A 111,225-nucleotide genomic window follows, 5' to 3' on the forward strand; every position below is an offset into this window, starting at 1 on the left:
ACGGCGGGGAGGGACCGGCTCGTGCTCGCGTCTGGCGATCCCACGCTGAGCCGGGTGGACCTGGCCTATGCGCTCAACATGCACATGGCGCAGGGGATCACCACCGACAAGGCGATCACGGTCATGGATAGCCATGAGCGCAACCTGTCGAACCAGCGCCTCTTCAACGTCGGCGTCACGCGCGTGCGCGACGACCTCACCATGGTGGTCGACGACAAGGCGAAGCTCGAGCGGCAACTAGACCACAACCCCGGAAACAAGACCTCCGCGCTCGAGACCCTGGGCCGGCTCGAAATCGACGGTCCGGGAAGGGCGCAGGCATCCGGCCCATTCGATCCGGGACGCGTCGAGGGCGGACCTGGTCCCAAAGCGGCCGAAGGACTCGATGGCTTGCCGCCGGTGCCCCCGGCGGAAGGGCAGGCGGCAGCCAGGACGAAGTCTGATGATCTGAGCGCGCCGCGCCTCAAACCCGAACAAGCCGATCTGCTGCCCCCGCTGCCCGAACGCAGCCTGGGCCTCGATTTGTAAGCCGAGCGGCCCTCTGCCGCTCATGACCAAGGAGACGAGGATAATGTCTGGATGGGATTATGACGATGCCGGCAAGTTCGGCAGCGAAAAGGCGGCCGAGGATTTCGCGAAGGCCAATAACATCGACCCCAGCGACATCCGTACCCGGCGCAAGGGCGAGAGCGTCGAGCTCGAAATCCGGCGTTCCGCGCTCGATGGGCGCACGCTGCGCGATGGCGGCGAAGGCCGCCGCGACGGCTGGAACTGAGGGAGGCGCGCTATGACGATAGGGGGCTTCCTAAATTATCTGTTCTCCATCTGCGTGCCACTGATTTCTCTCGGGACACTTGGTGCGCTGGCGTGGTTACTCCTTCCCGATGCGCCTTTTGGTGGGGGCGCTCCGGCCCCCGTAGCCAAGCCGCTTATGACACGGCGTGAGCAAGCGATGCTTGTCGTCCTCGAGCAAATGTTACCGGCCTACCGGTTCCATGCTCAAGTCTCGATGGGCGCAATTATGGCCGCACCAAAACCCGTGGGCCGCCGTCGGTATGCGTCGGATCGGAACGCTTTTTCTCAGAAGATCGTAGATTTCGTCGTCGAAGATCGCACAACCGGGAAAATCGTAGCCCTGATCGAGGTAGACGACAGCACCCATAACGCTTCTCGTGATCTCAAGCGCGACGCCATGACGGCGAGCGCTGGCTACCGCACCATCCGCATTCCCCGTTCTGCTGCGCCTACAGTCGCTGGTGTGATGGATCAAATCCAGCCGCTGAGGAACGTGATGCTGAAGGTATCTCAGTCAGTGACGGAAAGGGACGTCTGAATGGATATTGGGGAAATCCTGCTGTCTCCAAAAGGGCGAGTGGGCCGCGCCCCGTTCCTGGCGGTGGTGGCCACAGGTTGGGCGATCGCGTTCGATTTCGTGCCTTTCAACCCGCTGCTCGCGCTACGCTATGCCGCCGCCATCAACGTCGCGCTCGTCGTCATTAGCGCGCTGGCGCTCTGGGTGGGGATCGCCATTACGGTCAAGCGTTTCCACGACGTTGGATTATCGGGGTTTAATACGGTCGGATTGGTCTGGACGACGCTGCGCGGCGACCCGCTGGCGACCGACGCGCCTTTGACCATGGCCATCGCGACTCTTGGGATCATCACCCAGCTATGGCTTTGCATCGAGCCGGGCTCGCGGAGCGCCAATCGCTTCGGCAATCCCGTGTCGGCTTAACGGGCACATCCCTTACCCTCGACCCGCAAGTCGACATAGGCCCGGCCGTTCCATCGCACGACCGGCATGCAAAGGCCGGGGCCGCCGATGCCGATATCGGGCCAACCGTCCGCGCCCTTGGTGGGACGAATATCGGCGATACCGACCGAATTATACATGCGCTTCCAGCGGCCGTCGGCCTGCTGGCTCATTACCCAGAAGGCGGCGCCCGTATTGCCGTAACAATAGGTGCCGCCTTCGGTGATGATGGCCTCGGGTCTGCCGTCGCCGTTCAAGTCGCGCCGCTCCTCGATCGTGCCGGGCCCATAGGACCCTGGCCCATTGTCCTCGTCGCCATCGTTGCAGCCGCTTTCCCAGCGACCCTTCTTGAGGTGGAAGCCGGCGGCAAGGAAGATCGCGGCGTCTCCAGCGGGCGCGGCGGCGGCTGGACCCGAGGTGGCATTTCGAGCCGTCGATGGGGCGGCCCGCGCCGCCTGTGAAGCCATACGTGCGTCCGCGTAGACATTGCCATCATAAGCGAGCCGCGTCGTCACGCCGCCGCGCGTCGCGTTGAGCATGAACCAGCCGTTGACTGCTGTACCCGACGCCGCGACGGAGCCTTCCCCTTCCAGAATGCGGCGCCAGCGGCCATCCGCGCCCTGGGTGGCGACGGCATACCAGCGCTTCTCCTGCTGGTAGCAATCTCCGCTGTCGATAAAGAGGGCTTCCTTGCGTCCATCGCCGTTCATATCGACGAAGGTAATGCGCGGCCTTGCCGGTTTGCCGCAGCGGTTCGTCGGCCCGACGGCGTCGGTGACGACAGGAAAGCCGCCCGCGCCATAGAGGGCTTTCGCCTGTTCGCGGGTCATGCCTGCCGATTGGGCCATGAGCGGCGGCGCCCATACAACTGCCGCGAGTGCGCCGATGCCTGTCCATCTGCCCATATGTCGCTCCCCGCACCGCTACAAAGGATCCTGCATCGTGACGGTTCGGTCGCAAGGATCAAGCGATTCCATCAGAAACAGGCAGCGTGCCGTCCTACTCCAATCCTGATGTCGCGTGTGACACTTTACCTAGAGATCGGGGTAAAGTGTCACGGATGGTATCGGATGTGAGGCGGAGCAGGCGAGGCGGAATGCCCTGGAAGCCTCGACGCACAGGAGTTGTGCGCGGAAGTTGGCTATTATGCTTTGTGGCTTTCTCTGAAATGCTCTGGCTGCGGCGAATTGCCGCACTTTACCGCCTAAAGCTGCTACTCAGTCGGGATGGTACAAACGAACATCTCCAAGGTCCCTAGTACGTCCGGCCGAAATTGGAGCGAGGACGAGCGCGTTGCCGCGCTGGACCGCTATGACATTCTTGATACGCCGACCGAGCCGATCTTTGATGACATCGCACGTCTGGCCTCCGAGGCGCTTGGCGCGCCGATCGCCGTGGTCAACCTCATCGCGGCCGCGCGGCAGTGGTTCAAGGCCGAAATCGGCATCGGCGCGCGCGAACTCCCTCTGGAAGTCTCGATCTGCGCGCATGCGCTGCTCGAGGAGGACATGATGGTGATCCCCGACACACGGCTCGATCCGCGGGTCGATTGCAATCCCCTGGTTACGGCCGAAGGTGGTCTTCGCTTCTATGCCGGGGCGCTTCTCAAGACACCCGACGGTCTGCCCATCGGCACGCTCTGCGTTCTTGACCGCCAGCCTCGCCCGGAGGGCATCACGCCCTTCCAGCGGCTCACCCTCGAAGTGCTGGCGCGCCAGGTCATGACGCAGCTGGAATTGCGCAGGTCGCTCAGCCAGCAGCAGGAAACGCTCGCGCAGCTCGCTGCCAGCGAGGAGCGGACCCGTCTTGCCCTCGACGCAGGCGAACTCGGCGCCTGGGAATCGACGCCGGCGCTGCGTTCGCTCAAATGGGACGCGCGCACCCGGGAGTTGCTTGGCCACGAACCTGACGAAGCGCTCGACTATGAAACCTCGTTTCTCGCGCGGGTTCATGCCGAGGATCGCGAGCGGGTCGCTGCCCTTATCGCCGAGGCGCTCGCTCCTGGAGGCGCAGGCACGGTCAGCGTCGAATATCGCACGGTCAATCCTCGTGATGGCCGTGAGCGCTGGATCCACGCCAAGGGCGCGCTTGCCGTAGGTCTGGGCGGCGAACAGAAGTTCGTCGGCACGGTGCGGGACATCACTGCGGAAAAGGATGCCGAGATGCATCGGCGGCTCCTGACCGGCGAGCTCCAGCACCGGGTCAAGAATACGCTCGCTGTGGTAAATGCCATCGTCCACCAGTCGCTTCGCAGCGCGCCCTCGATGGAGGAGGCGAGTACCGCGATCGGGCAGCGCCTCCAGACCTTGGGCGCCGCTTACGAGTTGCTCACCCGCACCGACTGGACGGTGGCGCCGATCGGCGCTGTCGCCGAAGGGACAACGGCGCTTCATGGCGCTCGCACAGGCGCGATCCGGATTGCGGGGCCTGACCTTCTTCTATCGGCACGGGCCTCGCTGGCTCTGTCCATGTCGCTCCACGAGCTTTCCACCAATGCGGTGAAATATGGCGCCCTGTCGGTGCCGGGCGGGCAGGTCGACCTCAGCTGGGCCATCGAGGAGGAAGAGGGAAAGTCTTTCCTCACGATCTGCTGGGCGGAGCGAGGCGGGCCAATCGTGTGCGCGCCCGAGCGCGGCGGGTTCGGCACCCGGTTGATGGCCAGCCTTGCCAGCGACCTCGGCGGCAAGGGAGTCATCGACTATCAGCCGACCGGTGTCGTCTGGCGGCTTCGGGCTGATCTGGCACGGATCACCGAACCCGCTTGAGTGGAACCCATGGCGGTTCCGGCTCGGTAAAATGTCACGGGTGGAAAAACTTGGATGTGCTGTCCGCTGGGGATTCACATTGCGCGCGCGCGTGATAGATTCATCTTATGTTCCAGCAACCCGACCTCTTCGCCTCCGTCGATCCGGTCAGGCAGCCGCCGTCCGACGACCTGAATTTGCCTGCCCTCATCGAGCGCATCGCCGATGTTTCGCGGCGGCCGCGCTATGCCTTCATGGTGCTCAACCTGATCGCCAAGGCGGCGGGGCGGAACAGCGGCAGTGCAGGTCCTTACGTCCAGGTGGATGGCGAGCGCATTCCTTTGCGCGATTGGCTCTGCGACTCTCTCGTGCCCATTGCGCAGCGCGATGCGCGCCGCCTCGCCATCGTCGACCAGGTGCGGTCGGGCCTTGAGGCGCAGAAGGCACTGCCTGACGATCCGCAGGAGGCGGCCCGTGTGGTCCAGGAGGAGGTGAAAGTGCGCATCCGGCGCTCGGGCCGTTGCAATGTCAGCCGCGCTGTTTCGGACCTCGTAAGAGCCGGCCTTGTGCGCAGGCATTATCAGGGCTTTCGCGTCGATCATCATAATCGCGGTGCGCAGCGCGAAGCGGTTTACACGATTACAGACGCGGCTGCGCGCGCGTTGCGCGCCTGAGCAGGACGGCAGGGAAATCGTTCAGTTGGGCGTGACATATCATTTTAATTGCTCATTTGCACATGATATGTCATGCACTTTCCATGCCTCGCGCCTCTCGAGCCTCCAGCGGTCTGCCGCCCCAAAGTCAGCGTGCCATTCGCCAGTTGGGCGAAGACTTGCGCACCGCACGCAAGCGGCGACGCATCCCGCAGAAACTGATGGCCGAGCGTATGCTGGTGTCGGTGCAGACGCTGCAGCGTCTCGAAGCTGGCGATCCGACCGTAGGTCTCGCAGCGCTGGCGAGCGCTCTCTTCGTGCTAGGTATGACGGCTCGCCTGGAATCGCTCGTCGCCCCTGAAACCGACAGGGTCGGGACCAGCGAGGAAATCGGCCGCCTGCCGCACAGCATCCACACGCCGCGGCGCGACGATCCGCTGGATTTCTAAGCCATGGCCGACATCGAAACCTTCGTCTTCGTCTATTTGGACGGCGTTGCCGTCCCCGCGGGCCTTTTGCGCCTCCACAGCGAGCCGCGTGCCAGCTACGCGACCTTCGCATACGGCAATCGCTATCTCGAGCGGCCCGACCGTGTCGCGATCGATCCTGTGACCCTGCCGCTGCCGCCGGCCGGCACGCGCCAGGAATTCCGGACCGAGGAAGGCTTTGCCGTCTTCAATGGGATTCGCGACGCCGCGCCCGACGGGTGGGGTCAGTATCTCATGTACAAGGCGATGGGCGAGCGAACGCCAAGCGAGGCGGATCTTCTGCTCGCATCCGGCGACCACCGCGTCGGCGCGCTGGCGTTCGGTCCCACGCTAGAGGCGCCAAGGCGCTTGGCGCCGTGGGGCGAAGCCGACGCGCCCGGCGAACAGTTCACCCTGGCAGAACTGGCTGCCGCTGCCGAAGAAGCGCAGGAGGTCGACCAGCTCAGCGAAAATCTGCGCCCCCTCCTGACCGCCGGCTCGTCGCTGGGCGGCGCGCGTCCAAAGGCGGCGACGACGATCGAGGGCCAGTCCTGGATCGCCAAGTTTCCAGCACGCAACGACACCTTTCCCGAGTGCCGGGTCGAGCTAGCCACCATGCGGCTCGCCGCTGAATGCGGGCTCGACGTTCCGTCGCTTCGCTTCGAGCAACTGCTCGGCCGCGACATCTATCTGATCGAACGTTTCGATCGCAGGCTGGACGGCAACCGGATGCTGCGCGCCTCCTTCGCATCGGGGCTTACGATGCTGGGCGCGCATGAAAGCGAGGTCAGCCGCTATGCCTATGCCGATCTCGGTGCGACGCTGCGCCAGCACGGCACCGCGGTCCGGCGGGATCTCGAGGAACTGTTCAGGCGCATGGTCTTCAACATCCTCGTCACCAATGACGACGATCACCTGCGCAATCATGGTTTCCTGTGGGACGGGAAGGGGTGGCGGCTGTCGCCGCTCTATGACGTCGTACCCAAGCCGCAGGTGGGCCTGGATCGCCGGCTCGTGCTAGGCGTGGGTACCGAGGGTCGCCAGGCCACCCTTGCCAACGCGCTCTCGCAGGTCGCGCAGTTCGACCTGGCGGACGAGGATGCGCGCGCGATCGCTATCGCCATGGCCGACAGGGTTCATGCGCGGTGGCGTGGCTGTTTCGAAGAGGCAGGGGTCAACGTCGCCGACCAGGGCCGTTTTGCGACCTGCTTTCGCCTGGCGGACCCCGAACATCGCGCAATCGGCTGACAGGCGAGCAATTTTACGCCGAAGGCGTCACATGACCCCTGCGCTCCCGAGGGATTTCAGGCTGCGCGCGCTTCGGCCGACGCGGTGGAAGAAGCTGCGGCGGGAGAGGGGGCTGCCTTGATCATGCCAGCCGCCGCGGCGATCAGCCTCTCCCGCATCGCCTTGCCTGGCTTGAAATGCACGGATCGCTTGGCCGGGACCGGCACGGCCGCGCCGCTGCGCGGATTTCGCCCGGTGCGAGCCTCGTGCAGCCGCGTCGAAAAGGCACCGAACCCGCGCAGCTCGACACGCCCGCCAGCGGCTAGCTGGTCGACAACCGCTTCGAAGAAGAGATCGACGATCTTTTCAATCTCCTGTGCGGAGAGTTCCGGGTTTTCCTTGGCCAGGAGGGCCACAAGTTCAGATCGCACCATGGCTGAAGCCTGCTTCACTGGTTTGTCACTGCATCCAAGGTAAGTCATCCGCGCGCCTATCTCCACATTTTATGTTGGCGCCGTAATGATTTAGTTGGAGGGGGGTTGGTCGGGCTGGCAACTCACCGCGGCACGATCTGAAGGTCCGGACTGAGCTGCGCCCGCATGGCCCGAATCCTATCGGTCGCATCGTCCGCAGACATGCCGAGCGTCATGAGGGCCTGGGCGCTGAGCCCAAGCCCCGCAGCATAATTTTCGGGAAAGACATGTGCCGCGCCCGCTTGCGCCAACTCACCCAGATGCGCATCGTCGCGAAGGCTGGCGATCACCTGGATCGCGGGGTTCAGGCGCTTGGCTTCGCGAATGATGCGCACCGACCGATGCCAGTTGTTGACAAGCACGATGATGGCCGCAGCGCGATCGACGCCGGCTGCCTTGAGTATTCCCGCTCGGCTGGCGTCGCCGAAAACCGCATTATGACCTTCCTGTTGGGCGCGGCGAAGGCGCTCCACGTTTCGCTCGATCGCCAGGTATGGAATTTCGCTCGCCTCGAGTGTGAGCGCGACCAGACGGCCCACGGGGCCGCAGCCGGCAAGCACAACATGACCCTTGAGCTCTTGAGATGTTGTGCGAACGGCTGTTTCGATCTCCGCGCCGCGCGGATCCCGGCTTCGCCGGATGAGATCTCCGGCCCGGTCGCTCCACTGCCCCAGGATCGGTCCGACGAGCATGCTCGCGGCGATCGCGCCCAGGACGGGCTGGCCGATCGCGGGCGACAGAAGGGCGCTATCGAGCGACCTGCCCACGATGAGTAGCCCAAGCTCACCCGAATGCGCCAGAAGCAAGCCGGTCTTGACCGCGCTGCTTGCCGGGAGGCCCGAGAGACGGGTGACCCCAAAGACGACCAGGAACTTGACGACGAGGATCGCGGCCAGAACGAGAAAGGTGACAGCCGGCTGGGCCAGGATCTGCGACCAGTCGACCGACATGCCAATCGTCACGAAGAAGATGCCCAGCAGCAGATCGCGAAATGGCCGGATTTCCTCTTCGAGCTGGTGCCTGAAGTCACTTTCGCCGACCATCATCCCGACTACGAAGGCGCCGATAGGAAGTGACAGTCCGATCATTTCGGCTGCGAGCGACGCGCCCACCACAAGCGTCAGCACGGCCAGCAGGAAAGTTTCGTCCTGGCCGGATCTCGCGACCCAACCGAGCAGTCGGCCCAGAGTCCGCCGTGCGAGAAGAGCCACGCCCGCCAATGCCACGAAGCTGACACCCATACGCAGCAGCACCTTTTCCATCTCGACCTCGTTGGCCGCGTCTGGAAGGGCAGCAATGAGCGACAGCAGGATCAAAGCGACCAGGTCCTCAAACAGGACTATGCCGGTCGCAGCCACGCCGTGGCGGCTCGATACCGCGTCGGTGTCGACGAGATGCTTTTGGATGATGGCGGTCGATGACATGGCGATGGCGCCGCCCAGGAGGGCCGCTGGCAGAAGCGGCAATCCTACGAGGAAATGGCTCGCAGCTCCCGCCAGCAGTGTTGCGCCTGCCACGGTTCCGAACCCGAGCCCGATCATGGCGCCCCCGCTGGACAGCAGCCGAGGCACGGAAAATTCAAGGCCAATCACGAACATGAGGAGAGCGATGCCGAGCTCGCCGAAAAAATGGGTGCCTTCGCTGTCGGTTACTGCGCCTATGCCATGGGGGCCCAGGAGCAGGCCCGCGGCGAGATAGCCCAAGACCGGCGACAGGCGCAGCCTCGCCAGGATGGCAACGGCCACAAATGCAGCCGCGATCAGAAGGAATGTCTGAGCAAGCTGTTCTTCCATGAATTCAAGAGCCTTATCCAGTCGCTAGTTGGATTTGGGCGTGATGTAGGATGAAAGAGGGAGATGTCACCGGTTGATGCCGGCCACCCGACCTAAAGACGGCACCCGTCAATCAGTGTGATGGTTTATACATCAAAACTAGATTTTGAGGATGGGAATGCGCGTTTCGCGTGATCGCGGGCACTGATTTCATCTGATCGCGGGCAGCGATTTCACGGGAAGCCGGGCACCTATTTCACACGATCGCGGGCACTGATTTCGCGCGATCGCGGGCAGGCATGACCAACGAACTGCAGTTACTCCGCCTCCTGAAACACAGGAGGATTGGAATGCCGACAGGACGTTTGACCATGCGCCGTATTCGCGACGTTTTGCGATTGAAGTTTGCCCAAGGGCTGAGTGAGCGGGCGATTGCGTCCTCGCTTGGGCTTGGGAAAGGGAGTGTGGGCACGTACCTGCGGCGCGCCCGGGATGCTGGACTGGGCTGGCCCCTGCCGGAGGGGCTGGATGATGACAGCCTTGAGCTGCTGCTATTCCCGAACGCTTCAGACGTGGCCGATCCAGACCGGCCAGTTCCGGATTGGGCCGTAATTGATCAGGAACTGCGCAAGCGCGGGGTCACGCGCATGTTGCTGTGGCAGGAATACCGGGCACAGCACCCCCACGGATTTGGCTACACATGGTTTTGCACCCACTTTGACGCGTGGAAAGGCCGTGTACGGCCGAGCATGCGGCAAACGCATGTGGGCGGCGAAAAGGTGTTTGTCGACTTCTCCGGCGACACGATCGAGATCGTTGACCCGGCAACCGGTGAGGTGAAAGCGGCCAAGCTGTTCGTCGCAGCGATGGGGGCCTCAAGCTATACCTACGCCTTGGCTGTTGCCAGCGAAGGGCTGGAGGATTGGATTGCGGCCCATGTGGGGATGTTTGCCTATCTGGGCGGTGTGCCGAAGGTGGTCGTACCCGACAACCTGAAATCGGCTGTGATTAAGCCGGACCGCTATGATCCCGGCTTGAACCGGACCTATGCTGAAATGGCCGGGTACTACGGCACAGCAATCCTGCCGGCGCGCGTGCGAAAGCCAAAAGACAAGGCCAAAGTCGAGGTAGCCGTGCAAGTCGCCCAGCGCTGGATCCTGGCAAGGTTGCGCAATCGCAGGTTCTTCTCACTAGCCGAGCTGAACACTGCCATCCGGCCATTGCTCGACGAATTGAACATGCGCGTCATGCGTGACTATGGCGCCAGTCGCGCTGATTTGTTCGCCACATTGGATCGTCCGAACTTGCAGCCGCTGCCCGCCGATCCCTATGTCTTTGCGCGCTGGAAACGGGCCCGTGTCGCCCCCGATTATCACATCGAGGTAGATCGCTGCTGGTATTCTGTGCCGTTCAACTTGATCCGGCAGGACGTGGACGCGCGGGTTACTCATGCCACGGTAGAAATCTTCCATCGTGGCAAACGCGTCGCTAGCCATCTGCGCGATCCCGGACGGCGTAGTCATGTCACGGCGGCCGAGCATATGCCGTCGGCGCACCGCCGCTATGCCGAATGGTCCGCGACGCGCATTCTGAACAGCGCCGCAAAGCTGGGGCCCTCCGTGGCTGCGTTTTGCGATATCGTAATGCAGGACAGGCCGCACCCCGAACAAGGCTTCCGAACCTGCCTGGGCGTGCTGTCGTTGGCCAAAAGCTTCGAGCCCCGGCGGATCGATGCCGCATGCCGCCGGGCCGTCGCCATCAAGGCCCGATCGGTCGCATCCATCCGCTCGATCCTGAAGACCGGTCTTGATCAGGCTTTCCTGGAACCAGACCCCGAAGAGCTGCCGCTGCAACACCGCAACATCCGCGGCCAGAACTATTACCACTGACAGAGGAGATTACTGTTGCTGTCCCATCCCACTTGCGACCGTCTGGAGGCTATCGGGCTTTCCGGTATGGCAAAGGCACTTCATGAACAGCGGCGCGTTGGCGCGACGTTTGAAAGCCTCAGCTTTGAAGAAAGGCTGGGATTGCTCGTCGATCGCGAAGCTGCAGAGCGTGACGCCAAGAAGCTGGCTACGCGGTTACGTTTTGCCGCCCTGCGCCACGCGGCCTGTGTTGAAGATATCGACATGCGCAGCCCTCGCGGCATTGATGTCGCGGTGATGGCGCATCTGATCGATGGCAGCTGGATCAACCGGCACGAAAATTTGCTGATCACAGGGCCAACAGGGTTGGGCAAAAGCTGGATCGCCTGCGCACTGGGCAACAAAGCTTGCCGTGATGGTCGCCGGGTTGTCTATCATCGCGTGCCCCGCCTGTTCCAGATGTTGGCCATAGCCAAAGGCGACGGACGACATGCCCGCGTTCTCAAAGCCATCGAACGTACGGAACTGCTCATCCTTGATGATTGGGGGCTCTCAGTCCTGACGGCAACAGAGCGACGCGATCTGCTGGAAATCCTCGACGATCGACAAGGTCGGGGCTCCACCATCGTCACCAGTCAGCTTCCGGTGGATCAATGGTTCGAGGTTATCGGCGATCCCACCCTGGCAGATGCGATCCTCGACCGCCTGGTCCACAACGCTCACCGCCTAACCCTGAGCGGCGACAGCATGCGAAAAAAGATGAGCACCATGAAATTGCTTGACCAAAGCCTTCAGCCCTGACTCAATAACACCCGTTGGCCAGCCTGCCCGAGGGCGCGAAATGGCTGCCCGCGATGCCGTGAAACGCGTGCCCGAGATCGCGCGAAATCACTGCCCAACTTCCGCGAAATGCGCATGGGAAATGATGTTATATATAGGCAAAAGGATGCAAATTCGGAGTAGCATCGGGTCGCGCTGAGGGACGGCAGCTTCGCAAAAGGGGCTGCCGTTTCGGCTCGCGGTCCTTTCTCGACCGATAGCTTGGGAGCTAAGGGGACGGTTCGCCCTCGCTTCCGACATCGCCCTCCCATGACGCCTCGCGACGCTCCCGCGTCGTTGCGCGACGGACCTGCGGATCAACCGGCGGCCAGTTGAGCTTGTTCCCCCGCAAGAAGGCTTGGTGCATGGGCGGGGCGCCCGAAGAGGTAGCCCTGGACCTGGTCGCACCCCTCAGCCACCAGCAGGTCGACGTGCCCGCTGGTCTCCACCCCTTCGGCGAGCACAGGGACGCCAAGGCTGTGGCCCAGCGCGAGCACAGCCCTGATGATTGCTCTGGCCTGCGGCCGCTCTTCGGACCCGATGACGAATGATTTGTCGATCTTGATCTTGTCGAAGGGGAACGAGTTAAGCGTGTCGAGCGAGGAATAACCGGTGCCGAAATCGTCGATAGCAATGGCGATACCCATCGCCTTGAGTTTACGCAAAATATGCAAGGCGCGCGGCTTGTCGGCAATGATCGCGGTTTCAGTGATCTCCAGTTCGAGACGCCTTGGTGCGAGTCCGGTCTCCAGAAGGGTCTGGGCCACGCTCTCGGGCAGGCTCGCTTGGCTCAACTGCACGGCGGAAAGGTTGATGGCCACGGTCAGTCCGTCACCCCAGCGGGCCGCCTCCTCACAGGCTTGCCGCAGCACCCACTCGCCCAGGGCCAGGATCTCGCCGGTTTCTTCAGCAACGGGAATGAAGATGTCAGGGGGAACCAGGCCGCGCTTGGGGTGGGTCCAGCGCAGCAGAGCTTCATAGCCGTTTACCCTGTCGTCCTTGAGCGAACGCTGCGGCTGGTAGAGGATCGTCATCTCGCCGCGCGCGGCGGCGCCCCGAAGGTCGGCGGCGAGTTGCCGGCGTTCGCGCGCCTGCTCGTCCATGCCTTTTTCGTAATAGCAGATCCGCTCGCCTACCGTCCCTTTTGCGCGGTACATGGCGAGATCAGCATGATTGCACAGCTGTTCGCGATCCTGGCTGTCAGCCGGATAGGTTGCGATCCCAAGGCTCGCATGGACGCTCAGATCGTGCGCATTGCCGGCATTGATCGCCGCCAGCCCGGTGCTCAGGCGCGTTACAAAGTCGGCAAGCTCATAGTCTTCGCGGTACAGAATTGCGGCGGCGAATTCGTCGCCACCCAGCCGCGCGACATGTTCATTCTCGCGAACCGCGTCCTTGAGCGCTGCGGCGACCATCTTCAATGCCTCGTCACCGGCTGAATGGCCGCGGCTGTCGTTGATATCCTTGAAATTGTCGAGGTCGACAACGACCAGTCCCAGGCGCGAACCGGCCCGCGCCGCAACGTCGAGATCGCGGTCGACGACATCGTTGAACCTGCGCCGGTTGGGCAGGCCGGTCAGGCCGTCATGCAGCGCCAGGTGCCGGATTCGTTCCTCCGAACGGCGCTGCTGGGTAATATCGTCAAAGGTGCTCACCCATCCGCCGTCGGGAAGCGCGCGCGAACGTACGCTCACCACGACGCCGGGATATTCCGAGATTGCGGGCGCGTCTCCTGAAGCGCTCAGTGCCTGGGCGAGGTTACGCTCGATTTCTGCTGCGCGCTGCTCGACCTCGGCAACGGGAAGATGGTTGGCAATGCCGGTGCGGATCACTTGACCCACCGTCATGCCGCATTGGAGCGCATCGCGCCCAAGCCCGTACAGATCCAGGAAACGCTGGTTCCAGAGCAGAAGCCGACCGTCGCCGTCATATAGGCACAGGCCCTGGTGCATATTCTCAAGGGCCAGGTCGAGTTGGGCCTTCATGCCCTGGACGCGAAGCTGATTCTCGCGTTCCTGTCGCCGCAATTTGATGCCCGTCCGCCGGCTCGTGATCGCCGCCGCCGCGGTCAGAGCGATCGTGCAGGAGACCGCGAGAAATATCCAGAGCGACATGGCGCGGGGAGACATCATGCTGAGGGGTGAAAAATCGCCTCGCGACGGGATCAGCGTGATCGCGGTCATGCCGGTAAAGTGTAGCAGGACGACGGCGGCGGTGATCAGACCTGCGGCCGCCGCGCCTTTGGCGAGCGATCTGCCGCGTAGCGCAAGCGGCAGCGCCCAGACCAGCGGGACGATTGCGAACACGGCCGAGGCCGCGACATAATCGGCCTTCCAACGAATGAGCGCAGGCATTTCGAGCGCCGCCATGCCAAGATAGTGCATGGCCGTGACGCCGCCGCCCATAACCGAAGCGGCAAGAAGCGCGCCGAGCCGGTGCGGCGCGCGTGTCGCAATGAAGAGGCCCGCTGTCGCGCCTGCCAGTACGACCAGGAGCGAGACTACGGTCTGTTGGACATGATAGCCCATGACGATGCCGGGATCGTAGCCCAGCATCGCGATGAAGTGCGTGGCCCAGATCCCAAGACCGGCAGTCAGCCCCGCCATCGTCAGCCACACGCTGCGCGAACCTGTGTCTATCCAGGCCGCCTGCCGACACAGGCGAACGGTTGCCGCCGCCGTCAGGAGACAGACTATAGCCGCGAGGATGACCAAGGGCGCGTCATGTTGATCGCGCAGGCAAAAGAGAAAGGGGAACATCGCCAATCGAAACCGGAGGAAATTGAACCTTTCCCATTTCACAAAGTGATTAATGGAGTTCGGCCTTTTGCGACAAAATGCGTAAAATCTGAAGGACACACGCGCGAAAGGCTTTCCGCCGGCAGTGCGGTCGCTCATCCTCTTTGCTCTCGCGGACGAGTCCGCGCTCGGAGGCCGACATGCGCATCGCGATCTTTGGCACGCGGAAGTACGACCGGCAGTTCCTGACCCAGGCGAACATGGCCTATGGGTTCGATCTTGATTTCCTTGACGTTGCCCTGTCGCCCACGTCGGCGCGGCTCGCGCGCGGTTTTGACGTCGCCTGTATCTTCGTGAACGATATCGCCAACCGGCAGGTGCTCGAGGTGTTGGCCGAAGGCGGGGTGGGTCTCGTCGCGTTGCGCTGCGCAGGCTATAACAATGTCGATCTCGTGGCGGCCGAGACGCTCGGTCTCGCCGTCGTGCGGGTGCCGGCCTACTCGCCGCACGCGGTTTCCGAATTCACGATCGGTCTCCTGCTGGCGCTCGATCGCAAGATCCACCGCGCATGGTCCCGGGTTCGTGAGAACAATTTCGCGCTCGATGGCCTTGTCGGCCGTAACCTGCACGGACGGGTCGCGGGCGTCGTGGGAACGGGACAGATTGGCGGGCTTGTCGCTCGGGCCTTGCGGGCTGGCTTTGGGTGTGAGGTCCTGGCCAGCGATCCTGTCGTTGACGAAGCGCTCGTCGCGATCGGCGTGCGCTATGTCGGGCGCGACGACCTGCTTCGCGAAGCGGATATCATCACCTTGCACTGCCCGCTCACGCCCGAGACCCGCCATCTGATCGATGGCCGCGTCCTGGCGGCAGCGCGGCCCGATCTGGTTCTGGTCAATACCAGTCGCGGCGCGCTTATCGACAGTGCCGCGCTGATCGAGGCGCTCAAGGCGCGCCGGCTGGGCGGTGTTGCGCTCGATGTCTATGAGCAGGAGGCGGGCATCTTCTTCGACGATCTTTCCAGCGAGATCATCGACGACGACATCCTCCAGCGCCTGCTGACTTTTCCCAATGTCCTGATGACGGGCCACCAGGCTTTCCTCACCGAAGAAGCGCTGACAGCCATCGCCGAGACCACCTTGGAAAGCGTCCGCGCCTATTCCGCCGGCGAGCCGCTGTGCCACCAGCTGCGCTATCAAGCCACACGGCCGGGGGCTGGGTAAGCGTGCGACGGTTCATCAGGTCTGGGGATCCACTCCATCCACTTATGTCCGATAAATGGGATTCTCGGACATAGGATTTACGCCGAGAGGGGGCTCTGTTAGGCTGATCGCGATGGCACGCGACCTGCTTCCATTATCGACCAATCTTCCCGCCGATCTTCTCGCGGAAATCGGGGGTGCGCGCGAAACGCTGGCTGCTGCCAAGGCCAGCTCGACCCAAAAAGCGTACGCCAGCGACTGGGAACGCTTCTGCGCCTTCTGCGATGCGCGCAACGTCGAGGCCATGCCAGCCCACCCCGACATTGTCGCGCTTTTTGCCCATGTCGAGGCCGAGGCTGGTATCGCGCCGGTCACGATTGGACGCCGCGTCGCGGCAATCAATCATCACCATAAAGAGGCCGGCTTCGCTCCGCCTACGGCGCGCGACACGGCCGGCATCATTGCCCAGATGATGGCGGGCGTTCGCCGACGCTATGCGCGCAAGAAGCTCCAGAAGGCGCCGGCGGAGGCTGATGTTCTCAAAGCCATGCTCGCCACGATAAAGGGCAATGGTTTGCGAGCCGTTCGGGACCGCGCGATCCTGGCGATCGGCATGGCCGGAGCCTTCCGGCGTTCTGAGCTCGCCGCGATGCAGTTGGGCGATCTCGTCTTCACCGCTGAGGGCGTTCGCATTACTATCCCGAAATCGAAGCGCGATCAGGAAGCACTCGGACAAGTTGTCGCCATCCCCGAGGGCCGGGCGATACAGCCGATCCGGCTCTTGAAGGCCTGGATGTCCGCCGCCGCCCTTGACGGCGCTGATACGAAGACCGGCGAGGCGCGGCAGGCGCCTCTTTTTCGGCGGCTGACCCGCTCGGACGGGCTTACCGATCAACCGATGACCGACAAGACGGTCGCGCGGCTCGTCAAGGCCTGCGCGACTGCGGCAAGCCTCGATCCTGCCCTCTACTCAGGCCATTCGCTTCGCGCGGGGTTTCTCACAGAGGCAGCATCCCAGCGCGCCAATCTCTTCAAAATGAAGGACCACAGCCGGCACAAGTCGCTCGATACGGTCGCGGATTATGTGCGCGACGCTACGATGTTCGACGACCACGCGGGCTACAAGTTTCTGTAAATGCTGCTGTTCACCGATCTTCTCGAAAAGGCCGGGCTTGACCCGGCCGATGTTCGCCTCCTGCGACACCAGACCAAGGCGTCGACGGGACGCACGCCTTATGGCCTGTGGCGCGACGACCGACCGGCCTTCGAGGACTATCAAAGCGTTCAGACCTCCGGAAATCGGGCCAGCCTGGCCGCGCCGATCTGGGCGAGCTTTGTCGCGCCGCCGACAGGAGGCTCGTTGTTTGCCGGGATCTACACGGCGGAGCATATTGGCGCCGCGCCTCCAGGCTGGCTGGACCCGCTCCACCAGGTCGCGGGCATCACCTTGACCGCCGATACGCTCGACCAATACCGCACGGCGCTCACCTCGCATCTGGAGCCCTATATCGGCCGGCTCTGGATTGAATGGGGCGCGGGCGCGCGCAAATGGGTGCAGCGTCCCGACCGTCAGAACAAGCCAATCATCGAGCTCACGCGCGCATTTCGTGAAGACGCCTTTCCCGGGTACACGCACTTCGTGACGAACGTATCGCAGGTGCAGAGCCTGCCGGCGACATGGGTGTCAGCGCTGCGCGCCGCACGCGGAATTTACCTTCTCACCTCGGCCAAAACGAAAGAGCAATATGTGGGCTCGGCGACAGGTGAAGGCGGGTTTTTCGGCCGCTGGATGAATTACGCTCAGGACGGTCATGGTGGCAATCTTGGCCTGAAGAGCAGCGAGCCAGGCGACTATCAGGTCAGCATCTTGGAAGTCAGTGGATCGGCGGCGACTCTCGACGAGATTCGGAGCATCGAGCAACTCTGGAAACGCAAGCTTCAAAGCCGCGAAATGGGCCTCAATCGAAATTGACGTCGCTGCCCCGGCCAGGGTGCTGCAAGATATGGCCGTTCTGGATCACCCCGTTCGTCTGCACGCTAATCGGTGGCATGATCGACAAAGGGCGCAAGGCGAAGATCGCGCTCACGACCAGTTCGGTGCGATCATGGGCGCCGAAGAGCTCGCGTGCCTCGGTCATGTAGCCATCGACGGTGCGCGGGGTGAGCGAGAGGGTTCGCGCGATTTCCTTGTTGGACAGGCCCCGCCCGGCAAGGATCACGCAGTCGCGCGGCCGGGGGTGCAGGCGCGGCACCGGCCGTGGCTGGCGCTGGCCCGTGACCAGGCGGCGTGCTGCCTGGAAAGCGAATATGCCGATCATCTGGACGGGGCCGAGCAGGCGAACTGCGCGCTTCGGCGATTTGATCCCGGCGAAGGTGCACGAGCCCATGCAGTCCCCGAGCAGCACGGACGGCACGGTGATGCCCTCGTTCAGCCCTTCGGCCTGGCCTGCCTCGAGGCAGCGACGGTCATGACGATCAAGATGGATGATCCGGTCGAGCTCGGACCAGAGAAAGGCGCCGTCGGCGAAGGCACAGGCCCGGATGACCGGATCGCGGCGATACCGGCCCTCGTCGATGATCCGGGCAGCAACTGCCTCGGGATAGTGGCGGACATCAACCCGGCCCGGGGGCGAGCCGCGCAGGTCGGCGTGATGGATGAGTGCGTAGTAACGAAAGCCCAGGTCGGCGGTGACCGCCTCCATCAACAGGGCAAGGTCGCCTGGCGACGCTGCCGCCCGGGCGGAGCGAATGAAGGCATCCGCCAGGGCTACGCTTGGCGCCAGCCGCGACCGCCATCGGTCGGCAGGCATGCTCGGCTTTTCCCTCCCGCCGGGTCAGCCCGGCCCCCAGACTCTTTCCCAAGGGCGCAACTGCGCGTGATCCGCAATGCCGCCGGCGTTCGGCGCCAATATATTGCCTGTTCGCGATCCACGGACCGGCCAAGGACCGAGCACCCCGTGCAGTCGGGGCATACGGTCGGAGTGAAAGAATGAACCCGCCCGGATCAGGATGCTGGCTTCCCGCGTGAAGCTGCCGGTGCAGCGGCGGCGCTCTGGGTGGTCAGGCGCGGACGGGTCATGCCGAGGAACAGGCCCCCGACAATGGCCAGCGCGGCGATGATCTTCCAAGGCTGGAGCGGCTCGGAAAGATACCAGGCAGATGCTCCGAGGCCGAAGGCGGGCACGAGGAGCGCCAGTGGTGCAATCCGCGATGCCGGATGCCGGGCCAGCAGCCAGTTCCACACGCTGTAGCCAAACAGGGCATTGGCAAGGGCCTGCCATAAGACGACCATCCAGCCGCCCCAGCTGGCATGGACAATGCTACGAAGTACCCGGTCGGGGCCGTCGACCAGGAGGGTCGCGGCAACCAGCGGCGGGATCGCGAAAAGGTTGCTCCAGGCGACGAGCGAGATGGCTCGCGCTGGCCGGGCACGGCGCACGATGATGTTCGCACAGGCCCAGGCGAGCGCAGCCCCAAGGACGCAGGCGATACCGAGGATGCTGGCGTCGCCGTTCGCAACGTGCCCGCTGATCACAGCAATGCCGAACCCTGAAATGATAAGGCCCAGGACATCGCGTCGGTCGAGGCGCTCGTTTCCCGCCAGGGCAGCGATGACCGCGGTGAAAAGAGCCTGCATCTGGAGCAAGGTCGAGGCGAGGCCGGGCGAGACATGCCCGTTCATCGCATAGAGCATCAGCCCAAACTGAAGGGCGCCGCTGAGCAGGCCGTATGAGATGACCGTGAGCGGCCGCACGTCAGGCCAAGGCAGGAAGGGCAGCAGGGGCACCGAGGCAAAGAAGATGCGCAGCGCCCCAAGGGTTAGCGGGGAAAATTCCGCGAGCCCCTCGTGGATCACCACGAAGTTGGTTCCCCAGACGGCTACGACCAGCAGGGCCATGGCCAAGTGTCCGGGGGGCACGCCTGGGCTGGCGGCATGGTGCGAACTCACAGGGTCACCGTGCCGCTGAAGACCGGGACGCAGCGTCCGGCGACTGCGGACCGGATTTCGCCGCCGATTCGCCAGGCCCGCAGGAACAGCATGCTGGGCCGCCCCATCTCGACGCCTTGGACTGCCTGGAGCTCCAGCTTGTCCCCGCCCCCTAGCGAGAGAAGGAGAGCAGCGAGTGCCGCATTGGCGCTGCCGGTTGCCGGGTCCTCCCAGGTGCCTGCCAATGGCGCGAACATTCGCGCGCGGACCATATCCACGCAGCGTTCGTAGGCGAGGATCGAGAGGCGCGTGCTGTCCTCGACCGAGGCAGCTTGCCTGAAGGCAGTGATGTCCGGGGCAAGGTGGACAAGACTGCCCTCCGCCAATTCGACGAGCAGGAAGTCGATGCCAACGCTTGCGACCAGCGGCGGGTGGCGCGAGGTGATGATCCGGGCCGGGTCGATCGACAGGCACGGCGCCACCAGGGCGGCTGGCAGGTCGGGGGCCGTCGAAAGCGGCTGGGGCGCCTCGATCTCCACTTTCCCATCGGGGCACAGGCTGACCTCGACGATCCCAGCCGGAACCTCGAAGCGCAGCCTGGGTCCGCTCGCGAGGCCGAGCGAGGACATGATCCAGGCCGTGCCGACATTGGGATGGCCGGCGAAGGGCATTTCCGCGGTGCGGTTGAAGATCCGTACGCGTGCGGTGTTCGACGGATCGTCCGGCGGCAGTACGAACGTGGTCTCGCTGTAGTTCATTTCGGCTGCGAGCGCCTGCATTGTCGTTGCATCTAACCCCTGGGCATCGGGAAAGACCGCCAGCGGATTTCCGCCGAAGCGCCGGTTGGTGAAGACATCGACAGTGAAATAGGAATAAGTCGGCACGGACAGTGTCCTCAGCAATCAGGGTCGGAAGGGGAGCCAGGCGCAAGTCGTTCGGCGGCGTGGCCGTAGAGCGCCTCGCCCGCGGCCTTGCCAGCAGGCCCGAACTGGAAGATCTCGCAGGCCCGCATGACCGAGGCATCGAGCTCAGCTTCGTAGTGGATGACCATTGCCTGTGCGGTCTCGTCGCAGACCATGCTGATCAGCCGGAAGTGGAGATGGCGGATCCGGTCCAGTGCAGCCTGCCAGTAGGCCCGCATCTCCATCTTTCCCTCGAGCTGGTCCGTCCCGGCGATCCTCGCGGCCATGGGACTGCGAAAGACCGCATCCTCCGCAAAGCCAGCAAGGACCGCCTCGGCATCACGCCGGTTCCAGGCTTCAATCCACTCCTCGCCGTGGCGGACCATCTGCTCGCGCGACAGCATGGCGCGCACCTTCGCAGAGGGGCCTTCGCCCGGCGCATCGTGGCAGCAGACGCAGAGCTTGTTGCCCTCCGGGTCGCGGAAATAGGCCCCATAGTAGTGGGCGTGGTAGTGGGGGCGCAGGCCAGGAGCGCCCTCGCTGGTGCCGCCCACTTGGAGCGCCAAGGCAAAGGCCGCATCCACGGTCGGCCGATCCGGGGACAGCAGGGCAACCATGCCGCCATTGGCGGGCGAGGCCGGTCGGCCGTCATAGGGCCTGCCGATGATCAGGAGCGGCCTGTCCGTATCAGCGGGCTGCCACGCCGCCCAGCCGACAACCGGATCGGAAAAGCGGGGGCGCCATCCCAGCCGCTCCAGGCTAGGTCCGTAGAATGCTTCGGCCCGGGCAAGGTCGTTGGCTCCGATATAGATGTGCGAGAGCATCAGTAGGGCGTCCCGTCCTTGTGGAGGAACCGCCATCCGCCCTCGGTCCAGGTGGCTTCGAGGTCATCCTCCGGATAGGAGCCGCCATCCTCGGGATTGCGGTCACCGATCTCGAGGTAGAGGACGTCCTCGCCAGACCGATTGACAAGCTGGTGCGCACATCCGCCGGGCGCGAACCCGGCGCACATGCCGGGCTGGAGCACGAATTCCCCATCGTCGGTTCGCAGCGTTGGCGTCCCGCTCAGGACGTAGATGAATTCCTGCTGGTGGCTGTGCCTGTGCAGCAGGGCCGATTCCCCTCCGGGCCGCAGGGTGGTGAGATTGACGCCGAACCGGGTAAGGCCGAAGGCATCCCCCAACTGCCGCTTCACGCGGCCCTTCATCCGGGTGGCAAAGGGCTCCGGATAGTTGCTGGGCTTGGCGCGTGGAGGGACGTCGAGGGCAACCATCGGCTGCCAGTCGGTGCTGTCGTCATGACCAGGGGGCATGGGTGTTTCCCTTCGTGAGGGAATGCCCCGTCACAGGGCGGATGATGCCAATGTCCCAGCATCGGCCACCGCTCTCGAGCCAGCGCGCGCTGGAGAGCCAGAAGGTGTCGCGATGGCGGCTGTGGAACAGGTCGAAATGGCCGACGTGCTCGCACCCGATGTCAGCAGGCTCAATCACGGCCAGCGACCGGCGTGCTCCAGCGTAGTAGGACAATCCGCGCTCGATCGCCGCTGGCGTCCCAAAGGGATCGTCGCTTGTGGTGACGGCGAGTAGCGGCCCCTGGAAGGCCGCAAGCCGGCGGATAATCTCAGCCCGCTCCGCCCGGGGCAGGCTTCTTTCCATTCGCGCCCGGCGGAAGGCCCATTCGAATGCCACCCCGGCCGGCAGGTCCTCCAGCCAGCCGATCCGGCGCCCAGGAAAGTAACCGAGCAGCGCAGTGATGGCCGGCATGGCGACATGCCACTTGAGGCAATGGCTGAGCCGCGCCCAGCGGGCATAGTCGCGCCAGTAGGCAAATTGCGCGCCGACCGTAAGCATGGCTGCGCAGCGATCCATGCGCGGGGCAAGCCCCGGAATGAAGCCGCCGATGCTGTGGCCGACGACCATGATCGGACGGCCTTGCGCGAGCCGTTCCGCTTCATCGAGGATTGCGGCGAAATCGAGCGTCCCCCAGTCGCTCCCGCGATAGCCACATCCCCGCAAGGCTGCCGGCCGGGAGCCGCCAATCCCGCGATAGTCATAGGTGATGACGTCGTGGCCGCGACTGGCAAGGAATGCCGCATAGCGATGGTAGTAGCGGGCAAGGACGCCGGTTGCGGGGTTGATGACCACGACGCTGCGCACAGGGCCACCGCGCCAAAGCTGCGCTGCCAGCACAACGCCATCGTCACAGAGAACCTGAAGCGCTTGCGCCGTGCTCGCGACGACATCGGCCGGCTCGCCCCTCATACCGTCGATCGCAAAGGCAGGTTGCACGTCGCCTCCAAATTGAATCATGGACTCGGCGATTATTGTATCTATTGAACTCTCAATTGCCAGCGTTTGTTCACGAGGTGGCCGATGGGCCGAAGGCAGAGAGAAAATGGCCCCCCTCAAGCTGGGCCCACGACGCAAGACCATCGGGCCGCGTTGATCGTGGGCCTAGGCGTGGCGGCGGTTGCGATCGGATGCGCGCGCCTCGCCAATGTGCATTGGGCGGCTTGGCAATGGGCGCTGGTGCTATTCGTCGCGTTCGACTTGGGCGGCGGCATAGTTTCGACCTGCCTGCCAGCGACATTGCGCGCCGTCAGGCCGCAGGGCGATCCTTTGCGACCTTTGTACAATGCGGCTCTTCACATCCACCCGCTCCTTCTGACGTTGGTCATTCCAGGCCAGGACTGGGCTGCGATGTTCCTGCTCCACGGCGCCGGGGCAGCGGGCGTCGCGGCGGCTGGGCTTATGTCTATTCGCCATCGTGCAGGCCTCGCCTTGGCGTGGTGTGCCGGAGCGATTGCGCTTATCAATTCCGTTGGGATCGCACCTGGCCTTGCCTGGCTGGCACCGACCTATTGCTGAAGCTGGTCGGCTCGTTTGCGGTCTTGGCGCCGTGGGAGCAGCAGCCGTGACCTGCAAAGGCCCGCGCCATCGGCAGTGGCTGCATTCCGATACCCTTTCCTTGCTGACCGGGAGCATTGCGCATGCTGACCAATTCGTTGGATGACGAATTCATGCGAAGGGCCATAAGCCTGTCGCAACAAGCCATGGCGACCGGGTCAGGCCCGCCATTTGGCGCAGTTATCGTTCGCGGCGGTGGGATCGTCGCTGAGGGGCTTAACTGCGTCCATGCCAATCATGATCCGACCGCCCATGCCGAGATCGTGGCGATCAGGAAAGCCTGCGAGCGCCTCTCCAGCCCGTTCCTCGAGGATTGCGTAATCTATTCGAGTTCCGAGCCCTGTCCCATGTGCCTGTCGGCAATTCATTGGTCGAGGATCTCGGCGATCTACTTTGCGACGGATCGCGAGGCCGCCGCCCTGGCCGGCTTCGACGACGCCTTGCTCTATGCCGAGTTGCAGAGGCCGGTAGCCTTGCGCCAGATTCCCATGGTTCAGGTGCTGCCCGGTGAAGGCCAGCGCACGTTCGACCTTTGGGCCGAGAATGGACATGTGGCGATGCAAACACGGCTGGAGAAGAATGGGCGAAGCGAGAAGCCTGCCCCACAGCGCTGCTAGACGATCATTTCTTCTGGTTCGTCGCGAAGCGCCGCGACCACGCGAAGCGCGCGTTCGAGGTCGTCCCGGCTGGTCGTCGCCATGATCGAGAGCCTGACCCCACCCGCGCATTCGCCGCCAACGAACGACGAGTCGGGCGGCGTAAGGCGAACCCCCTGCTCGCTTGCGCGTCGCGCCAGCCTTTCGGCGCGAATGGCTGGCATAGGCAGCCAGAGATGGGGAGCACCCTCCGGCATTGGAACGGCATCAAGGCCCAGTATGCGCTGGGCCAGCGCGATCCGCGCCTTGGCTTCCTTGCGCAGGATGGAGGCTACGATCGGATCCGCTCCCAATTCGATCAACCCGCAACCCATTTCGACACCGTAGGGCGGTGCCCCCCAGACCTGCGCTCGCAGGGCGCGCATGATCGCGGAACGCCTGGCTTGCGGCGGCGCAATCAAGCCGACCCGCAAGAGAGGCGTCAGGCACTTTGACAGGCCGTTGAGATAATAGGTTCGCTCAGGTGCCAGGTCCTTGAATGTCGGTGCGTTTCGGGTCGAGTAGACAGAATAGATGTCGTCCTCGACGATCCATGCGTCGTGCTTCTCGATGACGGCAAGGAGATCGCGGCGGCGCTCCTCGCCGGTCTCGAAGCCGATCGGATTGTGACTGACAGGCGTCAGGTAGACGGTCTTGGCCTGGGTGGCGACGAGGACCCGGTCAAGATCGCCGGGCTCCATACCTTCGCCGTCATGTCGGACTGGGACCATCTGCATGCCTAGGGAACGCGCGGCGGCGATCGCGCCGGGATAGGTTGCACCTTCGGTGGCTATCACCGGCGATGCCCCAAGCCGGTCCTGGAAGGCCAGATGGACGCCATGCTGGACACCGATGGTGAGGATCACGTCGTCTTCGGCGAGTCGCAGCCGGGTGCGCGCGAGCCAGTCGACCAGGACGCGTCGCTGGGCCGGCGTTCCGCGTTGATCGGCATAGCCGCCATGCGGCAAGGCGAGGCAGGCGCGCATGGCCCGGTCGGCGGCGGCCTTGAACATGTCCTCGGGAATAACCTGCGGAGGGCCGTTGATGGAAAGATCGACGGTGCCGCCATCGACCGGCGCGATGCGAACATCGTTGACGAATGTGCCGCGGCCGACTTCCCCGCGCAGGATGCCACGCGATCCGAGAAGGTCGAGTGCCTTGGTGACCGTGCCAATGGCAACCCCGGCCTGTCGTGCGAGGACGCGGTGCGTGGGCAGCCTGTCGCCCGGCCGGTAGCGGCGCTCGCCAATGAGCTGCTCGACCGCAACGGCCAGTCGCTCATGCAGCGGACCGTCCGTCTCGGGCAATTCGATCTTTTCGTCTGGGACGGTATCCAAGGCTACTCGCAATACAATTTTGTGAATTGTACTATATCGCAGGGATTAGCAGCATAGCCCAGCAGAAAATGGCCCCCGGGTCGGCGGAATGCCTTCCTGGCGAAGGGACCTGTCGAGGGCGCGTCAGCGCTCGCTCCCCTGGCGCTTGATCTCGTCGATGAGCGCCAGGGCATGGCCGCTGAGGTCGGCGAAGCGTCTGGCGCAGAGCAACAGGCGGCGGTGGGCCCAGCGATCAGAGAGTGGCACGACGCAGAGAGCATCCGAGCCGAGGCGCTCGGCGGCGCGCAAGGGAAGGATGCCCATGCCGATCCCGGCTTCCACGAGGCGGGCCACCGTCTCGAAGCTGCGCAGGCGCACGCGGTAGTTGATCCGGCGTCCGAGCCTTGACGAGCCACGAGTTCGTCGAGCCCGATTTCGCCAGCGACGGCAAGCCGATATCGTGTGCATGGCGAAGAGTTGAACCCCACCAGCTGCGCTGCCGCATCCGGATGGGAACCTGCGGCGCTGGTTTTGCGTCATTAGGATATTCAAAACGCTTTGAAGTGATTTTATACTGGTTAAGCCGAGGCAGAGCCTGGCCGCGTCGCGACAGCTGCGGGCCCTGGACACAGGACCCACGCAGACTGGCCGGCGGCAAGGTTCGCCCGCCAAACAGGTAATTGCGTGAAGAGCCATGACAGACATTGCACTCAAGAACGCCGTTATTCCGGCGCCGGCCGGTGAGGATGGACTGAACCGGTATCTGGCGGAGATCAGGAAATTCCCGATCCTCTCGCCCGAAGACGAATATATGCTTGCGAAGCGCTTCAAGGAGCATGGCGATCCGGAAGCAGCCGCCAAGCTCGTGACCAGCCACCTTCGCCTGGTTGCGAAGGCGGCGATGCGCTACCGAGGCTACGGCCTGCCTGTTGCCGACCTCATTTCGGAAGGCAATGTCGGCCTGATCCAGGGGGTCCGGCGATTCGACCCTGATCGCGGTTTTCGTCTTGCGACCTATGCGCTGTGGTGGATCAAGGCCTCGATCCAGGAATTCATTCTGCGCAGCTGGAGCATGGTCAAGCTCGGCACGACGGCCGCGCAAAAGCGCCTGTTCTTCAATCTCCGCCGGATCAAAAACTCCCTCCAGGCCTATGACGACACCGACCTGAAACCTGATCAGGTCCGCCAGATCGCCAACACGCTCGGAGTCTCGGAAACCGAAGTCACCAGCATGAACCGGCGGATGATGCAGGGCGGCGACGCCTCGCTCAACGTGCCGCTCGGGGAAACGGGTGAGGATCAGTGGCAGGACCTGCTGACCGACGATAGTCCCCTCCAGGACGAGGCGCTTGCCGGCGCGCAGGAGCGCCAGCGCCGCCAGAACATGCTGTTCGAGGCGCTCGGCACGCTTTCCGACCGCGAGCGGGATATTCTGGTCCAGCGTCGTCTGATCGATGAACCCAAAACGCTCGAGGATCTGAGCCTCGTCTATAAGGTGAGCCGTGAGCGCGTTCGCCAGATCGAGGTTCGCGCCTTCGAAAAGCTCAGCCGCGCCATGCACCGGATCGATGATGAGCAGCGCATCGCGAAACTGGGCGGACGTCGGGAGAACCAGGCACGCGAAGGCCATTGACCGGGGGCGCGGGCACAGAGGGTCGCCACCCGCTTCGCCCTCCCCTCGCGGGCGCTCTGCCTCGCCTCGGCCGCTAGTAGCGGGCCGATATCTCGATGCCGAAGGTGCGGGGCTCGGCGGGAATGAAGGTAGGATAGCCGAACGAGCCGCCGACATTTCCGGCGTCGAGCAGGTAGCGCCTGTCGGTAAGGTTGCGCACGAACCCGGCGATTTCGAGGCGGTCGCTCCACAGGCGCGCTCCCGCCCGAGCATTGATCAGGGTCACTGCGGACTGGCTGATGGCCTCGCTATTGGGCAGTTCGAAATAGAGCTTGGAGCGGTAGGTGACGTTCGGCGCGGCAAAGAGGCTGACGGCATCTGATACGGAGTGTTCGATCATCATCCCTGCCGCCGCCTGCCAGCGGGGCTGGAGCCGAAAGCGATCGCCGGCATAGATCCCGTTGGCCGGCCGATCGTCGATCCGCGCGCCCGTGTAAGCCATGTTGCCAAAGAAGCGAACGCCCCGGACCGGACGCACGTCTAGTTCCGCCTCCACGCCCGCATTGCCTGCCGACCCGGCATTGTCGATGCGGACCGCGCCGCTCGAGACGTCGAGGACAGTGACCTGGAAGTTGCGATATCGGTCGTAATAGACCGAAACCGCGCCACTGACGGCGCCGCGCGCGATCTTCAGACCCGCTTCGTAGTTCCAGACCGTCTCGGCCGGAACGATCGACAGGTCAGGTACAGGCCCCGACGCAGCCGAAAGCTGCACAGCAGGTGAGCGACGGCCTTGCGAGATGGTCGCGAACAGCGTGCTCGCGGGCGACAGATGATAGAGCAGGCTGAAGCGCGGAAGGAGAGCGGTAAAGCTGCGCTTGGCGGTATAGGTGGCCCCGGCCGTGTCGACCAGTGGCAGCAGCGGGCGGCCGTAGAGCGGCGCATTGGGCTGCTGCGCGGCATAGCCCGAGCGCCGGTCCTCGATCAGCAGCCGAGCGCCGGCTAGAAGTTCCAGGCGCGGCGCTGCCATCCAGCTCACATCGCCGAACAGCGACCAGGTCGTATTGCGGCCCGAGTTGCGGTACCAACTGGAATAAGGAATGACGGTCGCCAGCCCTCGCGACAGGAGCGCGGTTGCCCGCGATGCAGTGACCTGGTTGTTCGCATCGACACAGCCGAGCCCCGGGATCACATTGGCGGTGCACTGCAGATAGGTGCCGACCTCGGTGGAGAAGGGGACTGTCTGCGATCCGTTTTCGATGAACGCGTTCCAGCCGAAGATCGCCCGCCATTGAGCGTCACGATATGTGAAACGGCCTTCATGGCTTGCCTGCCAGCCTTTGGCCTGCTCGGCGAATTCCAGATACCATGCCGCCGACCCGTCGGCGTCGAACACCTCGCGCGAATTGAACCGGCGATAGCCATTGGTCGTCGTGAAGGACCAGCCATCGGCGATGTCCGCGGTCACCGTGAGGTTCACATCATAGACGTGGCGGTCGATCCCGAGCTTATCGCCGCCGAGCACTGCCCCGGAGGCTAGCGAGCCACCGAGATAGGCTGCTCCGAAGATACCTTGCGCCGCCGTCGGGCCAAGCCGCCGCGACAGGAAGGGCGTTCCGGAATTGCGCTGTCGGTCGTAGGTAAGAACGAGATCCGCGGAAAGACTCTCCGTCGGCTGAAAATGGAGAGCGCCGCGCAGCCCGAGCTGGTCCTGCGCGTAGAGATCATCCTGGCCCGGCGCGAGATTTGGGACGTAGCCATCGCGCTTTTTCCACTGCCCCGCGACGCGAGCGGAGATCCGCTCGGAACCGATGTTGATGAAGCCTTCCTCGCGCAGGGCGCCGAGATTGCCGATAGCGCTCGTGAGGCCGGCCGAGAAACCCGGCCGCGCAAGATTGGGGACCAGGCTTACCGCGCCGATCGTGGCGGCCGTGCCGAACAACGTCGCCTGCGGTCCCTTGGCAACCTCGATCCGTGCAAGGTCGAAGAGGCCTTGATAGGCGCCGCGCGCGCGGGAGATGTCGACCCCGTTATAGTAGACACTAACGCGCGGCGGCTGCTGCGCGGAGCCATTGTCCGACGTGATGCCGCGGATCACGAAACCGGGGCTATGCGGGCTTTGGATCTGGATATTGAGGCCCGGCACATAGGCCGAGAGTTCGCCGATGTCAGTCACCCCGAGCTCCTGGAGGCGCGGCCCGGTCGCGACCGAAAGGGTGATCGGCACATCCAGGTCGCGCTGCTCGATCTTCTGCGCGGTGACGATGATAGGGGCAGCCACGGCGGTCTGCTCGGCGGCCCGAGCAAGGGCCGGATAGCTCGACGGGACGAGGGCGACTGTAAGGGCGAGAAGGCGGCGCATGCTGTCTTTCAAAAATCGAAGTGGTTCCAGGGCCGGGGTGCTGGCCTTCAGGCATTCACGGCCTTGAACGGCACCACCGTCGAGGCCGTGCTGTCCGCCGCTATCCCGTGGTCGGTCTCGATACGATCACGTCCCAAGGTCTTGGCTCGGTAGCATGCCTGATCGGCGCGGCGCATGAGGTCGGCTAGGCTGTCGCCCGCCTGGTATTGCGAAATGCCCGCGCTGAAGCTGAAGGTGGGCAGGTCGGCATGGCCATGCTCTCGCGTATGGGCGCGGATAGCCTCGACGATAAGACCCGCCGCGGGTGCAGTGACCCGATTGAGCAGGATCACGAATTCCTCGCCGCCGGTGCGCGCAAGATGGGCGGACTTGGGCGCCGTGCTGCGCAGGATATCGGCGAAGGCCTGGATGACCCGGTCGCCCATATCATGCCCAAAGCAGTCGTTGATCCGTTTGAAATGGTCGAGGTCGATCATCACGGCACAGAGCTGACGCTTGCCGATTGGAGCCGATGCCAGCAGCGCCAGCGCCTGACGGTCGAAACCGCGGCGATTGAGGAGGCCCGAGAGATGGTCGGTCTCCGCCGTGCGCACATATTCCTGAATGGTCGTCTGGATGACGATCAGCAGAACGGTGAGCCCGGCAGCCGTCAGTAGGATGGCCGTGCTGGCTTGGGAATAAAGCGCATAGGCGCTCCCTGCATAGTCTCTTGCGGTTTGGCCCGATCCCAGGGCGGCAGCAACGAAGGGTTTGATGAAAAAGTTGAGACCGCTCAGCAGAAACAGCCCGGCCAGGGTGTGGTTGAGCTGGCCCTTGCCGGTGCGAAAGGCCGTATGGCTGCACAGGAGAATGCCGAGGGCCAAGGGCAGCTGGAAGGCCAGCTCATAAATGAGATCGTCTCGCGTCCCGCCCCAGATCGCAATGCGCGTGATCAGGCCCAGCACGGCAAGAGTAGCGATCGCTGTCCAGGGTGGGCGCTTGCGATGAAAGATGCTGAGCGCTGCCGCCATGGCGAGGAAACCGCCCAACAGCGCCATGTAGCTCGCCAGCATGAAGGGCGCGGGATAATCGGTCAGCCGGATCGCGATCTCGCTGATCGGCGTCACCATGCCCAAAAGGTAGCTGACCCCGAACGCGATGACCGGACGTTGTCCCCGACTGATGCGGGCGATCAGGAAATAGCTGAGCGCGAAGAGGCCTGCCACCACCGCATTGACGATCAGCAGAACCACTGCCCCATTCATACGCACACGAACCCTTTGCCTTGCGGCAAGGGTAAGCGAGTCTGGTTAACATTATCCTGATCCCGCAGTGTTCGGCCTACGTGCGCAGCTCCCGTTTTCGCGGGATCGCGATGGGTGATCGCCAGAGTCTAAATCCGCAGGGTCAGTGAGCCCAAATTTCTTCAGGCCTCTGTTTCCTTTCCTTTTTTTATATCTTGAATCTGCGTTTGCCGAAATTACGTCTGGGGTGCCGGACGCCGTTCGGGTCCGGTTGGACATAGAGAGCGTCGGCTCTACTGTACCGGCGCTTCTCATGCCCAAATTGCTCAACCGGAGGATTTGGAAATGAGAACCAATTTTGACTTTGCGCCCTATCGGCGCTCCACCGTCGGCTTCGACCGACTCTTCGATCTGCTCGAGACGGGCATGCGGGGCGATGGCTCCGATGGCTATCCACCGTTCGACATTCTGCGGAACGGCGAGGACAGCTATCAGATCACGCTAGCCCTGGCGGGTTTCCGTCCCGAGGACGTCGAGGTCGTGGCCCAGCAGAACCAGCTCACCGTCACGGGCAAGCGCGCCGATGACGACGGCAAGAGCGAGTATCTGCACCGCGGCATTGCCGCGCGGGCCTTCGAACGCCGCTTCCAGCTCGCCGATCATATCGAAGTCGGCGAGGCTTCCTTCGACAATGGTCTTCTGACCATTGCCCTCAAGCGCGTCGTGCCCGAGGCGATGAAGCCCCGGCGTATCGCGATCGGCGGGTCGTCCCCCGAGCCCGCGCAGATCGAGACGCAGCACCAGGAAGCCAAGGCGGCCTGATCTCGCGCTCCAAGTGGTTCTGCCGGCGTCGTTCCTTCGGGAACGGCGGCCGGCAGGCCATACCCCACAATCCAGCCTCAAAAGGAGATGATCATCATGTCTCTTCGTGATCTCATTCCCTGGAGCCGGCAGGAAAACCGGCTACCCGCGGTCGTAGGCGCCGAGCCGGAGCGGGATCGGACCACCCATCCGCTCATGTCGCTTCACCGCGATGTGAATCGCCTGTTCGACGATCTGTGGCGGGGCCTGCCTTCGTCGCTCACGGCCTTTGGCCATGTCATCGACTATCCGCGTATCGAACTCAGCGAAACCGACAAGGACATCCGCGTCACGGCCGAACTGCCCGGCCTGGACGAGTCGCAGGTCGATCTCTCGATCGCGGACGGCGTCCTCGCCTTGAAGGGCGAGAAGAAGTCCGAGCTCGAGGACAAGGATCGCGGCTATTCGGAACGGAGCTATGGCCGGTTCGAAAGGCGGATTCACCTGCCCAAGGGCGTGGAATCCGACAAGGCGCAGGCCAGCTTCAGCAACGGCGTGTTGACCGTCACCATCCCGCGCAAGGAGGGAGACGTCGACAGCGTCCGGCGCATTCCGATCAACAAGAACTGACCAGGAAGAGAGGGCGGCCCGATCGGGCCGTCCTCATCTTGGAGGATAGGATGGCAACGCAACCAAGTCTGACCAGTCCGCCACCCGCCGCCCCCGGGGTGCGGCCGACTCCCAAAGGGGCCAACGACAATGAAGATGCGACCGCCATTGAGCCCACATGGCAGCGCTATACGAGCGCGCTGCCGCTTGATGCGCAGGCGATCATCGAGCCCGATCCCTATGCCGACCACCCCGGACGCGCGCGGCGGGGTCGCTGGCGCTTACGTTTTAGAGAGCGGTTCGCGCCCTCGCCCGATCCGCTGACGGGATGGACCGGGGCAGGAGATCCACTGTCTTCCCTGATGCTCGAATTTGCCACGCGCGAGGCTGCGGAGGCCTATTGCCGTGGGCGCGGGCTGAGCTTCGTCACCCATGACAAGCCCCGCCGGCGCCCCGTCCAGCCCGCCCTTCAGGCCTTCCAGTATAGCGCCATGGCGCCGCTTTGCTGCTGGCCCACGGGGCCGCATGCCCGGTGTTGCGGAAACTACCCGGTGCTTCCAGATCCCGGCGCCGTTCAAGGCAAAGGCACCGCAGCCGATCCGCATCACCAACCGGGCCTGTCATGAAGCGTAGGGGGCTTTTTATCGGTGCCCTCGGCTGTGCCTTGCTGGCTGTCCTCCTGCTCGGCTGGGGGTTCTCATGGGGCGGGGCAGCGCGGGATATCCCTCCCGTTTCCGCAGCCGAGCCTGTGCCGATCAGCCGGCTCACCGTCGCTCCGCTGGTCAAGCGCATCTCGCCGGCAGTGGTGAACATCGCGGTGGCCTACCCCTCCCCCTATGCGCAAAATCCCCTGCTTCGCGATCCCTATTTTCGCCGTCATTTCGGGGTCCCGGACGTGGCGCTCGAGCCGCGCCTGTCCGCCGGCTCGGGGGTCATCGTTGATGCCGCACGCGGGCTGGTTCTGACCAACGCCCATGTCGTCAAGGACGGCCTCGTGATCGTCGTCATGCTCCAGGACCAGCGCAAGCTGGAAGCCCGGCTGGTCGGCGTCAGTCCCGACGCGGACATCGCGGTTTTGCAGATTCCGGCTCGGAACCTGAAAGCCGCGCCGCTTGCCAGTGCCGATACCGCCGAGGTCGGCGACTATGTCGTCGCAGTCGGCAATCCCTTCGGCCTCGGGCAAACCGTCACGGCAGGGATCGTCAGTGCGCTGGGCCGCGGCCTGACGCCGCAAAGCCCGGTCGGCCTCATCCAGACCGATGCACCGATCAATCCAGGCAATTCCGGAGGGCCGCTCATCAACATGCGCGGGGAGGTGATCGGCATCAACACGGCGATCCTGGCGCCGTTCGAGGGCAATGTCGGCATCGGTTTCGCGGTTCCCGCCTCGGTGGTCCGGGACGTCCTGCGGCAAGCGCGCTCCTGACTCTTTAGCGAGCGGTGCCCGGCTTGGGCGCGACGCGAATCTGATTGCGGCCTCCGGTCTTGGCCGCATAAAGCGCCTCATCGGCGGCCTTGAGCGCAGCCCGCGGGTCGGTATGATCGAAGACGTCAGCCACGCCCGCGGAGAAGGTAATCTGGCCGAAGGGCTCGTCATTGTGCCGGTTGACCAGACGCCGCTCGGCGAGGCTCTCGCGCAGCCGGTCAAGGCGCTCCTTGGCTTCGGTAAGGGTGCACCCCCTGAAGAGCATCACAAATTCCTCGCCGCCATGGCGTGAGACGTGGCATTTGTCGTCCGAAATTCCGGACAGAAGATCAGCGATCAGGCGCAGCACCCGGTCACCCGCCTCGTGGCCATGGGTATCGTTGATGCGCTTGAAATGGTCGATATCGCAAAAAGCCAGGACCAGCGGGTCGAGCGCTGCGCGGGCGGCCTTGTGCTCGCGCTCGAGCACGGCTTCGAAGGCGCGGCGATTGGGCAGACCGGTAAGATGGTCGACTTCCGCGTCGCGCTGGGCTTTTTCCAGACTGCGGCGTAGGCCTTTCGCTTCGGATTCGCTGGTGCGCATTTCGGCTTCGAGGCTGCGTCTTTTCCAGCATGGCCTTGGCGAGATCAGCTAGGGTCGAGATGATCTGACCGGTTTGCTGGACGCCCGCGAGGTCGGCCACCTGCTGTTCGAGCTCGTCACCGTAATTCGATGTCGCATGCCGGGCCGCGGTCGTGTTCTTCGAGAACGTGTCGAGTGTCTGCTCGAGACGTACCATCAACTGCTTGATCTCGCCCGGCGCTTCATCCGACTTGGCAGCCGCGGTAACCTCGTCGAGCCACGCCTGCGTCACGGTCCCGCCGTCCGCCAGGCGCTGCATGACCTTGCGCGCGAGCCCCGGATTGCTTCCGCTCGCGATGCCGTGGGCGACCACCAGATTATCCGGGCTGATCTCCAGGCCATGATCGAGCAGGAATGCAGCGATCTCGTTCAGGACATGGTGGCGCGCGGAAAGATGCTGGTCCTCCGTGTTGGCACCGGGACGAGGCGCGCTTGTCTCGTCTCCGCTATGCCTCGATCCGAGCCAGCCAAGCCATTTGCGTGGCGATCGAGAAGATGCATCGATATCCGTCAAATATGCCCCCAATCCGGCGCGCCCGGCATTCGCCCCTGCCTTGCCCTGCTCGCCGCCTTCCCCCGGGAGGCTCGCACGCATTGGCGAGCCGGCAAGTGCCGCGCACCAAATACAGTTTTGCCATTTTCCGCAACAGCGATCTACTCGTTCTGCCGCAGGATTAGCGGAAAATAATAGTAGGAATGATGCTTCATCCATCAGAAATCATCTGTCAGCGCTCAACTGCCTTGCCTCGCAAAAACTAGGCCCGAGCCGCTCCCCAAGGTGGCCATTGTCGACCCGCTTGACTCCGCGGCGTAGGCGGGTTTTCTTCAAGTTGAGGCATTCCGCGAGGGTGAGGTGTCGACGCATGCGGCCGAATCATTTCCAGTAGACCCGTCCGCGAGACTCTTCATCACGGACGACCTAAGCGCACGTCCGCGCAACCGGCATCGGCCCGGCGCTGAACGCCTTGCGGTCCGCCAGCTTCTCGGGAAAATGGTCGATGCCCCCGACGAGGTGATGCCGCGCATGGTGGCCCATGCCCTCGAACTCACCCAGGCTAGCGCTTCCGGGCTCAGCATCCTTGATGAGAGCCACGATCCTCCCGTGTTTCGGTGGCAGCATCTCAACGGAGCGCTCGCCCGTTTCGAAGGCGCGCTCACGCCTCGTCACAACAGCCCCTGCGGCGAGACGCTGGACCGCGATGCGCCGCTTTTGTGCAGGCATCCCGAGCTGGTCTATGACTGGATCGCCGAGCATAGCCTCGTCATACCCGAGGTCCTGCTTGTCCCTATTCGTATCGGCAAGGAGCGGGCGCATGGCACCTTGTGGGTCGTTGCGCGGCACGAGGATCAGTTCGACAGCGAGGATCTTCGGATCGTATCGGAACTCGCCGACCTCGTCGCCGTGGCCCGCAAGATGCAGCGGGACAAGCTGCGGCTGCAGGAAGCGCTTGAACAACAGGCGATGATCGCGCGCGAGATGGATCATCGGGTGAAGAACCTCTTCGCCCTCACCCAGGCGATGATCGAGATGAGCGCCCGGCATGCGACCAGCCCTGCCGAACTGGCGCAATCCCTGACGGGTCGCCTGCAGGCGCTTGCCCGCGCGCATGCGATACCGGAGCATACGGGAGCAACAGAGCAAGGATCGGGTAGCCTTGATCGGACAGAGCTGTCCGCCTTGATCCAGGCGTCTCTCGAGGCGCATACGTCGCTCGCCGAGCCAGGACGCGTCTGCTGCAAAGGCGAGCCGATCGCGCTCGGGCCCCAGGCGACTACGAGCCTGGCCCTGCTGTTCCACGAGCTCACCACCAACTCGGTCAAATACGGCTCGCTCGGCAGCGAACAGGGACGTGTCCGGGTGGAATGGGAAACCTGCGGCCCCGATCTCGTCATCCGCTGGGAGGAAAGAGGCGGACCGCGCCTCGCCGGGCCGCCCGCGCGTCAGGGCTTCGGCACCAAGCTGATGCAGCAGGTGTTGCGCGGCCGGCTCAAAGGCCGACTGGAGAAGAACTGGGATCCGGACGGCCTCGTGGCAATCGTCAGGCTTATGCGCGATCGTCTCGCCGACTAGACCGTATCGCCGTAATCGCTTTGCTCGGCGGCGAGGACAGCGCGAACTTTCTCCAGCTTTGCCAGGCGGGACTCGTCTTTCGCGCGCGCCGCCTGGAATATCTCGTTGACCAGCCCCTGCAGTACGTGCCGCCCATAGCGCTGTCGCAAGGTCTCGGCTTCCTGCAATGCCATAAGCCTCATACGCCCTCACCGGGAATGGGGTTCGACAGGTCTTTGGGCGACCTAATCCCGCAGCCGTTAACCCGGCGTTGCCGACAGGCCTTGGCGCGAAATTAACTGTGACCGTTCGGTCTCAACCGGCCCGCAAAATTGGTGCATTCCAGGCCATGTACTGAGGGAAAGATTAACCAGCCTTCCCTAGAATGCGGCGGATGGATCTTTCTAACGCGCCATCGTCTTGGGACATCGAACGGGAGCGTCTCGCCGCGCTGTCCGGCTATGCGATTCTCGACACGCCGCCCGAGCGCGAATATGACGTCCTGACCCGCGTCGCCGCCGTCGCCCTCAATGTCCAGAGCGCGGCGATCAGTCTGATCGATGGCCACCGGCAGTGGTTCAAGTCACGCCACGGTATCGCTTTTCCCGAAACGCCCCGCGCAATCGCGTTCTGCAGCCACGCGCTCAAGGCGCGTTCGGCGCTTGTCGTTCCCGACGCGCGCCAGGATACGCGCTTCCGGGACAACCCGCTCGTCACGTCGGAAGGCGGGATTCGCTTCTATGCAAGCGTTCCGCTCATCACGCAGACCGGCCTTTGCCTGGGGACCTTGTGTGTGTTCGACCCCGCTCCGCGCGAGAGGCTGGACGATGACGAGCGCCTTATCCTTGAGGATCTCGCACAGCATGCGACGAGCCTCATCGAAGCGCGCTGTGCGCGGCGGATGACGGAGATCGCGGGCAAGGTTGTTGATGCGACGTCGGATGCCGTGCTGGCGGCTGATCTCAGCGGCCGGATCGTTCATTGGAACGCCGCCGCGGAGCAGATGTTCGGCCGATCGCGCGGCGAGGCCATCGGCGAGGACGTCTCCATCATCATGCCGCCGCGTTTCGTGCATGGTCACACCGAGGCTTTCGGCCGCGCTGCCCAGGGTGGCCCTACTCGCCTGGTCGGGTCCTTCATCGAACTCGTCGCCATGCGCGCCGACGGCAGCGAGTTTCCGATCGAGCTCTCGCTCGCGCGTTGGGGTGATCCGAGCGGAGACCAAGGCTTCGCTGCCATCGTGCGGGATATCAGCGCACGCAAAAGCCTGGAGCGCGAACGCGAACATGCGCAAAAATTTCTCCAGAGCATCGTCTCCAACCTCCCCGCGACGCTATTCGTCAAGGATGTGGAGACACGCCGGTATCTGATGATCAACCACGCCGGCGAGACCGTGATGGGGCGGCCCGCGAGCGAGATCATCGGCGCTACCGACCACGAGCTCTTTCCGGCGAACGCCGAGGCCAGCGAGGACCGTGACAACGAAGCGATAGCCCGCCGGGAAACTTATCAGACCGAAGCGGCCTTCACCCGCGGCGATGGCGAGACGCTTTACCTGCGGACCATGCGCACCGTGATCGACGGGCCGGACCGCCCCTGCCAATATCTGCTCGGCGTTTCGGAAGACGTCACGCAGATCCGCCGGACGGAAGCCGAAGTCCTCCGGTTGGCGCATTATGATGCGCTGACGGGGCTGCTGAACCGGTCGAGCTATACTGACCGGTTGTTCCGCATGGTACAGGCGCGCGAGCCGTTCGCCATGCTCAGCATCGACCTTGACCGGTTCAAAGCGGTCAACGACCAGTTTGGGCATCCGGGTGGGGATGCCGTGCTCATCCAGGTCGGGGACCGGCTGCGCGCCGTCATCGAGGGCGAAGGATGGATTGCGCGCATCGGCGGGGACGAGTTCATCGCCGTGCTGGCCGGGGAGCGCCTGCGTGAACGGGCGCAAATGTGCGCCGATAGGCTGATCGACGAATTGGCCAAGCCGATCGTGACTGGACGCGGCGTCTGTTACATCGGTGCCTCGGTTGGGATCGTGCTTATGCCGCAGGATGGCGAAACGACCGAGCAATTACGCGAGAATGTCGACCTTGCGCTCTACCGCGCCAAGCACAATGGCCGCGCCTGCGCGTGTTTCTTCAATGCCGAGATGGATTCCTCGGCGCGTGATCGCCGTCAGATCGAGCGCGACTTGCGCGAAGCGGTCGCGGCCGGCGACATCGGGCTGGTCTATCAACCTCTCGTCGCGGCGCAGACCGGCAGGATCACGAGCGCGGAGGCCCTCGCGCGCTGGACCCATCCGGTCAAGGGGCCGATCCGGCCGGACGTCTTCATCGCGCTCGCCGAGGAATGCGGGATCATCGACCAGCTGGCCGAACAGCTGCTGCGCCAGGCATGCGTCGATGCGCGTAATTGGCCCGCCGATGTTCGGGTGGCGGTAAACCTGTCGCCGCTCCAGTTCGTTTCCGGCAAGCTTGTTGAAACGGTGGGCGCAGCGCTTGCGGCCTCGGGTCTGTGTCCCAGCCGATTGCAGCTCGAGGTCACGGAAGGGCTGGTCATTCGCGACGTCGAGCGCACGTTCGACCAGTTGGAGGCGCTGCGCAGCCTCGGCATTCAGATCCTGATCGATGATTTCGGCGTGGGCTATTCGTCGCTCAGCTATTTCCAGCGCTTCCCATTCGACAAGGTGAAGCTCGACCGCTCCTTCGTCGAGCAGGTAACTCAGTCGCAGGCCGCAAGAGCGATCATCCAGGCCGTGGTAGGGCTAGGCGCACAACTTGGCATGGCCGTTGTCGCGGAAGGCGTGGAAACGCATGAGCAGATGGAAGCGCTCGTCGCCATGGGCTGCACGCATCTCCAAGGCTATCTGTTCAGTCGGCCGCTGCCCGTGACTACGCTCTGCGCCATGCTCGAAAGCCAACGGTCCGTCGTCCCGCGCCAAGACAGCCAGGCGGCTTGACTCCTCGTCATCCCGCTATGCGGGATCACGCTTCGCTGGGTCGAGGGAGATTGCCGACACCACACGGCGCAGATCCTCCTGACTGTATGGCTTGAGCAGGATTGCGGCATCGGGAAATTCGGTGGATGAAATGCCGCTGCCATCGCCGCTGGCAAAAATGATCGCTGGCGCGGGGGCACGCGCCTTGACGGTCCGGGCAAGGTCGATGCCGGACGCCTTGGGCAAGCCGACATCGGTCAGGACAAGGTCGACTTCGTTTTGCTCCAACAGCGCTTCGGCGGCTTCGGCGTCCTCGGCTTCCAGGACGGCGTGGCCAAGATCGGCGAGCATGTCCGCGGTGTTGAAGCGGATCAGTCCGTCGTCTTCGACAAGGAGGATACGAAGGGTGCGGGCCTCCCGCACAGGCTGGGACGCCGGCGAGGGCGATGGCTCCGGTGCTTTTCCGCCGCCCTCCGCGATCAATCGGCGCTGTGCTTCGTTGGCCAGCACGTGGCGGACTTTGCGGGCAAGCGCTTCGCGCGTATAGGGTTTGGAAAGAAGCTCGACCCCCGGATCGAGCCGGCCATGATGCACGATCGCGTTCTCGGTATAGCCTGAGGTGAAGAGCACCGCGAGGTTCGGCAGCCGTTCCTTCGCCCGGCGCGCAAGTTCGGGACTACGCAGCGGGCCGGGCATGACGACGTCAGTGAAGAGGAGATCCATCGGCACGCCGCTCTCGATGACGGTGAGCGCGCTTTGCGCGTCGCGCGCCTTCAGCACCCGGTATCCAAGTTCGGACAGCAGGCCGACGGCGGTCTCGCGCACGGCATCGTCGTCCTCCACTACGAGGACCGTCTCGGAGCCGCCCCGCACCGGTCCCGTGCTCGTATCGGTGAGTACGTCTTCCCGGGCAGTCTCGCGGCGCAGGTAGAGCTTGATGGTCGTGCCCTCACCCACCTCGCTGTAGATCTTGATATGGCCACCCGACTGCTTGACGAGGCCATGGACCATCGAAAGACCAAGCCCCGTCCCCTTGCCTTCCGGCTTGGTGCTGAAAAATGGTTCGAAGACCTGCTCGATGATTTCCGGTGCCATGCCGGTGCCGGTATCAGTCACCGCCACCATCACATATTGCCCGGCGGTGACTTCGTCGTGTTGGCGGGCATAGTCATCATCGAGCCAGGCGTTGGCCGCCTCGATCGTCAGGCGGCCGCCATCCGGCATGGCATCTCGCGCATTGATCGCAAGATTGAGGATGGCGTTTTCGATCTGCCCCGGATCCACAAGGCAGTTCCACAATCCGCCGCTCACGATGGTCTCGATCTCGACATCCTCGCCGATGACCCGGCGCAGGAGATCGTCCATATTGTTGATGAGGCGGCCCAAATTGACCACCTTGGGCTCGAGCGGTTGTCTGCGGCCGAAAGCGAGGAGCTGCGAGGCGAGCTTCGCGCCGCGCGAGACGCCTGCCAGCGCATTCTGCACCCGCTGCTCGGCGCGCTCATTTCCTGCAATGTCGCGCGAGAGCAGCTGGAGGTTCCCGCTCACCACCTGGAGCAGATTGTTGAAATCATGCGCAACGCCGCCCGTCAGCTTGCCGAGCGCTTCGAGCTTCTGCGACTGGCGCAGCGCCGCTTCGGCGGCCTCGCGGTCCAGCGTTTCGCGCTGCAGCCGGCCAAGGGCCGTGCCGAGTTCTTCAGTGCGCTGCTCGACCCTGTGTTCGAGCGTCTCGTTGAGATTGTGGAGCTGGTCCTCCGCGCGCTTTTGATGCGTCACGTCGTAGCCGTCGACGAAGATGCCCGAGACACTGCCGTCCGGCTCGACGATCGGCTGATAGATGAGGTTCACGAAGCGGGTCTCGAGCGGCCCATCCGGCGTGCGCTGGAGATGGGCTTCGAGATTGCGGCCCACAAAGGGCTCGCCGGTCTGATACACCCCGTCCAGCAGCTCGATGAAACCCTGCCCGGCTATTTCAGGGAGGCCGTCACGAAGGGGCATGCCGACCACGTCGCGATGGCCGACAAGCTGCTGATAGGCGTCGTTGACCATGTCGAAGACATGGTCAGGGCCCTTCAAAATACACATGAAGCTCGGGGCCTGGCGGAAGAGCCGGCGAATGCGATCGCGCTCCTGCGTTCGCAGTTCCACCTCTGAGATCAGCTGGCGGTTCGCCTGTTCGAGGACGCGTGAGGCTTCCTCGCGCATCGTGGCGACTTCCGCCAGCGCCGCGGCGCGCTCACGTTCCGCTTCGAAGGCATAGCTGCTCGTCAGGCCTGCGGTGATCTGGCCGGCAAGCAATTCGAGGAAACTCAGATATTGCTCACCGGCGGGACGATATGGATTGAGGCCGACCACGAGCGCGCCCAGCGGCCGGTCGTTCCCGCGATCGACCAGAGGAACGACGGCGATCTTGGTGGGCGGACGGTCCCAGGATCCGGTCGGGAGATCGGCGTGCGTGCATTCGTCGATCAGGGGAGCGGTCCAATCGAGCTGAACCCGCTTGACCCCCCAGGGATCTTCCGCCGCACCTGCTGCATGCGCGCAGGGGTGATCGGGGTCCATCCCCGCGCAGTTGCGCGCCAGGACAGGGGCACCCGTTTCGTCGAACAAATAGACAAGCGCAAAGGGCATGTCGCGATCGTTGCGCGCGAGCTCCGCCTCGACAGCGTCGAGCACGGCCTCATGCCCTTGGGCGCCTGCAAGCGCCAATGCGAGCTGGCGCAGCGATTCCAGCCGCCGTTCGCTGATAACCCGGTCGGTCTCCTCACTGACCGCACAAAACACGCCCTCGACCGTCCCCTGGTCGCCCAGCAGGGGGCTGTAGGAAAAGGTGTGATAGGTCTCCTCGGGATATCCCGCGCGCTCCAGGATGAGCAGAAGAGCGCGGTCCCAGGTCGCCTCGCCCTTCTGATAGACCGTTTCGAGACGTCCCTTGATGTCGTCCCAGATCTCGGCCCACAGCTCGCGCGTCGGCATGGCAATGGAGCGCGGGTGCTTGTTGCCCAACGTCGGACGGTAAGCGTCGTTGTAGAAGAAATGGATGTCCGGCCCCCAACCGAGCCACATCTCGAATTTCGACGTCAGCAGCAGGCGCAACGCGACCTTGAGCCCGTCGGGCCAATGTTGCGGAGAACCAAGCGGCGTTGCGGTCCAGTCATGGACACGCAGCAGCCGGGCCATCTCGCTGTCCCCCACAAATATGTCTTCATAGGTGTCAGGTATTTTTATGTTTTCGGTCAAGCGCGGCTCCAGACTGTTCATACGGAGTTACGCCCGGAAGGTCATGGTAGCCAGCAGCATCTTCGCTCCCTGCTCTCACGGTCGCTGTCTTACGGGCACACGCCCGCCTCGCGCTCCATGATCATCGCGATGAAAGGCAAACTGATGCCGCCGGCTTTGGTTTCAATCCGGATGAGAAAGAGGCAACAATTCGTCGCGAAGGATGATCAGCGCGCACCGGCTCAGGTCCTCCGCGGCAGCAGCGGTCGTCGCCTCGGTGTAGCAGCGCAGTTCCGGCGCATTGCCCGACGCGCGCAGATGGATCACGACGCCGCGGTCGAATGTCACGCGCAGACCATCGGTGGTGTCGATCTCCACCACCTGGCCGCCAATCGTACCGAAATAGGTTTCGATGCGCGCCCGTTGCTCCTCGGCCGATCCCTCCCTGAGCCAGCCCAGAAGCGCCGCGCTTTGCGCCGGCGCCACATCCGGGAGGCGGTCGCTATGGGTGGCGCGCTGCGGCAGGCTCGCGACCAGTTCCGCGACGCTGCTTCGCCTGGCGGCGGCGAGTACCGAAACGATCGGCAAGACAGCGTCGCGCGTGGGAAGGGCATCCAGCGGATGATCACCGTCGAGCACCGTCGAGCCGAGCAGGACGCCGCCATTGGCCTCATAACCGCAGACGATCGCACCCGGGTCGGCCGCGATCTCCTCCTGCATGGCGGCGATCACATAGGGTGAACCGATCCGCGTCCGCCGAACCGCGACAAACGCGCCTGAAAGCTCGGCCGCGCTATTGCTGCTCACCGGGGTCACGACGCGGTCCGCGCCAAGCGCGCGAGCGCACAGAAGGGCGGTGATATCGCCGCGAAGCCAGGTCCCCTGCGCGTCGGCGACGAGCGGCCGGTCCGAGTCTCCGTCCGTCGACACGATCGCATCGACCGTGTGCTCGCTCGCCCACGCGTGCGCCAGAATGATATCCTCATCGCGAATGGCTTCGGTGTCGACCGGCACAAAGGTTTCGGATCGGCCGAATGGCAGTACGGTGGCACCGAGCGCCTCGAGCACGCTCACCAGGACGTCCCGCCCCACCGCGGAATGTTGGTAGACCCCGACTGTCATGCCCTCGAGTGCGTCCGCGCCGAAGAAGCCGACGTACCGATCGCGATAGGCGCTTGTGATCTCGACGGTCGGAGGCAGCGGTTCAGCGCTCAGGAGCGCGCCCGAAGCGTCGAAAAGGCTGTCGTCGGGTGAGACCCGCTGCTCGAGTATGCCGGCCTCGTCCGACTTGAGGACCTCGCCCGTCGGCCGGTAGAATTTGATACCGTTACGATCCGCCGGAATATGACTTCCCGTCACCATGATCGAGGGCATCTTGCGGCCCAGCGCGTAATAGGCCAGCGCCGGTGTCGGCACGAGCCCGCAGTTCACCACCACGCCGCCGGCGGCGCGGATCGCCGCCGCACAGGCCTGCACGATGCGCGGTGTGCTGGGACGCAGATCGCCGGCCAGCGCCACGGGCTGGCCCGGGGCAAACTCCTCGATCGACCGCAAATACTGGAGGAACGCGCCGGTATAGGCAAAACAGAGCGCGTCGGTCATGGCCGAGACGGGTCCCCTGACGCCGCTCGTGCCAAAAGGAACACCGCTTTGCGTCATCAGGGTGCGCACGCTTTTGAGAGCGGCACCCTCGCTCGGCGGGGAATCATCTACCTTCATGTCATTCGGCAATGCGTTCATGGCCCCGCCACTCCAATTCGTTGTCATTGAGCAAATCCATGCTGTCGGGCGCGCGCAGCGCGGCGAGCAGATCGGCTATCTCGATCCTGGCAAAGCTCACCGACGTATCGGCAACGCCATAGGGCATGAACAGCCTTCCGCCATGCGCGATCGCCCCGCAGGTATAGACGACATTGGGAACATAGCCTTCCCGGTCCTCATCGGAAGGCGACAGGAGTGGCACCGCCGAGCGGCCGATGACCCGCGAGGGATCATCCTTGTCCAGCAGCACCGCGCCAATGGCATATTTGCGCATCGCGCCGACGCCGTGGGTGAGGACGAGCCAACCTTCCTCAAGCTCGATCGGCGCGCCGCAATTGCCCATCTGAACCAGTTCCCAAGGGTAATGCGGTACCAGAATCCGCTCGCCTTCCTCCCAGTGATGCAGATCGGGCGAGCGCAACAGGAACAGGCTTTCATTGTCCTGCCGGCCGATCATCAGATAATCGCCGCCGAACCGGCGGGGGAACAGAGCCATGCCCTTGTTCCGCGCCGCCGGACCCGTCAGCGTCTGCAATGCAAAGGTCTCGAAATCGCGGGTGACGAAAAGCTCCGAGGCGATCGCCGCACCGCTATAGGCGGTATAGGTGCCGTAATAGCAGGTCGATGCGTCGTCATCGGTGAAGCGCACCAGGCGAAGATCCTCGAGCCCGTTGCGCTGGGCGGGCGTTGCGGGAAAGAGCACGGTCTCATCGAGCCGCATCCCCTCGACGTGCCGGGTGAAGCGGACTTCACCGCCGGGGCCGGTCTCGGGCCGCGCGGCAATCGCGAAATCGGGTTCCGGCGCCATCTCGATCGTGCCGCATGGCCGGATAAGGCCCTCGCGAAAGGTGATCGAGGAGATATGCCCCTCGCCCACCGCCCGCAGCGACAGAACGAAACGCAAGCCGCCCTCCGGTACGCCATTCTGGTCGGGATGCGGCACGATGCTGGGGTTCATCAGCGCCGCCGCTCCAAACGAATATTCATGGCAGAAATAGGCGCCGATCAACTGGCGAACCGGGGGCGATAGACTGTCTGCCAGCCCCACCTCGCGCGCGACTTGCTCGAAGCGCTCTTCGAACACGGTGCGGATTTCGCGGTGGCGGTTCCCGAAATCGGCGAGGATGACGGCCAGTTCCCGGTCCACCGTCGCGCCCTCCATGGCGCGCACGCCATTGATGATGCGATGCATGCGCTCATTCTGGACGGGATTAAGATCGCGCGGTTCAGGCGCAATCTGCAAGGGCCGGACGACCACCCGCGCCGGGTTGGGCCGCAGCCGCAGGGGAATCGACTGGATCAGCGACATGCAGCGACGCTCCCCTCCTCCAGTCCCTCTTCCTGATTCTGCGACCCGTCGCTCCGGGCCCTCAGTCGGCGCACAGCGAGCGCTGCAAACTGCCAGGCGAGAATGGATTCGGCACCCTGGTTGAGGTTGACCCGGTCGACCTGCAGGCCGTCGAAACAGCCGCCGTCGGGCAAGGCCAGCCGCAGACCCAGATCGTTGGCGCCCAGATACCAGGCATAGGCGGTTTCGACATGGGTGAGCCATTGGGCGTCGCCGGTCGTCTCGAACGCCAGGGCGCAGGCCTCAATCGTGGCCCAGGCTTCAAGCGGCTGCTGGTCGAACGCCTGCGGCGTTTCATGGGCGAGCCCGAAGCTCTCTGTCCCGATCGGACGGAAATGGCCTTCCTTCGCGGTTTGGCGCTCGGCCAGCCACGCAAGCGCCTCGATCGCTTCCTCGACCATATCCGGGCGCGCGAGCGCACGGCCCGCGCGCAGCAGCGCTTCGGGCAGGCGCGCATTGTCATAGGCCAGCACCGGCTCGAACCAGATCCAGTCGTCCCGGCGATTGGCGCGCAGCAGTTCCAGCAGGCGGACCGAGAAAGTCTCCATCAGCAGACGGGCGGGACGATGGCCGGGATAGACCGCCAGGAAAGCGGCAAGTCCGGAAGTCGCGAAAGCCTGGGCGCGCGGGCTCTGCAGAAAGCTGCTCGCCGGAATAACCTTGTCGGCGAGCGCCGTGGCCCAGAGCTTGAGACCATGGTCATCAGTTGCCTGCGCGGTCCGACCCAGCGCCCAGAGCCCGCGGCCGAAGCTGTCCTGCGACCCTTCCGTCTCGAGCCAGTCCCGATCATAACCCATGAAGTTGCGGAAGCGGCCCGCATCCTCATCCCAGGCGAAATCGACAAAGGACGCGTAGATGTTGGCAAGGCGCGCGGCGCGGGGCGTATCCAGCCCTTCCAGGGCAAATTCGCTTGCGAGCATCAGCGCCCGTGCATTGTCGTCCAGGCAGTAGCCGTGTCGGCGGTCCGGCACCTTGGAGCGGCTATGCTGCAGCATGCCGCAACCATCCGTCATGCGATCGATCGCATCGAGCGAAGGCTCTGACGCCGGCGTGACGGACGGGCGCAAACCGACGAGCGTGGTCGCCAGGGGAGAGCCCAGCCGGGCCTGGGCGAAGAGCGACAGATAGCTGCCGCCGACCACCGGCCATGTCATGGCGCGCCCCGCCTGGTAGGCGCTGCGCCGCAATTCGTCGCGGCGCCGGCCGTCACCCAGCAGGTCGCTCACCGCCTTCGCCAGGGCGTCCGGCGAGGCGAAGGGAACCAACACGCCGCATCCGTCGGACAACAGTTCCTGTGCGTGCCAGTAGGGCGTCGATACGACCGCCTTGCCGAGCCCCACGCTGTAGGAGAGCGTGCCGCTCGTAATCTGCGCTTCGGTCAGATAGGGGGTGACATAGATGTCGCAGGCCGACAGCCAGGCCTGCAGCGTGGGCGTATCGACATATTCGTTGACGAAACGGACGTTGCGCTCGAGCCCCAGCGCGCTCACCTGCCGGGCAAGGTCCTCACGATAGGCTTCGCCCTCGCGGGCCACCAGATGCGGATGGGTCGCGCCGAGCACAACATAGATGAGATCGGGATGATCGCGCACCAGCTGCGGCAGCGCCGAGATCATCACCTCGATGCCCTTGTTGGGCGAGAGCAGGCCGAAGGTGAGCGCCACGCGCCGCCCGTCGAGACCGAAGCGGTGCTTTTCGAATGCCGGATCGAGGAATGGCATATCGGGAATGCCGTGGGGAATGACCACGATCTTGTGCGCCGGGACGCCCATGTCGCGGGCAAGGATCGTGCGCCCCATCTCGGTCATGACGATGATCCGCGAGGAGGCCTGCGCCAGCGCGTTCATCACGCGCCGCTGGTCGGCCGTGGGATCGGTCAGCACGGTGTGCAGTGTGGTCACGATCGGCGCACGCAGTCTGTCGACGAGGGCAAGGAGATGGTCGCCCGCCTCGCCCCCGAAGATACCGAACTCGTGCTGAAGGCATACGATGTCGGGGTTGAGCGCGTTGATATGCTCCGCCGCCGCAACATAGTCGGAGAGATTGTCCTGCGCGATCTCATAGCCGACTTCGCGGGGATAATCGTGATGCACGCCCGGGTCGTTGAGCGCGATCGTCGAGATGGTGAGATCCGGATCGCCAGCTTTCAGCGCGGCGTGCAGATCCGCCGTGAAGGTTGCGATACCGCAGCGGCGCGGGGGGAAATTGCCGATGAGCGCGACATGGCGCACCGGCGGCGGCGTCAGATCGATAGTCATGGCAACAGATCTCCTTCAGCAAGTGCGGACCGAGCGGAGCGGGGCTCGGCAAGAACGAGGCGGGCCTGCGTGTCGGCATGCAGCGCGACCGGTCCGTGCGTGAGCCAGCATTGGTTGGCCGCGAAGGGCCGGCCGGCTATCGTGCCCTCACCCGACAGGACGGCCAGACAGGCTCGCTCGGGAACGAGGACGACCTGGCCGCCCGGGTTGAGGGCGAACTGCGAGAGCGCGAAGGGCGCGCCTGCGCCGGGCAAGGCTTCCACCGGCTCGACCTCGGTGCGCGCTTCGAACAGGGCCTGGGCGAGGTGAAGCTCGCGCGGCCGCCCATAATCGAAAAGGCGATAGGTCACATCGCTGTGCTCCTGGACCTCGAGGACGGTGAGGCCGGGCCCGAGCGCATGGATCGTCCCGGCTTTGATGTAGAAGCTGTCCCCTGCCCGCGGATGAATTCGCCGAAGCAGCGAGGGTAGCGTTCCGTCGCGGGCCGCTTGGGCGATCGCCTGGCGCGAGGCGGGCGCCTCGAGCCCGAGATCGAGATAGGCGCCCGGGAGCGCTTCGGTGACATGCCACCATTCATGCTTGCGGCCGGCCCCTTGTGGATGGACCTGGACCGACAGCGGCTCGCTCGTCTGCAGCCATTTGATCGTCAGGCCCGCGTCCGGCGCTTCGAAGATCATTTCGCCCAGCGGCTGCGCCCCTTCTGGCGCCGGCAGGCCGTCGCGCCGGCCCCAGGGCTTGGCGACATAGCGCGGTGTCAGCATTCTCGCCAAGCCCGCAGCCTCGGGGGCGAGGTCGGCCGGCTCTTCGCGTTCCAGACAGGTTTCTGTCAGCATCGGTCGGTTCTCCCAGGGATGATGCGTTTGAGGGTCAGGATGCCGTGGCGGCCTCGCGGGTGGCGGAAGGGCTCTCCTGTCCGGCAAGGCGCCGAACGTCCTGCGAGCGCCCGCGCGGCGCGATCAGCACGGTGTCGCCGGTGGCTACGACGATGAGATCGGAAACGCCGATCGCGGCGATGCGTGGCCCGGTGCTCTTGAACAGGCAGTTTCGGCTGTCGAGCGCCTTTACCTCGCCCTCCGAGAGATTGTCGGCTTCGTCGCGGCTGCCGATGGCGTGAAGCGCGTCCCAGCTGCCCAGATCCGACCATCCCATCGCCGCCGGCACGACGGCGACGCGTGCGGCCTTTTCCAGAACCGCATAGTCAATCGAGTCCGCGGGAATGGCGGCAAAGGCGTCAGCGTCGGGATCGATGCGATGGCCTTCCCGCGTTGCCGACGCCAGCGCGGCCTCGACAGCAGTCAGCATTGCCGGGGCATGCAGGCGCATGGCCTCGAGGAAGGCATCGGCGCGCAGGAGGAATATGCCGGCGTTCCAGCAGTGACCGCCTTCAGCGATCATCCGGGCAGCGCGGTCGCTATCGGGCTTCTCGACGAAGCGATCGACCTGATGAACGCCTTGGCAGATCGCTTCGCCGCAGCGGATGTAGCCATAGCCCGTCTCGGGATGGTCCGGCGTGATGCCGAAGGTGACGAGCCATCCGGCGGTCGCCTGCGGTGCCGCGCGTTCTATGGCGGCGGCGAAGGCTGGCACATCGGCGATAACATGATCGCTGGGCATGACAAGGAGCAGCGCGTCCGGACTGGGCGCCTCGAGCGCCGCCATCGCGATAGCAGGCGCCGTATTGCGACCGACGGGCTCGAAGATGAGCCGGGCGGGCGTGCAGTCGATGGAGCGCAATTGCTCGCCGAGCAGCGCGTCGTGACCGCGATTGGCGATGAGGATCGGCGCCTGGACAAGGCCCGCGGCGCGGGCCCGCCGGACCGTCTGCTGGAGCAGGCTCTCCTCGCCGGCGAGCGCGATGAATTGCTTGGGGCTGGCCGCGGTCGAAATCGGCCAGAGGCGCGTACCGGACCCGCCGGACAGGATAACAGGAATAATCGAGCGCATATCCGAGCCACTTTGCCTGGGCAGCACGCACGAGGAGGCCGCGCGCAATCCTGTCAGAAAGCCCGGAAATCCCTCTCGCTATGCTGAATGATGATGAGGTGACAGGGCCGGCCGCGCCGGCCCTGTCGGTGGAGGATCAGTAGTCCATGGCCGGCATGGGCGCGGCCTTCTCATCCTTGGGTAGCTCGGCGACCAGCGCTTCGGTCGTGATGAGCAGGGATGCGACCGAGGCCGCATCCTGCAGCGCGGTGCGCACGACCTTGGCGGGATCGATGACCCCCGACTTCACCAGGTCCTCATACTGGCCGCTCGCGGCATTGAAGCCCCAGTTATAGTCGTCGCTTTCGAGCAGCTTGCCGACGATGAACGCGCCGTCTTCACCGGCATTGTCGCAGATCTGGCGCACCGGCGCGCGCAGGGCGCGGCGAATGATGTCGATACCGGACTGCTGGTCGTCATTGCCTGCCTTGAGGCCGTCGAGCGCCTTCAACGCGCGGAGCAGCGCGATGCCGCCGCCAGGCAGAATGCCTTCCTCGACAGCGGCGCGGGTCGCGTGCAGCGCGTCGTCGACCCGGTCCTTCTTCTCCTTGACCTCGACCTCGGTCGCGCCGCCCACGCGGATCACGGCGACGCCGCCGGCAAGCTTGGCCACGCGCTCCTGGAGCTTCTCGCGGTCATAGTCGCTGGTGGTCGTCTCGATCTGCGCCCGGATCTGCGCCACGCGGGCGTCGATCTCGTCGCGCGCGCCGGCGCCATCGACGACCGTGGTGTTGTCCTTGTCGATGATGACCTTCTTGGCGCGGCCGAGCATGCCGAGCGTGACATTCTCCAGTTTGGTGCCGAGTTCCTCGCTGACCACGCTGCCGGCGGTGAGAACCGCGATGTCCTCGAGCATGGCCTTGCGGCGATCGCCAAAGCCCGGCGCCTTGACGGCCGCGACCTTGAGGCCGCCGCGCAGCTTGTTGACGACGAGGGTGGCGAGCGCTTCGCCTTCCACGTCCTCGGCGATGATGAGCAGCGGCCGGCCCGACTGCACCACCTGCTCGAGCAGCGGAATGAGCGCCTGGAGGTTCGAAAGCTTCTTCTCGTGGATGAGGATGTAGGGATCCTCGAGCTCGACCTTCAGCTTCTCGGCGTTGGTCACGAAGTAGGGCGAGAGATAGCCGCGGTCGAACTGCATGCCCTCGACCGTCTCAAGCTCGGTCGCGAGGCTCTTGGCCTCTTCGACGGTGATGACACCCTCATTGCCGACCTTTTCCATCGCTTCTGCGAGGATGGTGCCGACTTCGGCATCGCCATTGGCCGAGATGGTCGCGACCTGGGCGATCTCACTGTTGGCCGAGACCTTCTTGGCATGCGCCTTGAGATCCTCGACGACCGTCGTCACGGCGAGGTCGATGCCGCGCTTCAGGTCCATGGGGTTCATCCCCGCCGCGACCGCCTTCGAGCCTTCGCGCACGATGGACTGGGCCAGCACGGTGGCGGTGGTCGTGCCGTCACCGGCCTTGTCGTTCTGCTTGTTGGCGACCTCGCGCAGCATCTGTGCGCCCATATTCTCGAACTTGTCCTTCAGTTCGATTTCCTTGGCGACGGTGACGCCGTCCTTGGTGATACGCGGCGCGCCGAAGCTCTTCTCGATGACCACATTGCGGCCCTTGGGACCGAGCGTCACCTTGACGGCGTTGGCCAGCGTATCGACGCCGCGCAGCATGCGATCGCGCGCGTCCGAGGCGAACTTCACTTCCTTGGCAGCCATCTGCCTAACTCCTTTCCTTTGTCCTTCCTGATGTTCGAGGGATGGGGGCGACCCGTCAGGCGGCCTGCTTGAGCTCCGCGACGGGCTCGATGATGCCGAGGATGTCGCTCTCCTTCATGATGAGCAGATCCTCGCCATCGATGCGAACCTCGCTGCCCGACCATTTGCCGAACAGCACCCGGTCGCCGGTCTTCACCGTGGTGTCGGTGAGCTTTCCGTTTTCGTCGCGAGTGCCAGGGCCGACCGCGAGGACTTCACCCTCCTGCGGTTTTTCCTTGGCGGTGTCGGGGATGATGATGCCGCCCGAGGTCTTCTCCTCGGCTTCGATGCGGCGAACAAGCACACGGTCGTGCAAAGGGCGGAAATGCATGGGCAAAGCCTCCGGTTGCAAAACAAGAATGATGATCCCTGCTGTTCATCCGAACGACAGGTTCCCGGGAACTAAGAAGCTCAATTTGCCCCTTCAAGACCTTCCTGAAAATTTTTTGGCACTCGATGGAACGCAGTGCCAATCCCGTCGATCTCAATGGCTTGGAGATGAAAAAACGTCTTGACGCGACTCCGCATCGTACCAAAATCTGGTGGGTGCGGATGAGGATGTCCGCCACGAAAGACAGGAGCGACAGGAAAGGAGGCTGACTATGTCGCAACCATTTTCCCGTTTTCTTCATCCCTTCGACGTCGCGCACCATCCGGATCTGGAGCCCGAGGTCAAACGCGCCATCCTGGCGTCGTGGGCATCGGACAGATCGGCCGTGCGCGACAAGCCAGCGCTGCGCAAGCCGCGCGGCGCCAAACGCGCCGTGCCGATCGACGAAGTGCTCGCGGCCATGCGCACGCTGGACGAGGGGGATTCCGGTCAAACCCGCTTACAATGAGTGACCGCGGTTTTCTGGCGCAGCTGCAGGGCTACGGCATGACTACGGCGGAAATACACTATTACCGCCCTGACGCGCCGTCGCTCCTGCAGCTCTTTGTCTGGCAGGAATATGATCTCGCGCCCGATTTTCCAGTGTTGTTCGACTTCCTGGACCATTGGCGGCACGAGATCACCGCCGCCCTGCATTCCGTGCGGATCGCCCATGAGCAGATGATCCGTCCAACCGAATGGAGCGCGGTCGACGGGATACTCTCGATACGATGAAACAGGCGCTGATCCATAGGCTCAAAGGCCGGGGCAAGGGTGCCCGCCTCACCTTGCCCTTCGACGATATCATGGAGTTCGCGATTGCGTTGCTGACGGTTGGTCCCGAGGATCTGAAGGCGCTGGGCTGGACCTTCGCAGATCGCAAGCGCTTCCTCGATCATTTTCTTGCGTCCGGTCGGGCCGCGCAGGGCGTCGCTCCCGAGCATCTCGGGCAAAAATCCATCGAAATCGTGGTGCCCCGCAAGGATCTCGATCGCCTGCATCGATTTGCGGTCCGCGAACTGCCCAAGGCGGCCAGCAATGCCGCCATGCTCGACCGGGTGATCCGCGCGCTTAACGAGGCTGCGCAGCGTCAGGATGCCGGTAAAGGACGAACTTCCGGTCGACCCTGATGGCGTGGCCAGCTCCATTCAGTAACCGACCAAAGGAGACATTTCATGCGTTATCAGCTGTTTCGCGACAACGACCACAGCAAGCCTGTCGCGCAAAGCGATGAATTCGACAGCGAGTACAAGGCGACCGAATGGGCACGCGCGTGGGTGAAGTCCCAGGGCGATCACGATCGCTATCGCTTCCAGCAGATCGATGGCGGCCGTCCTATGCTGTTCCTGCGCACGGTCGCCGGCCAGTGGTACGGGATGCCCCTTGCCGAGGAAGCTGCGGCATAGGCGGCTCGTCCAGGCGCTTGTCCTCTCGCATGGACAAGCGCCGTGCGTTAGGCTTCCTGTGCACCACGCTTCGTCCGGTGCGCCACAGGACCAACGGGGGCGCACCGAAACCTGCAAGCGGACAAGAGAATGCCCGAACCCTTTCGCTCCACGCCTGTGTTCGACCAGAATACGATACCGGCTAGGCTGCGCGGCAATCATCGCACCAAGGTGGGGGTCTGGGGCGTCATCCGCGTCCTGGAAGGCTCCCTGAACCTCACCTATGTGGAGCCGCACAGTCAGATCCTTCTCACCCAGGAGGTTGTCGGGGTCGTGAAACCCGACCAGCCCCACTTCGTTACACCGCTCGGCAATGTCCGCATGCAGGTCGACTTTTACCATGAACCGCCCAAACTCTGATCGTGTCCGTGCGGCGGGCGTTTCGGGAGCACAGCCGCTCGACTGTCTGGTCATCGGCGGAGGCCCGGCGGGGCTTACGGCCGCGATCTACCTGGCACGCTTTCATCTCGCGGTCACCGTCGCCGACGCAGGCGACAGCCGCGCCGCGCTCATTCCCAGGACGCGCAATCATGCCGGCTTCCCCAAGGGGATCGCGGGCGCGGAGCTGCTGTCGCGGATGCGCGAACAGGCCCTGCTCCATGGCGCCGTCTATTCGCAGGTCCGGATCGAAAAATTGGACAAGGACGGAGATGTCTTCCTGGCTCGCGGCGGGCCGCATCGCTTCGCAGCACGCTCCGTCCTGCTCGCCACGGGCGTGTCGAACCACCGGCCCGATATGGACGAGGTGACGCATGGCCAAGCGCTGTCTCGTGGGCTTTTGCGCTACTGCCCGATCTGCGATGGTTATGAGGTGACCGACCAGCGTGTCGCGGTGCTCGGTACGGGAGCGCACGGGTACAAGGAATCGATATTCCTGCGCAGTTACACGAGCGACGTTACGTTGATCGCGCCAGATGGCAGGCATGCCCTGTCGGCGGATGAGGAGACGGGCCTGCGCGCGGCCGGGATCAATCTTCTCGAGGGGCCATGCACGGCCTTCCTGCTGGGCGAGGATGGACTAGAGATCGCGCTGCCCGGAGGACATCACCGCTTTGCGACCCTTTACCCCGCGCTGGGCTCGACGATCCACTCGCAATTGGCGGTCGATCTCGGCGCCGAAGCTTCGGGTGATGGATGCTTAGTGGTGGACAGCCACCAACGGACCAGCGTGCCGGGGCTCTATGCGGCCGGCGACGTCGTGCTTGGGCTCGACCAGATCAGCCACGCTATGGGGGAAGGCGGTGTCGCGGCAACAACCATCCGGAATGATTTGGCGCAAGCCTCACCGCTTCGGCGGTAACGCTTCGCACACCGGGCGGCTCTTAGCCGTCCTTGCCCCCGGAAATTACCGTGAAAGGCGGCCCATCTGCGCCGCACTTTCGGATTGCCTCGGCAAATCCTTGCGTACAGGAGCCTTCATAGCCCGGCACGAGCCGGCCGCATTCCTCGATAAGGTCGCCAAGGCTCGCGGGACTATGGCGACCCGACAGTAAGGCATCGCGGGCGAACGCGCCCTGCAGCCGAATGAGATCGCTCTTCAGGCTTTGGACGACCGAGGCCAATGCATCGAGTTCTTCTTGAGCCATACGCCAGTATAACGCCTTAAGGATGGCCTCGAAAGCGCGTCCTGTTAGGGGCAACGCGGGGCCACAGCCAAGCTTTTCGGAAATGTGCCTTCCGGTTGCGCATGGCTATGCCGTTTGCGCTCCCCTATCCTTAGCCGGCACGATCCGATCGAACGACGAACTATGCCTGCCTATCGCCTCGACCTCTGAGCTCGACCTGCCGTCCAATTGAACTGAACCACGTTCTAGAGCCACTTGAACCCGGCGATCGCTTCCAGGTCGCCAGGGCCTAGCGAGGCAGTTGCAATCCACCCTTCAGCGCCTCTGGCGAACTCGCCGTCGCGCAGAACATAAAGAACCGATTTCGAGGGGGTGGTTCGTGGATCGAAGTTCGCCGGGACCGAGCCGATCTGTCGGCCTGACTGGAACACTCCCACGCGTTCTTCCGGCAGCTGCGTCGTCTTACTGCGCTGGAGGCCCGACCATTGCATGGAACCTCTTCCTTTTCTGCTGGGAGGGGCAGGATAGTTTCGTCCAACGAGATGCGGGTTTCAAGCCGTGATTGATCCAGAGAGGGGCAATGGTTCAAGGGTCTTGCCACCGTTGGGCAGTCTGCACGTGTCGCTTAAACGATGCATGAAGGCACTGTGCAAAGCCGGTATCGGGGCAGGGATCGCATCCCCTCGCACTGTCAGGGCACGGCTTGGACTTGGACAGACTGGCTGTTGAGCACAGCGCTGCCATAAGCGGTAAGGAAGGCAATGTCGGCCGCGTCGCGGCCGATCCCTATCTTGGCCATCGCAGCTTCGCGTGCCATGCCCGTCGCGTCGACCAGATGCCATTCGCCGCCGAGGAACACCTCAGCCACGGCGTGAAAATCCTGCGGTTCGACGCCAAGCGCGTAGACGCTCGCTATGCGCGCCGGAATGCCTGCGGCGCGCACGAGAGTGATGAGGACGTGCGCATAATCCCGGCAGATACCCTGCCGTCGAATGAAGGTATCGGCAGCCGTCGTGTCCGATGTGCTGACGCCGGGCACATAGCTGAGATGGCTATGCACCCAGTCGCGCATCGCGATCACCTTCCGGCCGCCTTCCAGCGCATCGAATTCGGCGCGGACGAAGGACTGGAACTGGTCAGAGGGACAATAGCGCGACGGCATCAAATACTGCACCGTCTCGCCCGGCAACTGGTGGGGCGGGACGGCAGGCAATGCCTGGCAATCGTTGAGGATCCGGTTGATCGAGACGGTCGCCTGGTAATCGACGCGCAATTCGCTGCCGACGCGTACCCAGATTCTTTCCCCAATCAGATCGTGCGCCGAAACGCGCGCAAAATGCTCGGTCTCGGACAGGTCAATATGGGCGTCATCGATTATCTGCTCCGGGATGGCCGCCGCTTCGAGCTGCAGGAGGACGTCGGTCGGCCGGTCGAACCGATAGTCGAGCTGGGCATGGATGGCGATCTTCATCAGGATCCTTCGTTAGCAAGGCGCAGCCCTGCACGACGCGCGGGGTGGCTCTCACGAAACCCGCCCTTGCTCCCTACGTTCCTGCCGCGCACGGCGCGGTCTCGAAAACGCCGCCCCTTCGTTTCCGGTGTACAGCCCCTATCTCTCACGCCATGTTCAAAAGCTTGATGGTAGCGGCCCGGGACCGGGAGCGTCTTGGTGAGGTCACCGGGGTCCTGGCGCGTTATGGCCTCGACACGGCGATCGACCGGCTCGGGCTGGGCGCCAAAGATTTTCCTGCGGGCGAGGCAGCGGCGCTGCCCGCACGCACGCGCCTGGCGCTGGAGGAATTGGGTCCCACCTTCGTCAAGCTGGGGCAAATTCTCGCCACACGCAGCGATCTTCTTCCGCCCGACTGGATTACCGAATTGGAGCGGCTTCACAGCCAGGCGGCGACGCTCCCCTTCGAAACGGTGCGGCCCGCCATCGAGGAGGCCTTGGGAGAATCTGTCAGTAAGGCATTCGCCGCGTTCGATCCCGAGCCGCTTGCCGCCGCCTCGATGGCGCAGGTCCACCGCGCCCGCCTGCACGATGGTCGCGCCATCGTCCTCAAGATCCGGCGGCCCGGCATCCGGACCCGCATGGAAGCGGATCTGCGCCTCATCGCCCAGTTCGCGGCGGTCCTCGAGCGGGCCAGTACGGAAATCCGGCGCTTTGCTCCCACCGCGCTCGTCCAACAGCTCGCGTCCGCAATCCTGGAGGAACTCGACTTCACCAACGAGGCCCGCAATGCCGACCGCCTGCGCGGCGATCTCGCCGGCAACGCGCAGGTCGTCATTCCCGAGATCCACTGGGAATGGACGTCGGAAACGCTGCTGGCCATGGACTATATCGAAGGGGTCGCGCCGCGCTCGGCAGAGGCCCTCGTCGAGGCAGACATCGATCCCCACGCGATCGCATCGCTCGGCGCCCAGGTCGTGCTCGACATGGTCCTTCTCACCGGCCGGTTCCATGCCGATCCCCACCCCGGCAATCTCCTGTGCTTGCCCGGAAACCGCCTCGCCCTGCTGGACCTCGGCTTGATCGGCCATGTCAGCCCCAGGCGCCGGGAAGAGCTTTTGCGCTTCGTCCAGGCTATCAATATCGGAGATCCGCAGGCCCTGGCGGAGACGCTCGCCCTTTGGTCCGCCGGTGAGAGCCCGCCTCGCGAGCGGCTCCTTCTGGCGGCCGAACAGCTTGTCGCCCGCCATGGCGGCACGCGCCTGGTGCTCGCCACCCTGGTCAATGATTTTTTCGCGCTCATGCGGCAGGAGCGGCTGACCGTCCCGCCCGACCTGCTGCTTATCTTCAAGGCACTGGTGACGATCGATGGCGTCCTCGCCAACATTGCCCCCGGCTTCGACCTGACCCTTGCTCTGCGGCAGGCTGCAGTGCGCATCGTTGCCTCGCGGCTAGATCCCGCTGCTTGGACCCCGGTGCTGCAAGGTCTGCTGCTCGAGATCACAAGGATCGGGCAGGATGGCCCGCGGCTGCTGAGGTTGATCATCGAGCGGCTGGAGCGCGATCAGGTCATCCCACCGCGGCGTTGGGGCACGGAGATCGCTGCGGCCGGGCGGTGGATCGCGGGCGCTATTGTCGCAGGATCGCTCATCCTCGCGGCGGCTGTCACGCTTTTCTAGGCGCCCCTGATGTGGCTCGCCGCTCCGCGCGCCCTGTTCTCAGGCGGCGGAGAGGCGGTCCTCGATCACGCGGAGCAATTCGCGATGGTCGACCGGCTTCGAGAGAAAGACAGCATCGTCGGGCAACGCGTCTTGCTCGGGCCGAACGGCGCCTGAGGAAACGATCAGAGCAATGGGAGGATAGGCATCGCGAATATAGCGCGCCAGGCGCAAACCATCCATCGACCCCGGCATCTGGATATCGGTGACGACGATCCGGATCGAGGGCAGCGCTTGCAGGACCTCAAGAGCCTCGGCGGCGTTAGAAGCCTCTTCGACCGCATATCCCTCGCCCTCCAGGAGATCGACAAGGATCATCCGGAGGACCGGCTCGTCATCGACAACCAGAACATGTTGCCTATCGGCCATCATGCAATCCTCGGTAATACAGCAACACATATGCCCCGTTTCCCTATGAACGGCGGCAGGGGGCCATGGTTCACGGACAAGGCCGCAAAAGCGCAGAATTCTTTCTGATTTTCGACGAACTGTGACGGTTGCGACCGCGCCGTGATTACTGGATCGCGTGGCCGATAAGGAAAGCTTCGGCGCAACGTACCTGTTTGACGACCTCGTCCGGGGACAAGCCAAGCCGTGTCGCCACCGTTACGACGTCCAGTCCATTATGGCGATGCAGGCAGTAGACGCGGCTGGTGAGGTGCGGGAGCAAGCTGATCAGGTCCCAGTCCTCGGGTGCGATTTGGGACCGTCTCGCAGGCGGCATGAGGCGGTCGATCGCGGTCTGGAGGTGCATCGCCGCATCCTCGTTGACGCCGTCGACCAGGGTCAGCGCACGCTCCAGCAGGCGCAGCGCTTCGTCGACCCTGCATTCCCGGTCGGCCTCGTCCATGGCCCGCTCCTCCTTTTCTGTTCTTGGCTCCGTACTGTCCTGTGTCGACCCGTCAGCCGAGCTGGGCCGCATGGCGGGCTTCCGCGAGATCAAGCTCCCGTATGAGCTTGCGCGCAAGCTCGCTGCCAAGCTCTCGCTTGCGAACCATGCGAAAGATCTGGCTCCGTTCCGCTTTGAGCGCGGCGATGCGCAGGCGCCGTTCGATCGCCTCACCTCGCCGCATCTCGGCATTTTCCTCGCGCGTCCCCACCCTGCTTTCGATCCGCTCGCGGTAGCCGTCCATGATCCGCGCGGCAGCCGACACATAGAGATCGGCATCCGCCCGGCCCTCGGCCAGTTCATGCTGGACCTCCTCGATCCGGGCGATGGCCGCTTCGGCCGCTTTGATGCGCGCGGCATCTTCGACGCTCTGCTGGTCATGCTCGGGCGGCATGCGCAGGCCGCGCAGCAGGACGGGAAGGCCAAGGCTCGCGACCAGCAGCGAGACTATGATGACCCCCATCGCCAGGAAAATGGCGAGGTCGCGCCCAGGGAAGGGCGACCCATCGCTGAGCACGAGCGGTAGCGTGAGTACGCCCGCAAGCGTGATAGCGCCGCGCACGCCGGCAAAGGACATCGCTGCGACTATGCGCCAGTTCGGGGTCGATTGTCCCTCGCCCTGCCGGAAGAAACTCAAGCGGAACGACAGCCAAACCCAAAGAAAGCGCAAGGCGGCCAGTCCAAGATTGATCGCAAGCACATAAACGCCGAGCCACCAGGATTCATGATGACCGGTGAGGCGCACCGTCTCCGCCGCGCCCGCGAGGATGGCCGGCAGCTGTTCACCGAGCAGCACGAAGATCACGCCATTGGCGGTGAACTGGATGACATCCCACACCGTGTTGCGGCGAATGCGCGTCGAGGCGGCAAGTTCGCCGCTCCCCTCAACGAAACCCATCGTAAGGCCTGCGGCCACCGCAGCCAGGATGCCCGAACAGTGCAAGTGTTCGGCAACGAGATAGGACCCGAAGGGCAAAAGAAGGCTAATGAGGATCTGCGCTCCGCCCTCCTCGCCATAGCGCCGCGACACCCAGTTCTTGGCGTGCGAGACGAGCCAGGTCAGGCCCGCACCGACCGCCAGCCCGCCCAGCGCGACCCACACGAAGTTGATGGCGGCCTGGTGAAGCGAAAAGGCGCCGGTCAGCGTCGCTGCGATGGCAAAGCGCAGGCAGACGAGGCCGGAGGCGTCGTTGAGCAGCGACTCCCCTTCCAGGATATGCATCATCCGCTTGGGAATGGGCACGCGCTGCGCGATCGCCGAAACGGCGATCGGATCCGTCGGCGAGACGACCGCCGCCAGCGCGAAGGCGACGGCAAGCGGCATGGCCGGGATCATCCAGTGGATGAAAAAGCCCATTCCGACGACCGTCGCCACTACAAGGCCCAGGGCCAGTTCGACAATCGTCTTGCCGTCCTTGAACAATTCCTCGCGCGGAATACGCCAGCCATCCAGGAAGAGCAGCGGCGGCAAGAAGAGGAGGAAGAAGATTTCGGGATCGAGCGTGACCCGCCAGTCCGCAGCAAGCCCGATGAGCGCGCCAAGCGCGATCTGAAACAATGGCCGGGGGAACGGCAGGGGGACCATTCGCGAAAGGATGCCGCTCAGGATCACCGCGAGCAGCAGAAGCAGAACGATCGAGATGACTTCCAACAGGGTTCCTCTATCTGGCGTGCAGTCGTATCTGGCGTGCAGTCGCTCAGCGCTTGCGGACGAATTCGGCGCGCAAGACGAGGCCCTTGATACCCTCGTAGCGGCAATCGATTTCCTGGGGATCGCCGGTCAGGCGAATGGACCTGATGAGAGTGCCGCGCTTGAGCGTCTGGTTGGCGCCCTTGACGGTGAGATCCTTGATCAGAGTGACGCTGTCGCCATCGGCAAGGATATTGCCCACGGCATCGCGCACTTCGACCGCATCGCTCAGGCCTTGTGCCTGGGCCTGTACATCCTGCGGGCTGATCCACTCGCCGGAGGCTTCGTCATACACATAGTCGTCCGAACTGCTCATCATGGTTCCCTGGCTCACTGCGGCGGTACGGCGCCGAGATCTTCCTGATCATAAAGCAGCGACGGCACGGTCCCGGCCGAGCGCCCAGCCTTCGTCTCGCGCAGGCGAACCCCGCGGCCCACGCCGCTGCTCGGCGCGTTCTCGCCAAGCAGTTCAATGCCAGCGCTTTCGAGCGCCCCGATCACTTTCACCAGGGTGTCGACCACGCCGCGCACCTGCCCTCCCGAGGCTTCCATGCGCTGGATCGTCGGTAGCGAAAGGTGCGCGAGTTGGGCGAGTTGGCGCTGGTCAATCCCAAGGAGGGCGCGAGCGGCACGCATCTGCTGCGAAGTGATCATGCGCTCTCATGACGTATAAAACATCAAACTGCAATCTTATCAATCATAGATCATGTGTGATAAGGCCTGCCACCGATGCCGACGTCCGCAATGCCGGGCGGGGCATCGATCGGGACGTGGCGGCGTGTAATCTCCGCGCGCCCCGCTTACGGCCCAAGCCCTTTGCGCTCCATCATGATATGAGAAGGCCCATGACTACCGCGATTCCCCACGCTTATGAGATCGGCATCGACCCGTCCGACATCGACTTCATGGGCCATGTCAACAATGCCAGCTACCTCAAATGGGTGCAGGATGCCGTTCTCGACCACTGGCGTTCGCTCGCGCCCAGCGAGGCCGTCGCAGGGCATCTTTGGGTCGCGCTCAAGCATGAGATCACCTACCGCCGCCCGACCTTCCTGGACGACCGCGTCATCGCGACGGTGCTGCTGGAAAAGGTTCAGGGTGCCCGCGCCTTTTACGACACGGTTATCCGGCGCGGTGAAGAGGTGCTCGCGGAAGTGAAGTCGAGCTGGTGTTGTGTCGACGCCGTGACCAGGCGGCCCGCACGGCTCGCCCGGGAGGTCATCCAGCATTTCTTCACGCTCGACTCTCCCGCTCAGCCAATCTGACAGGCAAAAGACGCCGCGCGCCGGGGTTGCCGGCGGGGTTATACAGTCTGCGTGGGGTAATCAGCTCCCCCGCACTCTTCGCGCATGCCGACCGCGCCTTTAGCCCGTTCTTAACCGGAATTTAGGGCGCGGGGGGTGAAGACGGGGCGAAGGGGTGCCATGAAGCGCAAGATCGCGATCGACCAGATTAGTGCCGGAATGTTCGTCGTCGGCTTCGAGGGCTTCTGGTTCAAGCACCCTTTCTGGCGCACGAAATTCCTCCTCTCCCCCGCGGACGTGGACGAGATCCGCGCCTCTGGCGTCAAGGCGATCTATATCGATGATGCGATGGGAGCTTCGCCGCCGCCGCTTCCTGTCCCGTCGGCCAATTTAGCCAAAGGCCCTCTTCCCGCTGCCCGAGAAGCTGAGGCGCCCCGCCGCCCTCAGGCCATTGCCCCGCTCGCGCCGGTGCGACGATCGATGCCGATCGAAATGGACGAGGTTCAGCGCGCCACGGAGTCGATCCAGAGGTCGAAGCGGGTCATCATGCGCATGTTCGGCGAGGCCCGCATGGGCAAGGCGGTCGCCCTGCGCGACGTCGAGCCGCTGGTCGATGAAATCGCAGCATCGGTGATGCGGGACGCGGCCGCCATGATCAAGGTGACGCGCCTCAAGCGCAAGAACGAGTATACCTATCTGCACTCGGTGGCCGTCTGCGCGCTCATGATCAATCTGGGCCGCCAACTCGGCCTATCGGAGACGCTGACCCGTGACCTCGGCACTGCTGGGTTGATGCACGATATCGGCAAGATGGCGGTGCCAGGCAGCGTCCTCGACAAGCCCGGTTCGCTCAGCGACGACGAATTCGAGATCATTCGAACGCATCCGCAAAAGGGGCACGATCTTCTCAAGAAGACCGAGGGCATCTCCCCGATCGCCCTCGACGTGTGTCTCCACCATCATGAGAGGGTCGACGGCAAGGGCTATCCGTTTGGTCTCACCGCCGACCAGCTCTCGCTGCATGCCCGGATGGGCGCGATCTGTGACGTCTATGACGCGGTGACGTCCCGGCGACCCTATAAGGACCCCTGGACGCCGTCCGACGCGCTGGCCAAAATGCTCGATTGGGAGGGACATTTCGATCCGGGCGTGCTGGATGCGTTCATTCGCAGCATCGGAATTTACCCGGTGGGCACGCTCGTGCGCCTGCGCACCAACCGGCTCGGCATCGTCATCGCCGGCAACAACCGCGAGCCGACCATGCCGATGGTGCGCGCCTTCTTTTCTACGATGGAGCGAGAATTCGTGCCGCTCGAAAGCTTCATCTGCTCGGCGACCCTGAAAGGCGATGCCGCAATCGGTATCGAAACGGCGAGGCGTGGTTTGGTCCGCGATGGCCGGTCATCCAGGCGTTCGTGCTCGATAATCGCATGCCGACGGCCGATCTGATCGGGTCCGGCCGAGCCATCATCGCTTCGCGGGAAATGGACCAACTGCGCGTAGCGGCGAGAAACTGATCGTTCTGGGTGACAACTGCCACCACTGATGCCGACGGCGTCCTTATCGCCAAATCCTGATGCAAATGTCTGAAGCACAGGTCAGAGTTCCGGGATTGCCTGTCCTCTTTGAGCCGCCCAGCTCGCGGCGAGTTTGCGTGACGGTGCGGGCTCTAGCGTCTAGAGAAGAGCCAGAGAATGCCATGCGGCATCCGCCAGCATGGCTCGGGGGCAAAGACATGACCGATACTGCTACGCGCGTTGCAAACCTGATTGCCCAGCAACTGGGTGTCGACCCGACAAGGTGACGCTGGAATCCCACTTCATGGAGGATCTGGGTGCGGACAGTCTGGATGTCGTCGAGCTTGTCATGGCGATCGAGGAAGGCTTCGACGTCCAGATTCCCGACGATGATGCTGAGAAGATCGCGACGGTGAGGGATGCCGTTCTCTATATCGAAGCCGCGATGGTCTGAGGCACCTGCGGCGCCACGCTCGGGATCGATGCGGCGAGCCCAAGTTTCGACTTGGGCCGCCGCACGCTTCCTTTTACGCCGCCACCGCCTCTGGACCAGGTCCCTTGTGGCCCTCTCGCGAAGCCCGCAGCCGCCAGGCAAGGCTGATCAACAGCCCGCCCCCGAGCAGAGCCCAGGCGCCGATAAGCCATGCGACGGACAGGATCGAGGCGATCGGCTGCAGATAGAGCAGGACCAATATCGCGACGCCTAGCCCGACGGTGATCGTGCCGGAAAGGGCGAGGAGCACTTCCCCGCGGATTTCCTTGCGCAGCCGAACCGCAGCGACGATCTCGAGCAGGCCGACCGCGATGGCCCAGGCAGCAACCAGAACCAGTGTCGCCAACGCGTAGCTGACGGTGAACTCCAACGGCAAGGCCACAAAGAGGCCGGCTGCTACGAGCCCGAGAACGCCGCGCAGGACCAAGGCGATCCACCGGTCCGCCTTGTGCGCGGCACCCTGTATCCCGGCAATCAGCGAGGCGATGCCGTCGACGCCAGCAAAAGCGGCAAACAGCATCGTGAAGGCAAAGAGTGCGCCCGCGGGGAACAGCAGCGCCGCTATGCCCAGCGCCAGAGTCAGGACACCGCGAACCATCATCCATTTCCAGTTTTGCGCCACCAGCGGGACGCCGCGCCAAAGCGAAGTATCGTGCATGCCGTCCTCCTTTACTCGCGCCGCTGGCCCATGAAGGTCAGCAGCAACTGGAACAGGTTGATCAGGTTGAGATAGAGCGAGAGTGCGCCAACGATGGCGAGTTTGCTCGCCTCTTCCTGCCCGGCATAGGCGTAATACTCGTTCCTGAGACGCTGCGTATCCCAGGCCGTCAGGCCGGTGAACACCACGATGCCCGCGATCGAGAACAGCATCTGCAGCGTCGAGGATCCCAGGAACAAATTGACGATGCTGGCCGCCACGACAGCGAGCAGACCCACCATCAGGATCGGGGCCCAACGCGACAGGTCAGCGCCGGTGGTATAGCCCCACAGACTCATCGCTGCGAACACCGCCGCGGCCGTAAAGAAGGCGAGCGCAATGCTCTCGCCCGTGAACATCAGGAAGATGCTGGCCATCGAGACGCCCATGACGCCGGCAAAGACGAAATAGGCTGTCCGGGCCATGGCGGCCGATATCTGATGTAGGCCGAACGATAGCAGAAGTACGAAGGCCAGAGGCGCGAAGATCGCCACCCACTTTAGCGGCGTGCCGAAGATGGGCTCGTACAAGGCCGGCGTGGACGCGACGCCAAACGCGACCAGACCAGTAAGGGCAAGACCAAGCGCCATGTTGCGATAGATGCCGATCATGTGGTTTCGCAGGCCGGCATCGAAGCCCCGGTCGATGGGGCTTGCCCTGCGCTGCGAAGGCATCGTCCGATTGAACAATGATTCCATAGCTCTCTCCATCGATTAAGACGACAGATCGCGCTGGCGCAGCGAGAGGCTTATAGCGAACCGCAACACCGAGCACGCCCGGTGCGCCGGCCTGTCGTTCAGCGCGATAAGCCCGGCCCACGATCCGAAAAATGTGTTCGGTTTCCGTGGTTTCAAGACCTGTGCCCTGCCTCTATCCGGCCGTATAAAGGACACCCGCAAGCGAAACGCAGAACACGGACAGCCACATGAAAATCTGGCTGAAGACGTGCATCACGAGGCCAACCCAGCTGTAATACCGCCTCAGCACGGCGGCCGAACCGACAGCGACGAAAAACACGATCAGCGCCGACGCGGAAGGTGTGGGATCACGTGGGAGCGTTTCGTCGAACAGCGGCAGCAGCCCTAACGCTGAAACGAGGAGCCACGAGAACATAAATGCCAGGTTGCTCGACAGGTCGAGATCCTTAGCAAGCGTGTCGCCAACCGGGGTTGAATTTGGCCTAAGCAAGGTTCGTTGTCCGTCGCCGGGACTTGAGAGGTGGCGGCGTTTCGGGTATATTTTCTGTGCTTAGGAGATTTCCATGTCGTTCGACATCGATACCTACATCCGCACCCAAGGTTTGACCGGTGGCCCGATAATCACGGGTAAGGTTGATGAACCGATTCCGAGCCTCGAGCCATTTACTGACGAAGAGGGGAAAGTTACGCTCGGGGGCAAGATTGGCTATCTGCTTGCTTACGCAGTGGCAGCCGGCGCCCTCGGCTATTGGTTTTTGATGTAGTTCATCACTCATTTCCGAAGCTCAGGATTCAGGAAAAAACCTTTATCGTGGCCCGCATTCACCTCGGACTGAATGCGGGAGGCGCCCTGCATATTGGAAGCTCTGCCCGCTTGTGCGGCTGCTCGATCCCCGTCTAGCGCAGCTTTGCCTGACGAAATCACAGCAGCTGCTGCGCCGGGATCGCCTGCACTAGGCCCTGCCGGAATGCCGCCAGCACCATGCGGATGATAGGTGGCCCTGACATCGGCCGCGGAGGACACGTCGGTGCGGTGCACATCAACGAGATCAGGCTCGTTGAGGCTTCCACGGATTTCCTCGTAGATCGCTTCACGCTTCTCCGACATCCACCGCTGGACCATTTCATCCCGGACACTGCGCTGATGCTCGGAAAGGTCCGTCGCCCAAATTTCGGGAGCATCCAGACCAGGATTTGCCGCCTGTTGCGCACGGTACCAGTTCGCGAGGTCCTGGCTGAGGTTCGTGCTGAGTTGCATGCCATGGCTCTCGGCCCAACTGGCGTCGCGAGACAGCTGCTGGGACAATTCCTCCAGCTTGCGCGCAGACTCCTGATATGAGCGCGCGCGGGAGAGAGCGTCTTCAGTGCTCACCGAAGCCGACGAAGTCTGCGAGGCGCGACTGAACACGCCGCTCCGGCTGTAGGTACCGTCCGAGGAACTCGCGCCGGTGCCGTTCGAATGCTCGTCGCGTACCCCGCTGGAAGCGGTGTTGGAGCTATCGGTGGAATTGGTCTGCCCGGTGCTTCTTTGCAACTGCTCTTGCTGCGTTCCAGACTTAGATACGTCTCCTGAGATTCCTGGGAGGCGTCCAAACCTGCCACCATTGCCGCCCTTCGTGCCCGAACCTCCCGCTTGCGGTCCTCCCAGTCCTGCCGAGAGTCTGCCGGTTACGACGTCCGCAGTAACTGCACTTCGATCATGGCTATCCGAGACCCGTTCGGACTGGCTCGTCGAAGATCTATCTTCCAGCCCCTGAGAACTGCTTCCTGTTCTCCGGTCGAACTGTTCGATGGAAGTGTTGGCCTGGCGACCGCTGCTCGAGTCCCATCCAGACGACCGCTCGGTCGAGGTTCCGAATGCGCTGCGATTGGTATGGGTCGAGGTCAGAATGTCGTTTGCGGCGTTTTCATAGGCCTGCGACTGGCGGTGCGCCTCGTTCGCCATCTCGCGCCATTCGGCAACGGCGCCTGAAGACATTGTAGGCGTGAAGGCCAGGCGCGAGATAGCGCCGCCTGTGTCGAAGACCTCTTGCCCGTTGCCAAAGCCATTGATCAGAGCGCCATTGTCCTGACGCCAGCTCGACATTGCCGCGCCCCCCATATAGCTCGGCGCCTTGGTCCACTGATCGCTCTGCTGCATGTTGGAAGTCGAGTTCGCCCAGCTGACATTCCCATAAGAATAGTTGCCCGTCGTCTGCTCCAAGGCGGCCGCTTCGGCCGCATTCTGCGCCGGCGCGAGCATGGACATGGACTGACCGGCAATAGACATCGCGCCGCGCGCCAGTCCGGCCGCGAGGAATGGGACCGACATCAGCATGAACCCTGCGATCGTCGCGGTCTCGCCGTTGACCGCACCGATGCCCGCGAATGTGCCGAGCGTGACCCCGCCCGACGCTATACCGGCCGCTGCAGTTTCGGCGCGCGTCATGCAGATCATGTGCAGGATGACGTACAACGGGCCCCAGGCAGCCAAGTAGAAGAAGCCGACAGCGTACCCCTTGAGCGCGCTCAGCCCGGTTTGCGGCATGAGGAAGAGCGGGAAGATGACCGGGAACATCGCGAAGAAGACGACAGTCAGCACGATGTTCAAGATCGGCACCCAGGCCATCGCCTGCTGTGCGATCGAATTGTAGGTGTTTCGGGCCTGCACGTCGGCGCGGGTCTGCGCGAATGTGTCGATCGCCGCCGCGCCGGTGCCGCCCGCCATGGAATTGCGTGCCTGCATGAAAGCGTTGATCGCAGTGTTCTGCCGCATGTAGTCGGCGTAGCTGCTTCCCGACCCCGTGAACGCCTGGTTTACGATCGGGACGTCATGCTTCAGCTTGTCAGCAGCAAGCGCATTGCTGAGCTTCGGGTAGACTTCCTTCGCCCAGATTGGCGTGTTGGCTTCGATCATATTGGCCCACTGGCCGGAAAGACCATCATAGGCCTGGCGGCATGTCACGATGTAGCTGGTCACCGCCCCGCTTCCATCCTTCTCCAGCCATTCTTGCGAGCGCGCTTCCGAGCCCGGGCCAATTGCCGCCCAAAGGTCCTGCGCCTTCGACAGTTCGGTCAGCGATTTCTGGTTGAGCATGACGTCGCCGAACACACAGTTCTTGAAATGCTTCTCGAGATTGGTCGCAAACTCGGCGTCGCGGATCACGAAGTTGCGCGTCGCATCGAACAGCCGCGCACCGTAGACCATGCCGTTGGTGGTGTAATTGAGCTCACCGGGCATCACGAACACGGTTTCCGCCGTCCGCGTCATCCAGTCGCCGATCTGCGTCGTGAAGCTCGCCAGCACGCCCAGCCCTAGCGGCACATTGTCGATCGTCGCCGGCGCGAGGGACGGGTTCACCCGATCCGTCACCTTGATGTCGACGGTCGGCACCATGAGGCACAGGTAGATCGCCGTGGCCTGGAGAAACCAGTTCATCCACGCTTTGTAGTTGAGCGTGAAGGCCACAACGAGAAGCGAGTAGATGAGGCCCATGACCATCACGACCCGGAGCAGCGCGCGATAGCCCCCGCCCCCTGACCAGGCCGCTACCGCATTGAAGGTGTTGACCAGATATTCGCCGCCACCGACCGTGAAGACCTCTAGCATCGCCTGTTCCCCGGCTTCAGTTCAGCCCCTGCGAGCTCAGCCCGCGCGAGAAGGTCAGCGCCGAAGCCATGCCCGGCGTCATCGAATTCTGCAGGGTGGACTCGAGCATCATGCTGCGGTTGATGAGCTGCATCGTGACCTGCAGCTTGTTGTTGAGCTTGACGTCGCGCTGCGCGTATTTCGCGCGGGCAGCGGCGATCTGCGCCTTCCACTGGGCCGCGGTAGCCTGGTCGAAGGTCTGGTAGTGGACCTGGCTTTGCTCGACCCGGTCCATCATGTTGTCGAGCATAGCGGTGAGCAGGTCGACCGCGACGATCTCCGACATTGCCTGGATCTCGCCGGGCGACAGCGAGTAATGCGCATAAGCCTGGACGCTCAGGATCTTGAAAATCGGCACCGTCGCGATGTTCAGAAGCTGCTTTTCCGCGGCATCGAGTGGCGTATCGCTGCGGATCTTGTCGTTCATCGACTGGATCAGCGCTTCGATCCGGGGGCGTAAGGCGGAGGACGCCGGCACCGACAGCGTCTGCTCGCCGACCTCGTAGCAGTTCTCGTCATTGCATTTGAGGAGCTTCACCGGCGGCGCATCAGCCGTACCATCCAGAAGCGCGGTCACCACGGCGTCTTCGGCCGGGCCGATCATCACCACTTTGCCCCCGACACTCGGATCGTCTGACGGCTTCGTGATCACCGTGCCCACCAGGGTCATGATGAATTCGGAAAAGCTCTGGTCGAAGGCGCCGAACTTCCCTGCCTTCTTCAAGGCCTCCCAGGTATAGTTATGCGGCTCACCGACAAGTTGGTCCTTCATCGACGCATCGCTATTTCCGGCGATCGTGTTATCGCGCTGGTTGCCGTTGTTGCAGCCCTGCCGTGAGGCGGCCCAGTCCGAGAATATGCCCTGGCTGTTGCCGATGGCTTCGCAGATGGTCGAGCGGGTGGTGTCCATCTGCGGCCAGATGCCGCCAACCAGCGCCTGCGCGGTCTCGCAGCTCGAGATGTTCATCTGGTTGAGGAGCTGCGCCTTCTGGCTGAACTCGTCCATCACCTTGCCGATTTCCGGAGAGACGGAGTCAATCGCGAGCTTGAAGGCAAAGCCGAGTGCATTGTTGGCGGTGGCCTTGAGCATCGCCACGATCTCGGAGGCATTGATGAATGAAAAGGATCCCGAAAAGAGATCGATGCCGCCGCAGCCCGCTCGGGCGCTGGGCAACTGCAGGTTGAACGGCGACACCGACTTTTGCGGGAACCGCGTCCAGACATTGCCCATCGAATAGTAGCCGGCCGACTGGCCCTGGAAGGCGCTTGGGCCCGTCACATTGGCCGCACCGCCCGCGTCGTTGAAGAAGCTGTTCATCTGGCCCGCGACATCGGCATGGGCAACGCCCACCAGCGCGAAATGCGATGCCGCCAATAAGGCGGCGCCATGAGAGAGGCGCCGGATCGCCGCCCGTGCCCGTCCGGAACTCTTGCGTGCCATCAGTAGTCACTCCCCACCTTGGTGTTGGTGAGCATGAAGATCCGGTCCATGATCTCATCGGCGCTGAGGATGCCGTACCCGACCGGGATCGTCCGCTTCGTCTGGGTGTCGAACAGGACCAGCGCCGGCGTCTCGTTGCCGGTCAGTCCCATGCGGGCACGCTGGCCCGTGTCGACGACATAGTTGGGAAATTCCTTGTTTGGACCGCCGTCCATCGAGACCGCCATGACCGCCATCCGATGGCTGTCGGCGACCGAGCGCAGGATCGGCGCGAAAAGCTCGCAGGCGCCGCAGCTTTGCGCGTAGAAATAGAAGAGCCCGTAGCGCTGGCTGAGACTCGTCAGGACGGCATCCCGATCCGCCTTGCGATTGTCGAGCCAGGCTCGTTTGCCGACCGTCGAAACCGGGCGCTGCAGCGTGTAGTCGATGTCGGGATGCTGCCAGAGAGCGCGCTGCCACGTATCGGCAAACGTCGAGGCCCGGTCGAGTTGCTCGCGCTGGAAGCGCACATAGGCGATGACATTCTCTTCGGAGGGGTCAAGGATCGCGCGGGCCTTGAGCTCATCGAGCTCCTTCGCGATCGCGGCCATGCGTTCGGCAGCCGATGGCTCGGGCGCCTGCGGCGACGCCGGGCGGGTGTCGCGCGGCTTGGGTTTCGAGCAATAGAACCATTGCCCCAGGCGGCGCTCGCCACAATAGAAGTCGTCGGGCGATTGCCCGTCGATCGTGTCGCGGCTTGTCCCTGCCTCCTGCGCGTTAACGGCCATGGGCATCAACGCCAGAACCGCTGCGCAAATCCTAGTAAACTTCGACATGGCTCGGCATCCTTTCCTGCGGCTGTGGCGCAGCGGCAAAGTGAGGCGCGGAAGGGCGGACGGCGGACAGGTCGAGCGCCCGGGGGTGGACGCAGCAATCGGACGGGTCGGCGTCCTTTGCTGCGCGGCACGGCGAACTTCTCGCCGTCGCAGGCTCGGGCGGCGGCTGTGCGCCTGGGCCCGTCAGCGTCAGCACCAAGGCGAAGATGACGGGATCAATTATCGGCAGGGCCATTGTCCAATTCTCCCCTGGTAAGGCGCAGCACCGACATCATCAGCGCTACGTCGATGAGCCGGGTGCCTTGATCGAGCATCCGGATAATTCCCTCCACGAGCGGCCGCGCAGCGCGGCGGCCCTGCTCGCTCGCCTTCACGGCCTCGCCGACCGGCGTCAGCCAGCCACGGCTCACCATGCCGGGGACCAGCAGCGCGACCTGATCGGCGGGCATGTCGCCGAACCAGCTATGCATGACCGCGAAAATCTCGCTTGCTCGGATGGGGGTGCGGGCGCGGAAAGCGCAGACGAAGATCGACAGCTCGAGAACCGTCATCGCGCTTTCGTCCCCGGCATCGCGGGGTAGCCCCGGGTCATTTGCCGTGGAGATCATAGTAATCCTGTATCTTCGACTGGATGTCCGTCATCGTCTGGACCTCGTCGGGAAGCTTTGCTGCATCCAGGAAGTCCGAATAGATTTCGGTGAAATCCATCACCGAAAGGTCGAGCGAGGCGAACTCCTCGATCGTGAAACCCTGGCACTGCTCCTTTTTGGGCGCGCCCCACGGCTTTCCCAACTGCACCCGGCCCTGCTCCTGGAGAATCCGCGAAAGCTTGCTTTCAAAGCAGCAATAGGCCGTGCGCTTGGTCTTGCAGATGCCCAGGAAACTCGATGAGCAGTAGGTGCCCAGATTGTGGCAGAAGCCCATCCGGTCCTTGATATCGAGCCTCATCTCGTCCTGAGAACAGGCGAACAACACAAGGAACGGCGTGGCGAAGGCCGCGATCGCAGCCGGCCCGCCGGCCAGAGCGGCGGCGCCCGCCGCTACCGGCACCAATCCCGAAACCTTGCCGGCACAGCAGTTGATGAGGCCAAATACCGGCTTGTGACAGGTCTCGCGTGTGCCCGAAAACACCCGGTAATTGGTCTCGTCGAACTCCTTGCCGGCCTGGTCGATCGAGTGCAGCGCCACCAGCGCGTCCTTGAATTCGGTCGAAGCCTGCCGTTCGATCGGCTCGCAGTCGCCGTTGATGCAATAGACGTCGTCGCCGCAGATATATTGTGGGGCGTCGGCCGAGGTGCCCGACGGCGTCGGACAGCGATAGATCTTCTCCTGGACCTTACAGGGTCCGCCGTCAGGATCCTCGTCCAGGCATTCGGTGCGCTGATAAGTGCAACTGCCATTGGCTTCGAGTTCCGAGCAGTCGTTGGCCGACGAAATGGTGTGGCACTGGTAGCTGCGCTGCCACGCCCAGCACGGCTGCGTGACAGGCACACCGTCGACTATCCGGGTAACCGGATCGCTTGCCGTGCAGATCTCCGATTCCAGCGTGCAGTTGCTGTCGCCGGCATAGGCCGCGCAGAGACCCTCGTTGCGGGTGATGACGGGAACCGCCGGTTCCTCCTGCCTGGTCAGCCAGTAGTTGCCGGTCGAAATCACCGTGCCAGGGTGATAGGCGCCCTCCGTAATCCCTTGCGCTTCAGCGCTGCACTTCACCTCAACGGCCGTATGGCCCAGGCTCTTGCAGGTGTCGGCCGCCGTGTAGCCATAGGCCGCCATATTGTCGCAATAGTCGATGGGTCGGCTTTCCCAGCAGACTCCCGAGGCGATTTCATCGTCGAACGCGGCACGGGCCGGATAGGGGCCGCCATCGCTCGGCAGGAAACTTAAACGGCCGGTGTAATAGGTGTAGATCGTCCGCTTATCGGTGCGCACATCCAGATTGACGGCGCAACTGCGGGCGTTGGTCGTTACCTTGGCGCCCGCGTTGCAACTCGCTTCATAATAGCCGCTCGTGCCCGATCCAGGCGGAAGCGCGGTGCAGCTTCCGCTCGTCCCGCCATAAGCCTCTCCCGCCAGATAGGTGGAGGGATCTTCCTCAATGGTGGTCGCGCGATTGGTCGTCGAAAGAATCTCGGCATTGCTGAATGTCGGGCGCACATGGCTGCTGTCGGTCGTGATCTGGTACTGCTCGCTACTCGACTTGAGCGCCTGGGCATCGTTGATCAGCTTGTCCGGATCATCGAAATAGCTGCCCTGCGGGAGGGTCGTCCCCGAGAACCCCGGCACGGCTTCGGCCTGCGCGTTGTCGCTGGGCACCAGGACCGGATTGGCCTTCGCCGCGGTTCCCATCGCCTTTCCCTGCTCGCGCGCTTCCTCCAGCGTGGTCTGCGCCTGCGCGGGGAAGCTGGCCCCGGCTAGGACTGCCAGACTGATTGCAATCGCGAGGCGCATCACCGCTGCGCCCGCATATTTGAGAGGCCAACGGCGGCAACGCTGGCGCCGGGACCATTACCGTCGGCAAAGCTGCTGAGCGCATATTCCACGGTGACATTGCCCGTCATGCGGTCATAGGGCGGCACCTTGGTCTGACAGGAAAAGCCGGCGCACAGGTCGAAATCGGACGACACGGCAACATAGGTCGGGACCGCCTGCACATTGAAGGCTCGGAACAGTCGCGGATCCACGCCGACATTGGCGAATTCGTCCTGGCGCTCGACGATCTGCCCGAGCCGAGCCGAAAACTCCTTCATGCTGTTGTTCGGAAAGCCGCGGAACACCACGACGCCGCCAGCGCGCGCCGTATCGCGGATAAGCGGTTTCAGGGACTGTGGCGGCATCGAGAGACTGGCGAAGACGATGAATTGCGGCGCCTCGCCGCTCTTGACGCTGGCATTGCCGGCGGCGCCTTGCACGATCTCATCGAAGTCGATCGCGCCGTCGGGCCCCTTGGGCAGATCCTTGGCCGCGACCTGTCGCATGTTTTCGGTGCCGGCTTCGCGCACCGCGACGGCCTCCTCGCGGAACTGGTCGCCGCGATCCTTGACGTGGTTCACGAAGGCTTCGGCATCTGCGGCGAGGTCGGCCGAGCGCTTTTTGATGGCTTGCACGTCAAGACCGTCCACGGTCTGGGCGAGCAGCGCCGATACGCCGGCGGTAGCAAGCAGGGCAGTAACGCCCCAGGCAGCGAAACGCATCGACCCCTCCCTACAGGACACAACAGTTGCGCTTGCGCCAGACGAGGTAGCCCATGTCCTCGCCGCCGGCGGGATAGGCGCGACCCGCATCGGGCGGCATTGTGGAAGCCCCGATTGCGGAGCAGGCGAACCGCCCGCTCACGGTCGGGATCGGATTGACCATCTGGAAGCGATATTGCTGCTTGCGCATGATCGGCATGAGGTACTTCTTGCAGAGGCCCTTCGAACCCATCGTCCCCCAGGCCAGCGCCTCGCGGTGCATCTTGTAGGCGAAGCGGGAGACCGCCAGCCGCGACGACTGGACATGGCCGATCGAGGCCGGGACATTGCCGTTGAGCGGGTACATCGAACCCTGGCAGCCCGCGCACCAGAAGAGCGGATCGAGCGGTAGGTTGACCGTTCCGGCAATGCAGTCACCCGCGCAGGCGGCCTGAGCGATTGGATTGGCGAAGATGATCGCTTCCGGGTTGATCAGCGTGGTGAGAGCATCGTCCTGCCAGAGCGGATCGATTTCGGTCATATAGGCGATGTCGAAGCTCGCCTGCTCGAAGCAGACGAAGTCGGTCAGGATCTCCATCCAGTAGAGCAGAGGATAGACGTACCAGTGCACATGCCACTTGGCCGTGCTTTGCGACCGCCCGCCGACCATCGAGGGACCGGCGAGATAGCCCTGCCCGATATCGAACCCGGGGGCGATGCGAATACCGCCCAGGTTGGGGAAGCACCACGGCTTCATCGTCACATCGGCCAGGCGAGCCGGCTCCCAGAAACCGACGGCAATGCCAATGCGCGGCAAAGGATCCGCGCAGGCGCAGACCGGCGAGGCGGGATTGCTGGTATCGGGCCGGCCGCTCGGCCAGATCTTGAGGCCGCCCACCGACAGGGGAAAGAGGCACGACCAGCAGACGTCGGTGATCGGATTGACGAACTTGCCGTTGCAGGTCGGTCCGGCCGCTTGCGCTGGCGCCGCAAAAAGCACCAACGTCAGGAGAAGCGACACAGCGCTGAGCAGGGATCGAAGACCGCGCGTCATTCTCGCTCTCCCAATTGATCGAGATAGGCTGTGTCAGCGCGCTGCTTGCGAGCCAGATACAGCGCTGTGTAGAGCGCCGTGCCGACGAGCAGCGCGAGGGCCACCGCCGCCACGGCCGGGCGGCCGACCCACTGGCGCAGCGGGCCGAACCCACCGACCACGAGCGCGAGAAGGATGCACAACGCCTGCCAGGTCCGGCGCATGCGGCGCAGGTCGCTTGTCTCGGGCGCGGCCATCGGCGTGCGCAGGAGGTCGAGCCACAAGGGCATCAGCCCGCCCTCCCCTTGAGCGCATGTTCGGTGACCCGCATCACGCGGCCCGCCTGGCTGACGACGGCGGGCGTGTGCTCGATGCCGAAGCGGCCAGTAAGCTTGCCTTCCTGGTCGAAATAAAAGCGCCGCTTGCGCTGCGACATCGCCTCGATCGGCGATCCCTTCACGAAGATGATCTTCGCCTTCACGTCGCTAAATTTGCCGCAGGCCCAGGCCAGCTGCTCGGCATTGTCCCCATCGACGAAGACAAGATCCTGATGAATGCCGACGAAATCGAGCGGGTTCACCTTCTGACCCGCCTTTGCGATCATATTCCCCTTCTGGTCGCGGACATCATGGTCGATGCGAACCGAGGGATCGAAATCCCAGCTGCGCGTCTCCTGGGCCGGCGAGATACCGGCGACGGGATCTGGCCGCCGCACTTTGGCCTCGACCCGCTTGGCGAAAAGCGCGTTGGTTCGCGCCAGTTCGCCGCTCGCTTCGGCACGGCGCAGCCGCGCCTCGATCGTCGCGAGCAGGTCAGGCTCGATGATCGGAAAGGCCTGCCCTGCCGTTCCATAGTCGCGCGCCTCGCTGGCGGACCCGGCAAGAAGCAGGGTCGTGCCGCCAAGGCATGCGGTCGTCGCCGCCAGCAGGATGGTGCGCCTCATAGGAGCGGCTCCCCGGTCCCGATAATCTGGCGCGCGCAGACGAATCCGATGTCGGCATAGCGGCTGTCGAACCCGTCCTTGTGCGGCGTCCCGACAAAATAGCAGCCCGCCGGGACTGGCCCGGTCGCGCCGGGCGTCAACAGCTCGCCCAGGCGCGAGGCTCGCTTCATGCGCGCCACCAGGCGCCCGCCGATCAGGACGTCGTTGCCGCTATGGGAAACGACATCGCCGGGGAGACCATAAACCAGCTTGCCGAACATAGCGGGCCGCGCTCCGAAATGGCGATGCACGAGAGCGTTCGCGGGCGGGTCGAAGAAGACATAGTCACCGCGGGCCGGCAGTCGGCCCCGATCGATGAGGAACGCCCAGTTCGGCAAGGATTCGCTCGTGTTGATGAGGAAGGCATGACGATCGCGCCAATCCGCGATCGCGCCCAGAACCACGGTGCCGACCGACAGGAGCCCCAGCGCCGTCCAGAGATGCTTGCGCGGTCGCCAGGCCGTCACCTTCGGGGTTTCGCCCTGGTCACTGAGCAGGGCCGACATCGGGCGCTCCAAAGCTCGAGACGGTGGCTCCCTGGGCGCCAACGGCCGGGGGAATAACGGAGGGGACCGGTTGGGCAGTGGCTTGTGCGGCGCTCGCCGGCGCGGTCATCCGCGGATCCTGCGACACGGGCATCTCGGGCGCCGCCTGCAGGCTCATTTGCTGCAGGCGCTGCAGCTCCTCGGCCGTTATCCGCTTGGGTATCGGCACGCCCGAGGCGTAGACTGCCTTCTTCACCGTTTCCGTGATGTCATCGACATTCTTGCTGAGCACAGCCTCGCCGACGAGGATGACGTCGCCATGGGCGCTGCGACGCGCAAGCTCCTTGTCGAGCGATGCCATGAAGGCCTGCATCTCGGCCTTGACCCGCTCAGGTGGCGATGCCGAGTAGCGCTGCGCCTCGACATATTCGCCGACCAGCTCGGAGAGCTTGACCGAGACGATATGGTCGGGCCGGGCACTCACCTGCCGGGTCACCCACATCGCCCAGACGAGGGACGCGAGCAGCAGGAGCCCGCCCAGCATCTGCCAGCGGGTCAATCCTGCGAAAAGGGCCCGGCGGCGCGAGCGCGTGGCTTTGCCCGACGGCGCGGGGACGGGAGGAAGATCGAGTTCAGTCTGCTCAGCCATGGGAACGGTTCCCTTCAGACACATGACGCGGAATGATGAGATGTCGGCGCAGCACGATGATCGCGCCGGCCAGGAGAAGCTGCGCGCCGGCCAGCACCTGCTTGAAGGATGCGATGCGCGCTGGGTCCGCGGCGACGTAGCGGCTCGCCATATTGGCCAGCTGGTGCATCATGCCGTCGACCGAGAAGCCGCCAATCGCCAGGAAGAAGAGGAAGAACAGTCCCCAGCTGATCAGCAGCGACGACAGGGCGAAACCGAAAAGGTGGAGATACCAATAGAGGATGGTGCGCAGGTCGAGCCGGATGCGCGGGCTAGCCGGGGCCGATGGGCTGGGCTTAAGGGTCTCTTCTCTCGGGATCGTTGCCACCGGGCCTACTCCGCGGCGATTGCGACGTCGGGATCACTCTCCGCGTTCGCCGCCCACTTTTCGGGATTGTCGGGAAAGGCGATGCGCTCGATCGCCTCGTCCATGCTGAGGCCCTCGCCGATCAGCGCCTCGATCCGGGCGAAGGTCTGCGGGCTCGAGGAAAACAATGTGGCCGAATAGGGATCCAGGACCAGGCGGCCTACCGCTAGCGTCTCGGGCCCCTTGATCATGATGTCCGAATATTCGAAGCCGTTGCGCTTCAAGGAGCGCAGCAGCGCATCGGTGTAATCGTCCATCTCGAAGCGATCATGCTTCTTGAAATCGGCTATCGTTTCAGGCTTCTGCTGGAGAATGACGAACCAGTCGCTGTTCTCCAGCGCCGCGATTGACCCCGCCGACTTGTAATAATCGTTGAGCGACTGCGTGGCGGTGACGAGCGAGGCGCCATATTTACGGCAGGTGCGCGCATAGGTCTCGATGAAGTCGGCCATGGCCCCGCCGCGCAGCAGCTGCCAGGCTTCATCCAGCAGCAATGCCTTGGGGATTGCGCGATCGACCTTGCGCATCACCTGCTGCGACATGAACATGATGGCGGTGAGGACCACGCTGCGCAGTTCTTCGCGCGCCGAGAGATCCGAGAGCTCAAAGACGGTGAGCTGCGCCTTCAGTTCGAAGCTGACCTCCCCCTGGAAGAATCGGCCGTAGGTGCCCGCCGCCGAGAAGGGGCGCATCGCAATACCGAGGTCGTGCGCGAGCGCGTTGCCGGTTGCATCGAGCGCCTCGATCACAAGGTCGATCGATCCTCTTCGGCCGTGCGCCTCCCACACCGTGTTGACCGCGCCATCGATGAGGCCGCGCTCGGTATCGTTGAGACGGTCGATGTGGCGCGACATCTGGTTCACGATGGCCTTGAGCATCGCCATGCAGTCGAGCAGATAGTCCTCGTCTTCCGCCGCCTGGGCCTCGTCGATCATCGAGAAGGGATTGAGGCAGAAGCCAGAGCTCATGGTGAATTCGACGAAGGCGCCGCCCTGCAATTTGGCCGAATGCTCGAAGGATCGGCCGTCGTCGATCACGACCACCTTCGCGCCAGCGCCGCACAGCGAGGCGCACAGCTCCTGCAAGGCCACCGACTTGCCCGATCCCGATTTGCCGAAGACCGCGACATTATGGTTGCCCGCCGCGTTTTCGAAGGGTGACCAGAAGAAGGGCTGGCCGCGCCGTCCGACCATCAGGAGATGCGGCACATGGCCGCCCAGATATTCGCCCTGCAGCGGCGCGAGATTGGCTGCGGTGGTGGTGAGCAGCGTGCGCATGCGCTTCATCCGCTCGAGATCGCGCGACAGGCCGTTGGCCATCGTCATGGGCATGGCGCAGAGCAGGCCCATCACCTGCAGGTAGCGGTCGTCGAGCAGGTCCCAGCCCGCCGCGCGGTAGACGGATTTGAGCACGCGTTCGTTGGCGTCGCCGCGCCCCTTGGGCGAGAAGGACGTGACCGAAAAGAACACCCGCACGAGCTTGCGGCCCTGCCGGATCTCGTCGTTGACGAAGCGCCACTCCTGGCTCTGGTCGCGCAGCTGCGGCAGGAATCGCGCCGACTTGGAATCGGCGAGACTCGTCGTCCGCATGAACTTGAAGCTCGCCTTGTTCGATGAGGCCTGGGTGTCCGGATATTCAACGCACAGGTTCGTCGCGACCGGGCACGGCATGCGCAGCTTGTCAGTGAACATGTCGCCCACCAGCTTCGCCATGTCCCAGGGCGCCCAGCGATTGGGCAGGTTGCGCACCGAGAAGGAGCGCACGTCGAAGACATCGGGATAGATTTCGCCGATCTCCGGGGCGCCGTCGTGGACCTTGCCGGTCGGTCGGAACCGCTCGGTGCGCAGCAGCATCCGGTCGGGTTCGACCCGGAGCTCAATGTCGCGGCGAATGGCCTGGTCGGCGATGGGATCGAAGGGATTGTAGCTGACGACGTCCTCACCGGCAGCCGTGGTCGGTGAGGTGATGTCGTCGATCCAGGCGATCAGCGCGACCGGATCCATGCGCCGGGTCGTGACCCCCACCGAAGCCAGCGCGGAGACTAGGCCCTCCATGACCGAGACGATGTCGTCATCGGACACCGACGAGCTCTCGGGCGTCGAATAGGAGATCGCCACGCGGTGATGGCGCAGGCAAAAGGGCGCGTCCTTCGAGAGCGAATGCCATACGCCGTCGCTGAGGAAATCGACCCGGTGCTTGGCCATCCGTTCGTAGACGCCGCGTGCGGCATAGCGCGGCAGATACCATTTGCTCAGCGCCTCACCCACGCGCGGGCTCATCCACTGATGAAACTGGATACAGCCCGGTGCGGGAATGCCTTCGGACAGGAACTGCGTGATGATCTCCGCGGTGCGCTCGTCCGCACCCACCATCGGGGCGGCCTCGATCACGAAACCGCGAGAGGCGCTGTTGTAGAAGATCCCCGTCTTGGGATCGTAGCTGCGATAGGGCAGCCAGTGCGCCAGCATGGGAACGCCGAGCGCGGGCCGGTCATCATCGGGGCGTGCGGCATCGCCGAAGAGCCCCGAGAGCATGCTGTCGAAAAAGCCGCCTTTCGCCATGTCAGTTCTCCTCCGCGACGGCGCCGGGGAATGGGGCTGAATTCACCGTGGGCTTGAGCACCGGCCGCAAGTCGGGCGCCTGCGCGCCCGTGGCTGCTGCCCGCGCACCATCCTGTGCCTGCGACGCCACCGTCTGGTACCGGCTATCGGCTTTCACCCGCGCCGCCGCTTCCGCTCCAGCGGTCGTCTTGGCAGGAGCGCCAGGGACTGCCGCAGCCTGCGGGACGGATGGGACCGCGTGCGCCGACGGCGCAGGCGCTGCCGCGGGAGGAGCAGTCGGTTCGGCGGACGGGGCCGCAGCGCTCACGGGTTGCGCGGGCGTCGCCGCGACCTTGCGCCGCGCCCGCGCATCCGGCCTTGGCGAAAGCCGGGCCGCGACATCGCTCTTGATGCTGGCAACCGGATCTGCCGTCGCACGCGCCCGCGCGGCAGCGACAGCCGCCGGGTCAGGCAGGCCTTCGGCGGGGGAGAGGCGCTCCGTCTCGGCGCGATCGACCGCGTCGGCGAGCGTCTCTCCTGCATAGGTCGCGGCGCGCTCATTGCGGGAGGAGAGGCCAGACGCGTCCGCGATAGCCTGCTGCTGCCACTCACCCTGCGCAACCACAGCATGGACGGCACTCGCCTCGTGCAACCGGCCGCGCTCGTCGATATAGGGCTGGAAGACGATCCGCAGCACTTTCTCCCGTGTGCGGCCCGCCTCTCCGATCGACACCGGCATGCGCCGCGGGCTTGCCACCGCCGTCCGGGCGGCTTTCCCCGCTCCCATGTCGGGATCGCGATAGGGTCCCGCCGGTGACGGCACGGCGTCCGGCGCTTCAGCCGTGATGAGGACCAGTGCCCGGTCGTCGATCGATGACGACGGCGCGCAAATTCCGTCCGGCGCAGGGCAGGAGAAACTCCCCGCGATATTGCTGCCGAACGATGCGCAGCCCCCCATGATTGGCAGGACGGCGAGCGCCAGGCCAGCATGCCAGCGAGTGGCGCGGCCCTTCACGACTTGGCTCCCTTCAGCCATGCTTCCAGCACGTCCTTGGGCCGGTAGCCCTCAAGCATGGCGCCGTCGCTGCGAACGATCACGGGGGTCCCGCTCAGGCCATGGCTGCGGGCGAACTGCTCGTTGGCGTCGAGACCGCGCGTGTCACATTTGCCGCTCTCGAAGGGCGCACCGGAATAGGCGGCGTGAAGCGCCTCTTCCCGGTTCTTGGCGCAATAGACGCGGTCGGCCAGATCCCGGCTGCCCAGGACCGAAATGGGCCTTTCGATGACCTTGACGTCCATGCTGCGCAGCACGCTGGTAAGCGCGCGGCAGTAGCCGCAGCGAAAATCGGTAAAGACCGTGACGGACTGGCTCGATGCCTTGTTGCCCCAGACGATTGCTCCGTCGCGCGGCAGCCCAGCGAGCGACAGCGTGGCCGGGCGCTCCGGCACGGAGACACGGCGCGCGCCGGCTGTCGGTGCGAGGGGAGAAGCGTCCGCCTCGCCGCCGAGCGCGGCCGTCGCATTGGCCTTGGCCGCGCCGCCGACCAGCATGTCGGGGTTCATCTCCAGGAGGCGTGCCGCGGTCACGTCCTGCCGCGTTTCCATATCGTATACCCGGCCGATGACCAGATAACGGGCGCCGCGATCGACATAGAAGAGGTTGGCGCCGGCGGTCACTTCGCACAGCCCTGCGACCTTGGCGCAGTTGACCGCGCTGATCTCGGTCTTGGGCAGCCGGGCCTTGAGCAGGCCCGCGACCTGGCTGTCTTCGGTCGGCACGGCGGCGGCAGCGATGGCTGCAGCGCCCAGTCCCACAACGGGCAGGGCGATGAGGCCATAGCTCCAGGGCGTGCGCGCAACAACGGCGCGAAGGCGATCAGTTACGGACATAGACACCCTCCAGAAAGACGATTTCGACATCGATGCCGGTCGGCATCTCGATCACCGGCTGATATTGTTCGGCGCGCTCGATCAGATATTTCGAGACCATGTCGCCGGTCTGGGCGACGCCTTCCCCGAAGCCACCCTCCAGGATCTCGCCCGCCGAGAGTTTGTCGCGCTTGCCGTTTGTGGTGATGTTGGTGCCCTGGAACACCGAATTGGCGTTTGCGGAGAAACCGCGGCCAAAACCACCGAAGAGGCCGGCAATGAAGGCCTGCGTCACCAGCCCGCCTTCGCGCGAGACCACCCGGCCGCGCACCCCGGTCTTGCCGCCGAAGGCGATGAAGCCCTTGACCTCCGAGACCGCATAGCGGCCGCCGGGCTGCGGACAGGTCATCTTCTGCAGTTTGACGTAGACCTTCTCGGCCGAAAGGTCGCCGCGCGCCGCTCCGTTGATGAGGCAGCCCTCGATCTTCGTGGTGAGCAGGCGCCCGTTCTGGAAGACGCTGCGTGCAGGGCCTGTCACGCGCAGCACGACCGGAAGCGGGTCGGACTGGCTGTTGACGCCGGCACTGGCATCGACGCCGACGATCACCTTGGCGGATGCGAAGCTGTTGGGCGGCAGGTAATTGACGCTGTCGGTATAGACCGTGTTGCCCTTGGCGACGCGCGAGGCATTGCCGGTCTCGGTGGTCTGGAAGTTCACCATCTTGACCTCCGCGCCGCCCATCGGCGCGCCGGCGGGCCCGGCCGCCCCCGGCGTGCCATCGGGCCGCCGATAGGCCTGGGTCCCGCCCGGACCGTAAAGCGCGGCTGGACCTGGTTGGGGCGGCGGTGCCGCCCGCTGCTGGGCCGCCTCGCGCTTGAGCCGTTCGTTCTCGGCCTGGTAGGCGGAGAAGACCCGCTGGCCGTCGGCCTGAAGGGCCTGGTTCTGCCCCTTCAGCGCCTCGACCTGGGCTGCCAGCGCGTCGACGCGGTTTTGCTGCGCATTCACCGACTTCAGCTGGTTTTCCATCGACTGGAACTGGTTCTCGGACATTCCCATCCACTCCTGTTGGGAGAGGTTGCGGTTCACCAGATCCTTGGTCGACACCTCGACCTTTTCGCCGTCGTCCTCTTCAGCCGCGTCCTTGTCGTTGCCCCCGAAGATCCAGAAGGACGAGAGCACCAGCCCCGCGCCGGCAACGCCCGCGAGCAACAACCGCTGCTTCTTGCGGGTCGCCTCGTTGCTGCCGATTTCACCGGTTACCGGAGAAACATTCTCTGTTTCTTCATCGGGACCGTCCAGGGTGCGACGGGTGCGCGAGAAAATGTCCGCGAGTGCCATATGACTACCTCCCGATCTGCGAGACGAGATAGGCCGTGGTGACCTTGCCTGGCGCGAGCGTCGGCTCGGCGATGGAGACGGCGAGCGCGCTGCGCGGCGCGACCGCGCCTTCGTTGAGAGCGATCGGCGCGTTGCTCATATTCTCGATGCGCAGAACCTTGCCGGTAAGCTCCTGCCCCCGATATTCCGCGATCATCTGGACTTTGAGCCCGCCGACGAAGACCGGGCGCAAAGTGCGCTGCCGCATCTCGTAGCCATCGACGATGCTGTTGGAATACATCGCCTGAACGAGTTCGACGGCTGCATCCTGCGGGCCGGCCTTGACCGTGGTGGCGACCGCCTCAGCCGAACGATCTTTCGCGATCGCCGGGTTGGAAACGAAGACCTGCGCCGCCTGCTCGCCGCCGATGCGGCAAACGAACTTGTAGACATAGCCGCGCTTGGTCGTGCCGAAGAAGGAGAGGGCGGGCCGCCCGAAACCCTCGGGTACCGACAGATAGATGTCCCCGCGCACCGGTTCGTTGACGACGCTGAAATCGTCCGTCGGATTGCCGGTGGAGATCTTCGAGACGCTGGCGAACTCGTCCTCGACGAGGCTGATGCGGGTCAGGTCCTTGGCCGACGCCTGGCAGTCGACCTGGCTGCTGTCGGACGCCATGATCGTCTGGTCCGCCCAGGCGGGCTCGGCGACCAGGAGCAGACCCACCGCGACCAGTCCCGCGCCCATGAAACGGCTCGCGTGGAAATAATATCGGGAGCACAAGGCTGCGCCGGCAGCCGTGCTGCCGATGGCGATAGCACTCATCATTGATCTCCTTCCTCGGCTTTGGACACCATCCCGAAGCCGACGAGCTGCAGCGAGACGCCCGAATATTTCCATTTGAAGCGGAAGGTCCGGCGGTCCTTGGAGATGACCTTGCTGCCTACGATCGTGTGCAGGTCGCCCGTCACGTCCGAGGTCAGATTGTCCGGATCGAGCTTCATCGATTGGATCGCGAAGAACTGCGCGATCGAGGATCCGCGCTGCTCGTTGACGATTTTGAGAAGGTCCGCCTTGAGCCGCCCCTGTGCGCTTGGCGCCGTGATATCGAGAACCGACTTCATCCAGTATTCCAGGTTGCTCGGCGACCGATCGAGGGTCAGCACCGCGGCGTCGCGTGTGACCATCTCCAGATACTCGCGGCTGACCCCGGCGCTGCTGACTGTGAGCGGCGACCGCAGGATCGGCTGCAGGACGATCTCCCGATCGCGGGTCGCAACCATCAGGAAGAGGATGGCGGTCAGCGCTGCGAGCACGCCGGCAATGGCGACGAGGATGTTGCGCTGCTTGAGAACGCGCTGGCTTTGCGCGTGGCTGTTGGCGATCTCCATGTCAGCCGGCCATCAGTCGAAGGTAGGAGGGCGGTGTCGCCTTCATGCCGGTGAACCCGGCCGGAAGGTGCCAATAGGCCATGTGCAGCAGCCAGGATGCCGCCCGTCCCGCCTTAGCGCGCTTCAAGCCCCACCAGCCTGCTCCAGCGAGCAAAATGCCGATAAGGATATGCTGAGACAGGATCCCCCAGGTGAACGGAATCACCATCGCGAGGAACTCATCCAGGGTCCACAGCCCGATCAGTTCTGGATCATCCAGATGAGTTGGAATGACATATTTGTCCGCAGACATCGCACCACCCTCCATTTGGACCGTCGGCGCTGCTACGCCGCCGGCCCGAACCCACGTCAGATCGTTGCGGTGACGGTCGAGGTGACGATCGGCACGCCGGTGCCGGCGCCCACGCCGACACCCACCGGGATGGCGATCTGACCCATCGAGAAGCGGCCCGAGGCGAGCGCGACCACGCCGCCGGCGAGGCTGAGCACGGTGATGATCTTGCCGCCCGATCCCTCGAGGAAGTCGGTGAACTTGGTGAGCGCGGTGTCGAAGGTGGTGTCGGCGCCGGCGAAGGCCGGTCCGGCGAACATGAGCAGCGCGAAGGCCAGCGCCGCGATCACGAGGATCGCAAGCTCTACCCGCCCGCCATGCTTCAGTACCTGTTGCATGAGCATTTCCTTCCGATTGAGACGCGGCGGTTCCGCGCCCAATCGAAGGCTGTCCCCTCGCTCGCCGGCCGAGCAACCTTCCCCGGCTCGGCGCGTTGCGGGGGACATGAATTTTTCTTCCAGCCCGAGTCGCTTGGCGCTGCGCGCGAACCGCTCCGGTACGCGCTGCGAGCCGGGGTGGCCCGCTGTGCAGACCGGGACGGTCACCAGCGCGCGCCACGCTGGCCCGAAATCCGAGCCACCCGCGCGACTCGCGAAAATTTGCGATAAGATTGGTTAACGGTTAGGTTCTACCGTGGAATCGGCAGGAGCTTCGTGCCGCGTAGCAAGGACGCGGGATCCGGCACTCCAGGGGGGTCGAGTGGGGCAGGGTTACAAAACGTCACAGGGACAGGACGCGGCGGGAGTGGGTTTCCCCCGACAGGTCAGCATCGATATTTCCGAGCACTTCTTCCGCCTCACCACCGAAAGCGTGCGGCTGCGATCGAACGAAACCCATTCTTACCAGACGCTCGCGACGCTGGTGAATGCGCGCGCCGCCTCCGCCGCGGCCATGGATCATGATTCCGATGTGCTTCGCTCGCATCTGGACAAGATCCCCACCGAAGGCGGCATTCGTATCAAACTGCGCGTTACCGCGAGCAGCGCCGAGAACCTCAGCGAGGCCCAGCATATTCTGGCCAGGCAACTCGGGCAGGGCATGTCCGCCGGCGACATGCTGTCGCTTCTCCTGTTCGACTATATCGTCGAGCAGAAGGCGAAGGCCGTCGTGGCGAAGCTGCGCGAACAGGGGCTCGATTTACCGCCTGCCAAGCCCGCCGGAAAAATTGCGAGCGATTCGCAACAGACAAGTCCATCCGTTCCAATGGCTTAGACGATACCTATAAAGAAATTCAGGTCAGAGGTTGTTGCAAAGCGTTTCCCGCTGTGATTTGGTGCTCTTACGGAGCAGGATCAGGGGGCCGGTTCATGACATCCCTTGCCAGCAGCGGGGCACCTTCCTCGACGGACGAAAGCAAGTCCGCTGAAGAGAGCGCTGCGATCCCCTTCAGGGACTATATTCCTTACATTCTTCAAGCGATGTCGGATCAAAATGTGAGCGTGCGGAAACTGGCGCTCAAGACCGGCATCAGACGTAACCGCCTGTCTAATCTTCTGCGGCCCACCGCCGATCCTTCCACCCGCGAGAGCATGACGCTCGTCGAGTTCCAGACGATCCTTCATGTCCTTCAAATCGGGTTCATCCAGGCCGTTCTCGGTGTCGAAACTCTTCGCGACCTGGATCTTCTCCATGACGGCCGATTCTCGACGATGATGCAGATGATTTCCGAGGTGTTCGCGAGCCTACCGCTCTCGCTTGTCCATGCGCTCAACGAAGTGGAAGGCATGGATGGCACCGAGATCCGCCGCGAATGGGCAGGCCCCTTGCGCGACGGCGTCGTTGACCGGGTGGTACGCGAGGTCATAGCGATCATCGAGCGGCGCGCCCGCATGGAGCAGAGCTTCCGCCTGGATTGACCGTCGGACGCCGTCCGTGCGGTTCGCACTGGCGTCCGTTGCCTCGGGTCTCAGAAGCGCGAAACGATCGCGCTGCGTCCATTGAAACGCGGAGATGTTGGAGCGGGCGGCAACGATGGGCCGGTGACACTGGCGGTCCGCGTGAAACCGCTCAGGCGCCGCCAGTTGAGGAGGATATCGTCGACATAGGCCTGGGTCTCGGCGATCCGCGGCACCTGGCCGCCCCGCACCCGTCCCGGCCCGGCATTATAGGCCGCCAACGCCAGATGGACCTGGCCGAAGCGATCGAGCTGGCTGCGCAGATAGCGCGCGCCGCCGTGCAGATTCTGCTCGATATCGTAGCGATCCACGCCCAGCCCCGCAGCCGTGCCGGGCATGAGCTGGGTCAATCCATAGGCATTTTTCGGCGAGACGGCCCGGTCATTGTAGCGGCTTTCACGGATGATCATGGCGTCGAAAAGGCCGACCGGGATGCCATATTGGCACGCGATCGCGCTCATCATCCCGTAATAGCCCGCCCGCCGGATCTCCGCCTGGGCGCTGAGAAAACCGGCCGGCCGATAGCCTCCGGCATAGCATCCTGGCGTGTATCGGGTTGCGGCGCTGGCAAAGGCCAGTCCGCCGCGCATCCACGCCGGAACGCGTATCGCCTCCAGCGTCGGCGCGGCAAAAACGCCGGGCGCGGCCGCAACCGGGGGCGCAGCACCGGCAGCGGCCAGGTCGACCGGCGAGGCCTCGCCGGGGACCGCTTGCCCGTAGGTCTGCGCCATCTGAAACTGCACCCATTTGCGGCTGAGATCATGAACGCTGAACGACGCTGGAAGCGCGGCAGGACTTGCCTCGGCGAGCGGGGCTCCTTCGTCCACCGCGGGCGTGTCCGGGCGGTCTGTGCCATCTGCGCCCGCAGCGGCCGGCAGGCGTGGCGGCGCCGGCACGCCCATCGTGATGAGCTGAACGGTACGCGGCGAACCTTGCGGGCTGGCGGCGGCAAGCGGGGCTGCGAGGGTGATGGTGAGCAGCGGTGCAGCAAGGAGCGCGGTCTTCATAAAACCTCCCGAAACCTGTCCTTGCCCGAGTGGAGGTGAACCCAAATCCCGTTGTCAATCCCGCGGCGCCTAGTCAGACTTTGCCCATTGCGCTCCAAAAGGGCTCCTCCATGTGGCTGATCGACCGGCAAGGCGACGGACAAAAAGGTCGTCGCATCCCCCTTCCCGACCTCGTGCGGTCCGCACTGGTGCGCTGGTATATGGGCGAAGGCTCGCGCGGCGATGAAGAGGCGGGGATCGCGCTTGTCCAGCAAGCACGGATCGGCGCCAAGTGGATCGCATGCGACTGCCTGGGTCCCGACACCCGGCCGCCGGTCCTGACCCCCGCCTTCCTGTCGGAAGCTGAAACCTATTATCTGCGGCGCCTGACGGGCGCCGACCGGCCCGAGCATCGTCCCCAATGCCCCTTCTTTCGCGAGCAGGCGACCAATCGCATTTCGGAGATCCGTACACCCCATTCGCCGGCCGATCCCCCGGAAGGTTATTTCGAAGTGCTGCGGCCAGCCCCTGAGAAGCTCGCGCAAAAGCCGCAGGCCGACAGTATCGACGACAGGACGCGAAATGCGACGGTGCCGCGTCTCGCCCGCCTTCTTTGGCGTCTTATGACCCTGGCCGGTGTCCATCGCACGCCGCCGCTTGGCGCGGAGCCCCCTGAACGCTCCATTGCGCAAGAATTCAGGGCCTTGAGCGCGGCGGCCGCGCGGATCGAGCTTGCACCCGGCATCGAGCTCGGCCGCGCCTTATGGACACACGCCCGTCCCTTTCACAGCAATCGCGTCTTCGCAGGCCTGCGCGCGCTATCCCATCAGTGGCCACCGGGTCACGCACCGCAGGCGTTCCTCGCGCTCTACGCAACAGCGGTGCAGGGTGCGACCATCCATGTCGCGGGCGCCGAGCCGCTGGTGCTCGCCAATCGGGTGCAGTCCCCATCGATCCGCGGCAACCCGATCAAAGGTCCTTACCTGGTGCTGGTCGTGGTCGGCGAATATCCCGAGGCCGACGGCTATGCGGCGCTGCGCGCCTATGCGCAGCCCATCCTCTCAGGCCAGCGTTTCGTGCCGGTTGCCTCCGAATTCGAGCGATCTCTTTATCGCGGCCTGCTCGACGCGCGACGCGCGCTCGATCGCCTCGGTATCGACCTGGTGATCGAAAAGCCGCTCTTCGACCAGTTGACCCCGCAAGGCCCCTGTCGGCCCGACTTCCTGCTTGAAGCGCAATCGAGGGAGACCGGCGAGGTCCGGCAGCTGGTCGTTGCGGCGCAGAGCGCGCTCGGCGAGAACTATCTGGCGGTGAGAGCCGCCATCCATCCGCGCCTGGAGACGATCGCGCCGCTGATTAGCCTCGGGCCTGACGCGCTCGAACGCGGCGCCGTACCGGATATCGTGCGAACCGCCTTAGGCCTGTGAGCCCGGCGCATTAGACAATTGTGATGCGGCAAGCGCGCCCCTCTGCTCAGGACCAGCGGAGCGTCGCGGCAAACCATGCCACGATGCACAAGGTGACCGGCGTCGACAGCAAATAGAGTTTCTGCCAGCGCCACCAGGTCCGCGGCAGGAACAATGCCGCTCCGCGTACACCGTGGATCTGGCGCCAGGCACGCTCCTGAACCAGCTGTCCGAGAAGCACGGCGACCGACAGCGAAACCGCGAGCGCGCAGCACAGGCCGACGCCAACGTAAATCGCAAGCCAATTGGCAATTTCCATCTGCGTCAACTGCGCCATGATTCTCTATGTCTTTCTTGCCATGTCCAGTACGCGCTTGAGACGACACCTGTTCCCGCGCGTTCGACACTTCCTAGCAGAAGCATATTGGCAAATGGTTTAGCTCCAAAATGGTCTTAATTCAGCCTGTTGAACCCGCTCATTCTTTGCCCATCTTGCCCCGAGGGTGAATGAAGGCCGCACGGGGTGCCTGAAGCGTCGCGGGTTCGTGCGGAATCCCACGAAAGGCAACGGTTCAAGGGCGAAGAAGGCTGTGCTGGCTACGGTATTGGTGATCGTCTTCCAGGGGACGGAAAAGGTGGGCATCTATGACGATCAGCCAGCGGCCAGCGCGGCCTTGTGGAGCTTCGTCGACGCGCATTGGGACGAGGCGCACCATGGTCCCGCGCCAGATACGAGGAGCGAGGCGCAACTGAACCTCTTCTTTGCCGAAGAGGGCGACAGCTATGTCATTGCGGAGGCGGATCTGGGCGACGCAGCGCAAGCGCTCGGCTCGCCGCTATAAGCAAGTTGGATCCAACGATCTCGAAGGCTGTGTGATGTTTTATACATCATAAGTGCTACTTCACATCTGAAAAAGAGATTGTATATCCGTTGTGGCTGTTCATTTGCTGTCAGCCCGCTTTCGAACTTTGCCGCTATCGGCCAGCAGCGAGAATGACCGTGCCTGACTTCATCCGAACGCCGTTCGGTCCCCGCGATCGTCCGGCCCGCACGCTGGACCGCTGATGCCAAAACGGAGAGACTGCGCTCTGCCCGAAACGCTGGGTGCCGCCGCGCTGCGGGGCCTGCGCGGCCGCTGTCCGCGCTGCGGCGACGCGCGGTTATTCCACCGGTTTCTTAAACCTGTGGCCGTCTGCGCACGCTGCGGCCAGGACTGGAGCCATCAACGCGCGGACGACTTCCCGGCCTATGTGGCGATCATCGTGACCGGTCACCTCATGGCGCCCCTCATCATCGCGCTGGCCCGCGATTTCGCGCTCTCGGTCACCGCCATGATGGCAATCATCGTACCGCTGGCGCTTGTTCTGCTCCTTGGCCTGTTGCAGCCCGCCAAAGGCGCGATCATCGCGTTGCAATGGTGGTGGGGCATGCATGGGTTCGTAAGGGAGCGTCCTGAACCGTCCGCCAAGTCCGGGGATGGCCTGCCTTGAACGGAATGAAGCACGCATCCCGGCCCTCCCCCCGCTAATTGCAGAGCAAGTTGATCGCTGATGGGCGCACGAGGGAGCGTCCGACGGAGGCAGGCCTACGCGTTAATACCGTCGTGTGAACGCATCATGGCGCGTTTGTAGGCATCGCGGCCGGTGGTGCGAGCCAGGTAAGCTTGTTCGGCTTCGCCCAGCGTGATGCCACAATTGCGTTGGCCCAGGTTCAGCGCGTAGCTCACCGAGATGTCGGCAGCAGTAAACTCCTCGCCCGCGAGATAAGGTGAACTCGCTAGGCGTTGGTTGACCAGCTTCAGCCGCTTCTGGAACGCCCCTAGGCACCACGTCGCACCCCAGTTCTTGCGTTCGGCCTCGGGCGCCAGGAAGCGGCTGACGACGACGGGCATCAACAAGGTAGCGAGGCCGGCCTCGCCCAGGTGTAGAAACTGCTGATAGGCGGCGAAATTCGGATCGTGCGGATCTGGCGCGAGCGGCGTCGGCCCGTAGCGGGCCATGAGATACGCCATGATCGCGATTGACTCGACCATGACGACGTCGCCGTCCTGGATCGCCGGGATGTAATCGGCCGGATTGACCACGAGGAACTCGGGATCCCGCTCGGGGGCCAGCATGTCAACCTGCCGGATGCGGTAAGGAAGGCCCATCTCTTCGAGCAGCCAGACGACCCGGATCGATCGCGATGTCTGTCCACCCCACACGGTAATCATCCGCCGATCCTCCCGCGTTTCCCTGACGCTCCACATTCGCGCACCTTACATGGTCCCGCCAGCGCATGCATGCGCGAAGCATAACATCAGCGGGGTGGTTTACCGACAACTGGCCCACCCGTTAATGGGAAGGCAGCGAACTTCTCACGTCCGACGGCAACAGTGCGGGCCGAACGGCATCAAAGCGGCAGAGAGACCTCGAAGACACTCCCCTCCCCTGGCGCGCTGCACTTGAGCATGATCGTGCCGCCGTGCAGCTCGACCAGCTGCTTGACGAGCGCCAGCCCGATCCCAAGTCCTTCCTGCGTGCGCTGGTTGGACCCGTCGATCTGGGCAAACAGATCGAAGATCCGGGCCTGCATCTCGGCCGGGATACCGACGCCCGTATCAGCAACCTCGATGCGGACCTGATCCTCCTCGCGCCTCGCGGAGAGGCGAATTTCTCCGCCCGCAGGCGTGTATTTGGCGGCGTTGGTGAGGAGATTGCCGACGACCTGCGCAAGCCGGGCATGATCGGCCTCCAGCCAGATCGGCTCAGGCGCGACATCCTGGATCAGCTCATGGCTGGCCGCATCGATATGATGGCGTGATCCTTCGACGGCAAATGTCAGCAGATCCTGGAGCAAAAGATGCTCCTTCTTGAGCGCGATCTTGCCTTGGTCGATGCGTGCGATGTCGAGCAGGTCCTCGACCAGGCTGCCGAGATGCCGCACATATTTGCTCATTTGCCCGCGCACCATCGTGGCTGTCTCGGGATCGGGCCTGCGTTCCATCAGGTGCAGCCCCGCCCCCATCGCCATGATGGGATTGCGCAATTCATGGGCGAGAACCGCCAGAAACTCATTCTTGCGGCGATCTGCGGTCTGCAGCACGCCGGTCAGCTCCTCAAGCGCATCACGCTGCGCCCCGATCTTCTGGCGCTGACGATAGAGGTCGAAGAAAATCCGGGCCTTGGAGCGAAGGATATCGGCCTCGATCGGCTTCTGGAGAAAGTCCACCGCCCCCGCCTCATAGCCCCGGAAGCGGCGTTGCTGGTCGGCGCTGCCGGCCGTCAGGAAGATGATCGGAACATCGCGCGCCCGCTCGCTTGCGCGCATGAATTCGGCAAGCTCGAAGCCGTCCATGCCGGGCATCTGTACGTCGAGCAGGGCGAGCGCCACATCATGCTGGAGGAGAAGCTCGAGCGCCTCCTCCCCGGATCGGGCCTTGAGGATCGACACACCCTGGTCGCCCAGCAGCGCCTCGAGCGCCAGAAGATTTTCTTCCAGGTCGTCGACCAGAAGGCAGTTGGGCAGAGGGTTCGCACTCGTCATGGTGCCACCAAGGTCTGAAGGTAAGCGAGGATGCCGCGCACATCCTGAGCCCGCGCTTGGGGCCACGCCGCAAGCGCGGCGGCCGGCATGGTGGAACTCGAGGCACTCGTCGGTTCTTCGACAAGGGTCAGACCGCCCGCCTCCCCGACGGCTCGCAGGCCCGCGGCGCCATCCTCGTTGGCACCGGTCAGCACGATACCGACGAGATCGGGGCCGAAGGCGTCGGCTGCGGTCTCGAAGAGGACGTCGATCGCTGGCCGAGAATGATGAACCGGCTCGTCCATCGCCAGCGCGACGCGCCCATCCTGTTCGATGAGCAGATGATAGTCGGCCGGCGCGAAATAGACCGTGCCTGGAACGGGGCTCTCCTTGTCTTCCGCCTCCTTGACCGTCAGCCGGCAGCGATCCGCGAAAAGGGCAGTCAGGGCGTTGGTGCGATCTGGCGGGATATGCACGACGATAAAGATCGGGACCGGAAAAGTCGGCGGGAGCGCGGGCAGGATTTCCAGCAGCACCTGCACCGCCCCGGCCGAGGCGCCGATGACGACCGCCCTGATCGGATCGCGGCTCATCCTTCCACCTTCTGATAGATTTTCTCTGGGGTGTTGAAATTGGCGAAGGCCGCCGCGTGCCGGGAAAAGCGCAGGCTCTCCTTCGAGCCGAGCCCCAGAAATCCCTTGCGGGCGAGGGAATCGCGGAACAGTCCGATGGCGCGATCCTGGAGTTCGCGATCGAAATAGATGAGCACGTTGCGGCACGAGATGAGATGCATCTCGGCGAACACCGCGTCGGTCACCAGGCTATGGTCGGAAAAGACGACCTGGCTCCTGAGCGTCTTGTCGAACACGGCATGCCCGTAATCAGCCGTATAATAGTCCGACAGCGACGAGCGCGCGCCCGACTTCTGGTGATTGGCCGTATATTTCTGCATCTGGTCGAGTGGATAGATCCCCGCCTGCGCCGCCCGTAAGGCATCGGGATTGATATCGGTAGCATAGAAGATCGTCCGCGCGCCGAGCCCCTCCTCGCGGAAGAGGATGGAAAGCGAATAGAGCTCCTCGCCATTGCTGCAGCCCGCCACCCAGACCTTGAGCGAGGGATAGGTCCTAAGGTGCGGGATGACGCGTTCGCGCAGCGCCTTATAATAGGCCGGGTCGCGAAACATCTCGCTGACCTGGACGGTGAGGTAATTGAGCAGGCGCGGTAGCGTCTGTTCATCATGGAGCAGGCTTTCCTGCATCGCCGAAAAACTCGCAAAGCCCAACTGGCTCCGCGCCTGCACCAGGCGCCGCTTGATCGAGGCGCGCGCATAGGGGCGAAAATCATAATGATAGCGCTGGTAGAGCGCCTCCAGCAGGAGGCCGATCTCCAAATCCTCGAGGCTGCCTGTCACCTAGGCCTCCTCATCGGGGCATCCAGACGCGCACCAGCGACAGGAGTTTGTCGACGTCGATGGGCTTGGCCATATAGTCGTTGGCGCCCGCTTCCAGGCAGCGCTGCTGATCGTCCGGCATGGCCTGAGCCGTCAGCATCACGATCGGCAGCTTGGCCCAGCGCGCATCGGCCCGGATCGCACGCGTCGCGGTCAGCCCGTCCATGACCGGCATCATGACGTCCATGAGCACAAGGTCGACGGCCTTTTTCGGATCGTCGCCGGCCTGGGCGAGCGCATCGATCGCCTCCTGCCCGTTGCGGGCGATCTGAACGATCGCGCCGCGCGGCTCGAGCACGCTCGACAGGGAATAGACGTTGCGCACGTCGTCCTCGACGATGAGGATGCGCCGACCTTCGAGCGCGGCGTCGCGGTGACGCGCCTTCTCGATCATGCGCCGCCGCTCGGGCGGCAGCTCGGAGACGACCTGGTGGAGGAACAGGGACACCTCGTCGAGCAACCGCTCAGGGGATTTTGCGCCCTTGATGATGATCGAGCTCGAATAGCGCCGGAGCCGCTGCTCGTCGTCGGCGGACAGGTCGTGCCCGGTGTAGACGATGACCGGCGGGAAGCCGTGATCTCCCTCCTGGCTGAGTGTTTCCAAAAGATCGAACCCAGAGGTATCCGGCAGGGTCAGGTCGAGCACCATGCAATCGAACGTCTCGCGCCGCAGCTGTTCCAGGCATTCGGCAGCCGTGCCCACGCCGATCGTCTCGACATCCTCCGAGCCCAAAAGCTTGCCCACCGCGTCGCGCTGGACCGCATCGTCCTCCACGATGAGGACCCGGCGCATGCGCGAGGAGAGCTTCGCCTGCAGGCCCTCGAGCACCTGGGCGAGCTCTTCGCGCTTGACCGGCTTGATGTGGTAGCCGACCGCGCCGAGCGACAGGGCGGTCTGGCTCTGATCGGCCGCCGAAATTACATGGATCGGAATATGGCGCGTTTCATCGTCATGCTTCAGCCGGTCAAGGACGGTAAGCCCGGACTGGTCCGGCAGACCCAGGTCGAGAACGATCGCGCTCGGCTTGAACTCGTGAGCATGTTTGATCGCGTCTTCCGCATTGCCGGCGATGACGCACTGGAAGCCGAGTTCGCGCGAAAGCTCGCAGACGATCTGTGCGAACACCGCATCATCTTCGATGACGAGCAGGACCCGGTTGCCCTCGGTCAGGCTCGCGCGGTCGTCTTCCAGGCTCCATGCCGATGGCGCGGGCGCCGGACGCAGGGGGATGGCGGGCGCCGCCGCGACGGGCGCGGGACCCGGGTCAAAACGCCGCCGGGTCGGCTGGGCGACGGTCTCATAGGCCAGTGGAATGGTGAGCGTGAAGGTGCTGCCTTCGCCAGGGCGGCTCTCCAGCGCAATCCGGGCGCCGAGCAGGCGCGCAAGCTCGCGAGAGATGGAAAGGCCAAGGCCCGTCCCGCCGAATTTCCGGCTGATCGTCGCGTCGGCCTGGTGGAAGGCCTCGAAGATCGAGGCCTGCTGCTCGGGCGAAATGCCGATGCCCGTGTCGCGGACGGCGAAGCGAATGGACGCATCATCCACGCGCTCAATGGCAAGGCTCACCTGTCCGCGCTCGGTGAACTTGAAGGCATTGGACAGGAGATTCTTGAGGATCTGCTCGAGCCGCATCCGGTCGCTCTCGATCGTGCGGGCACAGTCATCGGAAAGGCTGATGTCGAAACCAAGGCCCTTCTTCTCGGCAAGCGGGTCGAAGGTCCGCCGCAGGTCGCCCGTCAGCCGCTGCAGCGCGACGGTCTCGGGACGGATCTCGATGTGCCCGGCCTCGATCTTGGAGAGATCGAGAATGTCGTTGATGAGGGTCAGCAGGTCATTGCCAGACGACTCGATCGTATTGGCATATTTGATCTGCTCGTCGGAGAGATTGCCCTGCGGATTGTCTCCCAGCAGCTTGGAGAGGATCAGCAGCGAATTGAGCGGTGTGCGCAGTTCGTGGCTCATGTTTGCCAGGAAGTCCGACTTATACTGGCTGGCTTGCTCAAGTTCATGTGCCTTGGCGCCCAGCGCCGCGCCGGCTCGCTCCAGTTCGTCCCGCTGGGTTTCCAGCGTCTGTGCCTGTTCTTCAAGCTGGCTGTTGGTCTGTTCGAGTTCGACCTGCTGCTGTTCCAAACGAACCTGGGATTCCCGTAGCGCCCGGCCCTGCTCTTCGAGCTCTTCGTTGGAGACGCGCAGTTCCTCGCTCTGGGCCTGAAGCTCGCCGGCCTGGCGCTGCGTTTCCTCGAGCGCATCCTGGAGCCGGGCCCGGAAGCGCGCCGAGCGCAGGGCAATGCCGATCGCCGGCGAGACACGCTCCAGGAGATCGAGCACCAAGGGATCGACCGGCTTGAAGAAGCCAAGCTCCAGCACCGCATTGACCTGGGTGTCCGCCTTGGCCGGCACGATGACCAGATGGCGCGGCTTGTCGCGACCGAAAGCCGAGCCGATCGTCAGATAGCCCTCCGGCACGTCTTCCAGGACCAGCGCCTTCCCGTCGACCGCCACCTTGCCCAGCAAGCCCTCCTTGAGGTTGAAGGAGGAGGGCATATTGGCGTCGGCCGGAACCCCGACCACGGCCGCCCGCCGGAAGTGGCCGCTTTCGCCCTTGAACAGGGCGCCCCCCGAAAGGCCGGTATGCTCGGCCAGGAACGCCAATATGTCCTCGCCAAGCTGTTCGACGGACTTGTCCCCGCGCATCGCCTCGGAGAGGCCGACTTCGCCAGACTGCAGCCATTCCTGCCGTGCGCGCGCCCGTCCATTTCGGAGTAGCAGCACGAAGATAGCAATGGTGAGGGCGGAACCCAGAAGGCCCGAAACAACGCCGCTGGTGATGGCGGCACGCGCCGCATCGGCCATGTCGCCCATACGCTCTTCCCGCAGCCGCACCTCCTCGCGGGCCATGCCATCAAGCTGGGCGCGGATAGCGTCCATCTCGCCCTTGCCGCGGTCGCTTGTCACGATCCCCATGGCGGCGGTCAGACCCTGAGCGCGCCGCAACTCGATCGTCTCTCGCAGTTCAGCCAGCTTGGCATCGATATGGCGGTTGAGCGGTCCCAGGCTCGCTTGCTGCACCGGATTGTCGGCGGTCAGCGTCTTCAGCGCCGCGAGCCGCGCGGGCAAGGCGGCAACTGCGGTCCGATAGGGCTCGAGATAGGCGTTGGTTCCGGTCAGCAGATAGCCGCGCTGGCCCGTCTCCGCGTCTTTGGCGGTGGAAAGAACATCGTCGAGAGCGATCAGCACTTCGTGGGTATGGCGAATGGCCTTGTCGGCGTCGCGCAGCGCCTGGATATTCGAATAGGCAAGCCATGTACTGATCAGGAAGAAGGCCAGCCCCAAGACCAGACCGACAATGAGCCCGTTATTCTGCCGCTGCGGCGTGCCAACGACCGTGCTCTTACTCTCCAACATTTCCGCCAATCCCGTATCCTGTCCCGACCGCGCCAAAGGTGGCTGTCATACCCTTTTTTCCTGCCTGTGAAAGGATTTGGCGAGTTTACTCCGTGCGGCCGTCAGCGGCTCCGCGCGAGGCTTGACCACCCGGACGATCTTGTTTCGGCCCGTCGATCCGCGCAGCAATTCAAGTTCAGAAACTGGTTCACCGAGCGCTGCTGCCAAAAGCCTGAGCACGGCCTCGTTGGCCTTGCCACCTTCAGGCGTCGCTGTCGCCCGGACCTGCAAGATGCCCTCTCCGGTCGGCAGGATGATGGCATCGGCGGAGGCATTGGGCGTCACGCGAATGGAAAGCCGACCCGCACCATCGACGAGAGCCAGAATATCCGCCCTAGGCGGCCAGGACACTTTAGGCCGCGCCATGGCCGCACAAAGCCGTTTCGCTTTTGGGGATGGGCCCGAAGGCAGCTTGATCAAGGACATTGCGGGCTGCCCGCCCCCGCGTCACGCCAGGACTGCTTAAGCGCGGCGGCGCACGACGCGAGACGGACAGAGGGCGACAAGTCATGACCGGTGGTCATCGCCCGCGCTTGGCTGGTGATCAGCCCGGCGCGCCGCTTCCCTGTTCTGCCGATCATGGGCGCGGCCTCCGGCCACGGTCACAGCGAAGAACAGCACCATCAGGATGAGAGAAATGATGACGATCGCTGCGATGATCATAATGCGTGCCGGCCCTTTTGGATTCCGTCGGGCCAGCTCCCTGCGAGACTAGCCTTGCGCCCGCAGAGGCATCATGCCTCGTTCATGTTAGTACCATCTATCGATAGAGGCTGTGAATATAGAGATTTGATGTTCTATGCATCAGCAGGGGCGCGCGAGACGAAGAACTGGTAAGGCCCGGACCCACTATGAAGCGGAACCGGGCCGTACATCTAACCTTGGCTTGAGCGGCCGGCTGGACGCGCCCGAACCGTGCCTTCAGATCGGGCCGCTGCCGCGCAGCAGGACCCGGCCAAGCCTTTCAGAAAAGGCTCGCGGATCGAGCGGCAGTTCACCGTCGGCGATGCGGGCCTCGTCGAACAGCAGATGCGCTGCATCCTCGCGCAAGTCGGCCTGCTCTGCACTTACCGCGCTGAGCCTGGTGACGAGCGCGTGCCGGGGATTGATCTCGAGGACCGGCTTGCTCACCTGCGCAAGCTGCCCGGCGCCCGCCAGGAGCCGCTCCATCTGCCGGTCCATACCATGTTCGGGCGCGACCAGGCAGACAGGGCTGTCGGTCAGCCGTTCCGACGCGCGGACATCGGATACGACATCGCCCAGCGTCGCCTTGACGAAGTCGATGAAGCCGGCGACCTCGTCCGACGTTTCCGCCGGCGGTTGCTCGCCATCGGCGAGGGGTATGAGACCCAGATCCGACATGCCCTGTGTCACCGACTTGAACGGCTTGCCTTCGAAATCCGGCGCTCCAGTCACCCAGAAGCCGTCGATCTGATCGGTCAGCAGGAGCACTTCGATGCCGCGCGCGCGGAAGCCTTCGAGCTGGGGCGAGGAGGCGAGCCGCTCGATGTCGGACCCCACCGCATAATAGATGGCGGTCTGGTTCTCTTTCAGTCCGGCAGCATAGTCCTTGAGCGAACGCCATTCATTGTTCGACGTGCTGGTCTTGAAGCGGGCGAGCCCCAGCAGTGTCTCGCGCCGGGCGTAATCCTCGTAGAGACCCTCCTTCAGGACGGACCCGAAATTCTCCCAGATCTTGAGGTATTTATCGCCATCGCTGTTCGAGAGCTTTTCCAGTTCGCTCAGCACGCGGTTGGACACACCCTTCTGGATGGCGGCCAGAACCGGGCTCTCCTGAATCATCTCGCGCGAGACGTTGAGCGGCAGGTCCTGCGAGTCGACCAGTCCGCGCACAAAACGCAGGTAGCGTGGCAGGATCTGCGCCTCGCTTGTGATGAACACCCGGCGGACATAGAGCTTCATCCGCCCCGCCCGATCGGGGTCGAACAGGTCGAAGGGCCGCATCTCAGGCACGAAAGCGAGCACATTATATTCGTGCACGCCCTCGGCGCGGTAGTGCAGCGTCAGTGCCGGCGTGTCGAACTGCCCGGCGTTGGTCCTATAGAAGTCGGTATAGTCCTCCTCGCTGATCTCGGACTTGGGCCGCGTCCACAGCGCCGCGCCATCGGCAATCTGCGCCGGCTCCGCGTCGGGCTTGTCCTTGAGGACGATCGGCACCGGGACATGGCCCGACTGCGCCTTGATCTTGGGCTCCACGCTGAAGCGCCGGGTATAGTCGGCCGCATCTTCCTTGAGATGAAGAATGACGCGCGTTCCGCGCGCCGGAGCCTCGGCCGGATCAGCATCCCCGATCGAGTAGGTGCCCAAACCATCGGACGTCCACAGGCCCGCACCCTCTTCGCCAGCGCGGCGCGACAGCACATCGACCTTGTCGGCAACCATGAAGGCGGAATAAAAGCCGACGCCGAACTGCCCGATGAGCTGGCCGCCCTCGCCATCCTGCTTGGCGGCGATCTGTTCCATGAAGGCCTTGGTGCCCGAACGGGCGATCGTGCCGAGCGCCTCGGCCATTTCGGCCTGGGTCATGCCAATGCCATTGTCCTCGATGGTCAACTGGCGCGCATCGGGATCGAGCGTGATCGCGATCCGAGGCTGAGGGTCGTCTCCCAGCAGTGCCGGCGCCGCTATTGCTTCGTAACGCAGCTTTTCGCAGGCGTCGGCGGCATTGGACACCAGTTCGCGAAGGAAGACATCCTTGTCCGAATAGACGGAATGCACCATGAGATGCAGCAGCTTGGCGACATCGGCTTCAAAGGACCGCGTGTCGGGGGAAGCGTCGGTAATCGTGCTCATCGCTATATTTCGCTCTCCTTGGAATGGCGGGCGAAATCTGGTTGGAGCCGCCCGGATTTTCAACCCGATGAACGACCTAATCGCAATGCCGGTCCCGAGTGGCGCGCAGCATAGGATCGGGGACTGGACCACGCCAAGTTTATCCGCCGCGCACTGACCAATCGGTAGGGATCAAAGCGGAAGGCTTGCCCGCAGCGGGTTCAGGTGCACGATCTCGCGCAGGCTCACCAGCGTCTCGAAGTCGCGGACGTTCTCATCGGAGGCCAGCACTTCATCGGAAAAATGCTGGTACGCCTCGATCGAGGGAACACTGACCATCAGCAGGAAATCGGTGCGGCCGGTGACGTTCCACGCGCCGATCACTTCTGGATAGCGGCCCAGCTTCTCCGCAAAAGCCTGCTCCCGGTGCAGTCCTGATTGGTTCAATTCTACCAGAACGTGGATCGTGATCGCGCTGGCAAGGCGCGCCGGGTCGATCAGCGCGACGTCCGCGACGATCACACCCTCGGCTCGCAACCGGCGCAGGCGCCGCAGTACCGCGCTTTCCGACAGGCCGACTTCAGCGGCTATGGCGCGCGCGGGCGTGAGGGTGTTGCGCCGAACGATCGCGATGATTCGCCGGTCGAACTGATCGATATCGACCGTTTCCACCACTTCATCTCCATAAATGACGTATTCCGTCACACAATGGCGAATTTCGCCAGCCATCGCCAGGGGCTGGGGGATATATAGCCGCCATGACCACGCTGTCCGTTTCTGCCCGTCCGCCTTCCACACTGTTGCTGCGGGCCGCCCCCTATGCGGCCCTTGCCTGTTCGATAACGGCATTCTGCATTGGCACGTCCTACGGCAAGCAACTGTTCCCGATCGTCGGCGCGACAGGCACGATCGCGTATCGCGTCGGCTTTTCCGCGCTGATCCTATTGCTGGTGTTCCGCCCCTGGCGCCTGTCGCTGACCCGTGCGGACCTGTTCGCAACGATGCGCTATGGTGTGGTTCTGGGGCTGATGAACCTCAGCTTCTACCTCGCCATCCGCACGATTCCCCTGGGCCTTGCCATCGCGATCGAGTTCCTCGGCCCCCTGACGGTATCACTCCTCTATTCGCGCCGCCCGGGACAACTGGCGATGGTGGCGATGGCCGCGATCGGACTGGCCCTGCTTCTGCCTTTACATGAATCGCCTCACGCGCTCGATCCGGCCGGGGTGGGCTTCGCGCTGATGACGGGCCTGTGCTGGGGGCTCTATATCGTGTTCGGCAAGAAAACGACGCATCTCCCGGGCGGCCAGGCTGTCGCGCTCGGCATGGCGACCGCGGCCCTGGTCGTCGTTCCGTTCGGCATCGTCGAGGCGGGCGCGACCCTGCTCGCCCCTTCGCTGGTCCTCACCGGTCTCGTCACCGCCGTGCTTTCCAGCGCCTTGCCCTATTCGCTCGAGATGATCGCGCTCAAGCAGATCCCAGCGAACCGGTTCGGCGTGCTCATGAGCCTTGAACCCGCCGCCGGCGCCGTGGCAGGCGGCGTGTTGCTGGGCGAAATTCTTCTGCCCATGCAGTGGCTGGCCGTGGCGCTCGTCGTTGCCGCTTCAGCGGGATCGGTACTGCTGGGCGATGCCAAGGCGGATCTGCCGCCGGCGCAGTAGTCCTGCCCGCAGCCCACCGCTAATCGTCAGCCGAGACGCTGTCTTTCCCTGAGGGCCGATCATAAATGGGGGGCGGCACGCGCCAGGCGCCTTTATGATCCATCTCGATCGGCAAATCGCATCGCTCGCAGAACGCTTTGTACTGGCCCTGCTTGTCGCGCGCTATGGAAGCGGAAGACGGCTTATGCCCAACCAGAAGACAACGCACATACATGGTCCACGTCTAACGCGATCGACGGGACATTTGTAGCACCCGCGAGTCAATTCCCAACGCACTAACCGATGTACCTGTCACGCGCGCTTCAGCGGAAAGGCGGAACCGACGTTCTCGGCTCCGCCGTCCTGTCGTCAGGCCGCCGAGCTCTGGGCGCGACCGCGATCCATGGCCGTCAGTCGATCCTTAGCGGCGAGCTTGAGCTTCTTGAGACGCGCGACCAGAAGCTGGTCGGGTACAGGCCGCCGCAGTTCCTGCTCGATCTCTGCCTCCAGCCGGGCGTGCTCCTCGCGCAGATGGTTCAGATAATGGTCGGACATCGTCTTCTCCATGCCAGGTTGTGACTATGTACGCGTTCTCGCGCACAGCCTGAGAATAGGTGCGCGCTTTTCCCTTTTCCAGTGATTCCAGAGACGTCTGGCCGACATCAGCATGGCTTGGTCTGGCACCCCGGCAATCGTACAGCAACACGCCGCCTGGGCGTCAAAGCACCACCATCGTCTCAGCAAAGATTTGGACAATCTCCCCATGGATCGCTTCTTCACCGCCATCGCCACCCGCTCCGCCACGATCATGGGCCAGCCGCTGGCTTTCATTCTCTCGACCCTGTTCATCATTCTCTGGGCAGTCAGCGGACCATTCCTGAATTATTCCGACACCTGGCAGCTCATCGTGAACACCGCGACGACCGTCCTGACCTTTCTCGCCGTTTTCCTCATCCAGAACAGCCAGAACCGCGATGGTGCCGCGATGCAGGCCAAGCTCGACGAAATCATCCGCGCGCTCGACAAGGCGCGCGTCGAGTTCGTGGGCATCGAGCATCTGACCGACGCCCAGATCGCCAAAATTCGGGAAGCCCTGGAGAACGACATCCGCAATGAAGCAGACGACGACAAGGATCGGACCGTCACCCGCACCGTGGAAACTCTGCTCAAACGCTACTGACAAGCGCGCAGCGCCCATTCGGAGCGCAGGCGCCTCATGATGCTTAGGTCAGGGCGTCCGCCAGACACCCCGGTTGGTTAATCTGGCTGGCGTTAGAGGCCCTTGGCCATATTGAGGTGCGCAGTGACGATCGGCACGAGCTCTGACGCAAAGGTCTTGAGGGATGCAACGTCGCCGCTTGCCGCATAGGCCTTGAGCGCATCCAATGTCTTCTGGTGGCCATCGGCCTGAAGGCGCGCATAGGCACGATCAAATTCGGCGCCCGACTTGGTTTGCAGATCGGCGAGCTCCTGCTGCTGGGCCGGAGTCAACGCCGCATCAGGCGTGATCGCCGGCGTCGCGGCCGCGGCCGCCGTTTTGAGCTTCGCAGTCGAGTCCGTGTGGGCCTTGATCATCTGCTCGGCGAAGGACTTGATCTTTGCGGACTGCGCCTTGCTCGCCGCGAGTTTTGACGTCTCGATCTCGAAAGCGTCGCTTGCTGCCGCCGTGTTTGCAAAGGCCTGTCCCGGGCTCAGGACCGCAGGTGCCGGCGCGGCAGGTTCGGCCGCGGAGGTCGCTGCCGTGTTCTCGACAGGCTCGGCCTTCTTGCCGCAAGCGGAAAGGCAAAGCGCGGCGGCCGAAAGAGACACCAAAAGAAGCGGTTTCATGAATAACTCCCCCATTCGAGCAGGACGCCTGCTCAACGCGGACCAGGCTTCATCGTTCCAGCGGCGGACCTTTTCGAACGCGGGACGTTACACCCCTGCCCGCCCGCAGCGCGGCAAGAGACCCAAGGAGACGAGACGATGAGCATCTTCGGCAACATCCTGAGCAAGATCTTCCACCCGAACGCGGCCAAGGCCGCGCCCGCGAATCCTGCACCCTCCGCCGCGCCTGCCGCGCCAAGTCCCGCCCCAGTCCCCACGACTCCCGCTCCGGCCGCCACCGCCGCTGCACCGGCGCAAACATCGGTCGACGTCGGGCCCGTCCTGGAGGCTATGGCCGCAATGAAAGACGATGATGGCGGCAACTACAAGAACTCGATCGTCGATCTCCTGAAGCTTCTCGATCTCGATTCCAGTCTCACCGCCCGAAAGGAGCTGGCCGAGGAACTCGGGGTGAATGCCGGCGAACCCGGTTCAGCCGAACAGAATATCGCGCTTCACCGCGCCGTCATGGATAAGCTTGCCGAAAATGGCGGCATTGTTCCCGACGACATGCGCAATTAGGCGGTTGCGCCTCGCGGCTGTTCCAGCGGAGCAGCCGCATTGCCGCAACGACGATCCAGTGACGAAGGCTGCGAGGCGTGCAGGCCGGGCAGGTCCCGGATATAGCTTGGCGCGCCTGCGAGGGAGGCATATTGCCGAACCCATGACAAACACACGCAACATTCTTGTCGTTGAGGACGAACCGCTCATCGCCATGATGCTCGAGGATTTCATCGACATGATGGGTCATCGGATCGGCGCGGCCGTAGGAAGCGTTGCCGACGCGCTCGCCGAGATCGAAGCGCAGAGCTTTGACCTCGCCATCCTCGACCTCAACCTGGGAAAGGAAACCTCCTGGCCGGTCGCCGACGCGCTTCAGGATCGCGGCATCCCGTTCGTCCTTGCCACGGGTGGCAACCTCCAGGCGCCGTCGGAGCGCCATGCTGGCGCCCGGACCCTGACCAAGCCCTATACTTACGAGAACGTACAGGCTTCGATCGACGCGCTCGCGGGCGTGTAAGAAAGCCGCATGCGCGGCGTCAGGCCGCCGTCGCGCCCGCCGCCTGCCCTGGCTTCAGAACGATCTTCGTATAGCTGTCCTGCTCGTCGTGGAATTTCTGATAGCCGAGTGGCCCGTCCTCGAGCGCCATGCGGTGGCTGATAAGGAAGGTTGAATCGATCTTGTCCTCCGCGATCGCGGCATAGAGCGGCTGCAGATAGCGCTGCACATGCGTCTGGCCGGTCTTGAGGGTCAGGCCCTTCTCCATCAGCGCGCCCAAGGGGAACTTGTCGACGAAGCCGCCATAGACGGCGGGCATAGAGACACGCCCGCCCTTGCGGGTCGCCAGGATCACCTGCCGGATGGCGTGGATGCGATCGGTCCCCAGGAAGGTGGACGCCTTGATCTGGTCGATGATATTGTCGGCAAAGGCGCCGTGCGCCTCAAGGCCCACGCAGTCGATCGCCGCGTCGGGGCCGATCCCGCCCGTCATCTCCATCAGCGCCTCGTAGACCTTGCTCTCCTCGAAATTGACGGTCTCGGCACCGAATTTGCGCGCAAGTTCCAGGCGGCGGGGGAAATGATCGATCGCGATGACCCGCTCGGCGCCCATCAGGAAAGCCGACTGCACCGCGAACAGGCCGACCGGACCGCAGCCCCAGACAGTCACCGTGTCGCCCGGCTCGATCTCGGCATTCTCTGCCGCCATCCAGCCCGTCGGGAGAATGTCCGAGAGGAACAGCACCTTTTCGTCCGGAATGCTCTCGTCGGGAATGACGAGCGGGCCAACATCAGAGAAGGGCACGCGGACATATTCGGCCTGCCCGCCGGCATAGCCTCCGGTCATGTGGCTGTAGCCGAACAGGCCGGGCATCGGATGGCCATAGCCCTCGCGCCCGATATCCTGGTTGTCGGCCGGGTTCGCATTCTCGCAGGCCGAATATTGCGTCTTCGAACAGTGGTAGCAGCTGCCGCACGAGATGGTGAACGGCACGACGACGCGCTGTCCGGCCTTGAGGCTGCTCTTGGGCCCGGCCTCGACGACTTCGCCCATGAACTCGTGGCCGAGAATGTCGCCCTTCTGCATCGTCGGGATATAGCCGTCGTAAAGATGCAAGTCCGACCCGCAGATCGCGGTGGAGGTCACGCGGATGATCGCATCGCGCGGATTGACGATCGCGGGATCGTCGACGGTATCGCAGCGCACGTCGTGCTTGCCGTGCCAGGTGATCGCCTTCATCGCGCTTACTTTCCTTCTTCTGCGAGGATGCGCGGATTACGCGCGTTGGTAGCGATTTCGCCGGTTTCCATAAGCTGCTTGAACCGGCGCAGGTCGCGCCGCGTCTGGATCCTTGGCTCGCGCTGGAAGAGCTTGGCGACCAGTTCGCCGATCACGCCGCCGGGCGGATCATAGGCGATCACGGCGCGCACGACGGTGCCGCGCCGCCCAGCATCGCGAAACTCGATCCGGCCGCTATTGGCGACGTCGGCGCCCTCGGCAGACTGCCATGTTATTTCCTCGCCCGGGACGTCCTTGGTGATGACCGACTCCCAGGACACTTCGCGGCCCGCCGGTGCCTTCACGGTCCAGCGCGACCGATCGCGGTCGATCGGCTCGATCGAGACGATATTGTCCATGAATGAAACCAGGTTCGTGGGATCGCGCCAGAAATCATAGAGCTCGCGCGCCGGTCGGTTGATCGTGACCGCCTCGGCCAGCAGCTTGCGATCGGGATCGGCGGTTTTCGACGCGGTGACGGGGGCGTCATCCTGTCCGGCGGTTCGGCTGCGGGTTTCAGAATCTGTCATGGCTGCGGATCTCCTTCGTTCGGGAACGTCACCGCGTAGCGGGGGTTCCGATCGATGCCAGGATCACGGACCTCCCAAACGACCGATCGGACGTCTGGCCAAGCGATAGGAGAGCAAGCTGGAAGACGCCGCCGGATGGATCGCCCCGATCGCGACGATGATCGCCGCCATGATGACAGCCGCCAATCTCGGTGCTCGCGTCACCGGCTGGGGCTTCGTCGTCTTTACGCTAGGCTCGATCTGTTGGTCCGTGGTCGGGCTCTCGACCGGGCAGACAAATCTGCTGGCGACCAACGGCTTCCTGACGCTGGTCAACCTGATTGGCATCTGGCGCTGGCTAGGCCGGCAGCGCGCCTATGAAGATGGCGGCCAGTCCGCCAGCGAAGCGAGCCGACGCTCGGCGCTGCCCACGCTCTTTACGGCCACCGGGATCACGGGCCTCCCCGTCACGGCATCGGATGGCGAGGTGGTCGGCACCGTGGTCGAGGCCCTGGTGACCTGCGCGGACGGCACCGTGAGCTACGTGGTCATACGCTCAGGCGGCGTGGGCGGCATTGGCGAGACCCTGCGCGCAGTCGCACGCAGCGATCTCGACTTTGGCTGCAAGGGCTTCACCCTGCATCATGAGAGGACATGGTTCGAGGCGCTGCCTGAGCTCGCCGATGGCGACTGGCCCGCGGCGCCCCAGGCGGCGGGCACGACGCCGGCACGCAGCTAGACGGTCGAGTGGTCACAGCGTCGTGGTTCGACTCTCGGTAGTCACCATGCCTTGCTGAACGAGGAGAGAGACGGCAGACTTGCAGGAGGGGGCGACGATCATGCAGGACGGCTTTGCGCGGATCTCCGCGCCCGAATTTCTTTCCATCTCCCTGGACAACGCGCTTCCGCCGCTGCCCGGCGAGAAGCCTGAGCGGATCGCCTCGGATCTTGGGCGCGGCCTGTGGTCGCTGATGGCGCGCGCCGGCCGCAACGTGTTGCCGGGGCCCGCCCACAGAAGCGAACTTGCCCTCACGGACGAGCTCGATGCGCTCGTGGAGGCTGCCGGCCAGGTGGTTCTCACCAGCGGCCACCGCCTGAGCGAACTCCTCTGGACCCGCAGCGGCCCCTACTGGAACGGCGCGCTAGCCCGCACGCTCATCCTGCAGCAGGCGCGGCAGGGCTTTCTTCTGCTACTCGCCCAGGCGGTCGCGCCGCGCGCCGTCCTTTTCGGCCATGCCTCGCCGCTGGTCGTGGAACTCGGCATCGAGGGTGATTTGGACCTCCCAGGTCCTCATCTCGTGCTGCTCGTCTGTACGGTCGATCCGACAGGCAAGGCGGTGGCGCGGCGCGGTTATGCGCAAGCCATCAAGAGCGCGCGCTGCTTCATGCCGGTGGGAGCGGCCTTCGAGCGGGACGCGCTCGAGGCGCTCATCGCGCTCCGCGACAAACTCGACTGTCACGGTGTGGACTGCATGATCATGCGGGACCTTGGCGAGGACGGCCTCGCCCGCCAATGGAAAGTCGGCCTGCGGCGCGAGGAGACGATAATCGGCCAGCTGCGAATCGTGCTTCCAGGGGACGCTGGGATCGCGGAGGATGGGGAGATGGGGGCTGCGATGGCCGAGGACGGGGCGTATGCCCTGACGCCAGCGAATTTCGAGGATGGGCGCTTCGTCGCCTGGCTTGAGCGGGAAATCGGCAAAAATGGCGCGGCGAACGGCGAATGACGCGGAAGGGTCTTTCTGGATCACACGAACAGGAGAGCCGGTGAGTGCGGCCCGCAGCGCTGGCCGGCGCCGCGAGCCGCTTGAGCCCCCCGCTCTGTCTTCCCGATACACAGAGGACCACCGTTACCAATGAGCTAAAGGCGGAGCATTCCTGGAGGCTCCCTTTCTGCCCAGACGCGTTTGTTCGCCAGACGCCCAAAGATGACATAGCGATATCGTTCATGAGGGCGCCGGCAGGCATCATGGCTTGGCCTTATCGGCCAGCTTTGGTAGACCGCCAACGCGCTGCGAAAAGGGCGGCGCCGGGACTGCTAATCCCGCGAACGCGAGCAACTCGGAACCATCGGTTCCCGGGGTGCCGCTGCGCATGTCCAGACCTCAGGGTTAAAGGTGGCGGCGCATGTGTGTTCGCATGTTAGCAGCTCCGGCGGCTCCCGCGTCCAGTGCGCGGGAGTTCGGGAGATCGCTCCTTACGCTTTCGCTTCGACAGTTTGACAGGAAGGTCAGGCGATGAATGCGAGTGACACACGGGGCCCGGCGGTGGCAGTTGGCCTGATGCGCATGGCGCTGACTTTCCTCGACGAGATCGACGACGATATGGTGATCGCGAGGCTTCAGCATGCCATCGACACCGCGCTCGCCAAAGGCGGGTTTGAGGATATTGATCCCAGAAGCGCGGCGCTTATCGCCGCCATGCCCCTCGACAGCTAAGCGCGCCGGGCTGCGCGCAGCGCCCCGGCACCGGGATGAGACTGCGAATGCCATCGTCTCCCGTTCGATTCCGACGTCCCGAGGTTCGTTGCTCACACGAGCGGCTGGCTGTTATCGTTCCTGAACAGAATCTCACCAGCAGATAGATGAGGCGCAGCATGACCGACACGGACCTCCACCGGCTCGCTCATTCCCTCCTTGGCAAGTCGGCCGACGCGCTCGAGCCCGAAGAAGCCAATGTCCTTATCGATATTCGCGACCAGCTGCCGACCAGCCAGGACGTCGCGGATGCGGCCGATGAACGTGCGACCGTGGGAGAACGGCTAGCGGACCGGGTCGCCGCCATCGGCGGGTCATGGGGGTTCATCATCGGTTTCGCGCTCGTCCTGTTCGGATGGATGATCCTAAACACCGATATTCTCGGCCATTTCCATCTCGCCTTCGATCCCTATCCCTATATCTTCCTGAACCTGATGCTCTCGATGCTGGCCGCCGTGCAGGCGCCGATCATCATGATGAGCCAGAACCGGCAGGCGGCGAAGGACCGATTGGGAGCTAGCCTGGATTATGAGGTCAATCTCCGTGCGGAGCTCGAGATCATGCGCATCCACGAAAAACTCGATGACCTGATCATGGCCCGCCTGGACGAACTGGCGGCCGGGCAGGAGGCGCTGTTCGCGCATCTCGGCGTGACACGCCGAGACCGTTGAGTCCCGGGCGTGAAACCCAGATTAGGATTTTTCGCCATCGCAGATTGCTGGAGATGGGCCGTGCGCATGAGCCCGGTCCGTGTCCTGACTGACGCTTCGCCCCATTAGCGGCGACCGCGACGTCTTGGCGGGGGTGGTTGCAACCAAGGATGGACAGTGTCCCAGGCCAATTCTGCCAGACGGACCGAGCGCGCCGCGATAAACGCTTCGTCCCACGGACCTTCGAACGCGCTGATGGCCTGGCACATCGGCAAAACCGACGACTCCTCGACGAGGTCTTCCGCTCGTCGGCCAGGATTGAAGCCGAACTCCCGGCCTGCGGCAATCGCCCTCCTCGCCTTCGCCGCAGTGTCGGCCCCGAACACCCGATAGAGAATGCGCTTCTGGACCCATGGCCTGTTTGCGAGGAGGTTATTCTCGACCTCGGGAATGAGGACGAAATTGCCAAGGCGCTGCACCGTCCGGCGCTCGGCATAAACATCCCTTGGCCAACCCGGACTGTGGGCGGCGTCCGGTGCGACATGCTCGACCGTGAGCATTTCGTCATCCAGCCACTGGGAGCGACTTAAAAGTGGATTGGAACCCCGACGCCCTCGCACAATCATCCCCGGCACATCATCGTCCGGAACGGCATTGTGCGAAGCCGTCAGTAGCAGAAACCGCGTAATCGACTGGCCCGTCTTGTAGATCGCAGATACACTCGTGTCGGCAACCCATGTCGCGCGATCGAGGTGCTCTGCATCGAGCTTCGCCAGGAGCGCCGCGCGCAGATTAGCAAGCGAGACTGCCCCGCCATTCTGCCGCCCCAAGGCTGCGCCCCCACCGATGCCTCGCGCCATCAGTTCCCTATAGACGCTGTCGATGTTGGCTGTCCCGCCCTTCGCAGCTCGCCACAGCATCGAAAAGGCCGTTACGGCCTTGATCGCCCCAAAGAACTCTTCCGCCGCCCGGTCGCGGCCGGCAGGGGCGGCGTCACAAAAGGCGGCGTAGAAGCGCGATAACGGCGCCAAAACAATTTCGTGCCGGATCGCCCGCAAGACCTCGAAACAGAATTCAGCTACGTCATCCGAACGCGCTGGGTCAGGAAGGAGTTG

The 111,225-nt window shown here is 63.9% G+C and carries 113 protein-coding genes and 3 pseudogenes (2 of these 116 only partly in view); 46 read left to right on the forward strand and 70 right to left on the reverse strand.

Features of this window, described 5'->3' with window-relative positions:
- The 4 genes in view from mobF to SBA_RS23925 are tightly spaced (at most 43 nt apart) and all read left to right on the forward strand, a layout consistent with a single transcriptional unit that may run on beyond the window.
- Positions 1–528 carry the final stretch of a MobF family relaxase gene (mobF, locus tag SBA_RS23910; RefSeq protein ID WP_129965666.1) on the forward strand. The gene continues 2,505 nt to the left of window position 1, outside the view, so the window shows 528 of its 3,033 coding nt (coding positions 2,506–3,033); its start codon lies off the left edge, out of view; its stop codon occupies positions 526–528.
- A gap of 43 nt (positions 529–571) precedes the next feature.
- Complete coding sequence (locus SBA_RS23915) at positions 572–775, forward strand: hypothetical protein (RefSeq protein ID WP_008829880.1); 204 nt, start codon at positions 572–574, stop codon at positions 773–775.
- A 12-nt stretch (positions 776–787) separates the two neighbouring features.
- Positions 788–1,333, forward strand: a complete 546-nt coding sequence (locus tag SBA_RS23920; protein WP_008829881.1) for a DUF2726 domain-containing protein — start codon at positions 788–790, stop codon at positions 1,331–1,333.
- Positions 1,334–1,735 carry a DUF805 domain-containing protein gene (locus tag SBA_RS23925; RefSeq protein WP_008829882.1) on the forward strand — a complete coding sequence of 134 codons (402 nt, stop codon included), beginning with the start codon at positions 1,334–1,336 and terminating at the stop codon, positions 1,733–1,735.
- On the opposite strand, the gene SBA_RS23930 is transcribed toward SBA_RS23925, so the two are convergent.
- Positions 1,732–2,658 carry an FG-GAP repeat domain-containing protein gene (locus tag SBA_RS23930; RefSeq protein WP_008829883.1) on the reverse strand — a complete coding sequence of 309 codons (927 nt, stop codon included), beginning with the start codon at positions 2,656–2,658 and terminating at the stop codon, positions 1,732–1,734. The two genes, SBA_RS23925 and SBA_RS23930, sit on opposite strands and share 4 nt — an antisense overlap.
- A gap of 321 nt (positions 2,659–2,979) precedes the next feature.
- Between SBA_RS23930 and SBA_RS23935 the strand changes: the two genes are divergently transcribed.
- The 4 genes from SBA_RS23935 to SBA_RS23950 all read left to right on the forward strand — a co-directional run bounded on the left by SBA_RS23935 (position 2,980) and on the right by SBA_RS23950 (position 6,865).
- On the forward strand, positions 2,980–4,518 hold the full coding sequence (locus SBA_RS23935; protein WP_008829884.1) for a sensor histidine kinase: 1,539 nt from the start codon (positions 2,980–2,982) through the stop codon (positions 4,516–4,518).
- 107 nt (positions 4,519–4,625) lie between these two features.
- Positions 4,626–5,171 (forward strand): hypothetical protein, encoded by a 546-nt coding sequence (locus SBA_RS23940; RefSeq protein ID WP_008829885.1) that lies wholly within the window; start codon positions 4,626–4,628, stop codon positions 5,169–5,171.
- Between the two features lie 146 nt (positions 5,172–5,317).
- A complete protein-coding gene (locus SBA_RS23945; protein WP_008829886.1) occupies positions 5,318–5,599 on the forward strand; it encodes a helix-turn-helix domain-containing protein in 282 nt (93 codons plus the stop codon).
- Positions 5,600–5,602: 3 nt separating this feature from the next.
- Positions 5,603–6,865 carry a type II toxin-antitoxin system HipA family toxin gene (locus SBA_RS23950; protein ID WP_008829887.1) on the forward strand — a complete coding sequence of 421 codons (1,263 nt, stop codon included), beginning with the start codon at positions 5,603–5,605 and terminating at the stop codon, positions 6,863–6,865.
- Positions 6,866–7,008: 143 nt separating this feature from the next.
- On the opposite strand, the pseudogene SBA_RS23955 reads toward SBA_RS23950, so the two are convergent.
- Positions 7,009–7,278 (reverse strand): annotated as a pseudogene (locus SBA_RS23955) (HU family DNA-binding protein); the annotation flags it as partial.
- 122 nt (positions 7,279–7,400) lie between these two features.
- Complete coding sequence (locus SBA_RS23960) at positions 7,401–9,110, reverse strand: cation:proton antiporter domain-containing protein (protein WP_008829889.1); 1,710 nt, start codon at positions 9,108–9,110, stop codon at positions 7,401–7,403.
- Between the two features lie 329 nt (positions 9,111–9,439).
- Between SBA_RS23960 and istA the strand changes: the two genes are divergently transcribed.
- Together istA and istB are read left to right on the forward strand one after the other, a co-directional pair.
- Positions 9,440–10,978 (forward strand): IS21 family transposase, encoded by a 1,539-nt coding sequence (gene istA, locus SBA_RS23965; protein WP_007200412.1) that lies wholly within the window; start codon positions 9,440–9,442, stop codon positions 10,976–10,978.
- 15 nt (positions 10,979–10,993) lie between these two features.
- Positions 10,994–11,758, forward strand: coding sequence for an IS21-like element helper ATPase IstB (gene istB, locus SBA_RS23970; RefSeq protein ID WP_006956108.1), 765 nt, complete (start codon positions 10,994–10,996; stop codon positions 11,756–11,758).
- Between the two features lie 335 nt (positions 11,759–12,093).
- On the opposite strand, the gene SBA_RS23975 is transcribed toward istB, so the two are convergent.
- Positions 12,094–14,673, reverse strand: a complete 2,580-nt coding sequence (locus SBA_RS23975; RefSeq protein WP_261937543.1) for a bifunctional diguanylate cyclase/phosphodiesterase — start codon at positions 14,671–14,673, stop codon at positions 12,094–12,096.
- A gap of 41 nt (positions 14,674–14,714) precedes the next feature.
- On the opposite strand from SBA_RS23975, the gene SBA_RS23980 reads away from it, so the two are divergent.
- The 3 genes from SBA_RS23980 to SBA_RS23990 all read left to right on the forward strand — a co-directional run bounded on the left by SBA_RS23980 (position 14,715) and on the right by SBA_RS23990 (position 17,685).
- Positions 14,715–15,734 (forward strand): 2-hydroxyacid dehydrogenase, encoded by a 1,020-nt coding sequence (locus SBA_RS23980; RefSeq protein WP_008829891.1) that lies wholly within the window; start codon positions 14,715–14,717, stop codon positions 15,732–15,734.
- 112 nt (positions 15,735–15,846) lie between these two features.
- Positions 15,847–16,848: a site-specific integrase gene (locus SBA_RS23985; protein ID WP_008829892.1), complete on the forward strand. Its 1,002-nt coding sequence runs from the start codon at positions 15,847–15,849 to the stop codon at positions 16,846–16,848.
- A complete protein-coding gene (locus SBA_RS23990; RefSeq protein ID WP_008829893.1) occupies positions 16,849–17,685 on the forward strand; it encodes a GIY-YIG nuclease family protein in 837 nt (278 codons plus the stop codon). It begins immediately after the preceding gene.
- On the opposite strand, the gene SBA_RS23995 is transcribed toward SBA_RS23990, so the two are convergent.
- From SBA_RS23995 to SBA_RS24025, 7 genes and pseudogenes are all read right to left on the reverse strand, one after another.
- Positions 17,672–18,523 (reverse strand): helix-turn-helix transcriptional regulator, encoded by an 852-nt coding sequence (locus SBA_RS23995; RefSeq protein ID WP_008829894.1) that lies wholly within the window; start codon positions 18,521–18,523, stop codon positions 17,672–17,674. The genes SBA_RS23990 and SBA_RS23995 overlap by 14 nt on opposite strands.
- 194 nt (positions 18,524–18,717) lie before the next feature.
- On the reverse strand, positions 18,718–19,611 hold the full coding sequence (locus tag SBA_RS24000; protein WP_008829895.1) for an EamA family transporter: 894 nt from the start codon (positions 19,609–19,611) through the stop codon (positions 18,718–18,720).
- A gap of 47 nt (positions 19,612–19,658) precedes the next feature.
- On the reverse strand, positions 19,659–20,525 hold the full coding sequence (locus SBA_RS24005) for a PhzF family phenazine biosynthesis protein (protein WP_008829896.1): 867 nt from the start codon (positions 20,523–20,525) through the stop codon (positions 19,659–19,661).
- An 11-nt stretch (positions 20,526–20,536) separates the two neighbouring features.
- On the reverse strand, positions 20,537–20,947 hold the full coding sequence (locus SBA_RS24010) for a nuclear transport factor 2 family protein (RefSeq protein ID WP_315975833.1): 411 nt from the start codon (positions 20,945–20,947) through the stop codon (positions 20,537–20,539).
- Positions 20,948–20,983: 36 nt separating this feature from the next.
- Positions 20,984–21,367, reverse strand: a pseudogene (locus SBA_RS24015) (VOC family protein); the annotation flags it as partial.
- Entirely contained in the window at positions 21,367–21,855 is a 489-nt protein-coding gene (locus SBA_RS24020) for a cupin domain-containing protein (RefSeq protein ID WP_008829898.1), read from the reverse strand. The gene SBA_RS24020 and the pseudogene SBA_RS24015, both read right to left, overlap by 1 nt.
- The gene (locus SBA_RS24025; protein WP_008829899.1) at positions 21,839–22,852 is read right to left on the reverse strand and encodes an alpha/beta hydrolase family protein; all 1,014 of its coding nucleotides are present in this window, start codon (positions 22,850–22,852) and stop codon (positions 21,839–21,841) included. The genes SBA_RS24020 and SBA_RS24025 overlap by 17 nt, the downstream gene beginning before the upstream one ends.
- Before the next feature lie 680 nt (positions 22,853–23,532).
- Here SBA_RS24025 and SBA_RS24030 point away from each other — a divergent pair.
- Positions 23,533–24,066 carry a nucleoside deaminase gene (locus tag SBA_RS24030; RefSeq protein WP_008829901.1) on the forward strand — a complete coding sequence of 178 codons (534 nt, stop codon included), beginning with the start codon at positions 23,533–23,535 and terminating at the stop codon, positions 24,064–24,066.
- Here SBA_RS24030 and SBA_RS24035 read toward each other — a convergent pair.
- Entirely contained in the window at positions 24,063–25,421 is a 1,359-nt protein-coding gene (locus tag SBA_RS24035) for an aminotransferase-like domain-containing protein (protein WP_008829902.1), read from the reverse strand. The two genes, SBA_RS24030 and SBA_RS24035, sit on opposite strands and share 4 nt — an antisense overlap.
- A 123-nt stretch (positions 25,422–25,544) precedes the next feature.
- Positions 25,545–25,778, reverse strand: a complete 234-nt coding sequence (locus SBA_RS24040) for a LysR substrate-binding domain-containing protein (protein ID WP_008829903.1) — start codon at positions 25,776–25,778, stop codon at positions 25,545–25,547.
- Positions 25,779–26,094: 316 nt separating this feature from the next.
- Between SBA_RS24040 and rpoH the strand changes: the two genes are divergently transcribed.
- The gene (rpoH, locus tag SBA_RS24045; RefSeq protein ID WP_008829904.1) at positions 26,095–27,033 is read left to right on the forward strand and encodes an RNA polymerase sigma factor RpoH; all 939 of its coding nucleotides are present in this window, start codon (positions 26,095–26,097) and stop codon (positions 27,031–27,033) included.
- 73 nt (positions 27,034–27,106) lie between these two features.
- Here the strand turns inward: rpoH and SBA_RS24050 are convergent, their stop codons facing one another.
- Positions 27,107–29,374 (reverse strand): TonB-dependent receptor, encoded by a 2,268-nt coding sequence (locus tag SBA_RS24050; RefSeq protein ID WP_008829905.1) that lies wholly within the window; start codon positions 29,372–29,374, stop codon positions 27,107–27,109.
- Between the two features lie 47 nt (positions 29,375–29,421).
- Positions 29,422–30,606, reverse strand: coding sequence for a GGDEF domain-containing protein (locus tag SBA_RS24055; RefSeq protein WP_235870848.1), 1,185 nt, complete (start codon positions 30,604–30,606; stop codon positions 29,422–29,424).
- Positions 30,607–30,942: 336 nt separating this feature from the next.
- On the opposite strand from SBA_RS24055, the gene SBA_RS24060 reads away from it, so the two are divergent.
- From SBA_RS24060 to SBA_RS24075, 4 genes are all read left to right on the forward strand, one after another.
- Complete coding sequence (locus SBA_RS24060) at positions 30,943–31,419, forward strand: Hsp20 family protein (protein ID WP_008829907.1); 477 nt, start codon at positions 30,943–30,945, stop codon at positions 31,417–31,419.
- 96 nt (positions 31,420–31,515) lie between these two features.
- Positions 31,516–32,028: an Hsp20/alpha crystallin family protein gene (locus SBA_RS24065; RefSeq protein WP_008829908.1), complete on the forward strand. Its 513-nt coding sequence runs from the start codon at positions 31,516–31,518 to the stop codon at positions 32,026–32,028.
- A 50-nt stretch (positions 32,029–32,078) separates the two neighbouring features.
- Positions 32,079–32,633: an NADH dehydrogenase ubiquinone Fe-S protein 4 gene (locus SBA_RS24070; RefSeq protein WP_083910192.1), complete on the forward strand. Its 555-nt coding sequence runs from the start codon at positions 32,079–32,081 to the stop codon at positions 32,631–32,633.
- The gene (locus SBA_RS24075) at positions 32,630–33,433 is read left to right on the forward strand and encodes a trypsin-like peptidase domain-containing protein (protein WP_083910194.1); all 804 of its coding nucleotides are present in this window, start codon (positions 32,630–32,632) and stop codon (positions 33,431–33,433) included. The genes SBA_RS24070 and SBA_RS24075 overlap by 4 nt, the downstream gene beginning before the upstream one ends.
- Before the next feature lie 4 nt (positions 33,434–33,437).
- Here SBA_RS24075 and SBA_RS24080 read toward each other — a convergent pair whose 3' ends face one another.
- Entirely contained in the window at positions 33,438–34,016 is a 579-nt protein-coding gene (locus tag SBA_RS24080; RefSeq protein WP_008829911.1) for a GGDEF domain-containing protein, read from the reverse strand.
- A 73-nt stretch (positions 34,017–34,089) separates the two neighbouring features.
- On the opposite strand from SBA_RS24080, the gene SBA_RS24085 reads away from it, so the two are divergent.
- The gene (locus SBA_RS24085; RefSeq protein WP_008829912.1) at positions 34,090–34,743 is read left to right on the forward strand and encodes a hypothetical protein; all 654 of its coding nucleotides are present in this window, start codon (positions 34,090–34,092) and stop codon (positions 34,741–34,743) included.
- Positions 34,744–35,046: 303 nt separating this feature from the next.
- Complete coding sequence (locus tag SBA_RS24090) at positions 35,047–36,126, forward strand: sensor histidine kinase (protein ID WP_051211481.1); 1,080 nt, start codon at positions 35,047–35,049, stop codon at positions 36,124–36,126.
- Here the strand turns inward: SBA_RS24090 and SBA_RS24095 are convergent.
- Positions 36,123–36,299 (reverse strand): hypothetical protein, encoded by a 177-nt coding sequence (locus SBA_RS24095; RefSeq protein ID WP_165362028.1) that lies wholly within the window; start codon positions 36,297–36,299, stop codon positions 36,123–36,125. The two genes, SBA_RS24090 and SBA_RS24095, sit on opposite strands and share 4 nt — an antisense overlap.
- Before the next feature lie 200 nt (positions 36,300–36,499).
- Between SBA_RS24095 and SBA_RS24100 the strand changes: the two genes are divergently transcribed.
- Positions 36,500–39,067: a sensor domain-containing phosphodiesterase gene (locus SBA_RS24100; protein WP_008829916.1), complete on the forward strand. Its 2,568-nt coding sequence runs from the start codon at positions 36,500–36,502 to the stop codon at positions 39,065–39,067.
- Positions 39,068–39,082: 15 nt separating this feature from the next.
- Here SBA_RS24100 and SBA_RS24105 read toward each other — a convergent pair whose 3' ends face one another.
- The 8 genes from SBA_RS24105 to groES form a co-directional block, all read right to left on the reverse strand.
- The gene (locus tag SBA_RS24105) at positions 39,083–42,226 is read right to left on the reverse strand and encodes a response regulator (protein ID WP_037519195.1); all 3,144 of its coding nucleotides are present in this window, start codon (positions 42,224–42,226) and stop codon (positions 39,083–39,085) included.
- Between the two features lie 222 nt (positions 42,227–42,448).
- Positions 42,449–44,005, reverse strand: a complete 1,557-nt coding sequence (locus tag SBA_RS24110; protein WP_008829918.1) for a phosphomannomutase — start codon at positions 44,003–44,005, stop codon at positions 42,449–42,451.
- A complete protein-coding gene (locus tag SBA_RS24115) occupies positions 43,986–45,335 on the reverse strand; it encodes a glycoside hydrolase family 130 protein (RefSeq protein WP_008829919.1) in 1,350 nt (449 codons plus the stop codon). Before SBA_RS24115 ends, SBA_RS24110 begins: the two co-directional genes overlap by 20 nt.
- Complete coding sequence (locus SBA_RS24120) at positions 45,326–47,632, reverse strand: glycosyltransferase family 4 protein (protein ID WP_261937519.1); 2,307 nt, start codon at positions 47,630–47,632, stop codon at positions 45,326–45,328. Before SBA_RS24120 ends, SBA_RS24115 begins: the two co-directional genes overlap by 10 nt.
- A complete protein-coding gene (locus SBA_RS24125; RefSeq protein ID WP_048938219.1) occupies positions 47,629–48,465 on the reverse strand; it encodes a class I mannose-6-phosphate isomerase in 837 nt (278 codons plus the stop codon). The genes SBA_RS24120 and SBA_RS24125 overlap by 4 nt, the downstream gene beginning before the upstream one ends.
- Before the next feature lie 34 nt (positions 48,466–48,499).
- Positions 48,500–49,576 carry a mannose-1-phosphate guanylyltransferase/mannose-6-phosphate isomerase gene (locus SBA_RS24130; protein WP_261937520.1) on the reverse strand — a complete coding sequence of 359 codons (1,077 nt, stop codon included), beginning with the start codon at positions 49,574–49,576 and terminating at the stop codon, positions 48,500–48,502.
- Positions 49,577–49,712: 136 nt separating this feature from the next.
- The gene (gene groL / locus SBA_RS24135; RefSeq protein WP_048938217.1) at positions 49,713–51,332 is read right to left on the reverse strand and encodes a chaperonin GroEL; all 1,620 of its coding nucleotides are present in this window, start codon (positions 51,330–51,332) and stop codon (positions 49,713–49,715) included.
- A 55-nt stretch (positions 51,333–51,387) separates the two neighbouring features.
- Positions 51,388–51,702: a co-chaperone GroES gene (groES, locus tag SBA_RS24140; RefSeq protein ID WP_008829924.1), complete on the reverse strand. Its 315-nt coding sequence runs from the start codon at positions 51,700–51,702 to the stop codon at positions 51,388–51,390.
- Between the two features lie 271 nt (positions 51,703–51,973).
- Here groES and SBA_RS24145 point away from each other — a divergent pair, with 271 nt between their 5' ends.
- From SBA_RS24145 to SBA_RS24170, 6 genes are all read left to right on the forward strand, one after another.
- Positions 51,974–52,210: a hypothetical protein gene (locus SBA_RS24145; RefSeq protein WP_095687418.1), complete on the forward strand. Its 237-nt coding sequence runs from the start codon at positions 51,974–51,976 to the stop codon at positions 52,208–52,210.
- Positions 52,207–52,476 carry an usg protein gene (locus SBA_RS24150; protein ID WP_095687417.1) on the forward strand — a complete coding sequence of 90 codons (270 nt, stop codon included), beginning with the start codon at positions 52,207–52,209 and terminating at the stop codon, positions 52,474–52,476. Before SBA_RS24145 ends, SBA_RS24150 begins: the two co-directional genes overlap by 4 nt.
- Positions 52,473–52,871: a hypothetical protein gene (locus SBA_RS24155; RefSeq protein ID WP_095687416.1), complete on the forward strand. Its 399-nt coding sequence runs from the start codon at positions 52,473–52,475 to the stop codon at positions 52,869–52,871. Before SBA_RS24150 ends, SBA_RS24155 begins: the two co-directional genes overlap by 4 nt.
- A gap of 45 nt (positions 52,872–52,916) precedes the next feature.
- Positions 52,917–53,147, forward strand: a complete 231-nt coding sequence (locus SBA_RS24160; RefSeq protein WP_095687415.1) for a hypothetical protein — start codon at positions 52,917–52,919, stop codon at positions 53,145–53,147.
- Positions 53,148–53,276: 129 nt separating this feature from the next.
- Positions 53,277–53,546 carry a DUF1971 domain-containing protein gene (locus SBA_RS24165; RefSeq protein WP_095687414.1) on the forward strand — a complete coding sequence of 90 codons (270 nt, stop codon included), beginning with the start codon at positions 53,277–53,279 and terminating at the stop codon, positions 53,544–53,546.
- Positions 53,527–54,486 carry an NAD(P)/FAD-dependent oxidoreductase gene (locus SBA_RS24170; protein WP_261937521.1) on the forward strand — a complete coding sequence of 320 codons (960 nt, stop codon included), beginning with the start codon at positions 53,527–53,529 and terminating at the stop codon, positions 54,484–54,486. The genes SBA_RS24165 and SBA_RS24170 overlap by 20 nt, the downstream gene beginning before the upstream one ends.
- A gap of 956 nt (positions 54,487–55,442) precedes the next feature.
- Here SBA_RS24170 and SBA_RS24175 read toward each other — a convergent pair.
- Positions 55,443–56,222 (reverse strand): transglutaminase-like domain-containing protein, encoded by a 780-nt coding sequence (locus tag SBA_RS24175; RefSeq protein ID WP_095687411.1) that lies wholly within the window; start codon positions 56,220–56,222, stop codon positions 55,443–55,445.
- Between the two features lie 152 nt (positions 56,223–56,374).
- On the opposite strand from SBA_RS24175, the gene SBA_RS24180 reads away from it, so the two are divergent.
- Positions 56,375–57,880 (forward strand): ABC1 kinase family protein, encoded by a 1,506-nt coding sequence (locus tag SBA_RS24180; RefSeq protein ID WP_095687410.1) that lies wholly within the window; start codon positions 56,375–56,377, stop codon positions 57,878–57,880.
- 39 nt (positions 57,881–57,919) lie between these two features.
- Here the strand turns inward: SBA_RS24180 and SBA_RS24185 are convergent, their stop codons facing one another.
- The 5 genes from SBA_RS24185 to SBA_RS24205 form a co-directional block, all read right to left on the reverse strand.
- Positions 57,920–58,291: a response regulator gene (locus tag SBA_RS24185; RefSeq protein WP_244917316.1), complete on the reverse strand. Its 372-nt coding sequence runs from the start codon at positions 58,289–58,291 to the stop codon at positions 57,920–57,922.
- Between the two features lie 142 nt (positions 58,292–58,433).
- The gene (locus SBA_RS24190; RefSeq protein WP_095687497.1) at positions 58,434–58,769 is read right to left on the reverse strand and encodes a hypothetical protein; all 336 of its coding nucleotides are present in this window, start codon (positions 58,767–58,769) and stop codon (positions 58,434–58,436) included.
- Between the two features lie 52 nt (positions 58,770–58,821).
- Positions 58,822–60,459, reverse strand: coding sequence for a Na+/H+ antiporter (locus tag SBA_RS24195; RefSeq protein WP_095687408.1), 1,638 nt, complete (start codon positions 60,457–60,459; stop codon positions 58,822–58,824).
- Between the two features lie 46 nt (positions 60,460–60,505).
- The gene (locus SBA_RS24200; protein WP_095687496.1) at positions 60,506–60,814 is read right to left on the reverse strand and encodes an alkylphosphonate utilization protein; all 309 of its coding nucleotides are present in this window, start codon (positions 60,812–60,814) and stop codon (positions 60,506–60,508) included.
- Positions 60,815–60,828: 14 nt separating this feature from the next.
- A complete protein-coding gene (locus SBA_RS24205; protein ID WP_095687407.1) occupies positions 60,829–61,152 on the reverse strand; it encodes a helix-turn-helix domain-containing protein in 324 nt (107 codons plus the stop codon).
- Positions 61,153–61,343: 191 nt separating this feature from the next.
- Between SBA_RS24205 and SBA_RS24210 the strand changes: the two genes are divergently transcribed.
- From SBA_RS24210 to acpP, 3 genes and pseudogenes are all read left to right on the forward strand, one after another.
- Positions 61,344–61,763: an acyl-CoA thioesterase gene (locus SBA_RS24210; RefSeq protein WP_095687406.1), complete on the forward strand. Its 420-nt coding sequence runs from the start codon at positions 61,344–61,346 to the stop codon at positions 61,761–61,763.
- Positions 61,764–61,922: 159 nt separating this feature from the next.
- A complete protein-coding gene (locus SBA_RS24215) occupies positions 61,923–63,191 on the forward strand; it encodes an HD-GYP domain-containing protein (RefSeq protein WP_244917347.1) in 1,269 nt (422 codons plus the stop codon).
- Positions 63,192–63,477: 286 nt separating this feature from the next.
- Positions 63,478–63,713, forward strand: a pseudogene (gene acpP / locus SBA_RS24220) (acyl carrier protein).
- 73 nt (positions 63,714–63,786) lie between these two features.
- Here acpP and SBA_RS24225 read toward each other — a convergent pair.
- From SBA_RS24225 to SBA_RS24235, 3 genes are all read right to left on the reverse strand, one after another.
- Entirely contained in the window at positions 63,787–64,410 is a 624-nt protein-coding gene (locus SBA_RS24225) for an HdeD family acid-resistance protein (protein WP_095687404.1), read from the reverse strand.
- Positions 64,411–64,421: 11 nt separating this feature from the next.
- Positions 64,422–65,123, reverse strand: coding sequence for a Bax inhibitor-1/YccA family protein (locus SBA_RS24230; RefSeq protein ID WP_174703677.1), 702 nt, complete (start codon positions 65,121–65,123; stop codon positions 64,422–64,424).
- A 196-nt stretch (positions 65,124–65,319) separates the two neighbouring features.
- Positions 65,320–65,637, reverse strand: a complete 318-nt coding sequence (locus tag SBA_RS24235; RefSeq protein WP_244917346.1) for a hypothetical protein — start codon at positions 65,635–65,637, stop codon at positions 65,320–65,322.
- A 73-nt stretch (positions 65,638–65,710) separates the two neighbouring features.
- Between SBA_RS24235 and SBA_RS24240 the strand changes: the two genes are divergently transcribed.
- The gene (locus SBA_RS24240) at positions 65,711–65,911 is read left to right on the forward strand and encodes a hypothetical protein (protein WP_095687402.1); all 201 of its coding nucleotides are present in this window, start codon (positions 65,711–65,713) and stop codon (positions 65,909–65,911) included.
- A gap of 8 nt (positions 65,912–65,919) precedes the next feature.
- Here the strand turns inward: SBA_RS24240 and SBA_RS24245 are convergent, their stop codons facing one another.
- The 20 genes from SBA_RS24245 to SBA_RS24340 form a co-directional block, all read right to left on the reverse strand.
- A complete protein-coding gene (locus tag SBA_RS24245) occupies positions 65,920–68,736 on the reverse strand; it encodes a conjugal transfer protein TraG N-terminal domain-containing protein (RefSeq protein WP_261937522.1) in 2,817 nt (938 codons plus the stop codon).
- A 16-nt stretch (positions 68,737–68,752) separates the two neighbouring features.
- Complete coding sequence (locus SBA_RS24250) at positions 68,753–70,216, reverse strand: conjugal transfer protein TraH (RefSeq protein ID WP_261937523.1); 1,464 nt, start codon at positions 70,214–70,216, stop codon at positions 68,753–68,755.
- The gene (locus SBA_RS24255; RefSeq protein WP_261937545.1) at positions 70,216–71,031 is read right to left on the reverse strand and encodes a conjugal transfer protein TraF; all 816 of its coding nucleotides are present in this window, start codon (positions 71,029–71,031) and stop codon (positions 70,216–70,218) included. The genes SBA_RS24250 and SBA_RS24255 overlap by 1 nt, the downstream gene beginning before the upstream one ends.
- A gap of 215 nt (positions 71,032–71,246) precedes the next feature.
- The gene (locus SBA_RS24260; protein ID WP_261937524.1) at positions 71,247–71,582 is read right to left on the reverse strand and encodes a hypothetical protein; all 336 of its coding nucleotides are present in this window, start codon (positions 71,580–71,582) and stop codon (positions 71,247–71,249) included.
- A 37-nt stretch (positions 71,583–71,619) separates the two neighbouring features.
- On the reverse strand, positions 71,620–73,482 hold the full coding sequence (locus SBA_RS24265) for a conjugal transfer protein TraN (RefSeq protein ID WP_261937525.1): 1,863 nt from the start codon (positions 73,480–73,482) through the stop codon (positions 71,620–71,622).
- On the reverse strand, positions 73,482–74,225 hold the full coding sequence (gene trbC / locus SBA_RS24270; RefSeq protein ID WP_008829957.1) for a type-F conjugative transfer system pilin assembly protein TrbC: 744 nt from the start codon (positions 74,223–74,225) through the stop codon (positions 73,482–73,484). Before trbC ends, SBA_RS24265 begins: the two co-directional genes overlap by 1 nt.
- 10 nt (positions 74,226–74,235) lie before the next feature.
- Positions 74,236–75,258 carry a conjugal transfer pilus assembly protein TraU gene (gene traU, locus SBA_RS24275; RefSeq protein ID WP_008829958.1) on the reverse strand — a complete coding sequence of 341 codons (1,023 nt, stop codon included), beginning with the start codon at positions 75,256–75,258 and terminating at the stop codon, positions 74,236–74,238.
- Positions 75,255–75,527, reverse strand: coding sequence for a hypothetical protein (locus SBA_RS24280; RefSeq protein WP_008829959.1), 273 nt, complete (start codon positions 75,525–75,527; stop codon positions 75,255–75,257). The genes traU and SBA_RS24280 overlap by 4 nt, the downstream gene beginning before the upstream one ends.
- Positions 75,527–76,180, reverse strand: a complete 654-nt coding sequence (gene traW, locus SBA_RS24285; RefSeq protein WP_008829960.1) for a type-F conjugative transfer system protein TraW — start codon at positions 76,178–76,180, stop codon at positions 75,527–75,529. Before traW ends, SBA_RS24280 begins: the two co-directional genes overlap by 1 nt.
- On the reverse strand, positions 76,177–76,725 hold the full coding sequence (locus tag SBA_RS24290) for a S26 family signal peptidase (RefSeq protein ID WP_037519178.1): 549 nt from the start codon (positions 76,723–76,725) through the stop codon (positions 76,177–76,179). The genes traW and SBA_RS24290 overlap by 4 nt, the downstream gene beginning before the upstream one ends.
- A complete protein-coding gene (locus SBA_RS24295) occupies positions 76,706–77,353 on the reverse strand; it encodes a TrbI F-type domain-containing protein (protein WP_008829962.1) in 648 nt (215 codons plus the stop codon). Before SBA_RS24295 ends, SBA_RS24290 begins: the two co-directional genes overlap by 20 nt.
- The gene (locus tag SBA_RS24300) at positions 77,346–77,720 is read right to left on the reverse strand and encodes a hypothetical protein (RefSeq protein ID WP_008829963.1); all 375 of its coding nucleotides are present in this window, start codon (positions 77,718–77,720) and stop codon (positions 77,346–77,348) included. The genes SBA_RS24295 and SBA_RS24300 overlap by 8 nt, the downstream gene beginning before the upstream one ends.
- A 5-nt stretch (positions 77,721–77,725) precedes the next feature.
- A complete protein-coding gene (gene traC / locus SBA_RS24305; RefSeq protein WP_008829964.1) occupies positions 77,726–80,320 on the reverse strand; it encodes a type IV secretion system protein TraC in 2,595 nt (864 codons plus the stop codon).
- A gap of 1 nt (position 80,321) precedes the next feature.
- The gene (locus SBA_RS24310) at positions 80,322–81,335 is read right to left on the reverse strand and encodes a TraV family lipoprotein (protein WP_037519179.1); all 1,014 of its coding nucleotides are present in this window, start codon (positions 81,333–81,335) and stop codon (positions 80,322–80,324) included.
- Entirely contained in the window at positions 81,311–82,189 is an 879-nt protein-coding gene (locus SBA_RS24315) for a DsbC family protein (protein ID WP_008829966.1), read from the reverse strand. The genes SBA_RS24310 and SBA_RS24315 overlap by 25 nt, the downstream gene beginning before the upstream one ends.
- Positions 82,176–83,507 (reverse strand): TraB/VirB10 family protein, encoded by a 1,332-nt coding sequence (locus SBA_RS24320; RefSeq protein WP_129965679.1) that lies wholly within the window; start codon positions 83,505–83,507, stop codon positions 82,176–82,178. Before SBA_RS24320 ends, SBA_RS24315 begins: the two co-directional genes overlap by 14 nt.
- Positions 83,508–83,511: 4 nt before the next feature.
- On the reverse strand, positions 83,512–84,315 hold the full coding sequence (locus SBA_RS24325) for a type-F conjugative transfer system secretin TraK (RefSeq protein WP_261937526.1): 804 nt from the start codon (positions 84,313–84,315) through the stop codon (positions 83,512–83,514).
- Positions 84,312–84,878, reverse strand: a complete 567-nt coding sequence (locus SBA_RS24330) for a type IV conjugative transfer system protein TraE (RefSeq protein WP_008832028.1) — start codon at positions 84,876–84,878, stop codon at positions 84,312–84,314. The genes SBA_RS24325 and SBA_RS24330 overlap by 4 nt, the downstream gene beginning before the upstream one ends.
- 1 nt (position 84,879) lies before the next feature.
- On the reverse strand, positions 84,880–85,170 hold the full coding sequence (gene traL / locus SBA_RS24335) for a type IV conjugative transfer system protein TraL (protein WP_008832027.1): 291 nt from the start codon (positions 85,168–85,170) through the stop codon (positions 84,880–84,882).
- Positions 85,171–85,226: 56 nt separating this feature from the next.
- Positions 85,227–85,547: a TrbC/VirB2 family protein gene (locus tag SBA_RS24340; RefSeq protein ID WP_008832026.1), complete on the reverse strand. Its 321-nt coding sequence runs from the start codon at positions 85,545–85,547 to the stop codon at positions 85,227–85,229.
- 361 nt (positions 85,548–85,908) lie between these two features.
- Here SBA_RS24340 and SBA_RS24345 point away from each other — a divergent pair, with 361 nt between their 5' ends.
- Positions 85,909–86,421, forward strand: a complete 513-nt coding sequence (locus tag SBA_RS24345) for a hypothetical protein (RefSeq protein ID WP_051211559.1) — start codon at positions 85,909–85,911, stop codon at positions 86,419–86,421.
- Between the two features lie 95 nt (positions 86,422–86,516).
- Positions 86,517–87,065, forward strand: a complete 549-nt coding sequence (locus tag SBA_RS24350; protein WP_008832024.1) for a hypothetical protein — start codon at positions 86,517–86,519, stop codon at positions 87,063–87,065.
- Between the two features lie 50 nt (positions 87,066–87,115).
- Here the strand turns inward: SBA_RS24350 and SBA_RS24355 are convergent, their stop codons facing one another.
- Positions 87,116–88,111: a lytic transglycosylase domain-containing protein gene (locus SBA_RS24355; RefSeq protein WP_008832023.1), complete on the reverse strand. Its 996-nt coding sequence runs from the start codon at positions 88,109–88,111 to the stop codon at positions 87,116–87,118.
- A gap of 110 nt (positions 88,112–88,221) precedes the next feature.
- Here SBA_RS24355 and SBA_RS24360 point away from each other — a divergent pair, with 110 nt between their 5' ends.
- Positions 88,222–89,517: a hypothetical protein gene (locus SBA_RS24360; protein WP_008832022.1), complete on the forward strand. Its 1,296-nt coding sequence runs from the start codon at positions 88,222–88,224 to the stop codon at positions 89,515–89,517.
- A 46-nt stretch (positions 89,518–89,563) separates the two neighbouring features.
- Here SBA_RS24360 and SBA_RS24365 read toward each other — a convergent pair whose 3' ends face one another.
- Positions 89,564–89,833 carry a hypothetical protein gene (locus SBA_RS24365; protein ID WP_008832021.1) on the reverse strand — a complete coding sequence of 90 codons (270 nt, stop codon included), beginning with the start codon at positions 89,831–89,833 and terminating at the stop codon, positions 89,564–89,566.
- A gap of 208 nt (positions 89,834–90,041) precedes the next feature.
- Between SBA_RS24365 and SBA_RS24370 the strand changes: the two genes are divergently transcribed.
- A complete protein-coding gene (locus SBA_RS24370) occupies positions 90,042–90,338 on the forward strand; it encodes a hypothetical protein (RefSeq protein WP_261937527.1) in 297 nt (98 codons plus the stop codon).
- Between the two features lie 223 nt (positions 90,339–90,561).
- Positions 90,562–90,987, forward strand: coding sequence for a DUF983 domain-containing protein (locus SBA_RS24375; RefSeq protein WP_037520901.1), 426 nt, complete (start codon positions 90,562–90,564; stop codon positions 90,985–90,987).
- 95 nt (positions 90,988–91,082) lie between these two features.
- On the opposite strand, the gene SBA_RS24380 is transcribed toward SBA_RS24375, so the two are convergent.
- The 9 genes from SBA_RS24380 to SBA_RS24420 form a co-directional block, all read right to left on the reverse strand.
- On the reverse strand, positions 91,083–91,709 hold the full coding sequence (locus SBA_RS24380) for a glutathione S-transferase family protein (protein ID WP_261937528.1): 627 nt from the start codon (positions 91,707–91,709) through the stop codon (positions 91,083–91,085).
- A 179-nt stretch (positions 91,710–91,888) separates the two neighbouring features.
- Positions 91,889–93,022, reverse strand: coding sequence for a hybrid sensor histidine kinase/response regulator (locus tag SBA_RS24385; RefSeq protein ID WP_008832017.1), 1,134 nt, complete (start codon positions 93,020–93,022; stop codon positions 91,889–91,891).
- Positions 93,019–93,594, reverse strand: coding sequence for a chemotaxis protein CheB (locus tag SBA_RS24390; protein ID WP_008832016.1), 576 nt, complete (start codon positions 93,592–93,594; stop codon positions 93,019–93,021). Before SBA_RS24390 ends, SBA_RS24385 begins: the two co-directional genes overlap by 4 nt.
- Positions 93,591–94,415 carry a CheR family methyltransferase gene (locus tag SBA_RS24395; RefSeq protein ID WP_037520932.1) on the reverse strand — a complete coding sequence of 275 codons (825 nt, stop codon included), beginning with the start codon at positions 94,413–94,415 and terminating at the stop codon, positions 93,591–93,593. Before SBA_RS24395 ends, SBA_RS24390 begins: the two co-directional genes overlap by 4 nt.
- A gap of 10 nt (positions 94,416–94,425) precedes the next feature.
- The gene (locus SBA_RS24400) at positions 94,426–97,857 is read right to left on the reverse strand and encodes a response regulator (protein WP_008832014.1); all 3,432 of its coding nucleotides are present in this window, start codon (positions 97,855–97,857) and stop codon (positions 94,426–94,428) included.
- Positions 97,858–97,902: 45 nt separating this feature from the next.
- Entirely contained in the window at positions 97,903–98,322 is a 420-nt protein-coding gene (locus SBA_RS24405) for a DUF167 domain-containing protein (RefSeq protein WP_315975831.1), read from the reverse strand.
- Positions 98,323–98,403: 81 nt separating this feature from the next.
- On the reverse strand, positions 98,404–98,559 hold the full coding sequence (locus tag SBA_RS24410; protein WP_165362022.1) for a hypothetical protein: 156 nt from the start codon (positions 98,557–98,559) through the stop codon (positions 98,404–98,406).
- A gap of 258 nt (positions 98,560–98,817) precedes the next feature.
- Positions 98,818–100,710: a molecular chaperone HtpG gene (htpG, locus tag SBA_RS24415; protein WP_008832012.1), complete on the reverse strand. Its 1,893-nt coding sequence runs from the start codon at positions 100,708–100,710 to the stop codon at positions 98,818–98,820.
- Positions 100,711–100,881: 171 nt separating this feature from the next.
- Positions 100,882–101,418: an Lrp/AsnC family transcriptional regulator gene (locus SBA_RS24420; RefSeq protein ID WP_037520898.1), complete on the reverse strand. Its 537-nt coding sequence runs from the start codon at positions 101,416–101,418 to the stop codon at positions 100,882–100,884.
- Between the two features lie 29 nt (positions 101,419–101,447).
- Between SBA_RS24420 and SBA_RS24425 the strand changes: the two genes are divergently transcribed.
- On the forward strand, positions 101,448–102,350 hold the full coding sequence (locus tag SBA_RS24425) for an EamA family transporter (RefSeq protein WP_008832010.1): 903 nt from the start codon (positions 101,448–101,450) through the stop codon (positions 102,348–102,350).
- A gap of 348 nt (positions 102,351–102,698) precedes the next feature.
- Here the strand turns inward: SBA_RS24425 and SBA_RS24430 are convergent, their stop codons facing one another.
- Positions 102,699–102,884 carry a YdcH family protein gene (locus tag SBA_RS24430; RefSeq protein ID WP_037520926.1) on the reverse strand — a complete coding sequence of 62 codons (186 nt, stop codon included), beginning with the start codon at positions 102,882–102,884 and terminating at the stop codon, positions 102,699–102,701.
- A gap of 208 nt (positions 102,885–103,092) precedes the next feature.
- On the opposite strand from SBA_RS24430, the gene SBA_RS24435 reads away from it, so the two are divergent.
- Positions 103,093–103,509, forward strand: coding sequence for a low affinity iron permease family protein (locus SBA_RS24435; RefSeq protein ID WP_008832008.1), 417 nt, complete (start codon positions 103,093–103,095; stop codon positions 103,507–103,509).
- A gap of 92 nt (positions 103,510–103,601) precedes the next feature.
- Here the strand turns inward: SBA_RS24435 and SBA_RS24440 are convergent, their stop codons facing one another.
- The gene (locus tag SBA_RS24440; protein WP_008832007.1) at positions 103,602–104,156 is read right to left on the reverse strand and encodes a DUF4142 domain-containing protein; all 555 of its coding nucleotides are present in this window, start codon (positions 104,154–104,156) and stop codon (positions 103,602–103,604) included.
- Between the two features lie 138 nt (positions 104,157–104,294).
- On the opposite strand from SBA_RS24440, the gene SBA_RS24445 reads away from it, so the two are divergent.
- Entirely contained in the window at positions 104,295–104,717 is a 423-nt protein-coding gene (locus SBA_RS24445; protein WP_008832006.1) for a DUF3597 family protein, read from the forward strand.
- 142 nt (positions 104,718–104,859) lie between these two features.
- On the forward strand, positions 104,860–105,216 hold the full coding sequence (locus tag SBA_RS24450) for a response regulator (protein WP_008832005.1): 357 nt from the start codon (positions 104,860–104,862) through the stop codon (positions 105,214–105,216).
- A gap of 19 nt (positions 105,217–105,235) precedes the next feature.
- Here SBA_RS24450 and SBA_RS24455 read toward each other — a convergent pair whose 3' ends face one another.
- The gene (locus SBA_RS24455) at positions 105,236–106,435 is read right to left on the reverse strand and encodes a zinc-dependent alcohol dehydrogenase (protein WP_008832004.1); all 1,200 of its coding nucleotides are present in this window, start codon (positions 106,433–106,435) and stop codon (positions 105,236–105,238) included.
- 5 nt (positions 106,436–106,440) lie between these two features.
- A complete protein-coding gene (locus tag SBA_RS24460; RefSeq protein ID WP_008832003.1) occupies positions 106,441–107,004 on the reverse strand; it encodes an SRPBCC family protein in 564 nt (187 codons plus the stop codon).
- Positions 107,005–107,161: 157 nt separating this feature from the next.
- On the opposite strand from SBA_RS24460, the gene SBA_RS24465 reads away from it, so the two are divergent.
- The 4 genes from SBA_RS24465 (at position 107,162) to SBA_RS24480 (ending at position 110,131) form a co-directional block, all read left to right on the forward strand.
- Entirely contained in the window at positions 107,162–107,722 is a 561-nt protein-coding gene (locus SBA_RS24465) for a PRC-barrel domain containing protein (protein WP_011950604.1), read from the forward strand.
- 100 nt (positions 107,723–107,822) lie between these two features.
- Positions 107,823–108,710, forward strand: coding sequence for a hypothetical protein (locus SBA_RS24470; RefSeq protein ID WP_037520924.1), 888 nt, complete (start codon positions 107,823–107,825; stop codon positions 108,708–108,710).
- 555 nt (positions 108,711–109,265) lie between these two features.
- Positions 109,266–109,421, forward strand: coding sequence for a hypothetical protein (locus tag SBA_RS24475; RefSeq protein WP_261937529.1), 156 nt, complete (start codon positions 109,266–109,268; stop codon positions 109,419–109,421).
- Positions 109,422–109,579: 158 nt separating this feature from the next.
- The gene (locus SBA_RS24480; RefSeq protein WP_008831999.1) at positions 109,580–110,131 is read left to right on the forward strand and encodes a DUF1003 domain-containing protein; all 552 of its coding nucleotides are present in this window, start codon (positions 109,580–109,582) and stop codon (positions 110,129–110,131) included.
- A gap of 104 nt (positions 110,132–110,235) precedes the next feature.
- On the opposite strand, the gene SBA_RS24485 is transcribed toward SBA_RS24480, so the two are convergent.
- Positions 110,236–111,225, reverse strand: the end of a protein-coding gene (locus SBA_RS24485) for a DUF262 domain-containing protein (RefSeq protein ID WP_172705144.1). The gene runs 1,341 nt beyond the window's last position; the window shows 990 of its 2,331 coding nt (coding positions 1,342–2,331); its start codon lies off the right edge, out of view — the gene reads right to left on this strand; it ends in the stop codon at positions 110,236–110,238.

The sequence above is a fragment of the Sphingomonas bisphenolicum genome (genome assembly GCF_024349785.1).
GTDB lineage: Bacteria > Pseudomonadota > Alphaproteobacteria > Sphingomonadales > Sphingomonadaceae > Sphingobium > Sphingobium bisphenolicum.

What these genes read in the sequence shown, in the direction of transcription:
- SBA_RS24065 (WP_008829908.1), top strand. Translation starts at nt 31,516, where the DNA reads ATGTCTCTTCGTGATCTCATTCCCTGGAGCCGGCAGGAAAACCGGCTA.
- SBA_RS24355 (WP_008832023.1), bottom strand. Translation starts at nt 88,111, where the DNA reads ATGAAGACCGCGCTCCTTGCTGCACCGCTGCTCACCATCACCCTCGCA.
- SBA_RS24295 (WP_008829962.1), bottom strand. Translation starts at nt 77,353, where the DNA reads ATGGCTGAGCAGACTGAACTCGATCTTCCTCCCGTCCCCGCGCCGTCG.
- SBA_RS24190 (WP_095687497.1), bottom strand. Translation starts at nt 58,769, where the DNA reads ATGGACGAGGCCGACCGGGAATGCAGGGTCGACGAAGCGCTGCGCCTG.
- SBA_RS24165 (WP_095687414.1), top strand. Translation starts at nt 53,277, where the DNA reads ATGCCCGAACCCTTTCGCTCCACGCCTGTGTTCGACCAGAATACGATA.
- SBA_RS23990 (WP_008829893.1), top strand. Translation starts at nt 16,849, where the DNA reads ATGCTGCTGTTCACCGATCTTCTCGAAAAGGCCGGGCTTGACCCGGCC.
- SBA_RS24385 (WP_008832017.1), bottom strand. Translation starts at nt 93,022, where the DNA reads ATGACGAGTGCGAACCCTCTGCCCAACTGCCTTCTGGTCGACGACCTG.
- groES (WP_008829924.1), bottom strand. Translation starts at nt 51,702, where the DNA reads ATGCATTTCCGCCCTTTGCACGACCGTGTGCTTGTTCGCCGCATCGAA.
- SBA_RS24225 (WP_095687404.1), bottom strand. Translation starts at nt 64,410, where the DNA reads ATGCACGATACTTCGCTTTGGCGCGGCGTCCCGCTGGTGGCGCAAAAC.
- traC (WP_008829964.1), bottom strand. Translation starts at nt 80,320, where the DNA reads ATGGCGAAAGGCGGCTTTTTCGACAGCATGCTCTCGGGGCTCTTCGGC.
- SBA_RS24435 (WP_008832008.1), top strand. Translation starts at nt 103,093, where the DNA reads ATGGATCGCTTCTTCACCGCCATCGCCACCCGCTCCGCCACGATCATG.
- istA (WP_007200412.1), top strand. Translation starts at nt 9,440, where the DNA reads ATGCCGACAGGACGTTTGACCATGCGCCGTATTCGCGACGTTTTGCGA.
- SBA_RS24465 (WP_011950604.1), top strand. Translation starts at nt 107,162, where the DNA reads ATGATCGCCGCCATGATGACAGCCGCCAATCTCGGTGCTCGCGTCACC.
- SBA_RS24230 (WP_174703677.1), bottom strand. Translation starts at nt 65,123, where the DNA reads ATGCCTTCGCAGCGCAGGGCAAGCCCCATCGACCGGGGCTTCGATGCC.
- SBA_RS24010 (WP_315975833.1), bottom strand. Translation starts at nt 20,947, where the DNA reads ATGCTGTCGCGCGAGCAGATGGTCCGCCACGGCGAGGAGTGGATTGAA.
- SBA_RS24185 (WP_244917316.1), bottom strand. Translation starts at nt 58,291, where the DNA reads ATGATGGCCGATAGGCAACATGTTCTGGTTGTCGATGACGAGCCGGTC.
- SBA_RS24160 (WP_095687415.1), top strand. Translation starts at nt 52,917, where the DNA reads ATGCGTTATCAGCTGTTTCGCGACAACGACCACAGCAAGCCTGTCGCG.
- SBA_RS24025 (WP_008829899.1), bottom strand. Translation starts at nt 22,852, where the DNA reads ATGATTCAATTTGGAGGCGACGTGCAACCTGCCTTTGCGATCGACGGT.
- SBA_RS24445 (WP_008832006.1), top strand. Translation starts at nt 104,295, where the DNA reads ATGAGCATCTTCGGCAACATCCTGAGCAAGATCTTCCACCCGAACGCG.
- SBA_RS24100 (WP_008829916.1), top strand. Translation starts at nt 36,500, where the DNA reads ATGGATCTTTCTAACGCGCCATCGTCTTGGGACATCGAACGGGAGCGT.
- SBA_RS24400 (WP_008832014.1), bottom strand. Translation starts at nt 97,857, where the DNA reads ATGTTGGAGAGTAAGAGCACGGTCGTTGGCACGCCGCAGCGGCAGAAT.
- SBA_RS24020 (WP_008829898.1), bottom strand. Translation starts at nt 21,855, where the DNA reads ATGCCCCCTGGTCATGACGACAGCACCGACTGGCAGCCGATGGTTGCC.
- SBA_RS24000 (WP_008829895.1), bottom strand. Translation starts at nt 19,611, where the DNA reads ATGGCCCTGCTGGTCGTAGCCGTCTGGGGAACCAACTTCGTGGTGATC.
- SBA_RS24105 (WP_037519195.1), bottom strand. Translation starts at nt 42,226, where the DNA reads ATGGCCCGGCTGCTGCGTGTCCATGACTGGACCGCAACGCCGCTTGGT.
- SBA_RS23995 (WP_008829894.1), bottom strand. Translation starts at nt 18,523, where the DNA reads ATGCCTGCCGACCGATGGCGGTCGCGGCTGGCGCCAAGCGTAGCCCTG.
- rpoH (WP_008829904.1), top strand. Translation starts at nt 26,095, where the DNA reads ATGACAGACATTGCACTCAAGAACGCCGTTATTCCGGCGCCGGCCGGT.
- SBA_RS24245 (WP_261937522.1), bottom strand. Translation starts at nt 68,736, where the DNA reads ATGCTAGAGGTCTTCACGGTCGGTGGCGGCGAATATCTGGTCAACACC.
- SBA_RS23920 (WP_008829881.1), top strand. Translation starts at nt 788, where the DNA reads ATGACGATAGGGGGCTTCCTAAATTATCTGTTCTCCATCTGCGTGCCA.
- SBA_RS24150 (WP_095687417.1), top strand. Translation starts at nt 52,207, where the DNA reads ATGAGTGACCGCGGTTTTCTGGCGCAGCTGCAGGGCTACGGCATGACT.
- traL (WP_008832027.1), bottom strand. Translation starts at nt 85,170, where the DNA reads ATGTCTGCGGACAAATATGTCATTCCAACTCATCTGGATGATCCAGAA.
- SBA_RS24460 (WP_008832003.1), bottom strand. Translation starts at nt 107,004, where the DNA reads ATGACAGATTCTGAAACCCGCAGCCGAACCGCCGGACAGGATGACGCC.
- SBA_RS24470 (WP_037520924.1), top strand. Translation starts at nt 107,823, where the DNA reads ATGCAGGACGGCTTTGCGCGGATCTCCGCGCCCGAATTTCTTTCCATC.
- SBA_RS24390 (WP_008832016.1), bottom strand. Translation starts at nt 93,594, where the DNA reads ATGAGCCGCGATCCGATCAGGGCGGTCGTCATCGGCGCCTCGGCCGGG.
- SBA_RS24290 (WP_037519178.1), bottom strand. Translation starts at nt 76,725, where the DNA reads ATGTCGGCCCTGCTCAGTGACCAGGGCGAAACCCCGAAGGTGACGGCC.
- SBA_RS24380 (WP_261937528.1), bottom strand. Translation starts at nt 91,709, where the DNA reads ATGATTACCGTGTGGGGTGGACAGACATCGCGATCGATCCGGGTCGTC.
- SBA_RS24260 (WP_261937524.1), bottom strand. Translation starts at nt 71,582, where the DNA reads ATGACGGTTCTCGAGCTGTCGATCTTCGTCTGCGCTTTCCGCGCCCGC.
- SBA_RS24330 (WP_008832028.1), bottom strand. Translation starts at nt 84,878, where the DNA reads ATGGAGATCGCCAACAGCCACGCGCAAAGCCAGCGCGTTCTCAAGCAG.
- SBA_RS24450 (WP_008832005.1), top strand. Translation starts at nt 104,860, where the DNA reads ATGACAAACACACGCAACATTCTTGTCGTTGAGGACGAACCGCTCATC.
- traU (WP_008829958.1), bottom strand. Translation starts at nt 75,258, where the DNA reads ATGACGCGCGGTCTTCGATCCCTGCTCAGCGCTGTGTCGCTTCTCCTG.
- SBA_RS23935 (WP_008829884.1), top strand. Translation starts at nt 2,980, where the DNA reads ATGGTACAAACGAACATCTCCAAGGTCCCTAGTACGTCCGGCCGAAAT.
- SBA_RS24115 (WP_008829919.1), bottom strand. Translation starts at nt 45,335, where the DNA reads ATGTCGCTGATCCAGTCGATTCCCCTGCGGCTGCGGCCCAACCCGGCG.
- SBA_RS24475 (WP_261937529.1), top strand. Translation starts at nt 109,266, where the DNA reads ATGCGCATGGCGCTGACTTTCCTCGACGAGATCGACGACGATATGGTG.
- SBA_RS24480 (WP_008831999.1), top strand. Translation starts at nt 109,580, where the DNA reads ATGACCGACACGGACCTCCACCGGCTCGCTCATTCCCTCCTTGGCAAG.
- SBA_RS24075 (WP_083910194.1), top strand. Translation starts at nt 32,630, where the DNA reads ATGAAGCGTAGGGGGCTTTTTATCGGTGCCCTCGGCTGTGCCTTGCTG.
- SBA_RS24430 (WP_037520926.1), bottom strand. Translation starts at nt 102,884, where the DNA reads ATGTCCGACCATTATCTGAACCATCTGCGCGAGGAGCACGCCCGGCTG.
- SBA_RS24410 (WP_165362022.1), bottom strand. Translation starts at nt 98,559, where the DNA reads ATGATCATCGCAGCGATCGTCATCATTTCTCTCATCCTGATGGTGCTG.
- SBA_RS24350 (WP_008832024.1), top strand. Translation starts at nt 86,517, where the DNA reads ATGACATCCCTTGCCAGCAGCGGGGCACCTTCCTCGACGGACGAAAGC.
- SBA_RS24215 (WP_244917347.1), top strand. Translation starts at nt 61,923, where the DNA reads ATGAAGCGCAAGATCGCGATCGACCAGATTAGTGCCGGAATGTTCGTC.
- SBA_RS24145 (WP_095687418.1), top strand. Translation starts at nt 51,974, where the DNA reads ATGTCGCAACCATTTTCCCGTTTTCTTCATCCCTTCGACGTCGCGCAC.
- SBA_RS23975 (WP_261937543.1), bottom strand. Translation starts at nt 14,673, where the DNA reads ATGAGCGACCGCACTGCCGGCGGAAAGCCTTTCGCGCGTGTGTCCTTC.
- SBA_RS23985 (WP_008829892.1), top strand. Translation starts at nt 15,847, where the DNA reads ATGGCACGCGACCTGCTTCCATTATCGACCAATCTTCCCGCCGATCTT.
- SBA_RS24250 (WP_261937523.1), bottom strand. Translation starts at nt 70,216, where the DNA reads ATGGCACGCAAGAGTTCCGGACGGGCACGGGCGGCGATCCGGCGCCTC.
- SBA_RS24080 (WP_008829911.1), bottom strand. Translation starts at nt 34,016, where the DNA reads ATGCGCACCAGCGAATCCGAAGCGAAAGGCCTACGCCGCAGTCTGGAA.
- SBA_RS24265 (WP_261937525.1), bottom strand. Translation starts at nt 73,482, where the DNA reads ATGCGCCTCGCGATTGCAATCAGTCTGGCAGTCCTAGCCGGGGCCAGC.
- SBA_RS24130 (WP_261937520.1), bottom strand. Translation starts at nt 49,576, where the DNA reads ATGCGCTCGATTATTCCTGTTATCCTGTCCGGCGGGTCCGGTACGCGC.
- SBA_RS24180 (WP_095687410.1), top strand. Translation starts at nt 56,375, where the DNA reads ATGTTCAAAAGCTTGATGGTAGCGGCCCGGGACCGGGAGCGTCTTGGT.
- SBA_RS24120 (WP_261937519.1), bottom strand. Translation starts at nt 47,632, where the DNA reads ATGACTATCGATCTGACGCCGCCGCCGGTGCGCCATGTCGCGCTCATC.
- SBA_RS24125 (WP_048938219.1), bottom strand. Translation starts at nt 48,465, where the DNA reads ATGCTGACAGAAACCTGTCTGGAACGCGAAGAGCCGGCCGACCTCGCC.
- SBA_RS24325 (WP_261937526.1), bottom strand. Translation starts at nt 84,315, where the DNA reads ATGATGAGTGCTATCGCCATCGGCAGCACGGCTGCCGGCGCAGCCTTG.
- SBA_RS24205 (WP_095687407.1), bottom strand. Translation starts at nt 61,152, where the DNA reads ATGATCACTTCGCAGCAGATGCGTGCCGCTCGCGCCCTCCTTGGGATT.
- SBA_RS23925 (WP_008829882.1), top strand. Translation starts at nt 1,334, where the DNA reads ATGGATATTGGGGAAATCCTGCTGTCTCCAAAAGGGCGAGTGGGCCGC.
- SBA_RS24175 (WP_095687411.1), bottom strand. Translation starts at nt 56,222, where the DNA reads ATGAAGATCGCCATCCATGCCCAGCTCGACTATCGGTTCGACCGGCCG.
- SBA_RS24155 (WP_095687416.1), top strand. Translation starts at nt 52,473, where the DNA reads ATGAAACAGGCGCTGATCCATAGGCTCAAAGGCCGGGGCAAGGGTGCC.
- SBA_RS24315 (WP_008829966.1), bottom strand. Translation starts at nt 82,189, where the DNA reads ATGTCCGTAACTGATCGCCTTCGCGCCGTTGTTGCGCGCACGCCCTGG.
- SBA_RS23915 (WP_008829880.1), top strand. Translation starts at nt 572, where the DNA reads ATGTCTGGATGGGATTATGACGATGCCGGCAAGTTCGGCAGCGAAAAG.
- SBA_RS24060 (WP_008829907.1), top strand. Translation starts at nt 30,943, where the DNA reads ATGAGAACCAATTTTGACTTTGCGCCCTATCGGCGCTCCACCGTCGGC.
- SBA_RS23980 (WP_008829891.1), top strand. Translation starts at nt 14,715, where the DNA reads ATGCGCATCGCGATCTTTGGCACGCGGAAGTACGACCGGCAGTTCCTG.
- SBA_RS24320 (WP_129965679.1), bottom strand. Translation starts at nt 83,507, where the DNA reads ATGGCACTCGCGGACATTTTCTCGCGCACCCGTCGCACCCTGGACGGT.
- traW (WP_008829960.1), bottom strand. Translation starts at nt 76,180, where the DNA reads ATGAGGCGCACCATCCTGCTGGCGGCGACGACCGCATGCCTTGGCGGC.
- SBA_RS23950 (WP_008829887.1), top strand. Translation starts at nt 5,603, where the DNA reads ATGGCCGACATCGAAACCTTCGTCTTCGTCTATTTGGACGGCGTTGCC.
- SBA_RS24210 (WP_095687406.1), top strand. Translation starts at nt 61,344, where the DNA reads ATGACTACCGCGATTCCCCACGCTTATGAGATCGGCATCGACCCGTCC.
- SBA_RS24405 (WP_315975831.1), bottom strand. Translation starts at nt 98,322, where the DNA reads ATGTCCTTGATCAAGCTGCCTTCGGGCCCATCCCCAAAAGCGAAACGG.
- SBA_RS24070 (WP_083910192.1), top strand. Translation starts at nt 32,079, where the DNA reads ATGGCAACGCAACCAAGTCTGACCAGTCCGCCACCCGCCGCCCCCGGG.
- SBA_RS24240 (WP_095687402.1), top strand. Translation starts at nt 65,711, where the DNA reads ATGTCGTTCGACATCGATACCTACATCCGCACCCAAGGTTTGACCGGT.
- SBA_RS24310 (WP_037519179.1), bottom strand. Translation starts at nt 81,335, where the DNA reads ATGGCTGAAGGGAGCCAAGTCGTGAAGGGCCGCGCCACTCGCTGGCAT.
- SBA_RS24360 (WP_008832022.1), top strand. Translation starts at nt 88,222, where the DNA reads ATGTGGCTGATCGACCGGCAAGGCGACGGACAAAAAGGTCGTCGCATC.
- SBA_RS24375 (WP_037520901.1), top strand. Translation starts at nt 90,562, where the DNA reads ATGCCAAAACGGAGAGACTGCGCTCTGCCCGAAACGCTGGGTGCCGCC.
- SBA_RS23940 (WP_008829885.1), top strand. Translation starts at nt 4,626, where the DNA reads ATGTTCCAGCAACCCGACCTCTTCGCCTCCGTCGATCCGGTCAGGCAG.
- SBA_RS24090 (WP_051211481.1), top strand. Translation starts at nt 35,047, where the DNA reads ATGGTCGATGCCCCCGACGAGGTGATGCCGCGCATGGTGGCCCATGCC.
- SBA_RS24030 (WP_008829901.1), top strand. Translation starts at nt 23,533, where the DNA reads ATGCTGACCAATTCGTTGGATGACGAATTCATGCGAAGGGCCATAAGC.
- SBA_RS24420 (WP_037520898.1), bottom strand. Translation starts at nt 101,418, where the DNA reads ATGGCTGGCGAAATTCGCCATTGTGTGACGGAATACGTCATTTATGGA.
- htpG (WP_008832012.1), bottom strand. Translation starts at nt 100,710, where the DNA reads ATGAGCACGATTACCGACGCTTCCCCCGACACGCGGTCCTTTGAAGCC.
- SBA_RS23960 (WP_008829889.1), bottom strand. Translation starts at nt 9,110, where the DNA reads ATGGAAGAACAGCTTGCTCAGACATTCCTTCTGATCGCGGCTGCATTT.
- SBA_RS24110 (WP_008829918.1), bottom strand. Translation starts at nt 44,005, where the DNA reads ATGAACGCATTGCCGAATGACATGAAGGTAGATGATTCCCCGCCGAGC.
- SBA_RS24050 (WP_008829905.1), bottom strand. Translation starts at nt 29,374, where the DNA reads ATGCGCCGCCTTCTCGCCCTTACAGTCGCCCTCGTCCCGTCGAGCTAT.
- SBA_RS24425 (WP_008832010.1), top strand. Translation starts at nt 101,448, where the DNA reads ATGACCACGCTGTCCGTTTCTGCCCGTCCGCCTTCCACACTGTTGCTG.
- SBA_RS23930 (WP_008829883.1), bottom strand. Translation starts at nt 2,658, where the DNA reads ATGGGCAGATGGACAGGCATCGGCGCACTCGCGGCAGTTGTATGGGCG.
- trbC (WP_008829957.1), bottom strand. Translation starts at nt 74,225, where the DNA reads ATGCGTTTCGCTGCCTGGGGCGTTACTGCCCTGCTTGCTACCGCCGGC.
- SBA_RS24200 (WP_095687496.1), bottom strand. Translation starts at nt 60,814, where the DNA reads ATGAGCAGTTCGGACGACTATGTGTATGACGAAGCCTCCGGCGAGTGG.
- SBA_RS24095 (WP_165362028.1), bottom strand. Translation starts at nt 36,299, where the DNA reads ATGGCATTGCAGGAAGCCGAGACCTTGCGACAGCGCTATGGGCGGCAC.
- SBA_RS24455 (WP_008832004.1), bottom strand. Translation starts at nt 106,435, where the DNA reads ATGAAGGCGATCACCTGGCACGGCAAGCACGACGTGCGCTGCGATACC.
- SBA_RS24280 (WP_008829959.1), bottom strand. Translation starts at nt 75,527, where the DNA reads ATGCCCTTGTGGCTCGACCTCCTGCGCACGCCGATGGCCGCGCCCGAG.
- groL (WP_048938217.1), bottom strand. Translation starts at nt 51,332, where the DNA reads ATGGCTGCCAAGGAAGTGAAGTTCGCCTCGGACGCGCGCGATCGCATG.
- SBA_RS24255 (WP_261937545.1), bottom strand. Translation starts at nt 71,031, where the DNA reads ATGTCGAAGTTTACTAGGATTTGCGCAGCGGTTCTGGCGTTGATGCCC.
- SBA_RS24340 (WP_008832026.1), bottom strand. Translation starts at nt 85,547, where the DNA reads ATGCAACAGGTACTGAAGCATGGCGGGCGGGTAGAGCTTGCGATCCTC.
- SBA_RS24440 (WP_008832007.1), bottom strand. Translation starts at nt 104,156, where the DNA reads ATGAAACCGCTTCTTTTGGTGTCTCTTTCGGCCGCCGCGCTTTGCCTT.
- SBA_RS24170 (WP_261937521.1), top strand. Translation starts at nt 53,527, where the DNA reads ATGAACCGCCCAAACTCTGATCGTGTCCGTGCGGCGGGCGTTTCGGGA.
- SBA_RS24365 (WP_008832021.1), bottom strand. Translation starts at nt 89,833, where the DNA reads ATGGCGCAGTTGACGCAGATGGAAATTGCCAATTGGCTTGCGATTTAC.